100 protein-coding genes, 1 tRNA gene and 3 pseudogenes (1 of these 104 running past the window's edge) are annotated in these 115,009 nt (G+C 69.5%); 63 read left to right on the plus strand and 41 right to left on the minus strand.

The window, feature by feature from the left end; all coding sequences use genetic code 11:
* The 4 genes in view from H4F98_RS09510 to H4F98_RS09525 are tightly spaced (each overlapping or abutting the next) and all read right to left on the minus strand, a layout consistent with a single transcriptional unit that may run on beyond the window.
* Positions 1-576, minus strand: the start of a protein-coding gene (locus tag H4F98_RS09510) for an AGE family epimerase/isomerase (protein ID WP_182687109.1). Its footprint begins 654 nt before the window's first position; 576 of the gene's 1,230 nt are visible here — the first part of the coding sequence; its start codon is at positions 574-576; the stop codon falls past the left edge of the window.
* A complete protein-coding gene (locus H4F98_RS09515; RefSeq protein ID WP_182687111.1) occupies positions 573-1,571 on the minus strand; it encodes a carbohydrate kinase family protein in 999 nt (332 codons plus the stop codon). The genes H4F98_RS09510 and H4F98_RS09515 overlap by 4 nt, the downstream gene beginning before the upstream one ends.
* A complete protein-coding gene (locus H4F98_RS09520; protein WP_182687113.1) occupies positions 1,568-2,860 on the minus strand; it encodes a sugar MFS transporter in 1,293 nt (430 codons plus the stop codon). Before H4F98_RS09520 ends, H4F98_RS09515 begins: the two co-directional genes overlap by 4 nt.
* Positions 2,857-3,927 carry a LacI family DNA-binding transcriptional regulator gene (locus H4F98_RS09525; RefSeq protein ID WP_182687115.1) on the minus strand — a complete coding sequence of 357 codons (1,071 nt, stop codon included), beginning with the start codon at positions 3,925-3,927 and terminating at the stop codon, positions 2,857-2,859. The genes H4F98_RS09520 and H4F98_RS09525 overlap by 4 nt, the downstream gene beginning before the upstream one ends.
* A 330-nt stretch (positions 3,928-4,257) precedes the next feature.
* Here H4F98_RS09525 and H4F98_RS09530 point away from each other — a divergent pair, with 330 nt between their 5' ends.
* Positions 4,258-6,558, plus strand: coding sequence for a GH92 family glycosyl hydrolase (locus H4F98_RS09530; protein ID WP_182687277.1), 2,301 nt, complete (start codon positions 4,258-4,260; stop codon positions 6,556-6,558).
* Positions 6,559-6,673: 115 nt separating this feature from the next.
* Positions 6,674-6,749 (plus strand) — tRNA-Ile (locus H4F98_RS09535).
* 108 nt (positions 6,750-6,857) lie between these two features.
* Here the strand turns inward: H4F98_RS09535 and H4F98_RS09540 are convergent.
* The gene (locus H4F98_RS09540) at positions 6,858-8,252 is read right to left on the minus strand and encodes an alpha/beta fold hydrolase (RefSeq protein ID WP_343064753.1); all 1,395 of its coding nucleotides are present in this window, start codon (positions 8,250-8,252) and stop codon (positions 6,858-6,860) included.
* Positions 8,253-8,684: 432 nt separating this feature from the next.
* Between H4F98_RS09540 and hemN the strand changes: the two genes are divergently transcribed.
* The 7 genes from hemN to H4F98_RS09570 all read left to right on the plus strand — a co-directional run bounded on the left by hemN (position 8,685) and on the right by H4F98_RS09570 (position 16,345).
* Positions 8,685-10,085: an oxygen-independent coproporphyrinogen III oxidase gene (gene hemN / locus H4F98_RS09545; protein ID WP_182687117.1), complete on the plus strand. Its 1,401-nt coding sequence runs from the start codon at positions 8,685-8,687 to the stop codon at positions 10,083-10,085.
* Between the two features lie 34 nt (positions 10,086-10,119).
* A complete protein-coding gene (locus H4F98_RS09550; RefSeq protein ID WP_182687119.1) occupies positions 10,120-10,872 on the plus strand; it encodes a helix-turn-helix domain-containing protein in 753 nt (250 codons plus the stop codon).
* A gap of 170 nt (positions 10,873-11,042) precedes the next feature.
* Positions 11,043-13,358 (plus strand): nitric-oxide reductase large subunit, encoded by a 2,316-nt coding sequence (locus tag H4F98_RS09555; RefSeq protein WP_182687121.1) that lies wholly within the window; start codon positions 11,043-11,045, stop codon positions 13,356-13,358.
* Between the two features lie 64 nt (positions 13,359-13,422).
* Complete coding sequence (locus tag H4F98_RS09560) at positions 13,423-13,659, plus strand: hypothetical protein (protein ID WP_182687123.1); 237 nt, start codon at positions 13,423-13,425, stop codon at positions 13,657-13,659.
* Positions 13,652-14,875: an NnrS family protein gene (locus tag H4F98_RS09565; RefSeq protein ID WP_343064754.1), complete on the plus strand. Its 1,224-nt coding sequence runs from the start codon at positions 13,652-13,654 to the stop codon at positions 14,873-14,875. Before H4F98_RS09560 ends, H4F98_RS09565 begins: the two co-directional genes overlap by 8 nt.
* Positions 14,876-14,882: 7 nt before the next feature.
* Positions 14,883-15,284, plus strand: a complete 402-nt coding sequence (locus tag H4F98_RS16710; RefSeq protein WP_220479166.1) for a SirB2 family protein — start codon at positions 14,883-14,885, stop codon at positions 15,282-15,284.
* On the plus strand, positions 15,281-16,345 hold the full coding sequence (locus tag H4F98_RS09570) for a PLP-dependent cysteine synthase family protein (protein WP_343064755.1): 1,065 nt from the start codon (positions 15,281-15,283) through the stop codon (positions 16,343-16,345). Before H4F98_RS16710 ends, H4F98_RS09570 begins: the two co-directional genes overlap by 4 nt.
* 11 nt (positions 16,346-16,356) lie before the next feature.
* On the opposite strand, the gene H4F98_RS09575 is transcribed toward H4F98_RS09570, so the two are convergent.
* A complete protein-coding gene (locus H4F98_RS09575; RefSeq protein WP_182687127.1) occupies positions 16,357-16,512 on the minus strand; it encodes a hypothetical protein in 156 nt (51 codons plus the stop codon).
* Positions 16,513-16,706: 194 nt separating this feature from the next.
* Between H4F98_RS09575 and H4F98_RS09580 the strand changes: the two genes are divergently transcribed.
* The 6 genes from H4F98_RS09580 (at position 16,707) to H4F98_RS09605 (ending at position 22,779) form a co-directional block, all read left to right on the plus strand.
* A complete protein-coding gene (locus H4F98_RS09580; RefSeq protein ID WP_182687129.1) occupies positions 16,707-17,384 on the plus strand; it encodes an alternative oxidase in 678 nt (225 codons plus the stop codon).
* A gap of 245 nt (positions 17,385-17,629) precedes the next feature.
* Positions 17,630-17,779, plus strand: coding sequence for a hypothetical protein (locus tag H4F98_RS09585; RefSeq protein WP_182687131.1), 150 nt, complete (start codon positions 17,630-17,632; stop codon positions 17,777-17,779).
* 32 nt (positions 17,780-17,811) lie between these two features.
* Positions 17,812-19,335, plus strand: coding sequence for a copper-containing nitrite reductase (gene nirK / locus H4F98_RS09590; protein ID WP_246373058.1), 1,524 nt, complete (start codon positions 17,812-17,814; stop codon positions 19,333-19,335).
* Position 19,336: 1 nt separating this feature from the next.
* The gene (locus tag H4F98_RS09595) at positions 19,337-20,113 is read left to right on the plus strand and encodes a formylglycine-generating enzyme family protein (protein WP_182687133.1); all 777 of its coding nucleotides are present in this window, start codon (positions 19,337-19,339) and stop codon (positions 20,111-20,113) included.
* Complete coding sequence (locus tag H4F98_RS09600; RefSeq protein WP_182687135.1) at positions 20,110-20,691, plus strand: SCO family protein; 582 nt, start codon at positions 20,110-20,112, stop codon at positions 20,689-20,691. The genes H4F98_RS09595 and H4F98_RS09600 overlap by 4 nt, the downstream gene beginning before the upstream one ends.
* Before the next feature lie 462 nt (positions 20,692-21,153).
* The gene (locus tag H4F98_RS09605) at positions 21,154-22,779 is read left to right on the plus strand and encodes an ABC-F family ATP-binding cassette domain-containing protein (protein ID WP_182687137.1); all 1,626 of its coding nucleotides are present in this window, start codon (positions 21,154-21,156) and stop codon (positions 22,777-22,779) included.
* A gap of 31 nt (positions 22,780-22,810) precedes the next feature.
* Here H4F98_RS09605 and H4F98_RS09610 read toward each other — a convergent pair whose 3' ends face one another.
* From H4F98_RS09610 to H4F98_RS09630, 5 genes are all read right to left on the minus strand, one after another.
* Entirely contained in the window at positions 22,811-23,152 is a 342-nt protein-coding gene (locus H4F98_RS09610) for a hypothetical protein (RefSeq protein ID WP_182687139.1), read from the minus strand.
* Positions 23,153-23,175: 23 nt separating this feature from the next.
* Entirely contained in the window at positions 23,176-23,526 is a 351-nt protein-coding gene (locus tag H4F98_RS09615; RefSeq protein WP_182687141.1) for a VOC family protein, read from the minus strand.
* 73 nt (positions 23,527-23,599) lie between these two features.
* Positions 23,600-24,112 (minus strand): nuclear transport factor 2 family protein, encoded by a 513-nt coding sequence (locus H4F98_RS09620; protein WP_182687143.1) that lies wholly within the window; start codon positions 24,110-24,112, stop codon positions 23,600-23,602.
* A gap of 115 nt (positions 24,113-24,227) precedes the next feature.
* Positions 24,228-24,677 carry a hypothetical protein gene (locus H4F98_RS09625; protein WP_182687145.1) on the minus strand — a complete coding sequence of 150 codons (450 nt, stop codon included), beginning with the start codon at positions 24,675-24,677 and terminating at the stop codon, positions 24,228-24,230.
* 130 nt (positions 24,678-24,807) lie between these two features.
* Positions 24,808-26,469 (minus strand): diguanylate cyclase, encoded by a 1,662-nt coding sequence (locus tag H4F98_RS09630; RefSeq protein WP_182687147.1) that lies wholly within the window; start codon positions 26,467-26,469, stop codon positions 24,808-24,810.
* 179 nt (positions 26,470-26,648) lie between these two features.
* On the opposite strand from H4F98_RS09630, the gene H4F98_RS09635 reads away from it, so the two are divergent.
* Positions 26,649-28,277, plus strand: coding sequence for a di-heme-cytochrome C peroxidase (locus H4F98_RS09635; protein ID WP_220479167.1), 1,629 nt, complete (start codon positions 26,649-26,651; stop codon positions 28,275-28,277).
* Here H4F98_RS09635 and H4F98_RS09640 read toward each other — a convergent pair.
* Positions 28,269-28,499, minus strand: a complete 231-nt coding sequence (locus H4F98_RS09640) for a hypothetical protein (protein ID WP_182687149.1) — start codon at positions 28,497-28,499, stop codon at positions 28,269-28,271. The genes H4F98_RS09635 and H4F98_RS09640 overlap by 9 nt on opposite strands.
* 408 nt (positions 28,500-28,907) lie before the next feature.
* Here H4F98_RS09640 and H4F98_RS16925 point away from each other — a divergent pair, with 408 nt between their 5' ends.
* The gene (locus H4F98_RS16925) at positions 28,908-29,042 is read left to right on the plus strand and encodes a hypothetical protein (RefSeq protein WP_281368138.1); all 135 of its coding nucleotides are present in this window, start codon (positions 28,908-28,910) and stop codon (positions 29,040-29,042) included.
* 20 nt (positions 29,043-29,062) lie between these two features.
* On the opposite strand, the gene H4F98_RS09645 is transcribed toward H4F98_RS16925, so the two are convergent.
* A complete protein-coding gene (locus H4F98_RS09645; RefSeq protein WP_182687151.1) occupies positions 29,063-30,334 on the minus strand; it encodes a patatin-like phospholipase family protein in 1,272 nt (423 codons plus the stop codon).
* Positions 30,331-32,631, minus strand: a complete 2,301-nt coding sequence (locus H4F98_RS09650; protein ID WP_220479168.1) for a di-heme-cytochrome C peroxidase — start codon at positions 32,629-32,631, stop codon at positions 30,331-30,333. The genes H4F98_RS09645 and H4F98_RS09650 overlap by 4 nt, the downstream gene beginning before the upstream one ends.
* 173 nt (positions 32,632-32,804) lie before the next feature.
* Between H4F98_RS09650 and H4F98_RS09655 the strand changes: the two genes are divergently transcribed.
* The 3 genes from H4F98_RS09655 to H4F98_RS09665 all read left to right on the plus strand — a co-directional run bounded on the left by H4F98_RS09655 (position 32,805) and on the right by H4F98_RS09665 (position 34,683).
* Positions 32,805-33,485, plus strand: a complete 681-nt coding sequence (locus H4F98_RS09655) for an alpha/beta hydrolase (protein ID WP_182687153.1) — start codon at positions 32,805-32,807, stop codon at positions 33,483-33,485.
* 117 nt (positions 33,486-33,602) lie between these two features.
* Complete coding sequence (locus H4F98_RS09660; protein ID WP_182687155.1) at positions 33,603-34,331, plus strand: LytR/AlgR family response regulator transcription factor; 729 nt, start codon at positions 33,603-33,605, stop codon at positions 34,329-34,331.
* A gap of 61 nt (positions 34,332-34,392) precedes the next feature.
* Complete coding sequence (locus H4F98_RS09665; protein ID WP_182687157.1) at positions 34,393-34,683, plus strand: DUF6916 family protein; 291 nt, start codon at positions 34,393-34,395, stop codon at positions 34,681-34,683.
* Here the strand turns inward: H4F98_RS09665 and H4F98_RS09670 are convergent.
* The 4 genes from H4F98_RS09670 to H4F98_RS09685 all read right to left on the minus strand — a co-directional run bounded on the left by H4F98_RS09670 (position 34,676) and on the right by H4F98_RS09685 (position 37,012).
* Positions 34,676-35,242: a GNAT family N-acetyltransferase gene (locus H4F98_RS09670; protein WP_182687159.1), complete on the minus strand. Its 567-nt coding sequence runs from the start codon at positions 35,240-35,242 to the stop codon at positions 34,676-34,678. The two genes, H4F98_RS09665 and H4F98_RS09670, sit on opposite strands and share 8 nt — an antisense overlap.
* 2 nt (positions 35,243-35,244) lie before the next feature.
* Entirely contained in the window at positions 35,245-35,787 is a 543-nt protein-coding gene (locus tag H4F98_RS09675; RefSeq protein ID WP_182687161.1) for a phage tail protein, read from the minus strand.
* A 78-nt stretch (positions 35,788-35,865) separates the two neighbouring features.
* The gene (locus tag H4F98_RS09680) at positions 35,866-36,396 is read right to left on the minus strand and encodes a phage tail protein (protein WP_182687163.1); all 531 of its coding nucleotides are present in this window, start codon (positions 36,394-36,396) and stop codon (positions 35,866-35,868) included.
* Positions 36,397-36,463: 67 nt separating this feature from the next.
* Positions 36,464-37,012, minus strand: coding sequence for a phage tail protein (locus H4F98_RS09685; RefSeq protein WP_182687165.1), 549 nt, complete (start codon positions 37,010-37,012; stop codon positions 36,464-36,466).
* Between the two features lie 255 nt (positions 37,013-37,267).
* On the opposite strand from H4F98_RS09685, the pseudogene H4F98_RS09690 reads away from it, so the two are divergent.
* Positions 37,268-43,348 (plus strand): annotated as a pseudogene (locus H4F98_RS09690) (putative Ig domain-containing protein); the annotation flags it as partial.
* Positions 43,349-43,500: 152 nt separating this feature from the next.
* The gene (gene hemC / locus H4F98_RS09695; RefSeq protein WP_182687169.1) at positions 43,501-44,418 is read left to right on the plus strand and encodes a hydroxymethylbilane synthase; all 918 of its coding nucleotides are present in this window, start codon (positions 43,501-43,503) and stop codon (positions 44,416-44,418) included.
* 15 nt (positions 44,419-44,433) lie between these two features.
* Here hemC and H4F98_RS09700 read toward each other — a convergent pair whose 3' ends face one another.
* From H4F98_RS09700 to H4F98_RS09730, 7 genes are all read right to left on the minus strand, one after another.
* Positions 44,434-45,090 carry a DUF481 domain-containing protein gene (locus H4F98_RS09700; RefSeq protein ID WP_182687171.1) on the minus strand — a complete coding sequence of 219 codons (657 nt, stop codon included), beginning with the start codon at positions 45,088-45,090 and terminating at the stop codon, positions 44,434-44,436.
* Between the two features lie 67 nt (positions 45,091-45,157).
* Positions 45,158-45,880, minus strand: a complete 723-nt coding sequence (locus tag H4F98_RS09705; protein WP_182687173.1) for a DUF481 domain-containing protein — start codon at positions 45,878-45,880, stop codon at positions 45,158-45,160.
* Between the two features lie 168 nt (positions 45,881-46,048).
* Entirely contained in the window at positions 46,049-47,005 is a 957-nt protein-coding gene (locus tag H4F98_RS09710; RefSeq protein ID WP_182687175.1) for a dimethyl sulfoxide reductase anchor subunit family protein, read from the minus strand.
* A gap of 12 nt (positions 47,006-47,017) precedes the next feature.
* Positions 47,018-47,797 (minus strand): 4Fe-4S dicluster domain-containing protein, encoded by a 780-nt coding sequence (locus H4F98_RS09715; RefSeq protein WP_182687176.1) that lies wholly within the window; start codon positions 47,795-47,797, stop codon positions 47,018-47,020.
* Positions 47,794-48,030: a hypothetical protein gene (locus H4F98_RS09720; protein WP_182687178.1), complete on the minus strand. Its 237-nt coding sequence runs from the start codon at positions 48,028-48,030 to the stop codon at positions 47,794-47,796. The genes H4F98_RS09715 and H4F98_RS09720 overlap by 4 nt, the downstream gene beginning before the upstream one ends.
* The gene (locus H4F98_RS09725; RefSeq protein ID WP_182687179.1) at positions 48,027-51,038 is read right to left on the minus strand and encodes a molybdopterin oxidoreductase family protein; all 3,012 of its coding nucleotides are present in this window, start codon (positions 51,036-51,038) and stop codon (positions 48,027-48,029) included. The genes H4F98_RS09720 and H4F98_RS09725 overlap by 4 nt, the downstream gene beginning before the upstream one ends.
* 102 nt (positions 51,039-51,140) lie before the next feature.
* Positions 51,141-51,743, minus strand: coding sequence for a hypothetical protein (locus H4F98_RS09730; RefSeq protein WP_182687182.1), 603 nt, complete (start codon positions 51,741-51,743; stop codon positions 51,141-51,143).
* Between the two features lie 101 nt (positions 51,744-51,844).
* Here H4F98_RS09730 and H4F98_RS09735 point away from each other — a divergent pair, with 101 nt between their 5' ends.
* From H4F98_RS09735 to H4F98_RS09805, 15 genes are all read left to right on the plus strand, one after another.
* Positions 51,845-52,810: a helix-turn-helix transcriptional regulator gene (locus H4F98_RS09735; protein ID WP_182687184.1), complete on the plus strand. Its 966-nt coding sequence runs from the start codon at positions 51,845-51,847 to the stop codon at positions 52,808-52,810.
* 8 nt (positions 52,811-52,818) lie between these two features.
* Positions 52,819-53,760, plus strand: a complete 942-nt coding sequence (locus H4F98_RS09740; protein ID WP_182687185.1) for a patatin-like phospholipase family protein — start codon at positions 52,819-52,821, stop codon at positions 53,758-53,760.
* An 81-nt stretch (positions 53,761-53,841) separates the two neighbouring features.
* Entirely contained in the window at positions 53,842-54,252 is a 411-nt protein-coding gene (locus H4F98_RS09745) for a hypothetical protein (RefSeq protein ID WP_182687187.1), read from the plus strand.
* A gap of 38 nt (positions 54,253-54,290) precedes the next feature.
* Positions 54,291-56,429 carry a prolyl oligopeptidase family serine peptidase gene (locus H4F98_RS09750; protein ID WP_182687188.1) on the plus strand — a complete coding sequence of 713 codons (2,139 nt, stop codon included), beginning with the start codon at positions 54,291-54,293 and terminating at the stop codon, positions 56,427-56,429.
* Between the two features lie 428 nt (positions 56,430-56,857).
* Positions 56,858-59,044, plus strand: coding sequence for a S9 family peptidase (locus tag H4F98_RS09755; protein ID WP_182687189.1), 2,187 nt, complete (start codon positions 56,858-56,860; stop codon positions 59,042-59,044).
* A gap of 5 nt (positions 59,045-59,049) precedes the next feature.
* Entirely contained in the window at positions 59,050-59,862 is an 813-nt protein-coding gene (locus H4F98_RS09760; protein WP_182687289.1) for an alpha/beta hydrolase, read from the plus strand.
* Position 59,863: 1 nt separating this feature from the next.
* Positions 59,864-60,241: a DUF454 family protein gene (locus H4F98_RS09765; protein WP_182687190.1), complete on the plus strand. Its 378-nt coding sequence runs from the start codon at positions 59,864-59,866 to the stop codon at positions 60,239-60,241.
* A gap of 37 nt (positions 60,242-60,278) precedes the next feature.
* Positions 60,279-60,482, plus strand: coding sequence for an LPS translocon maturation chaperone LptM (lptM, locus tag H4F98_RS09770; protein WP_182687191.1), 204 nt, complete (start codon positions 60,279-60,281; stop codon positions 60,480-60,482).
* Positions 60,479-61,339 (plus strand): diaminopimelate epimerase, encoded by an 861-nt coding sequence (gene dapF / locus H4F98_RS09775; RefSeq protein WP_246373060.1) that lies wholly within the window; start codon positions 60,479-60,481, stop codon positions 61,337-61,339. The genes lptM and dapF overlap by 4 nt, the downstream gene beginning before the upstream one ends.
* Positions 61,332-62,012, plus strand: a complete 681-nt coding sequence (locus H4F98_RS09780) for a DUF484 family protein (RefSeq protein ID WP_182687192.1) — start codon at positions 61,332-61,334, stop codon at positions 62,010-62,012. The genes dapF and H4F98_RS09780 overlap by 8 nt, the downstream gene beginning before the upstream one ends.
* A 37-nt stretch (positions 62,013-62,049) precedes the next feature.
* Positions 62,050-62,937 (plus strand): tyrosine recombinase XerC, encoded by an 888-nt coding sequence (gene xerC, locus H4F98_RS09785; protein ID WP_182687193.1) that lies wholly within the window; start codon positions 62,050-62,052, stop codon positions 62,935-62,937.
* An 88-nt stretch (positions 62,938-63,025) separates the two neighbouring features.
* Positions 63,026-63,577: an ATP-dependent protease subunit HslV gene (hslV, locus tag H4F98_RS09790; RefSeq protein ID WP_141516990.1), complete on the plus strand. Its 552-nt coding sequence runs from the start codon at positions 63,026-63,028 to the stop codon at positions 63,575-63,577.
* A gap of 97 nt (positions 63,578-63,674) precedes the next feature.
* Positions 63,675-65,063, plus strand: coding sequence for an ATP-dependent protease ATPase subunit HslU (hslU, locus tag H4F98_RS09795; RefSeq protein WP_182687194.1), 1,389 nt, complete (start codon positions 63,675-63,677; stop codon positions 65,061-65,063).
* A gap of 254 nt (positions 65,064-65,317) precedes the next feature.
* Positions 65,318-65,641: a helix-turn-helix domain-containing protein gene (locus H4F98_RS09800; RefSeq protein ID WP_343064756.1), complete on the plus strand. Its 324-nt coding sequence runs from the start codon at positions 65,318-65,320 to the stop codon at positions 65,639-65,641.
* A gap of 118 nt (positions 65,642-65,759) precedes the next feature.
* Positions 65,760-66,686 (plus strand): hypothetical protein, encoded by a 927-nt coding sequence (locus tag H4F98_RS09805; protein WP_182687198.1) that lies wholly within the window; start codon positions 65,760-65,762, stop codon positions 66,684-66,686.
* A gap of 88 nt (positions 66,687-66,774) precedes the next feature.
* Here H4F98_RS09805 and H4F98_RS09810 read toward each other — a convergent pair whose 3' ends face one another.
* Together H4F98_RS09810 and H4F98_RS09815 are read right to left on the minus strand one after the other, a co-directional pair.
* Positions 66,775-67,230: a nucleoside deaminase gene (locus H4F98_RS09810; RefSeq protein ID WP_182687200.1), complete on the minus strand. Its 456-nt coding sequence runs from the start codon at positions 67,228-67,230 to the stop codon at positions 66,775-66,777.
* On the minus strand, positions 67,227-67,730 hold the full coding sequence (locus H4F98_RS09815) for a GNAT family N-acetyltransferase (RefSeq protein ID WP_182687202.1): 504 nt from the start codon (positions 67,728-67,730) through the stop codon (positions 67,227-67,229). Before H4F98_RS09815 ends, H4F98_RS09810 begins: the two co-directional genes overlap by 4 nt.
* A gap of 74 nt (positions 67,731-67,804) precedes the next feature.
* On the opposite strand from H4F98_RS09815, the gene ubiE reads away from it, so the two are divergent.
* The 5 genes from ubiE to H4F98_RS09840 all read left to right on the plus strand — a co-directional run bounded on the left by ubiE (position 67,805) and on the right by H4F98_RS09840 (position 73,064).
* Positions 67,805-68,590, plus strand: coding sequence for a bifunctional demethylmenaquinone methyltransferase/2-methoxy-6-polyprenyl-1,4-benzoquinol methylase UbiE (gene ubiE / locus H4F98_RS09820; protein WP_182687203.1), 786 nt, complete (start codon positions 67,805-67,807; stop codon positions 68,588-68,590).
* Between the two features lie 59 nt (positions 68,591-68,649).
* Positions 68,650-69,546 (plus strand): DUF417 family protein, encoded by an 897-nt coding sequence (locus H4F98_RS09825; protein WP_182687205.1) that lies wholly within the window; start codon positions 68,650-68,652, stop codon positions 69,544-69,546.
* An 82-nt stretch (positions 69,547-69,628) separates the two neighbouring features.
* Complete coding sequence (locus H4F98_RS09830) at positions 69,629-71,599, plus strand: M1 family metallopeptidase (RefSeq protein WP_182687207.1); 1,971 nt, start codon at positions 69,629-69,631, stop codon at positions 71,597-71,599.
* Between the two features lie 79 nt (positions 71,600-71,678).
* The gene (locus tag H4F98_RS09835) at positions 71,679-72,416 is read left to right on the plus strand and encodes a hypothetical protein (protein ID WP_182687209.1); all 738 of its coding nucleotides are present in this window, start codon (positions 71,679-71,681) and stop codon (positions 72,414-72,416) included.
* Positions 72,417-72,590: 174 nt separating this feature from the next.
* Positions 72,591-73,064, plus strand: coding sequence for an aminoacyl-tRNA deacylase (locus tag H4F98_RS09840; protein ID WP_182687212.1), 474 nt, complete (start codon positions 72,591-72,593; stop codon positions 73,062-73,064).
* Positions 73,065-73,204: 140 nt separating this feature from the next.
* Here the strand turns inward: H4F98_RS09840 and H4F98_RS09845 are convergent, their stop codons facing one another.
* Positions 73,205-74,137 carry a carbohydrate kinase family protein gene (locus H4F98_RS09845; protein WP_182687214.1) on the minus strand — a complete coding sequence of 311 codons (933 nt, stop codon included), beginning with the start codon at positions 74,135-74,137 and terminating at the stop codon, positions 73,205-73,207.
* Positions 74,138-74,433: 296 nt separating this feature from the next.
* On the opposite strand from H4F98_RS09845, the gene H4F98_RS09850 reads away from it, so the two are divergent.
* The 12 genes and pseudogenes from H4F98_RS09850 to H4F98_RS09905 all read left to right on the plus strand — a co-directional run bounded on the left by H4F98_RS09850 (position 74,434) and on the right by H4F98_RS09905 (position 89,503).
* Positions 74,434-75,480, plus strand: a complete 1,047-nt coding sequence (locus tag H4F98_RS09850; RefSeq protein WP_141518494.1) for a rod shape-determining protein — start codon at positions 74,434-74,436, stop codon at positions 75,478-75,480.
* A gap of 163 nt (positions 75,481-75,643) precedes the next feature.
* Entirely contained in the window at positions 75,644-76,630 is a 987-nt protein-coding gene (gene mreC, locus H4F98_RS09855; protein WP_182687215.1) for a rod shape-determining protein MreC, read from the plus strand.
* Positions 76,627-77,112: a rod shape-determining protein MreD gene (gene mreD, locus H4F98_RS09860; protein ID WP_182687217.1), complete on the plus strand. Its 486-nt coding sequence runs from the start codon at positions 76,627-76,629 to the stop codon at positions 77,110-77,112. Before mreC ends, mreD begins: the two co-directional genes overlap by 4 nt.
* Before the next feature lie 4 nt (positions 77,113-77,116).
* Positions 77,117-78,949 (plus strand): annotated as a pseudogene (gene mrdA / locus H4F98_RS09865) (penicillin-binding protein 2); the annotation flags it as partial.
* A 71-nt stretch (positions 78,950-79,020) separates the two neighbouring features.
* Positions 79,021-80,133, plus strand: coding sequence for a rod shape-determining protein RodA (gene rodA / locus H4F98_RS09870; RefSeq protein WP_182687221.1), 1,113 nt, complete (start codon positions 79,021-79,023; stop codon positions 80,131-80,133).
* Between the two features lie 97 nt (positions 80,134-80,230).
* On the plus strand, positions 80,231-81,412 hold the full coding sequence (gene mltB, locus H4F98_RS09875) for a lytic murein transglycosylase B (RefSeq protein ID WP_182687223.1): 1,182 nt from the start codon (positions 80,231-80,233) through the stop codon (positions 81,410-81,412).
* Positions 81,409-82,662, plus strand: coding sequence for a septal ring lytic transglycosylase RlpA family protein (locus H4F98_RS09880; protein WP_182687225.1), 1,254 nt, complete (start codon positions 81,409-81,411; stop codon positions 82,660-82,662). The genes mltB and H4F98_RS09880 overlap by 4 nt, the downstream gene beginning before the upstream one ends.
* A gap of 81 nt (positions 82,663-82,743) precedes the next feature.
* Complete coding sequence (locus tag H4F98_RS09885) at positions 82,744-83,982, plus strand: D-alanyl-D-alanine carboxypeptidase family protein (protein WP_182687227.1); 1,239 nt, start codon at positions 82,744-82,746, stop codon at positions 83,980-83,982.
* Positions 83,983-84,875: 893 nt separating this feature from the next.
* The gene (locus H4F98_RS09890) at positions 84,876-85,154 is read left to right on the plus strand and encodes a DUF493 family protein (RefSeq protein WP_182687229.1); all 279 of its coding nucleotides are present in this window, start codon (positions 84,876-84,878) and stop codon (positions 85,152-85,154) included.
* On the plus strand, positions 85,142-85,861 hold the full coding sequence (gene lipB, locus H4F98_RS09895; RefSeq protein WP_182687231.1) for a lipoyl(octanoyl) transferase LipB: 720 nt from the start codon (positions 85,142-85,144) through the stop codon (positions 85,859-85,861). Before H4F98_RS09890 ends, lipB begins: the two co-directional genes overlap by 13 nt.
* A 106-nt stretch (positions 85,862-85,967) precedes the next feature.
* The gene (gene lipA / locus H4F98_RS09900; protein ID WP_182687233.1) at positions 85,968-86,981 is read left to right on the plus strand and encodes a lipoyl synthase; all 1,014 of its coding nucleotides are present in this window, start codon (positions 85,968-85,970) and stop codon (positions 86,979-86,981) included.
* A 311-nt stretch (positions 86,982-87,292) separates the two neighbouring features.
* Positions 87,293-89,503: a carboxy terminal-processing peptidase gene (locus tag H4F98_RS09905; RefSeq protein WP_182687235.1), complete on the plus strand. Its 2,211-nt coding sequence runs from the start codon at positions 87,293-87,295 to the stop codon at positions 89,501-89,503.
* Positions 89,504-91,167: 1,664 nt separating this feature from the next.
* Here the strand turns inward: H4F98_RS09905 and H4F98_RS09910 are convergent.
* From H4F98_RS09910 to H4F98_RS09935, 6 genes and pseudogenes are all read right to left on the minus strand, one after another.
* Positions 91,168-92,166, minus strand: coding sequence for an alpha/beta hydrolase (locus H4F98_RS09910; RefSeq protein ID WP_182687237.1), 999 nt, complete (start codon positions 92,164-92,166; stop codon positions 91,168-91,170).
* A gap of 80 nt (positions 92,167-92,246) precedes the next feature.
* Positions 92,247-93,563 carry an ABC transporter permease gene (locus H4F98_RS09915; RefSeq protein ID WP_182687239.1) on the minus strand — a complete coding sequence of 439 codons (1,317 nt, stop codon included), beginning with the start codon at positions 93,561-93,563 and terminating at the stop codon, positions 92,247-92,249.
* A gap of 85 nt (positions 93,564-93,648) precedes the next feature.
* The gene (locus H4F98_RS09920) at positions 93,649-94,806 is read right to left on the minus strand and encodes an ABC transporter permease (RefSeq protein ID WP_182687241.1); all 1,158 of its coding nucleotides are present in this window, start codon (positions 94,804-94,806) and stop codon (positions 93,649-93,651) included.
* Positions 94,807-94,884: 78 nt separating this feature from the next.
* Entirely contained in the window at positions 94,885-95,577 is a 693-nt protein-coding gene (locus tag H4F98_RS09925) for an ABC transporter ATP-binding protein (RefSeq protein ID WP_182687243.1), read from the minus strand.
* A 133-nt stretch (positions 95,578-95,710) separates the two neighbouring features.
* A complete protein-coding gene (locus tag H4F98_RS09930) occupies positions 95,711-96,961 on the minus strand; it encodes an efflux RND transporter periplasmic adaptor subunit (RefSeq protein ID WP_182687245.1) in 1,251 nt (416 codons plus the stop codon).
* Between the two features lie 177 nt (positions 96,962-97,138).
* A pseudogene (locus H4F98_RS09935) lies at positions 97,139-98,110 on the minus strand (SMP-30/gluconolactonase/LRE family protein).
* A gap of 195 nt (positions 98,111-98,305) precedes the next feature.
* Here H4F98_RS09935 and H4F98_RS09940 point away from each other — a divergent pair.
* From H4F98_RS09940 to H4F98_RS09955, 4 genes are read left to right on the plus strand one after another with little or no spacing between them, the layout of a single operon-like run.
* Entirely contained in the window at positions 98,306-99,226 is a 921-nt protein-coding gene (locus H4F98_RS09940; protein WP_182687247.1) for an ABC transporter ATP-binding protein, read from the plus strand.
* Positions 99,226-100,008, plus strand: a complete 783-nt coding sequence (locus H4F98_RS09945; RefSeq protein WP_182687248.1) for an ABC transporter permease — start codon at positions 99,226-99,228, stop codon at positions 100,006-100,008. Before H4F98_RS09940 ends, H4F98_RS09945 begins: the two co-directional genes overlap by 1 nt.
* Positions 100,009-100,046: 38 nt before the next feature.
* Entirely contained in the window at positions 100,047-101,246 is a 1,200-nt protein-coding gene (locus H4F98_RS09950; protein ID WP_182687249.1) for a sensor histidine kinase, read from the plus strand.
* A gap of 45 nt (positions 101,247-101,291) precedes the next feature.
* Positions 101,292-101,894 (plus strand): response regulator transcription factor, encoded by a 603-nt coding sequence (locus H4F98_RS09955; protein ID WP_182687250.1) that lies wholly within the window; start codon positions 101,292-101,294, stop codon positions 101,892-101,894.
* 13 nt (positions 101,895-101,907) lie between these two features.
* On the opposite strand, the gene H4F98_RS09960 is transcribed toward H4F98_RS09955, so the two are convergent.
* The 7 genes from H4F98_RS09960 to H4F98_RS09990 are packed head-to-tail and all read right to left on the minus strand — an operon-like array spanning position 101,908 to position 108,100.
* Positions 101,908-103,281 (minus strand): leucyl aminopeptidase family protein, encoded by a 1,374-nt coding sequence (locus H4F98_RS09960; RefSeq protein WP_182687251.1) that lies wholly within the window; start codon positions 103,279-103,281, stop codon positions 101,908-101,910.
* Positions 103,278-103,991, minus strand: a complete 714-nt coding sequence (locus H4F98_RS09965; RefSeq protein ID WP_182687252.1) for an HAD family hydrolase — start codon at positions 103,989-103,991, stop codon at positions 103,278-103,280. Before H4F98_RS09965 ends, H4F98_RS09960 begins: the two co-directional genes overlap by 4 nt.
* A 60-nt stretch (positions 103,992-104,051) precedes the next feature.
* A complete protein-coding gene (locus tag H4F98_RS09970) occupies positions 104,052-105,185 on the minus strand; it encodes an AI-2E family transporter (protein ID WP_182687253.1) in 1,134 nt (377 codons plus the stop codon).
* Positions 105,182-105,535, minus strand: coding sequence for a hypothetical protein (locus H4F98_RS09975; protein ID WP_182687254.1), 354 nt, complete (start codon positions 105,533-105,535; stop codon positions 105,182-105,184). The genes H4F98_RS09970 and H4F98_RS09975 overlap by 4 nt, the downstream gene beginning before the upstream one ends.
* 46 nt (positions 105,536-105,581) lie before the next feature.
* Positions 105,582-106,241, minus strand: a complete 660-nt coding sequence (locus tag H4F98_RS09980) for a phage holin family protein (protein ID WP_246373062.1) — start codon at positions 106,239-106,241, stop codon at positions 105,582-105,584.
* A 6-nt stretch (positions 106,242-106,247) separates the two neighbouring features.
* Complete coding sequence (locus tag H4F98_RS09985) at positions 106,248-106,607, minus strand: hypothetical protein (RefSeq protein ID WP_182687255.1); 360 nt, start codon at positions 106,605-106,607, stop codon at positions 106,248-106,250.
* Between the two features lie 50 nt (positions 106,608-106,657).
* Positions 106,658-108,100 (minus strand): trypsin-like peptidase domain-containing protein, encoded by a 1,443-nt coding sequence (locus H4F98_RS09990; RefSeq protein WP_182687257.1) that lies wholly within the window; start codon positions 108,098-108,100, stop codon positions 106,658-106,660.
* Positions 108,101-108,754: 654 nt separating this feature from the next.
* On the opposite strand from H4F98_RS09990, the gene H4F98_RS09995 reads away from it, so the two are divergent.
* The 5 genes from H4F98_RS09995 (at position 108,755) to H4F98_RS10015 (ending at position 114,807) form a co-directional block, all read left to right on the plus strand.
* Complete coding sequence (locus tag H4F98_RS09995; protein ID WP_182687259.1) at positions 108,755-110,902, plus strand: adenosylcobalamin-dependent ribonucleoside-diphosphate reductase; 2,148 nt, start codon at positions 108,755-108,757, stop codon at positions 110,900-110,902.
* Positions 110,903-111,082: 180 nt separating this feature from the next.
* Positions 111,083-111,865, plus strand: coding sequence for a hypothetical protein (locus tag H4F98_RS10000; RefSeq protein ID WP_182687261.1), 783 nt, complete (start codon positions 111,083-111,085; stop codon positions 111,863-111,865).
* An 89-nt stretch (positions 111,866-111,954) separates the two neighbouring features.
* Entirely contained in the window at positions 111,955-112,818 is an 864-nt protein-coding gene (locus H4F98_RS10005; RefSeq protein WP_182687263.1) for a TSCPD domain-containing protein, read from the plus strand.
* A gap of 9 nt (positions 112,819-112,827) precedes the next feature.
* Positions 112,828-113,565, plus strand: a complete 738-nt coding sequence (locus tag H4F98_RS10010) for an ImmA/IrrE family metallo-endopeptidase (protein WP_182687265.1) — start codon at positions 112,828-112,830, stop codon at positions 113,563-113,565.
* 228 nt (positions 113,566-113,793) lie between these two features.
* Positions 113,794-114,807 (plus strand): hypothetical protein, encoded by a 1,014-nt coding sequence (locus H4F98_RS10015; RefSeq protein WP_182687267.1) that lies wholly within the window; start codon positions 113,794-113,796, stop codon positions 114,805-114,807.
* Positions 114,808-115,009 lie beyond the last annotated feature (202 nt).

Below are 115,009 nucleotides of genomic sequence, written 5' to 3' on the forward strand. Positions count from 1 at the left end.
CGCGCTGGCCTCGAAGGCCGCGATCAGGGCTTCGCACAGGTGCATGTTGGCGTTCTGGCCACGGTAGTCGGCGAACGCCCAGTCGGCTGTCGCTTCGTCGCGGTACAGGCCCGCCGCCGCGTCCCAGTAGCGCAGCTCGAGCAGGGCCCAGGTCTCGTCCATCCAGGCGCGAGCTTCGGTCTCGCCGGCCTTCAGCGCCGTCGCATAGGCGAGCATGACGAACGCCATGCCGTAGGCGTGCCGCGTGGTGTCCTCGCTGCGACCGTCGCGCCGGGTCCAGTCGTAGCCGCCGCGCCGGGCGTCGCGCCAGTGCGTGCGCAGCGACGCCAGGCCGTGCCGGACCGCGCGCAGGCAATCCGCGTCGCCGAACTCGCGGGCCGCCATCGCGTAGTTGAAGACGAAGCGCGTTTCGCTGACAAGATGGCGGTGGCGGCGGTCCTGGATGCGGCCGTCGTCGCGGAAGTAGTGGAAGAAACCCCCGGCAGGATCGATCGCGCGCGGGTGGTAGAACGCCATCGTATGGGCGATGTGCCCGCGCAGGAACGAAGGGTCGCGGAAGTCCGGCAGCTGGTTCATGGCGCGTCCCGTTGCAGCAACTCGTTGAGGGCATCGGCGCCGGGCATCGCGGCGAACGCGCCGTGGCGGGTCGTGGCCAGCGCGCCGCAGGCGGCGCCGCTGCGGACCAGGGCCTGGATCGACGCCGGCGTTTCGAGCAGCGCACCAAGGTCGAGCTCCTGGCGCGCGAACGCATGCAGCAGCCCGCCCATGAAGGCATCGCCTGCCGCCGTGGTGTCGACCGCCCGTACGCGGAAGGCCGATACCTCGCCGCGTGCCTGGCGGGTGAACCAGCGCAGCGGACGGGCGCCGTCGGTGACGAGCACCAGTTGCGCGCGGCCCTGCCACAGGCGTTCGAGCAGCGCGGCTTCGCTGGCGTCGTCGTCGTGCAACGAATGGCGCAGGAAACACGCCTCGCCGTCGCAGAGTTTGACGATCTCGGCCTCGTCCAACGCCGCCCAGACCCGCGGCGCGGGATCGCTGCCGGCCGGCCACAGCGAGGGCCGCAGGTTCACGTCCATGCTGACGCGCGCACCGGCTGCGCGTGCGCGGCGCATCGCGGCCAGGGTCGCCGCCGCGATCCCGGACTCGGTCAGGCTGTTGGAGCAGACGTGCAGCACGGCGACGTCGTCGAAGGCATCCGCGCGCAGGTCGGACTCGCGGAACAGCAGGTCGGCGGCCGGCGGCCGGCGGAAACTGAAACTGCGCTCGCCATCGGCGTCGAGCGAGACGAAGGCCAGCGCGGTCGGCGCTGCGTCGGTGCGCACGATGTCGCGGGTGTCCACGCCCATGCCGGCGAGCGCATCGAACAGGAAGTCGCCGAACATGTCGGTGCCGAGCATGCCGACGAAGCGCGCGCGTCCGCCCAGTCGGGCGACCGCGGCCGCGACGTTGGCCGGTGCGCCGCCGGCGTACTCGGCGAAGCGGCGCGGCGTACCGTCCGCACCGGGCGGCTCGGCCAGGAAGTCGATCAGCGCCTCGCCGAAGCAGGCGACCCAGGGACGCGCCTGGCTCATGGCGGCGCGGCGCCGGCGACCGCCGGCGGCACCGCGACCGGCCGCGCCTGGGCGCCGCGCAGGCCGTACCAGATGATGTAGACGTAGCACGCCAGCGGCAGCACGAAGGACCATTGCACGCCGATGCGGTCGGCCAGCAGGCCCTGCAGCATCGGCACCACCGCGCCGCCGACGATCGCCATCACCAGCAGGCTCGACGCCTTGCTGGTCAGCGGGCCGAGTCCCGCGATGCCCAGGGTGAACACGGTCGGGAACATGATCGAGTTGAACAGGCCCACCGCGATCACGCTCCACATCGCCACCGCGCCGCCGCTGGCCATCGTCGTCACCAGCAGCGCGACCGCGAGCAGGCCGAACAGCGACAGCAGCAGGCGCGGTTCGACCCGGCGCATCAGCGCCGAACCGATGAAGCGGCCGAGCATCGCGCCGCCCCAGTAGTAGGACACGTACTTCGCCGCCGCCGCTTCGTCGATGCCGCCGATGCCGGGCGTGGCGATGTAGTTGATCAGGAAACTGCCGATCGCGACCTCGGCGCCCACGTAGACGAAGATCGCCACCACGCCCAGGCGCAGGTGCCGGTGGCGCAGGGCCTCGGCGAAGCTGTGCGGGCGGCCGTCGCCGCGATCGGTGGCTTCGACCAGCGCCGGCAGCCGGAACACGTAGACGAAGGCCGCCAGCGCGAACAGGCCGGCGGCCAGGCCCAGGTAGGGCAGCTGCACCGACTCGGCCTGGGCGATGCGGTAGGCCTCCTGCTCGGGCGCAGGTAGCGCCGCGAGCTCGACGCTGCCCAGCACCGCGACCGAGAGGATCAGCGGGCCGAGCAGGGCGGGCGCGATCGTGTGCCCCAGCGAGTTCAGCGCCTGCGCCAGGTTGAGCCGGCTCGATGCCGTGCGCGCCTCGCCGAGCAGGCTGATGTAGGGATTCGCCGAGACCTGGAGCAGGGTGATGCCGCTGGCCAGCACGAACAGCGCGAACAGGAACAGCGGGTAGGACGGGATGCGCGCGGCCGGGAAGAACGCCAGCGCGCCGATGCCGGCGACCACCAGGCCGATCACGATGCTGTGCTTGTAGCCCACCCACGCGACCACCTTGCCGGCGGGCACCGACATCACCAGGTAGGTGCTGAAGAACGTGAACTGGATGAGCATCGTCTGCGCGTAGTTCATCTCGAACACGGCTTTCAGGTGCGGGATCAGCACGTCGTTGAGGCTGGTCAGCGCGCCCCAGGTGAAGAAGATCGTGGTCAGCACGGCCAGGGCCGTGCTCGAGGACAGGTCGCGGCGGCTCATGGCGTGGCTCGGGGCGGGGAAAGGTCGGCGGGGCGCACGTCGCTGCTGGCGCGGCACAGCAGCCGGGCCGGCGACACGTGGGCGAACGGCGCGCCCGCGGGCGCGTCGAGGCGTTGCAGGATCATCGTCGCGGCCTCGTGTCCGCGCGCGCGCGGGTCGACCGAGACCGTGGTCAGCGGCGGAAAGCTGGCCGCGGCCTCGGGGATGTCGTCGAAGCCGGTCACCGCGAAGTCCTCGCCCGCGCGGCGGCCGCGTCGCGCGAGCCCGGCGACCAGGCCCAGCGCGACCGCGTCGTTGTAGCAGACCGCCGCGGTCGGGGCGGGATCGCGCAGGAACAGGGCGCCGGTCTGGCCGGCCGCTTCCAGCCGGGTCGGCGCCGACTCCACCAGCCAGTGCGGCTCCGGCACGATCCCGGCGTCCGCCAGCGCTTCGTGGTAGCCGCGGCGCCGTTGCGCGCAGGAGCTGGAATCGCGATGGCCGCCGAAGAACGCGATCCGGCGGTGGCCGAGCGCGAGCAGGTGCTCGGTCGCCAGCCGCGCGCCGCGCACGTTGTCCAGGCCCAGGTAATCCCAGCCGTTGCGGGCGTCGCGGCCCTCCAGTTCGCGGTTGAACACCAGCACCGGCAGGCCGGGCCGCAGCAGCGTGCGCAGGCGGTCGGCGTCGCTGCCTTCGGCCGGCGACAGGATCAGCCCGGCCGGCGCGTGCTCCAGCAGGGACGCCAGCACGGTCTGCTGGCGCTCGACCGACTCGCCGGTGCTTCCGAGCAGCGTCACGTGGCCGGCTTCGGCCAGGGTCTCGTCGACGCCCGCGGCGAACTCGGCGAAGAAGGGATTGGACAGGTCGTTGATGACCAGGGCGACCGTGTTGGAGGCCTTGCGCCGCAGGTTGGCCGCGCCGCGGTGGTAGACGTAGCCCTGGCGCTGGATCTCGGCTTCGACCCGGGCCCGCGTGCGCGGGCTGACCAGCGGGCTGCCACGCAGCACCAGCGACACCGTGGCCCGCGACAGGCCGCAGGCCGCGGCGATGTCGGTCAGGGTCACGCGGCTGGAGGCGGGGGGCGTTGGCATCGGTGGCACACGTGGCGTCGGGGTGGCGGGCTTGGATTTGGATCGATCCAATCCGCTGCAATCTACACAGCATGCTCGACGGCGGCATTTTGCGTCGCAGCATGAAGCGGCCCGGGCCGCATGCTAGCGTGCGGTCAATTTAGAACGATCCAAATCCATCAGGTACCGCCGCTTGGACAGTCCGTCGCCCGTACATCCCGCCGCACCGGGTCGAACGCCACGCTGTCCCCCCGTCCATCGCCCGCCCCAGGAGCCAGCATGTCGCGCGCCGACCGTCCTTCCGTTTCCCTGCCTTCCGCCGCGCGCTCGCGCGGCCTCGTCCTGGGCGCGATGCTGATGGCCGTCGGGCTCGCCCAGGCGGCGTCGCCGGAAGCCGGACGCGCGGCCTATGCCGCCGTCGACCCCTTCATTGGCACCGGCGGCGAAGGCCACACCTTCCCGGGCGCGGTGCGGCCCTTCGGCATGGTCCAGCTAAGTCCCGACACGCGCATCCAGCCGCGCAAGGACGCCTACGGCTGGGCCGCCGGCTATCGGCACGACGACAGCAGCATCGTCGGCTTCTCGCACACGCATTTCTCCGGTACCGGCCACTCCGACCTCGGCGACGTCCTCGTGCTGCCCATCAGCGGCGACGTCCAGCTCGAGCGCGGCGACCCCGACGTGCCCGGCAGCGGCTACACCGCGCGCTTCAGCCACGACAGCGAAGTCGCCGAGCCCGGTTACTACGCGGTCACCCTGGATAACTACGACATCCGCGCCGAACTGACCGCCAGCGAGCGTGTCGGCGTGCACCGCTACCAGTTCCCCGCCGGTAAGCCCGCGCACGTGCTGGTCGACCTGCGCACCAGCATGTACGACTATCCCGGCAAGGTGCTGTGGTCGCGCCTGCGCCTGCAGCCCGACGGCACCGTCACCGGCTACCGCAAGACCCGGGGCTGGGCGCCGGGCCGCGAGCTGTACTTCGCCATGCGCTTCTCCCGGCCGGTGACGGGCCACGCCTTCCACGACACCGAGCAGGACGTGCCCTACAAGGGCTTCCCGCCGCCCGGCCACCAGGACCCACGCCAGCGCGCCCAGGGCGAGGGTCGGCAACTGGTCGGCAGCTTCGACTTCGACGGTGCCGCCGGCGACAGCCTCGTGGTCAAGGTGGCGATATCGCCGGTGAGCGAGGCGGGCGCGATCGCCAACCTCGACGCCGAAGTGCCCGGCTTCGACTTCGACGCGGTGCGCGAAGGCGCGCGCGAGGCCTGGACGCAGGCGCTGTCGGCGGTGGAGATCCAGGCACCCGAAGACGACCGCAAGGCCGCCTACACCGCGTTGTACCACGCGCTGATGGGGCCGAGCCTGTTCATGGACGTCGACGGTCGCTATCGCGGTCCCGATGGCGCCGTGCACCGCGCCGAGGGCTTCCGCAACCACTCCACGTTCTCGCTGTGGGACACCTACCGCGCGCTGCATCCGCTGCTGACCCTGGTGCAGCCGGCCGCGCGCACCGACGATTTCGTCAACTCGCTGCTGGCCTCGCGCCGACAGAGCCCCTACGGCATGCTGCCGGTGTGGTCGTTCCACGGCCAGGAGACGTGGTGCATGATCGGTTACCACGCCGTACCGGTGATCGCCGACGCCTACATGAAGGGCATCCGCGGCTACGACGCCGACGAGGCGCTCGAGGCCATGGTCGCCACCGCCAGCTACGGCCCCTACGACGGCATCGCCCAGTACATGGAACTGGGCTACGTGCCGATCGACGAGGAAGGCGAAGCCGCCTCCAAGACCCTGGAGTACGCCTACGACGACTGGACCATCGCGCGCATGGCCGAGGCGATGGGCCGCGACGACATCGCCGCGCGCTTCACCCGCCGCGCCGGCAACTGGCGCCACGCCTTCGACCCGGCCACCGGCTTCATGCGCGCCCGCAAACGGGACGGCAGCTTCCGCGAACCCTTCGACCCGACCGCCAGCGGCTACGGCACCGACTACACCGAAGGCAACGCCTGGCAGTACTCGTGGTACGTGCCGCAGGACGTCGCCGGCCTCATCCAGGCCCATGGCGGCGACGACCAACTCGTCGCCCGGCTCGACCAGGTGTTCGACGCCCAGGTCGACCCCTCGATCTTCGAGCACATGGAAGACATCACCGGCCTGATCGGCTGGTACGCGCATGGCAACGAGCCCAGCCACCACGTCGCCTACCTCTACGCCTATGCCGGCCAGCCCTGGCGCACCCAGGAACGCCTGGCCCGGATCATGTCGACCCAGTACAAGCCCACCCCCGACGGCCTCGCCGGCAACGACGACCTCGGCCAGATGTCGGCCTGGTACCTGTTCACCGCGCTGGGCTTCTACCCCGTCGCCCCGGGCAGCAACGAATACGTCATCGGCCGCCCCTTCCTGCCCGAGGCCACCCTCAACCTGCCCAACGGCAAGCGCTTCCGCATCGTCGCCGAAGGCCTGTCGGCCGCGCACCCCTACGTCGGCCGCGTCACCCTCGACGGTGACCCGCTGGACCGCGCCTACCTGCGCCACGAAGAGATCATGGCCGGTGGCGAACTGCGCTTCGTCATGCAGGCCAATCCCAACAAGGACTGGGCCACCGCCCCCGACCAGCGGCCGTACTCGATGTCGCGGTGAGGAGTGCGCGAGGCGGTCGCCCACGCGTGGGGGCGCCTCAACGGAACGGGTGCCGGGTGTCGCCCGCGACCGTCCCGTTCGCAGGCCCTCCAACTGCTAATATGCCCGCCCCACAGGGCCTATAGCTCAACGGTTAGAGCAGAGGACTCATAATCCTTTGGTTCCAGGTTCGAATCCTGGTGGGCCCACCAAACAATCGCAATTGCTTGCTGGTGCAGCTCTTCCCTGTGTCCCCACTTTGCAGTGGCGTGTCATGTCCGTTATCGGCCAGAAGCGGACGTTCTCAGATAGTGGCGAGATCACGAGCCATCGCGCGCCTCATGCAGCGAGCACGTTCCAGGAACGGACGCGGAAGACACGAACGCCGATACGGCCTGGACGAAACAGTCCTGCGCGGTCAGCACCAGCCCGTGCGCGCCGTCGACCACGGTGGTCAGCTTCACGTCTCCCAGTGGGGCGAGCATAGCGAGGTGCGCGCGCGCGCCCTCGAGCGGAGTGGCGGGATCGAGCGTGCCCTGGAGCACGAGTGTCCGCGGAAGGCGCGCGGGTAGTTTTCCGAATGTGGCGTCGCGCGCATAGAGTGGCACCGGCGGGCTTACGGCGAGACCGGGCAGGGGGCTGGTGAACAGCGCATGTTCGGCCTCTTCCTCTACCTGCGCCTTCGTGAGGTCGGGGCGCGAGTTGTTCTCCGACCCGGTGATCAGCATCACCAGAGGCATCGAGGACGGCGATTGCGGGAACGGATACAACGTGCGCCGCAGGGCACCCAGGTCGTCGACCGTGCGCCCGAGCAAGGTGGTGTCGTCCCGCAGCAACGCCTCTGCCATCTCCGGAATACGACTGCGCAGCTCGGGAAAGTTCAGCAGGCGACCCATGAAGCTGCGGATGTCTTGGCCCGGCACCTGCTCGAGCCAGGCCGGCTTGTCGCCCGCGTAGGCGACCAGGCGGGCGACCGTCCTGGTCTGTGCAGGCGTCAGGAACGCGCGTCCGATCTCGTCAGCAATGCGCGTGCGCTGACTGATCTCCCACTTGAGCGCGCCTTCCGGCGGCACAAGGCCGTCAAGAATCAGCCCGTCGAGCTCAACCGGAGCCACCTGAAGCATGCGCAGTGCGAGCTGGGTGCCGTAGGACACACCGTAAAGGAGCACCGGCCCCTCGCCGCGGTGCGAGCGGATCAGCCGGGACAGATCTTGCGCGGCATGCGTGATGGTGAAGGCCTGCGTGCGCGCGGCATTCGCGTACATGGCGCCGATGCACGGTCCCCATTCCTCGTCGGCAAGATCCAGGCCTGAGGCGCTCTCGAGCGACTCCTGCTCCGGGCAGAGCTTGGTGGAATAGCCAGTGCCCCGATGGTCGGGCATCATCAGCTCATAATCGGGAAACGCGCGACGCAGCGTGTGCAGCGCGGAATAGAACGACGCGCCCGTCTCGCCCGGACCGCCGGCCACCAGCCACACCTCGCCACGGCGCGTGCGCCCCTCGGCCACCGGGAATCTGCGCACGAACAGCTCCACCTTCTCGCCGTCTGGTTCGGCGTAGTCGAGCGGCGCTTGCTCACGTGCGCACAGCGAGTCCGAGAGCGCTTCGAACTCGTCGTCGTCGGTGCAGGGGACGAACGGGGCGGCCTGGAGGGAGCCGGCAACAACAAGGAATGAAAGGGCAAGCCCGATACGGCAAACAACACTCTGGATCACGAGGCATCCCAACCGACGAATGAGCCTGCGCGCGAGCGCAGGGCGTTGAGCGAAATGATAGCGATTGCCTGCCGGGCGGACAGTGCCCTTCGTAACGTCGTCTTCTGGGACCGATTGGTGCGCACACCCTCTCGGGGTAGAACCCCTCTGGTCGAGAGTCAGTTGTGACCGGGCTGTTCGGGAAGCCTGCGCTTGCGGAGCGAGCTGAACCCTCTCGCATGGCTTGCGCCCCTGGGACAGTGGGGATCCGACCTTTCCAACGATTCAGTTTGTGTCGACGTCCACTCTGGGTCGGCTACCGCCTTAACGCCACAAGTGTTCAGGCAAGCTGAATCGGCTCGCTTCTTTGGATCCATCCGCCAGAACACCACTTGTGTCAGGGATTGACTCAAGTCAAGGCGCCTAGGGGAGTACCGCCCTAGTGTGCGCGGCATGGAGCCGCAATCCATCGCCTTCGATGCCGAGCTGCTGCGTCGTTACGACCAGCCGGGCCCTCGCTATACCTCGTACCCGACCGCGCCGCAGTTCCACACCGGCTTCGGCGAGCGCGAGCTACGTGAGGTGGCCGCGGCAAGCAACGGCGATCCGATTCCGCGCCGGCTTTCGCTGTACGTGCATGTACCGTTCTGCGAAAGCCCCTGCTTCTACTGTGGCTGCAACCGCATCATCACCCGCGACAAGGCCCGTGGCGATGCCTATCTCGCGCGGCTGTACCGTGAGATCGCGCTGGCGGCGCCGTTGTTCGACCGCGACCGGGAGGTGATCCAGCTCCACTTCGGCGGCGGCACCCCCAATTTCCTGTCGCCGGCGCAACTGGGCGAAGTCGTGGACACGCTGCGCGGCCATTTCCGCTTCTCCGACGCCGCCGACCGCGACATCTCGATCGAACTCGACCCGCGCTTCGTGGATGCGGACGACATCACGGCGCTGGGCAGCATCGGCTTCAATCGCGCCAGCTTCGGCGTGCAGGATTTCGATCCGGACGTGCAGCGCGCGGTCAACCGCATCCAGTCGGTCGAACAGACCCGCACGGTGGTCGACGCATGCCGCGCCGGCGGGTTCCGCTCGGTCAACGTCGACCTGATCTACGGCCTGCCGAACCAGAATCCTGCCGGCTTCGCGCGCACCCTCGACATCGTCGCCGACATGCGGCCCGACCGGGTCGCGGTGTACGGCTACGCGCACATGCCGCACCTGTTCAAGCCGCAGAAGCAGCTGGACGCCAGCCTGCTGCCCAGCCCGGACATGCGACTCGCCCTGCTGCAACTGGCGATCGAACGCCTGACTGCCGCCGGCTGCCTCTACATCGGCATGGACCACTTCGCCCTGCCCGACGACGAACTGGCGCTGGCCCAGGCACGCGGCAGCCTGCACCGCAACTTCATGGGCTACACCACCCATGCCGAAAGCGACCTGCTGGGCCTGGGCGTTTCCGCGATCAGCCACATCGGCGACAGCTTCAGCCAGAACCCGCGCGACCTGCCGTCCTGGCAGGCGGCGCTGGACGAGGGCCGCCTGCCGGTGTTCCGCGGCATGCGGATGGATGCGGACGACGTGCTGCGGGCGGACCTGATCCAGGCGTTGATGTGCAGCGCCGAGATCCCGGTGCGCGCGCTGGAGCGCCGGCATGCAGTCGTGTTCGCTGACTACTTCGCGGAGGCGCTGGCACGCCTGCGACCGCTGGCCGATGACGGCCTGGTCAGGATCGAATCCGACCGCATCGTCGCAAGCTCGCGCGGGCGGCTGCTGTTGCGTAACATCGCGATGTGCTTCGATCGCTACCTCGCCCCGACCGCAGAGCCATCCGCACCGCGCTTTTCGCGTGCGATCTGACGACGTCGCAGGCCTCACCGCCGCGGAGCCGACCATGAGCGACGTGGCGTTCCCGCGCCTGGACACGCGCGTCCTCGCCGACGACGGCAATGAGCTGCGCTTCTGCTCCACTTGCGCGTTCTCGCAGGCCTGCCTGGACCAGGGCATGGACAAGGCCGCGCTGGGCGAACTGCACGTGCTGGTCGAGCACGTGGGCCCGTTCCGCGCCGGGGATCACATCTTCCGCGAAGGCGACCCGTTCGAGGCGATCGCCGCGGTGCGCGCCGGCACGGTCAAGACCTATGTGGTGGACCGCGATGGCCACGAGCACGTGCACGGCTTCCACCTGCCCGGCGAGGTGATCGGCCTGAACGCGATCGACGGCGACCGCTATCCCTGCAACGCCATCGCACTGGACACGGTGATGCTGTGCCGGTTCTCGTTCCCGAAGATCTCGGTGTTGGCGGCCCGCCTGCCGGGACTGCAGCGCCAGTTGTTCCGCCTGCTCAGCCGCGACATCGGCCGCGCCGCCCTGCTGGCCGGCGACTGGTCGGCGGACCAGCGGATGGCCGCGTTCCTGGTCGGCATCTCGCGCCGGCTGGCTGCGCGCGGGTTCTCCGCGACCCGGTTCCAGCTGACCATGCCGCGCACCGACATCGCCAACTACCTGCGGCTGGCCCCTGAGACCGTCAGCCGGGTACTGCGACGGCTCCAGGAGGACGGCATCCTCAGCGTCGAACGGCGCGAGCTGGAACTGCTGCAACCGGACAGGCTGGAAGCGCTGGCTGCCCCCATCCTGCGCGACTGACGCGCATTCATGACGGTGATCACGGACTGGCCTGTGGCCGGGCCGTTTCATGCCGTCTTCACATGATCCGAACTTGTCCCGACTAAGGTCCATTCAGCTGCTTGACCTGCATCAAGGCGCCCCCATGCGCGGGAGCCGACCATTTCGCCATCCAATGGGAGCGCATGCTGATGAGTACGACACGCAAGTTATGGCTGGGCTTGACCGCCCTGCTGGTCGTTTCATTCGGCGTCCTGTTGTGGGCCGGGGGCGAGATTTTCCGCGCTGCACCCCCGATCCCGGAACAGGTCGTCGATGACAGCGGACGGGTGGTCTATACCCGCGCCGATATCGAACGCGGACGCCAGGTCTGGCAATCCATGGGTGGAATGCAGCTGGGCTCGATCTGGGGCCACGGCGGCTATGTCGCCCCCGACTGGAGCGCCGACTGGTTGCATCGCGAAGCGGTGCAGATGCTGGACCTGTGGGCACGGGCCGACGGTGGCATGGCCACCTACGCGCAACTCCCGGAAGAGCAGCAGGCCGCGTTGCGCGGACGCCTGAAGGCGGAAATGCGCCGCAATACGTACGATGCCTCGACCGGCACGATCACCCTGTCGCGTGACCGGGTGGCCGCGGTGTCGAACGTGGCGGCGCATTACGAGAGCCTGTTCGGCAACGATCCCACCACCGCGGAGCTGCGCGAAGGCTACGCGATGAAGAACAACACGGTGCCGGATGCCACGCATCGGAGGGCACTGACCGCGTTCTTCTGGTGGACCGCTTGGGCGGCCGGCACCGAGCGTCCTGTCGCGGGGGAAACCCTGGCGCCGGATCGCAGCGGCGTGGTGGCCAAGCAGGTGACCTACACCAACAACTGGCCCAGCGAACCGTTGATCGACAACACGCCGCCGCCGTCGATGTGGGTGTGGTCGGCCTTCAGCGTGCTGTTCCTGATCGCCGGTATCGCCCTGCTGGGCTGGCACCATGCGCGCCAGCACGACGAATCGCCGGTGTTGCCGAAGAGCGACCCGCTGGCCAACCTCAAGGTGACGCCATCGATGCGCGCCACCGCCAAGTACTTCTGGGTGGTGCTGGCGCTGTTTCTGGTGCAGATCCTGCTGGGCGCGATCACCGCGCACTACCAGGTCGAAGGCCAGGAAGCCTACGGCTTCGCGCTGTCGGAAGTGTTGCCCTACTCGATCACCCGCACCTGGCATACCCAGCTTGCGGTGTTGTGGATCGCGGTGGCCTGGCTGGGGACCGGCCTGTACATCGCACCGGCCATGTCAGGGCATGAGCCCAGGTTCCAGCGACTGGGGGTGAACGTCCTGTTCGTCTGCCTGTTGCTGATCGTGGTGGGTTCGTTCGCGGGCCAGTGGCTGGCGGTCATGCAGAAGCTGGGCCTGGAGCACAACTTCTGGTGGGGTCACCAGGGCTGGGAATACGCGGACATGGGCCGCTTCTGGCAGTGGTTCCTGTTCATCGGCCTGCTGTTGTGGCTGACCCTGGTGGGGCGTGCGCTGTGGCCGGTGCTGCGTGGCCCGCAGACCGAGACCAAGGCGATCGTGGGCCTGCTGTTCCTGTCCACCGTCTGCATCGGGCTGTTCTTCGCCTCGGCGCTGATGTGGGGCGAGCACACCCATATTTCCGAAGTCGAGTACTGGCGCTGGTGGCTGGTGCACCTGTGGGTGGAAGGCTTCTTCGAAGTGTTCGCCACCGCGGTGATGGCACTGATCTTCACCAGGCTCGGGCTGATCAAGGGTTCGGTGGCATCGGTGGCCGTGCTGTTCGCGACCATCATCTTCATGGCCGGTGGCGTGCTGGGCACCTTGCACCATCTGTACTTCGTCGGCACGCCGACCGCAGTAGTGGCGCTGGGAGCGAGCTTCAGTGCGCTGGAAGTGGTGCCGCTGGCCTACATCGGCTTCGAGGCCTACCACACCTACAAGCTGGGCAAGGCCACGCCGTGGATGACCCGCTATCGCTGGCCGATCCTGTTCTTCATCTCGGTCTCGTTCTGGAACCTGGTGGGTGCCGGCCTGTTCGGCTTCCTGATCAACCCGCCGCTGTCGCTGTACTTCATGCAGGGCCTCAACCTGACCCCGCTGCACGGCCACACCGCACTGTTCGGCGTGTACGGCATGCTCGGGATCGCGCTGGTGCTGTTCTGCATGCGCGGCCTGCGTGGCCAGTTCCAGTGGGATGTGCGGGCACTGAAGATTGCGTTCTGGTGCCTCAACATCGGCCTGGCGCTGATGGCCCTGCTGACCCTGCTGCCGCTGGGCACCATGCAGCTGCTGGCAGCGATCGAACACGGCTACTGGTACGCCCGTTCGGCCGAGTTCATGCAGCAGCCCATCGTCGACATGCTGGTCTGGATGCGCGTCCCCGGTGACACCATCTTCAGCGTGGGTGCGGTGACCCTGGCCTGGTTCATGCTGCGGTTGTGGATCGCACCCAGGCGCGATCCCGTGCTGGAAGGCGAAACCGAGAGCGGACGCTGACGGTGAAGGCGCACGACCCGGGACGTTCCGGGTCGTGCAGCCCCATCAACAAGGAACCGATTCCATGCAATTCATCCTGCGCACGCGCGACGATCATGACCTCGCACGGATCGCCCACGCTCTGGTCGAGATCGATCCGGCTGCGTTCTGCGACCGCGATCCTGCCGGGCATGCGATCCGTATCGCCACCGCCGCCACCCATTCGGAACTGCGGGCCTGCCTGACTGGCATCGGCATGCAGGCGGACGCCGGCGTCCTGTTCCAGCTGCCCTCGGAATGCTGCGGAGGCTGTGGTGGCTGAACGACCCGCGGACGCACTGTCGCCGCGGCTGCTCGCGCAGGCGCCGCACCGGCTGATGTTCTTCATCGGCGCGACCAACCTGCTGCTGGCGATGACGTGGTGGGCGATGTGGCTGGCCGATGCGCGCTGGCAACTGTTCGGCCTGCGCCAGCCGCATCCCTGGGCCGGCTGGCTGCATGCCTTCGTGATGCAGTACCAGATGCTGCCGAGCTTCATCTTCGGCTTCCTGCTCACCGTGTTTCCGCGCTGGATGGGCTTGCCGGATCTCGCGCGCAAGCGTTACCTGCCGGTCGGCGCCGGCCTGTTCGGTGGCCAGCTGGCCACGCTTGCGGGCGCCTTCGGCTTCGAGGCCGGCATGATCGTCGGCTACTGGATGACCCTGGCCGGCTGGCTCGCCGGCGTCGCCACCCTGGGCCCGATGCTGCTACGCGAGCGCGGCACCACCTGGCATGCGCGCGCCTGCTTCGCGGGGTTGGTCGTCGGTGTGATCGGGCTGGCCGCGTGGGGCGGCTTCCTGCACGGACTGGATGCGCGCTTCGCCTTCGCCAGCATCAAGCTGGGCACCTTCGGCCTGCTGTTGCCGGTGTACTTCGCGGTGGCGCACCGGATGTTCCCGTTCTTCGCCGGCAACGTGGTGCCGGGCTACGTGGCGTGGCGGCCGCTGTGGCTGCTCGCCGCGGTGTTCGCGCTTTCGCTGGCGCACCTGGGACTGGAACTGGCGCATGCCTATGGCTCGCTCTGGCTGGCGGATCTTCCATTGCTGGCGTTGCTGCTACTCACGCTGTGGAAGTGGTGGCCGCGTGGCAGCACGCCCGGGATCCTGCTGGTGCTGTTCATCGGCCTGGCCTGGCTGCCGCTGGCGATCGCCCTGTATGCGTTCCAGAGCATCCTCTATGAACTGACCGGGACCTTTGCGCTGGGGCGCGCGCCGGCGCATGCGCTGTTTGTCGGTTTCTTCGGCAGCGTGCTGGTGGCGATGGTGACGCGCGTCACCCAGGGCCATTCGGGCAGGAAGCTGGACATGCCGAAGGCGGCCTGGTTCGCGTTCGTCGCCATCCAGGTGGTGGCATTGATGCGGCTGTTCGCCGAGGTGCTGCCCGACGGGCCGGCCTGGCAGGCGCTGGCGGCACTCGGCTGGCTGGTCGCACTCGCACCCTGGGTGGCCAGGATCGGGCGCATCTACCTAACGCCTCGCATCGACGGCAAGCCGGGATGAGCGCGCTATGATCGAGTTCTATCCGCAGATCAAGCAGTTCCACATCTTCGTCGCACTGCTGAGCGGTTCCATCTTTGCGCTGCGCGGCGCGTTCGCGCTGGCAGGAGCGAAGTGGCCGCAGGCATTGCCGGTGAAGTGGTTGAGCTACGCGGTGGATACCGCGCTGCTGACCGCCGCGTTGATGCTGCTCACCATCCTGCCATGGGCGATGTTCGCCAATGGCTGGCTGCTGGCGAAGCTGGCGCTGGTGGCGGTGTACGTGGTGCTGGGCGTGTACGCGATGCGGCCCGGGCGGACCCGCCGTACGCGGGCGGTCTTCTATGCGCTTGCCCTGCTGGTGTTCGCGGCGATCTACGGCATCGCCCGCGCGCACCATCCGCTGGGCTGGCTGCTGCGGTGGCTGGGGTGAGCGCCGCACGGGCATCGCGGGCCTGGAGCGCGGGCGCGATCGGTGCCCTGCATCGGGAGGCGGCGCGCTCCGCCGACACCCACCTGCTGCACATGCGCTTCCCGGCGTTTGCCGGCATCGACTTCTACTTCAAGGACGAGGCCGCACATCCGACCGGAAGCCTCAAGCATCGGCTGGCGCGCTCGCTGTTCCTGTACGCGCTGTGCAACGGGCGCCTGCACGAAGGTCAGACCGTGGTCGATGCATCGTCCGGCAGCACCGCGATTTCCGAGGCCTGGTTCGCGCGCCTGCTCGGTCTGCCGTTCGTGGCGGTGATGCCGGCCAGCACCGCGCCGGCCAAGATCCAGGCAGTGCAGGCGCTGGGCGGCCATTGCGAACTCACCCCACCCGGCATGGACACGCAAGTGCGTGCCCGCGCCATCGCCGCGGGCGGCGCCTGCTTCCTGGACCAGTTCGGACTTGCGGAACGCGCCACCGACTGGCGCGGCAACAACAACATCGCCGAATCCATCATCGACCAAATGGCGCGCGAACCGCATCCGCAACCGGCCTGGATCGTGTGCGGCGCCGGCACCGGCGGCACCTCGGCCACCATCGGCCGCTACCTGCGCTATCGTGGACTCGCCACCCGCCTCTGCGTGGCGGAACCCGCCGGCGGCGCCTTCGCGAAGGGCTGGCACAGCGACGACCGCACCGCCGTCGCCAGCCGGCCGACCGTGGTCGAGGGCATCGGTCGTGCGCGGGTGGAACCGGGTTTCCTGTTCGAGGTCGTCGACGAGGTGATCGAGGTGGAAGACACCGATTCGGTCGCCGCGATGTGGCTGCTGGAGCGCCTGCTCGGGCGGCGCTATGGCGGTTCCTCCGGCACCAACCTGGCGGTCTGCGTGCAGCTGGCGGCAGCAATGCGCAACGACGGCCAAGTCGGCAGCATCGTCACCCTGCTCTGCGACCGCGGCGAACGCTATGCGCAGACCCTGTTCGACCGCGAATGGCTGGCCGCGCACCGGTTCGATCCGGGGCCCGGAGGCGATGCGCTGCTGACGCGCCTGCAGGCCGCCTGACCCGCCGCGGATCAAAGGCGGTCGCAATCCGCATCGAGGTCGTCCTCGCGTCGATGGGCCGCGGGCGCCCGATCCTCCATGCCTGCGGCATCCAGCACTTCCGCCAGCCTGCCGGCGCACTGCGGGCAGCACTCCAGTTCGCCCAGTTCGGCATGCATCGGGTCCATGTCTTCGACTCCTGCGGGATCTGGCTCGCAGCTTGCGGCGATCGATGGCGGCCCGCCCTGATCCCGGTCAAGCGCCAGGCATCCCGCATGCGGCGGACCTGATCCAGGTCAAGGCGCGGATTTGCCTGCGGGCGGAGCATGTCCCGCATCCGGACCGCACGGTCCACGCGAACTCCCCAAGCGAAGGATTCCCCATGAACGCCCTGATCACCCCCACCGTCCAGACCCCGGCCGACATCGACCTGGATACCCACCACGCCACCGGCGACTGGTCGGACCGCCTTGCCTACGGTATCACCCGTAGCCTGCGCTTCCTGGCCGACACCTTCTTCGCCAAGCGCTACGGCAACCGCGCGATCGTGCTGGAAACCGTGGCCGCCGTGCCCGGGCTGGTGGGCGCCGCGCTGATCCACCTGCGCTGCCTGCGCTGGATGAAACACGACCGCGGCTGGATCCATGCGCTGATGGAGGAGGCCGAGAACGAGCGCATGCATCTGATGACCTTCGTCGAGATCGCCCGCCCCAGCTGGCTGGAACGCGCGCTGGTACTGGTCGCGCAGGCGGCGTTCTTCACCTTCTTCCTGCTGCTCTACATCGCCTCGGCGCGTACCGCGCATCGCCTGGTCGGTTACTTCGAGGAACAGGCCGTGGTCAGCTACACCCAGTACCTGCAGGAGATCGACGCCGGCCGCGTCGAGAACGTGCCGGCACCGAGGATCGCCATCGACTATTGGCAGCTGCCGGCCGATGCGCGCCTGCGCGAGGTGGTGCTGGCGGTACGTGCCGACGAGGCCGGCCATCGCGACGTCAACCATGGCTTTGCGGACGAATTGCGCCCGGCACGGGGAGTGCCGGCGTCGCTCGCCGGTTGACTGGAACTCGACCGTCGTCCGCGCGGCGGGTCCTGCGGGGCCCGCCGTTTTCTTGTGCGCGCTCCGCGCGGCCGCCGCACACAGCGCTGCAGGGAACGCCCGCCAGCTGTGCTTGACATGGATCAAGGCCGCAGAGCCGCGGGGCGCACGCTTCACGACCACTTGACGCAGATCAGGTTGGACTTGCATGCAAGGACGCACACTGCATGCGCTGGAATCCTCCACGCATGCCAGGAAGCGAAAAGATGAAAACCTCTGCCACCCACAAGGTGATCTGGGTCCCACTCGCGGTCGTGTTCGGCATCATCGCCGCCACCTTCATCGCCAATGCCGGAATGCCCGATGCGCAGGACGTCCCGGCCGCGCCCAGGGCCTCGATGTATGTTCCCTTCTGATCGCTTCTGATCCTCGCCACAAGGAGTCGGAGATGCGCACCATGCTGCCCACCTGCTCGTTGCTGCTGGCCGCAGTGCTGGCTTCCCTGACCGTCGCGGGATGCAGCCGCGATGAAGCAAAGTCCACCGATGCGCCGGCCGCATCCGCCGATTCCGGCGGCTCCGCGAAGGGCGACTTCGGCCCGCCGCAGGGCACCCCTATCGACGCTGTGCTGACCGCGCCGCCGAACGTGCCGCCGCCGACCGGGCGTACCGCACCGGCCAAGGTGATCGTCAAGCTCGACGTGGTCGAGAAGGACATGCCGATCTCCGAGGGCGTGACCTACACCTTCTGGACCTTCGGCGGCACCGTGCCGGGCAGCTTCATCCGCGTGCGCCAGGGCGACACGGTGGAATTCCACCTGCGCAACCTGCCGGAGTCGAAGATGCCGCACAACATCGATCTGCACGGGGTCACCGGCCCCGGTGGCGGCGCCTCGGCAACGTTCACCGCGCCCGGGCACAGCTCGCAGTTCACCTTCAAGGCGCTCAATGCCGGCCTGTACGTCTACCACTGCGCCACCGCGCCGGTAGGCATGCACATCGCCAACGGCATGTACGGCCTGATCCTGGTCGAACCGCCGGAGGGCCTGCCCCCGGTCGACAAGGAGTACTACGTGATGCAGGGCGACTTCTACACGACCACCAAGTATCGCGAGAAGGGCCATGCGCCCTTCGACATGGAACGGGCAATCGACGAGAACCCGACCTACGTGCTGTTCAACGGCCGCGAAGGCGCGCTGACAGGCGACCAGGCGCTGACCGCAAACGTCGGCCAGAACGTGCGCCTGTTCGTGGGCAACGGCGGCCCGAACCTGGTGTCGAGCTTCCATGTGATCGGCGAGATCTTCGACAAGGTCTGGTTCGAGGGCGGCACCCGCTTCCAGGAGAACGTGCAGACCACGATGATCCCCGCCGGCGGCGCCGCGATCATGGACTTTCACCTGGAAGTGCCCGGCAGCTACGTGCTGGTCGACCACTCGATCTTCCGCGCCTTCAACAAGGGCGCGCTGGCCATCCTCAAGGCCGAGGGGCCGGAAGACAAGACCATCTATTCCGGCAAGGAGGTCGACTACGTCTACCTGGGCGACCGTGGCCAGCCCAACATGAAGGCGGTCAGTACCGCGGCGGCCGCGGCCAGCACCGGCGACCTGACCGTGGAGCAGCAGGTCGCCGCGGGCAAGGCGCTGTTCGCAGGTACCTGCTCGACCTGCCACCAGGCCGAAGGCCAGGGCATGCCTGGCGTATTCCCGCCGCTGGCGAAGTCCGACTACATCGCCGCCGATCCCAAGCGCGTGCCATCGGTGATCCTGCACGGCCTGGTCGGCCCGGTGAAGGTCAACGGCCAGGACTACAACTCCAACATGCCGCCGATGAGCCAGCTGACCGACGACGAAGTCGCCAACATCTCGACCTACGTGCTCAACAGCTGGGGCAATCCGGGTGGGCGCGTGACCAAGGCCGAGGCGGCCGCCATCCGCCAGCAGAAGCCTGGCAACGCCTCCGAGGGCCACTAACATGCGCTCGCTCGCCGCCATCCTGCTGGTGGCATTGCCGATCGCGGGCCTGGCCGGTGATCGTCCGGCACGCTACGCGGGACTGCCCGGTGGCACCTTCCAGTCGGCGCTGCGCTACGAGGACGCGAAGGGTGGCGTGAAGGTCGAACCCTTCGCAATGATGCGCAAGCCGGTCACCAATGCGGAGTTCCTCGCCTTCTTAAAGCGCCACCCGCAGTGGCAACGTGACAAGGTGCCCAAGGTATTCGCCGAACCACGCTATCTGTCGCATTGGGCATCACCGACCGGGCTTGGCAAGAACGCACAACCGGGCCAGCCGGTGGTGTGGGTGAGCTGGTTCGCGGCCAGCGCCTACTGCGAATCTCTGGGCGCACGCCTGCCGCGCTGGAACGAATGGGAATACGCCGCCGCAGCCGACGAAACCCGCACCGACGCCCGCAAGGACCCGGCCTGGCGCGAACGCATCCTGACCTGGTATTCGCGCCCGTCGAATGAAGGGTTGCCACGCGCGGGCCTGCAGGCCGCCAATGCCTATGGCGTGCACGACCTGCACGGTCTGGTATGGGAATGGACCGACGACCATGCCTCGATGCTGGTCGATGCCGACAACCGCAAACAGGGTGACCCGGAAACGGCCAGATTCTGTGGCGCGGGCGCCCTGTCGATGGATGACCGCGAGAACTACGCGGTGCTGATGCGGGTGGCGATGCTGTCGTCGCTGCAGGCCAGCGATGCCACCGCGAACATGGGCTTCCGCTGTGCAAGGAGCGCACCATGAGCCTGCGATCCCTGTTCCTGCTCGCCGCACTCGCCTGCAGCGCGCTTGCCATCGCGCAGCCACCGAAGGCAAGGCCCCTCCCCGGTGATTCTGTCTACCAGCTGGCGTTGCCGCTGACTACGCAGGACGCCCGCACTGTCGACTGGCGCAGCCTGCGCGGCCAGGTGCGGCTGGTCTCGATGTTCTACACGTCCTGCCAGTACATCTGCCCGCTGATCGTGGAATCCGGCAAGGCGGTGGAACGCCAGCTCACGCCGGCGCAACAGGCCAGGCTGGGCGTGCTGCTAATCAGCATGGATCCCGCTCGCGATGGTCCGGCGGCGCTGTCGGCAGTAGCCACCAAACGCAAGCTGGATGCCGCGCGCTGGACATTGGCCAGCCCGCGCAAGGACGATGTGCGCAAGGTCGCCGGGGTGCTCGGCATCCGCTATCGTTTGCTGGCGGACGGCGAGTTCAACCACACCAGCGCACTCATCCTTCTGGATGCGGAAGGTCGCATCATCGCGCGTACCGAAACCATCGGCAGCAAGCCGGACCCGGAATTCGTGGCGGCAGTTCGCGAAGTGACTTCACGCTGAGCGTGCCGGCCTAGTTCCCTTGCATCGTGATGGGGCAATTCGGACGGAGCCCATCCGTCTCAACGACCGCTTCGGGTCGGAAGCAGACATTGGCACCCCGCTCACCATGTGGGTGCTCCTCCCGGGTCCCGGTGTTTCGTTTCGGTCGGGAGAGCGGTGTAGCGCTGGTGAGACCGCGGAGCTTTCATCGCACCCATCGGAAGAGAAACCTCTCACGCGGGCTTCGAAAAAGAAGGGTCAGTTTCATTTTCTCAGAAAGAGTCAGACGACCGGCAGGTATTTCGACCCAATGCCCAACGTTCATCCCACTTGCCCTCCGTGCTGCCACAATATCCGCCCTTGCAGTGCCCCCGGAGTCCACGCGACGTGTGATCGCCCTGTTCCCCTGAATGCATGAGCCGCCCGGTGTTGCCGGGTGTCTTGACCGTTGTTCGCCATGCTTCGGCGACACAGGAGGAACCCATGTCCGGTGCGCGCATCCGCGTCTCCCATCTTTCGTTTTCATGGCCCGACGGCACGCCCGTCCTGGCCGATCTTTCGTTCGCCCTCGGTCCGTCGCGGGTCGGTCTGGTGGCACCCAATGGGGCCGGCAAGACGACCTTGCTGCGCCTGGTCGCGGGCGAGCTTGTGCCGCGGTCCGGTACGGTCGAGGTCGCTGGCCGGTTGGGCTATCTGCCGCAGCGTTGGAGCGGGGCTGCCGAGGCGACGGTCGCCGATCTGCTGGGGGTCGCCGGGGCGCTGCAGGCGGTGGACGCGGTACTCGCGGGGTCTGCCGATCCGCTGCAGCTGGAGCGTGCGGATGGCCACTGGGACCTGCGCGAGCGCATCGCCGCGCAGTTGGCGGCCTTTGGCCTGCACGACGTCCCGCTGGAGTGTGCGGTGGCGCGCTTCAGCGGTGGCGAGGCCATGGCCTTGAGGCTGGCCGCGCAGCTGCTGCGCAGGCCCGATGTCCTACTGCTGGACGAGCCCAGCAATCACCTCGACCGAGCCGCGCGCCAGCGCTTGCGGACCGCGATCGAGGCCTTCCGCGGCTGCCTGGTCGTGGCCAGCCATGATCGCGAGTTGCTGGATGGCATGGAGGCGATCGCGGAACTGCAGCCCGCGCGCCTTCGCATGGTCGGGGGCGGCTACAGCGCCTATCGCGCCGTCACCGAGCGCGAGCAGGCGGCGGCGGATCAACAGGTGCAGCACCTGCGCCAGGAAGTGCGACGCGAGAAGCGCGAGATGCAGCAGGCCCGCGAGCGCGCGGAGCGGCGCGCGTCCAATGCCGCGCGCAAGGCCCCCGATGCGGGCTTGCCGAAGATCGTCGCCGGTACGCTGGCACGTCGGGCCGAGGCGTCCGCCGCCCGGGCCGCGGGCGTGCACGGCGATCGCGTCGAGCAGGTGCGCGATGCCTTGCGCCGGGCCGAGGAGGCGGCGTCCTCGCCGGTCCTGCCTCGCTTCGCCCTGCCTGCCACCCACGTGGGGCCCACGCAACACGTGCTGAGCGTCGAGCGGCTGCAGGCGCAGGGCGAGGAAGGTCCCCTGTGGGCCGACCGCGGCGTGACCCTGGCGATTCGCGGTCCGGAGCGGATCGCTCTTTCCGGGGACAACGGCGTGGGCAAGACCACCTTGTTGCGACTCCTGGCGGGCGAGGCGACGCCGGCCTCGGGCGAGCATCGCGTCGGCACGACCCGGGTGGCCTACCTCAGCCAGCGCCTGGACCAGTTGCGGCCCGAACTGTCCCTGATCGAGAACTTCGCGCGCAAGGCACCGCGCCTGTCGTCGCAGGAACGCGCGGACGTGCTGGCCCGGCTGGGGTTCCGTGGCGACCGCATGCGCTTGCCCGCGGGCGCCTTGTCCGGCGGCGAACGCCTGCGCGCGACGCTCGGCTGCGTGTTGCATGCGGACGAGGCGCCCCAGCTGCTGTTGCTGGACGAGCCGACGAACAACCTCGATCTGCACGCCGTCCTGCAACTGGAGCAGTTGCTGCAGAACCACGAGGGCGCGATGGTCGTGGTCAGCCACGACGAGCGGTTCCTGGCCGCCATCCATCCCATGCGACGCATGCAGCTGACGACGGGGGGGCTGGTCGAGGAGGGACGTTAGCCCATGTGCGATGGCCGTTCCCGGCGGGTCCTCAGCGTTCGGCCGGTACCGCGCCGAGCGGACGCCCGCTGTGGCAGTCGACGCGCAGCAGTTGGCTGATGGTGAGGCCGTAGCGTATCGAGTCCGGGCGATAGTCGCCGGCGCCGTTATTCGAGCGCATCAGGACCAGTCGCGTGCCATCCCGTGGATCGACGAGGGGGCTCTGGCAATCGGGCCCGCTCGCGGCATGGGCGGAGCCGGTGCTGCGGTCGAGGACCTGGAACTGAGGGGGCATTCCATGGAGTGGGCCCAGGTTCGCGGGTGCCGGGGGCGTGGTGCTGACGCATGCCGCCATCAGCGTGGCGGCAAGGCTGGTGGTGATCAGGGCTTTCATCAGGTGTCCTGGCTGGGCTCGGGTCAGAGATGCTCGAGGATGTTGAGCAGTGTGCCGTAGGGGTCGCGGACGTAGAAGCGGCGCACGCCCCAGGGTTCCTGGGCCGGGCCGTAGACGATGCGGTGGCCGGCGCCCTGGATGCGGGCCAGGGCTTCGTCGAGGTCGTCGACTTCGATCGACAGGTCGGGCACCGGGGTGCCGTTGCCGCCTTCGGTCGCCACGCTGACTTGCACGCACGCGGTTTCCTCCGTGCCGTAGGTGGCGATCCAGCCGTGGTCCATCAGGGTGTCCAGGCCGAGCAGGTCGCCGTAGAAGGCGCGGCCCGCGGCCGTGTCGGCAGCGGCGATGTTGGACACGATGCGGCGGACTTTCATGCGGCGCTCCCTTGCAGGGTGGATGCGGCAGCATGCCAGCTTCGCGCGGAGCGCGCCGCCGGGTACGAGCGACCTAGCAGCGGCCCAGTTCGACGAGCTTGTCCAGGCAGGGCGTCAGCGAACGGGACAGGATCTTCCAGTCCTCGCCCTCGCGGACCCAGGTGCTCATGTACTTCAGCGGGCCCCAGCGGCCGACGGGCTTCATCTCGCCGTCGATGTCCATGCGGCCCATGACGATCGCGACGGGCCCGTGGAACACGACCTGCGTGCCGCTGAGTTCGACGCGGGTGACGTTCCATGCGGCCAGGCCCGCGATCGACTGGGTCTTGTCCTCGATCAGGCCGCCGGGCGCGAGGACGCGGTAGTCGTCCGCGGCCATCGCGGAGAACAGGGCCGGGTCGCGGGCAACGATCTGCGACTGCACCAGTGTTTCGTTGAGCGCGATCAGCCGGGCGCGATCGGCGTCCAGGTCGCGCGCGACCTGGCCGGTGGAAGTCGTTGGATTCGACATGCAGGCAGTCAGGCCGATACAGGCCAGCATGGACGTCGCGAGGGTCCTGGCGGACGGGGCGGGGCTGCGGTGCATCTCGATCTCCTGAGGATGTCCCGGACGCGGGGTGCCTGCCCGCATGCTACGACCGCGCCGTAGGCGTGGCAAAGACCGGCGCTGGGCAGCGCCGGCATCGAAGCCTCGAAGACGATCAGGGGCGAGGGCAGCGGCCGGGGGCGGGATAGGCTGCCGCCAGTGCGCCCGACGGGTCGAGCCAGACGTGGAGCGTCTGCCTGCAGGGCCCCGTGGCGGTGACGGCGCCGGTGTCGAGCAGTTCGACGACGAGGCGCTGGTAGGGCGCGTCGGCGGCGAGGATCGGTGCGTCCGACACCAGCGCCAGCGCCACCCGGTTGGACAGCAGATCGGGAAACTGGCGCGCGAGCCGCATGTGCAGCAAGGCCATCCCCGGAGGTGCCGCTGGCATGCTGCGGTAACGTGGGTCGGCCTCGTCGAGGGTCTGGAAGGGCGGTTCCGCTTTCGCCGGGAGGTGGATCGGGTCGCGCATCAGGGGCGTCGGCGTGTGGGTACAGGCGGCCAGCGTAGCAAGCACCCACGGGGCGGCGGCGACGCAGAACGGTCGCCCGCCTGCGGGATCGTTCACCGCCGTGCGTCCCCGTCCCGTTCCGCGCCCTGTCCGTGTCGTCCGCATCCGCGCCGCGCTCTCCGTTCTCGACCTCGTCCGTGCAGACAGTGAAGCATGCGCCCGTGCAGCGTGGCGTGGGGCGCAGGCTTCAGGTCGCCGGGTGGAACACCACGCGGTTGCGGCCACCGCGCTTGGCGGCGTAGAGGCTGTGGTCGGCCGCGCCGAAGAGGGCGTTGGGGTGGTCGAAGTCGGCGTCTTCCGTGCACGCGCCGCCGACGCTGATGGTGATCGTCGCGAGCGTGGCGGTCTGCTCCTGCACCACGCGGCGCAGGGTCTCGGCGATCTCGCGCGCCTTGGCGCCGCCTTCGCCGGGCAGCAGGATGGCGAATTCTTCGCCACCGTAGCGGAAGGCCATGCGACGGCCGCCGAGGGCGTCGGCCAGGGTCTTGGCGACGCGCCGCAGCACCTTGTCGCCGAAGGCGTGGCCGTGGACGTCGTTGACCTGCTTGAAGTGGTCGATGTCGACGACCAGCACCGTCAGCGGTTCGCCGCGCTGGCCGTGGCGCACGAACTCGCGGTCCAGCGCCTGGTCGAAGATGCGGCGGTTGGGCAGCTGGGTGAGCGCGTCGGTACGGCTTTGGCGGTTGATCTCGCGCACGCGGTGCGCCAGCGCCAGCGACAGCAGCACCATCTCCAGCAGCGAGCCCATCTGGAACGCGTTCTGGGTGAAGGCATTGTGCGGCAGCCAGCCGAAGGACTTGGCCATGAACACCAGCACCGCCGACAGCAGCACGCCCCAGGCGATCATGAAGTAGCGCGCCGCGACCACGCCGCGCAGCAGGCCGATGATGCCCATCGTGATGATCATCGCGGTGATGGCGATGGTCAGGTACGAGATGGGGATGATGACGTGGTTGTAACTGAAGCCGAACGCGGCGACGAACGCCACCACCGACAGGATCTCCAGCCCGAAGGCGACCTTGTCCAGTCGCGGCGTCAGCCGCGGCGTGCCGAGGAAGCTGCGGGTGAAGTGCATGCCGAACAAGAGCGTCAGCGACAGCATCACCAGCAGGCTGGTGTTGCCCCAGTCCGGGTGGTTGGGCCAGAAATACTGGAACGCCAGGCCGTCGATGATCGCGAAGTACAGGCCGTAGCTGGTGACGTACAGCAGGTAGTAGAAGAACGGCCGGTCGCGGACCGCCAGGAAGATGAAGATGTTGTACGCGATCAGGACGAAGAAACCGCCGAAGTACAGGCCGAATGCGAGCTGGCGTGTTTCATGGCTTTCCAGCAGTGGCACGGTCTGCTGCAGCGTCAGGCCGATGTTCATCGAGCCGTCGCTGCGCATGCGCAGGAACAACTGGCCGCGGGAGTCGGCCGGCACCGTCACCGGGAACAGGAAGTCGCGGCCGCGGATGGGGCGGGTCGCGAACGGTCGCCGGTCGCCGGTGGCCACGTGGTCGACCACGCGGCCGTCCCGGACCTGCCACAGGTCGAGCTCGTCGATCAGCGGGTAATCCTGCTGCAACACCAGCGCCACCTGTCGTGGCGAGGGGTTCTCGAGGTCGATCCGCACCCACCACGTGGACGCGGAGAAGCCGAAGTTCGTGCGGCCGTCGACGGCCGGGGCGAACCCCTGCGAACGCATCGCCGCGGCGATATCGAGCGTGCCGTCGGGGTCTTCCAGGAGCTGAAGGTCGCGTCCCAGCGACAGCTCCCCGACCTGCGAGGCATCCACCACTCCGGCCCATGCGTGCGGTAGGCACCCTGCCCACAGCAGCACGCACACGAGCCAGGCTCTGAGCGACATGCGATCTCCTGTAAGTCACCGTTCCCCACGCCGGTGATGCTGCGGTTGCCTGCCCACGCCCGGCGCCGCGCGGGACGCATGCGCTTTCACCGAGGTGCGGTGACAACCCCCGCGCATCTTCCCACAGTGGCGCAGGCATGCAAAATGCAGGCCGGGGACAACGAACCGGGGATGAGGGGATGCACAAGGCTTGGACGGGGCTGGCGCTGGCGGCCGGGATGGGGCTGGCCGCCTGCGGGGGCGACCGCGTGCCTGCACCGGCGAGCGCGGACGCGGCGATCGACCTGGACCAGGGCTGGAGCCCGGCGGTTCGCGCCCGTGCGCGCGAAGCCGGGTTCGGCTCGCGCATGCTGCCCTACCGTTGGCTGCGGCACCTGGAGCAGGCCGGCCGGCGCGAGCCCTTCCTGGCGCCGGCGCACCTGCAGGCGCTGGGCTTCATCCTGCAGGCGCCTTCGCCCGGCAATCCCGACGGCCTGCCGGTGGGGATGACGCTGACCCGCGCCACCCGCCGCCAGCCCGACGCCTGGGCCGGCCTGGGTTGCGCGGCCTGCCACACTGGCGAGCTGCGCCATGGGGGGCAGCGCATCCGCGTCGACGGTGGCCAGGGCTGGCTGGACTTCACCGCCTTCGAGCGCGCGGTCATCGACAGCCTGTCGGCGACAGCGCAGAACCCGGTGGTGTTCGAGCGCTTCGCCGATGCGCTGCAGACCCCGGCCGGGCAGCGCGAGAGCCTGCGCGCGGCCCTGGTCGAGCGCGCCTCGGCGCTGGAGGCGCGCCATCGCCTCAATGCCAGCGACGTGGCCTACGGCCCGGGCCGGCTGGATGCCTTCGGACAGATCTTCAACACGGTCGCAGTCGAGGTGCTGGGCGTCCCCGGCAACCGCCGCCCGCCCGATGCGCCGGTCAGCTATCCGGTGCTGTGGTCGGCGCCGCACCTGGACCTGGTGCAGTGGAACGGCTCGGCGCCGAACGCCGGGCCCGGCCCGCTGATCCAGAACGTCACCACCGCGCTGGCGGTCTACGGTCATGCGCGGGTGCCGTCGCGCGGCCCGGGCTACGCCTCGGACGTCGACTTCAAGCAACTGGGACGCCTGCAGGACGATCTCTATCACCTGACCGCGCCGGCATGGCCGGAGGCGACGCTGGGGGCGCTCGACAGCGAGCGCATCGCACGCGGCAAGCCCCTGTACGACACGCATTGCGCCGCCTGCCATGCGCCCATCGACGCACGCGACCCGCGTCGCCGGCCGCGCGCCGTGCTCACGCCGCTCGCCGACGTGGGCACCGACCCGCGCATGGTGCGCAACTTCCTCGACGCCGACGCGCGCACCGGCCCGTTGCAGGGCAAGCGAGCGCGGGTGGTCGCGGGCGCGCCCTTCGGCGAACGCGCGCGCAGCATCGACCTGGTCGCGCACGTCGCGATCGGCGTGGCGCTGCGCCATCCGTTGGCGTCGGTGCGCGATACGGTCAGGGGCTACCATCGCGTCGCGAAGGCGAGCCTTGACACGCATCCGGACTATTACAAGGCGCGTCCGCTGGACGGCGTCTGGGCCAGCGCCCCCTACCTGCACAACGGCTCGGTGCCGACCCTGGACGCGCTGCTGCGACCAGCGGCCGAGCGGCCGGCGTACTTCCAGGTCGGGCACGGCGAATTCGACCCGCAGGCGGTCGGCGTGGCGACCGCGATGGCGGGCGGCTGGCGCTTCGACGCCACCGTGCCGGGCAACCTCAACAGCGGGCACGAATACGGCACCACCCTGGACGAGGCCCAGCGCCGCGACCTGCTCGAATACCTCAAGTCACTCTGAGGCCGGCGGCTCCACGTCGCCCGCCCACAGGCGGTCGAACCACTCGGCCATGCCGCTGGCGGGGGCCTCGGCGAGCATGCGTTCGACCAGGCAGCGCCCGAGCGTGCGGTAGGCCTCGAACTCGGCCTCGCCGAAGAACTGGTTGCTGGTGGGCTGGTTGGGGAAACTGGGGTGGGCGCGGGCGTAGGCGTACAGGTCGGCCGGTGCCTGGGCGATCCGCATCGGCTTGATGTAGACGATCCGGCCGCGCTGCCGTCGGCGTACAGCACCTCGCCCAGCAGCCAGGGCCGGCGGGCCTCGCCGCTGGCGTGCTCGGCGACCAGGCGGTCGGCCGACAGCCGCACGTCCGCGCCGAAATCCACGCGCACGCGCTCGATCGCGCGTCCCAGGTCGGCCAGGTCGAGGTCGGGGTCGGCGCCGGCGTCGCAGACGACGATGTGGCGCACCTTGCGGCGGATGAGTTCGTACAGGCCCAGGTTCTCGAAGTGGCCGCCGTCGGACAGGTGGATCCGCGCGTGGCGCTCGTCCAGGCCGACGCCGAACATCTCGCGCGCGATCGGCCACCACCACTCGCCCGGCAGGCGGCGGCGGGTGCGCGACGGGTTGTCGGCCCAGTAGCCCAGGCGCACGTTGAGCAGCGCCATCAGCGAGGACACCGCGCGCGAACCGACCGCCGAGTTCGACGGATCGATGGCCGCGCCGGAAATGGTGAACGCGGTCGACAGCGCCATGCCGCCGCCGTGGAAGCCGTTGCTGCGCGTGTAGCCGGTCGCGAGCGCGCCGCATTACAGCGGCGACAGCACGTAGCTGGCGCCCTCGCGGCCGTGGCGGCGCTGGTCGGGCGAGCTGCTGGTGTTGAGCGTCGTGTTGACCAGGTGCAGCGGCGCGCCGCGGTCGGGGCCGAGCTCGTCCAGCCGGAACTCCATCGGTCGCGCGTGCAGACCCTCGCCGGGCCGTGGCATGAAGGTCTCCGACAGCCGCGCGCGGTAGTAGCCGTGCATCGAGATGCGGTTGATGTTGAGCGTGGACGCCAGCAGCGCGGCCAGCACCACCAGCGCCCAGAACAGCGGCGTGCCGACCACGTCCACGTGCACGACCAGGTGGTAGGCCAGCACCAGCAGGCCGTAGATCACCAGGGCCAGGCCGGTGCTGGCGACCTGCAGGCGCCAGGGCGTGCGGCCGCCGCGCCCGGCGAGCATCGCCACCACGCCCGAGAGCATCGGCAGCAGGTAGCTCATGTGCTGGCCGAGCACATGCATCACGGTCGACTCGAAGCGCCCGGAGAACTGGTCCCAGAACGCGTGCACCACCGGGATCAGGCCGATCGCCAACAGGCACAGGCCGACCGCGAGCTGGCGGCCCATCAGCACGCGCAGGCCATCGATGCGCGCCATCGAGGCACGCTCGCGGATGCCGGCCGCGACGCCGAAGCCCAGCGCCGTCAGCGGGAACGTGGCCAGGCAGGCGGCGCCCAGGCCCAGCAGGAGCAGGTAGCCGTGGTGGTGGTGGCGCGGGTCGGGGTCGGGCAGGCCGGCCAGGCTCGGCGGCCAGCCCAGCGGCAGCCAGCCCAAGGTCATCGCATAGACCGCCAGCAGGACCACCGGGCCCAGCACCAGCAGGTTGAGGAAGGTGGCTGCGAAGATCGAGGCGAGCAGGGTCCACAAGGAGTAGCCGCGGGCGGCGATGAGGTAGCGGCCGTGCCGCCGCAGCCAGTCGATCACGCGGCCGCCGCCGGGCAGCGGCTGCTCGAAGGGGTTGCCGGCATCGTCGGGCAGGCTGGCGCGCAGCCAGGAATAGCAGGCGCCGATGTAGCCGCCGCCGGAGACGGTGGACAGGTAATCGACATCGCGCATCAGGCCGGCGCGGTCCAGCGCCTCGATGACGCCGAGGTTGAAGGTCGCCGAGCGGATGCCGCCGCCCGACAGGCCCAGGCCCACGCAGTCCTCGTGCCGGGGCGGCCGGTCGATCGCCGCGCGGCGGCGCGCGATCCAGTCGTGCTCAGCCGCCTCGACCGTCGCGAAGTCCGCGGCCGGCGTGCCGTCCGTCGCCGCGCTCATCGACCGGCCACCCGCGCCAGGCAGCTCGGCGGCTGGAAGCCGGTCGGCGTCGCCGGGGTATCGCGGTGGATCTTCAGGTACTCGATGATCGCCATGCGCTCGGCATCCGCCAGCAGCGGCCCGATCACGCCCGGCGGCAGGGGGTGGCGCCGCGGGTCCTGGCGGTGGCGTTCGAGCATCGCCGGCGTGGCGGTGAAGCCATGGCCGGTGTTGCGGTTGCCCGGCTCGCGGGTATCGAGCCAGAAGCCCTTGCCGTCGTCGGGCAGGTCGATCCGGAAGCCCACGCGGACGCTGTCGTAGTCGCGCTGGCCGACCGGGAAGCGGACGCTGCGCTGCTCGGGCGGCAGCAGCATCTCGTAAAGGTTGGGCACCGAGCCGTTGTGCAGGAACGGCGGCGTCGCCCACACGCCTTCCAGCGGCCGCGGCTTGTAGCCGGCGATCTCCTGCGGCAGGTCGAGCGTGCCGAAGCCCTCCAGGCACTCGCGGGTTTCCGCGTCGGCGCCGGTGTCCTCGAACCAGCGGCGTTTCACCAGCAGGCCGAGCAGGTTGAGGCCGCGGCCCTCGCTGAGGGCGGCGGGGTCGACCATCGCCAGTTCGGTGTCGATCTCGCCGCGGCCGCGCACCACGTTCCAGGCCAGGTGCGCGCCCTGGCAGTCGAGGTCGCAGACGGGCGGGTCGTCCGGCACGGCGTGCGGCGCCTCGATGCCGTCGGCCTCCAGCAGTGCGGCGATCGCGGCGAAGCGCGCCGTCGGCACCGTCGCCGGCTCGCCGGGCCCAGGCAGCGGGTAGGTCTCGAGCTCGGCCGCGAGGGCGTCGGCGTCCAGGCCCGCGGCGCGGCGGCCGTCGACGACGGCGCTGAGGCGGTAGCGGGTGTCGCGGACCAGTTCGCGCTGCATCAGCGGTCGCAGCAGGCCGTCGATTTCCTTTCGGTCCAGGCCCGCCGCGGTCAGGTCGTAGCGGCGCTCGACGAAACCGGTCGCCGCGGTGGCGTCGGTGCCGATGTGAGACAGCGGGACGACCTCGATCTTCCACACCGTGCCCGGGTCGCGCTTGAGCGGCGCCATCGAGGCCTGCTCGGCCGCGCCCGCCGGATGCGGGCCGTGGCAGTCGCGGCAATGCCGTTCGAACAGGACGCGGCCGCGCTCGGCCAGGGGGCGGTCGATGCGACCCAGCAGGTCCTCCGGCCAGCGTGGCGGCTGCAGGGTCTGCAGGGTGTGCTCGATGGTGGCCAGGTTGGGGATCATCACCGAGCTGCGGAAACGTTCGCTGGCCGGCAGCGGCCCGCCGTGGGTGTTGGTCATCCGCAAGGTGGCGCCGACGCCCAGCGCCTCGCCGACGTTGCGCGCCAGCGGCTGGCTGACCGAGCCGTTGTACTGCACCCAGTCGAACTTCCAGATGTTCCACAGGTAGGGGTAGCTGACCGGCGCGCCGGCCTGCTGGTAGTTGCCCTTGGCCAGGTGGTCGCCGAACACCGTGTTGGCGATGCGGCCCAGGGCGTCGGTGCGGCCGAAGCCCTCGCGCACCGGATACAGGTGGCGCAGCGGGTTGTTCTGCCCGCGGCGCAGGATCGCCACGACGGTGTCGCCCAGCGCCGCGTGCAGCGCGTCCTTGCCGGCCGGGTAGCGCGCGCCGATGACCTTGCGGGCGAAGCGGTCGAACTTCGCCGGGTTGCTCCAGGTCGCGATCAGCGAAGCCAGCAGCGTGGGCGCGAAACTGCCGCGCTGCATGTCGGTGAAGGCATGCATGGCCTGGCCGCCGTCGATGCGCACGGCCACCCGGCGCCCGCCCTTGTGGGCGATCAGCTCGCCGGTATGGCAGGCCGCGCAGGTGATGTCGAGGACCTCTTCGCCCAGCAGCGGATCGAAGTGGCGGGTGAAGCCCACCGGCAGGCGATCGGGGTTGGCGGGCGTGGCGACGTCGTCGACCAGGAAGCGGTAGCGCCGCATGTGCGCCGGGTCGGCGAAGCGCTCGCGGCCGGTGGGCATCTCCAGGTGGACGAACCAGTCGTAGCGCAGCGGTGCCAGCGCCTCGCCCTGCGGGATCGAGGTGCCCTGCGGGGTGTAGTAGTAGGCCTGGCGCCCGGCGGCGGCGGGGCCTTCGCCCCAGCCCTGGTCGAGGTAGACGATGCCCTCGAAGGCTTCGCCCTCGGGGATGCTGTGCGCGGGCAGGCTGACGAAGACCCAGAAGCCGGCGGCGGCCAGCAGGGCCAGCGCCAGGGCCAGCCCCAGGCCCAGTTTGAGCAGGGTGCGCAGGCGCACGTCGAGCAGGCGCCGGAAAGCGGCGGCGATGCGGTGCATGAGGGATCCCCCGGGTTGCCCCATGGCGGCGTTCCTTCGCGGGTGTGGACGGTGGCGTTCCGGGCGACGAAGGCTCCCCCCTTCGCCGCGCCGAGGGGGAAGGTACAGCGCGCGGAGGCCGCTGCCCACCTCGGATTTGACGCGGGACCACCCCGGGCGTGGACAATGCGCGGATGGACAACGCCGAACTGCTTGAAACCGTCGAACACGAAACCGGCCCCTCGCCGGCCTGGTCCGTCCTGTGGCTGCATGGGCTGGGCGCGGACGGCAACGATTTCGCCCCGATCGTGCCCGAGCTGGTCCGCCCGGACTGGCCGGCCCTGCGCTTCGTGTTCCCGCACGCGCCGGTGCGGCCGGTCACGATCAACAATGGCGTGCCGATGCGCGCCTGGTACGACATCCGCGACATGAACCTGGCCCAGCGTGCCGACGAGGGCGGGGTGGATGCCTCCGTCGCGCAGGTCGAGGCGCTGATCGCGCGCGAAGCGGCGCGCGGCGTCCCGGCCTCGCGCCTGCTGCTGGCCGGCTTTTCCCAGGGCGGGGCGGTTACCCTGGCCGCCGGCATGCGGCGCGAGACCCCGCTCGCGGGCCTCATCGCGCTGTCGACCTACCTGCCGATGCCCGAGCGCCTGGCCCGCGAGGTGACCGCCGCGGCCCCTTCGCAACCGCTGTTCATGGCCCACGGCCAGTTCGACCCGGTGGTGCCCTACGCTGGCGGCGACGCCAGCGCGCGGGCCCTGCGCGGGCTCGGCTTCGACATCGACTGGCACGCCTACCCGATGGCGCACCAGGTCTGCGGCGAGGAGATCCGCGACCTGGGCGACTGGATGGGCGCCCGTTTCGCCGCGGCCTGATCGGCCGTGGCAGTATGGGCGTTGCGCGCGCGGCCGGACCGACCCCGCGCGCGTCGGCGTGCCGGACGGGGGCGGCGCGGCCGATGACCGTGTGGGTTGCCCGGGAGGAGCAGGCTGATGAAGGTGGTGATTGCCGATGACGAGCCGCTGGCGCGCGAACGCCTGCGCGCGCTGCTGGCGAACCGGCAGGACATCGAGGTGGTGGCCGAGGCCGGCGACGGCCATGACGCCCTGCACGCCTGCGCCGAACACGAGCCCGACCTGATACTGCTCGACATCGCCATGCCCGGCCTGGACGGCCTGGAGGCGGCCCGCCACCTGGCGGCTTTCGAGCCGCGGCCGGCGGTGGTGTTCTGCACCGCCTACGACGCCCATGCACTGTCCGCCTTCGAGGCCGAGGCGATCGACTATCTGGTCAAGCCGGTCCGCGCCGAGCGCCTGGACGCCGCGCTGGAACGCGTGCGCACCTTCGCGGCGGGGCGCCAGCACGGCATGGCCGCCAGCAAGGGCCAGCAGCGCACGCACCTGTGCGCGCGCCTGCGCGGCAGCCTGCGCCTGATCCCGATCGAGGACGTGCACTACCTGCAGGCCGAGGAAAAATACGTGGTCGTCCACCACGCGCACGGCGAGGACCTGATCGAGGAGTCGCTGAAGTCGCTGGAAGACGAATTCGGCGAGCGTTTCGTGCGCATCCACCGCAACTGCCTGGTGGCCCGCTACGAGATCGTCGAACTGCGCCGCTGCCCCGACGGCCACGTGCAGGCCGTCCTGCGCCACGGCGACCGCCCGCTGGAAGTCAGCCGCCGCTGCGTGCCGGGCGTGCGCGAGATACTCAAGCAACTCTAGCCCCGCCACGCGGGGCCACGCATGCCGGCGCCAGGCCGGTCCACCAGGGAAAGGGAAGGGGATGGAACTTCTGACACTGCAACACTTCGCCGGCTGCCTGAACGAGACGTTCTCCGCCTCGATGAGCGACATGGACGTCCCCTTCGTGCTGGTGGAGGCGCGACCCGTGCAGGATGCGCCCGCCAATGCGGCGCGTGCGCCGTTCTCGCTGCTGTTCCGCAACGCGTCGGCATTCCTGTTCCCGCAACAGACCTACCGCATGCACCATCCGCGGGTGGGCGAGGTCGGCATCTTCCTGGTCCCGGTCGCGCAGGAGCGCGACGGCTTCCTCTACCAGGCCGTGTTCAACTGAGCGGCCTGGGTGCCGGCCAGCGCATCCGCCGATAGGCGCCCTCGTCGGCGTCGACCTCGAAGCCCAGGCGCGCGTACAGGCGTTGCGCGGCGGGATTGTGCACGGCCACGTGCAATTGCATGCCGCACCCTTCGGCCGCCGCGCGCGATTGGGCGCCGGCGACCAGCATGGCCCCGATGCCCTGGTTGCGTGCGCCGGGCACGAGGCTGACGTCGACCAGCAGGTGCGCCGGCCGCGCGGGCTGCACGTACAGGCGCCCGATGGGACCGTGTGCGGTCTCCACCACCAGGAAGTCGCTGTCGCCGTAGTGCGCGAGGTAATGCCGGTGCTGCAGGGCGAACTGCTGGGCGAGGAAGGCCTCGCGCATCGCTTGTGGCCACGGCACCGCCGCCAGTTCGTCTTCGCGCGTGCTGGCATACAACGCCGCTATCCAGGGCAGGTCCCCGGCATGGGCATGGCGCAGGCCGATACCGCGCGCCTGCAGGCGCGCGGTATCGGGGACGGGACGGGGATTGGACGGAAAGGGCGCAAGTCCCTCCACGCCCGCCGTCGTCGCCATCGTCAGGGGAACGACGGGAACACGCCCACCAGGGCGATGCAGAAGTTCACCCCGAGGTACGGCTGCTGGTTGGGATGCGGCAGGCCGCCGCCACTGCTGGCGCCGACCATGTTCGGCGCCAGCTCCGTATTGGGCGGTGGACCGACGTAGGTCTTGGCCGCGGTGCTCGTGGCCAGGAACGACAGGCCGCCGCCGTCGACCGGGGCATGCGATCCGCTGCCGGCCGCCGTCTGCGAGAATGCGGTGACGCCATGGTTGTGCTGTGGCATCTGGCCGGCGCTCAGTCCGACGCTGTCGCTGCCGAACGGCTGGCCCAGCATGCGCGTGCTCAGGCCGGGCCCCCGGCCCTGCTCGGTGCCGGCGCGGCCGGCGAAGTTGGGCAGCTGGAACGTGCTCTGCCCATTGCCTCCGTAGTTGGTGCCGATCAACGAGAACAGCGCGGTGTTCTGCGAGATCGGCAAGGTCGCACCGTTGCAGAACGCCCAGCCCCGCGGGTTGAAGTTGAAGCCGAACATCTGGATCTCGCCAATGAACGGTTGAGTCATGTGCTTTCCTCCGGAAAGGTGCCGCGACAGCGATCGCGGCCGCGCCTGCATGGCGCTGCGGATGGGGTGGGGTCGCGGTCAGGCCTGGCTGGGATAGATGCCGAACAGCGCCATGCAGAACTGCACGGTCAGCGTCGGCATGCAGTTCTCGTGCGACTGGTTGTTGCCGGTTTCACCGGTCGACAGCGGCGACATCGGCGCGGGCGTGTTGCCGGCGGTGGTGTTGACGTAGAAGGTGTCGCCGCTGACCGCACCCGGCAGCAGCCCCGGCCCCGGCGTGAGCGAGGTCGCCGCGGCCGTGGTCGCCACCATGGGATGCGTGTGGGCGGGCATCTGGTTGGCCAGCAGGACCACCGACTCGGCGCCCGAGGCCTTGCCCATGGTGTAGTTGCTCAGGCCATTGCCCTGGCCCTGGTGGATCGGCAGGCGACCGCGCAGGTCGGGAAGCGCGAAGGTGTTCTGGCCATCGCCCCCGTAGGTGGTGCCGATGAGCGAGAACAAGGCATCGTACTGCGAGATCGGAAGCAGGCTGCCGTCGCAGGCGTGCCAGCCTTGGGGCGTGCGCCCGAAGCTGAGCATCCGGATCTCGCCGATATAGGGTTCCGACATGGTTGCACTCCTGTTGCTGTGGACGCGCAGGCGCTGGGCGTGCGGGTCCCGTATCCGTGGAAAGAGGTCAGCTGCGCGACGGGAAGATGCCCGACAGCGCAATGCAGAAATTGACGGTGTTGTACGGCTGCAGGTTCGGGTGCGGCATGCCGCCGCCGGCGTTGGCGACCGACTTCGCGTCCAGCGTCGCCACGGCGCTGGTGGACGACGCATACAGGGGCAGGGCCGCCCCGGCGCCGTTGATGCTGGTGGCGAACAGGCGGTTCGACGGGATGCGGTTGTCGCCGTCCTGCGTGGAAGCGTTCATCGCGTGATCGTGCGAAGGCAGGTTGCCCGCCTGCAGGGTCACCGTTTCCGAGCCGGCCGCCTGGCCCATCTCCACGGCGGGCGGTTGCCAGGCCGGGTCGACCGAGCTTGCGTAGCCCACGGGCGTGCGGCTGCGCATGTCGGGCAACGCGAAGTTGCTGGTGCCGTTACCGCCGAACTGGGTGCCCAGCAGCGAGAACAACGCCTGGTTCTGGTTGATCGGCAGCAGTTGTCCGTTGCATTGCGCGAAGTACTTTGGTGCGAAGTTGAAGCCGGTCATCATGATCTGACCGATGAAGAACTCGCTCATCGCCATCTCCCCTTGAGTTGAGGCGCGGCGCCTCATGCGCCGCGCGCCTACTCTGAACGGCGCGCGGCGTACTCACAAGGGTTGTGATGAGCTTCGCACTTTCCATTGGGTCTTATCCCTGTTTCAATGGGTCCCACTAGGGGAGGGCCACCGGGTGCTATCGGGGCGGGGCCTTTCGTTGCGTTGGCGGTGCCGGGGTCGCGTGACCGGGGGGCCAGCCGGGGCTCATGCGGCATCCAACTGGGGACAAGGGACATGCACGATTCGACGGAGTTCGACGCACGTGGCCGTGGGAACGGCATCTGGAACCGCATGGCCATGGCCGCCATGCTCTGCCTGGCGGTGGTGTGGTCTACGGCCGCGGTCGCCGCGCCGTCGATCTACTGCCCCACCCTGAGCGCCAACGTCGCCAACGGCGGCTCGGTGATGATCGACGTCAGCGCATGCGACGGCCCGTTCGACGGCGGCATGAGCGGCCCGATCGCGCCGTTCGCGCAGCATGGCACGGTGACCATCGGCGCCAACAGCGGCGGTACCCAGTTCGTGACCTATGCCCACAGTGGCAACTCCGCGACCAGTGACCAGTTCTTCCTCGAGGATAACGATCTCGGGGTGGTCACCGTGAACATCGCGATCGCGCCCCCGACCTCGCCGATCACGGTGTCGCCGGCCAACCTGCCGGCGCTGACCGCCGGCACGCCCTTCTCGCAGGCGCTCACGTCAGCGGGCGGCACCGCGCCGTACACCTACACCCTGCAAAGCGGCACGCTGCCGGTGGGGCTGAGCCTGACCACCGGCGGGCTCATCAGTGGCACGCCGACCCAGCGCGGCGGTTATGCCTTCGTCGTGCGCTCGACCGACAACACCGGGCAGTTCGTCGACAAGGGCTACACCGGCACCGTGTTGAACCCGACCCTGTCGATCGCACCCACCTCGGGGACCGCGATCCAGACCGTGGCGTTCTCGCAGACGCTCTTCGCCAGCGGTGGCGTCGCCCCGCATACCTTCAGCGTGGAATCGGGCCTGTTGCCGGCGGGCATCAGCCTGTCGAGCGCTGGCCTGCTCAGCGGCACCACCTCGGCGGCGCCGGGCAGCTATCCGCTGGTGTTGCGCGTGACCGACAGCAGCACCGGCCCGGGCGTGTATTTCGAACTCGAGAACTACACGCTCACCGTCAGCCCGCCGCCGAGCGTGTCCGTGTCGGTGTCGCCGGCCTCGGTCAGCGAGGACGGTGCCGCGACGCTGGTCTACACCCTCACCCGCAGCCTGAACCTAAGTTCCTCGACGTTGGTCAACGTGACCACCGGCGGTACCGCCACCGCCGGCACCGACTACACCGGCAACACGACCACGGTGACCATTCCGTCGGGTTCCACCACGGCTATCGTGGTGATCGATCCCACGGCCGATGGCGCCGTCGAACCGGACGAAACCGTCCTCCTGACCGTCGTGCCTGGCGCGGGCTACACCGTCGGTACGCCCTCCAGCGCCACCGGCACGATCCTCAACGACGACGTGCCGAGCGCCTCGATCGCGGTATCGCCCGCCTCGGTGAGCGAGGACGGGGTGGGCGAGCTGTCCTACGTGGTGACCCTCGACCAGCCTTCGCCCTCCGCGCTTGCGGTCGGCTACCTGGTGGGCGGTACCGCGACCAACGGCACCGACTACGTGACGCTCGCCTCGCCCGTCATCATCCCGGCCGGCAACAGCAGCGCCACCATCGTCGTCGATCCGATCGCCGATGCGACCAACGAGGCGGACGAGACCGTCGTGCTGACCCTGGCCGCCGGCGCCGGGTACACCGTCGGCGCACCCAACAGCGCCACCGGCACGATCCTCAACGACGACCTGCCCACGCTGAGGATCAACGACCTCACCTTCCCGGAAGGCGACACGGGCACGCTCAGCGTGCCGTTCACCATCATCCTCAGCTCCCCCGCCGGCCCCGGTGGCGTCAGCTTCGACATCACGACCGTGGACGGCACCGCGACCGCTGGCAGCGACTACGTGGCCGCGACCCAGGTCGGCATGACCATCCCCGAAGGCAGTACCAGCCAGCCCTTCTACGTGGACGTCAATGGCGACCTGCTCAACGAAGCGACTGAAATCTTCTTCGTCAACATCACCAACGTGAGCGGTGCGGTGGTCGCCGACAGCCAGGGGCTGGGTACGATCGTCAACGACGATGCGCTGCCGAGCCTGTCGATCAACGACGTCACCGTGACCGAGGGCAGCACCAGCGTCACCGCCAACTTCACCGTCAGCCTGAGCGCGCCCAGCGGCCGCAACGTCACCGTCAACTACGCCACCGCCGACGGCACCGCGACCGCACCCGGCGACTACACCGCCCTGAGCGGCGGCCTGCTGTTCACCGCCGGCACCACGGCGCTCTCGGTATCGATCAACGTCAACGGCGACCTGGTGCCGGAAGCCGACGAAGACTTCTTCGTCAATCTCAGCGGCGCCAGCAATGCCTCGATCGCCGACAACCAGGGCCGGGGCACGATCCTCAACGACGACGTGCCGGTCACCGTGAGCCCCGGCAGCGTGCCCGGCGGCACGGTCGGCGTCGCCTACAACCAAGCCCTCGTCGCCAGCGGAGGCGCCGCGCCCTACGCGTTCTCGGTGAGCGCCGGTGCCTTGCCGGCAGGCCTGTCGCTGTCGCCTTCCGGCGTGCTCAGCGGCACGCCGACCGCAGGCGGCAACTTCGCCTTCACCGTCACCGCGCTCGACAGCAGCCCGGCCCCGGGGCCGTTCAGTGGCAGCCAGGCCTATACCCTGGCGATCGCCGCGCCGACCGTCGCGTTGCCGGCGACCGGACTTGCGGGCGGCACGCTCGGTGCGGCCTACAGCGACGCGCTTGCGCCCGCGACCGGCGGCACCGCGCCGTACACCTACGCGGTCACCGCGGGCGCGTTGCCCGGCGGGCTGGCGCTCGATGCATCGAGCGGCGCGATCAGCGGCACCCCCAACGCGATCGGCAGCTTCAATTTCACCGTCACCGCGACGGACTCGAGCACCGGTACCGGTCCCTACGGCGCGTCGCAGGCCTTCGCGATTACAGTGGGCGACCAGGCGCCGATCGCCAACCCGGTGTCGGCGACGGTCGGCTACGGAGCCGCGGCGACCGACATCCCCCTCGCCATCACCGGTGGCCCCGCCGCGACGGTGGCGGTGGCGACCGCGCCCAGCCACGGCACCGCGCTGGCCAGCGGCACGACCATCAGCTACCAGCCCGATCCGGGCTACGCCGGCGCCGACAGCTTCACCTACACCGCGACCAACGCAGGCGGCACCTCGGCACCGGCGACGGTCTCGATCACCGTTCAGGATGCGGTGGTCACGGTGACCGCCGGCGGCAGTCTGTCCACCACGGTGGGCGCGCCCTACAGCCAGACCTTCACCTTCAACGGCGGCAGCACGCCGTGGAGCGCCTACCAGGTCACCAACCTGCCGGCCGGCCTGTCGATCACCGGCACCGGCACGGATTCGGTGACGGTGTCGGGCACGCCGACCCAGGCCGGCAGCTTCAACCTCAACGTCTCGGCGACCGACAGCAGCACGGGCAACGGGCCCTACACCGTCGGCGAGGCCTTCGTGCTAGATGTCGCCGTGCCCGGCCTGGCCTTGTCGCCGGCGGGGGCGACGTTCGCCGCCGGCTACGGCAGCGCCTACTCGCAGGCCTTCGCCGCCAGCGGTGGCGTGGGGCCCTATACCTACGCGGTGAGCGGCAGCTTGCCTGCCGGCGTCAGCCTGGTGGGCGACACCCTGTCGGGTACGCCGACCGCAGTGGGCAATTTCAGCTTCACGATCGAGGCGACCGACACCGGCGCAACCGGCACCGGCGCGCCCTTCACGGTCGCGGAGGCCTATGTCCTCGCCGTTGCCGCCGGCTCGGTGACGCCCGATCCGACGACATTGCCGGCCGCGGACCCCGGGGCACCCTATTCCCAGGCCTTGAGCGCGAGCGGCGGCGTCGCGCCGTACGCCTTCGCGTTGGCCAGCGGCCCGTTGCCGAGCGGACTTTCGCTCTCCAGTGGCGGCGCGCTGACGGGCACCCCGACCGAAGTCGGCAGCTTCCCCTTCACCGTCGAGGTGACCGACGCAAACGGCCAGTCCGGGACCCGCGCGTACACGCTGGTGGTCAATGCGCCGAGCCTGGCGCTCGCGCCCGGCGCGGGCACGTTGACGCTGGCCTACGGCGTGGCAGGCTCGCAGGCCTTCACGGCCAGTGGCAGCCCGGGGCCCTACAGCTATGCGATCAGCGGCACCCTGCCGGCCGGCCTCGCCTTCAGCGGCGACACCCTGTCGGGCACCCCCAGCGAGCCGGGCAGCTACCCGGTCACGGTGACCGCGACCGACACGACGCTGACCGGGACCGGCGCACCGTTCACCGTCAGCCAGTCCTACACGCTGGACGTGCCGGCGCCTGCGCTGGCGATCGACCCGGCCACCCTGCCCGACACCACCGCCGGCCAGGCCTACGACCAGGCGCTTGCCGCGACGGGCGGTGTCGCGCCGTATGGTTTCCAGGTCAGCGCCGGTGCCCTGCCCGATGGCCTGGCGCTGGCGGCCGATGGCGCGCTCGCCGGCACCACCACCCATGCCGGCAGCTTCGACTTCACCGTCACCGCGACCGACGCCAATGGCCAGTCCGGCACACGCGATTACACCGTGCAGGTCGCCGCGCCGACCCTCTCGCTGGTCCCGGGGACGCTGGTCGATGGCGCCGCCGGCGTAGCGTACAGCCAGACCTTCGTCGCCGACGGTGGCATCGCGCCCTACGCTTACGCGGTTGCCTCCGGCAGCCTGCCCGACGGCCTCGGCCTGGACGGCGCCACCGGCGTGCTGAGCGGCACGCCCACGGCCGCCGGCAGCTTCGACTTCGCCATCCGTGCGACCGACAGCACCGGCGGCACGCCGGCGAGCACGACCCGCGCCTATACCGTGGTGGTGGCCGCACCGACGATCACGATCACGCCGGCGACGCTGCCGCGTGGACTCGGCGGCCAGGCCTACGCCGAGCTGCTCAGCGCCGCCGGCGGCACCGCGCCTTATCGATTCACCCTGAGTGCCGGCAGCCTGCCGGCCGGGCTGGCCCTGGCCGAGGACGGCGCCCTGGACGGCACGCCGGCGGCGGGCCTGTTCGACTTCACCGTGACCGCGACCGATGCCATGGGCTTCACTGGCACGCGCCAGTACGCGGTGGAAATCGTCGACCGCCCGGATCCCTCGCTGGATCCGGAGGTGCGCGGCCTGCTCGAGGCCCAGGCCGACTCGGCGCGACGGTTCGCCAGCGCGCAGATGGGCAACTTCCAGCAGCGCCTGGAAACCCTGCACGACAACCGCGCGGGGGCGCAGGTGAGCAACCGCCTGAGCTTCGTGACCGGTCAGCAGTGCGCCGACCGGATCGGGCGCAAGCCCGGCGACCCCTGCGATGCGCTCGTGGCCTCCAACGACGCGGTTGGCATGGGCAGCGGCGGCGGCGACGAAGCGGCCGCGCCCGAGGGCGCGACCGGCGGCGCGAACTCGCCGCTCGGCGCCTGGATCGGGGGCGTCATCCGCTCTGGCGCCCAGGACGGCCGCGGCGGTGGCGCCGGTGCCGATTTCGAGAGCGACGGCATCAGCGCGGGCCTGGATTACCGCTTCAGCCCGGCCTTCGCACTGGGCGGCGGCATCGGCCTGGGCCGCGACGAGAGCAAGGTCGGCGAGAACGGCAGCCGCGTCGATGGCGATGCCTACGCACTGGCCTTCTACGCCAGCTACCATCCGGGCGACCGTTTCTTCCTCGATGGCCTGATGGGCTACCAGCGCTTGTCCTACGACCTGCGCCGCCACGTCACCGCGACCGGCGGTTTCGTCGAGGGATCGCGCGACGGCAGCCAGTGGTTCGGCTCGATTTCGGCGGGCGCGCAGTACCAGCACGACACCTGGCAGCTCACGCCGTATGCCCGGGTCGACCTCTCGCGCGCCGACCTGGATGCCTACGTCGAGCAGGGCGATCCGATCTACAGCCTCGCGTATGGCGACATGGACGTGGATTCGACCACCGGCAACCTCGGCTTCCGATTCGAGTCGCGGCACGCCACCGATTGGGGCGCCTTCGCGCCGCAGGCGCGGCTGGAGTACCAGTACGACTTCGATGGCGACAGCAGCGCGAGCCTGCAGTACGCCGATCTCCTCACGGCGCCGCTGTACAACGTCGGCCTGGTCGGCTTCGACCGCAGCCGCTACATGGTCGGCCTCGGCGTGATGTTCTACCTGCCGCGCGGGATGTCGCTCCGGGCCGAGTACCGCGGCCTGTTCGGCAGCCAGGGCGACCGCGACAACGGCTTCATGCTGAACTTCGAAAAGGGCTATTGATCGCGCCCGCGGCGTGATCGACGGAGGCCGTGGCCCGGCCTCCGGCAGCCCCGTGCGATGCGCGACGACGGGTGGGGGTCGCCGCCGTGCCCGGCAAGGTGCCCGGCTGGGCGATAATGGCGCCGATGAAGACCCTCCGTATCGCCACCCGCAAGAGCCCGCTCGCCCTGTGGCAGAGCGAACACGTCGCCGAGCGCCTGCGCGCCGCCCATCCCGGCCTGTCCGTCGAACTGGTGCCGATGAGCACGCGCGGCGACCAGGTGCTGGACCGCTCGCTGGCGGCGATCGGCGGCAAGGGCCTGTTCCTCAAGGAGCTCGAGGTGGCCATGCAGCGCGGCGAGGCCGACTGCGCGGTGCACTCGCTCAAGGACGTGCCGATGACCCTCGAGCCCGGCTTCGCGATGCCGGCGATCCTGCCGCGCGCCGATGCCGCCGATGCCTTCGTGAGCCCGCGCTTCGAGCGTCTCGCCGACCTGCCGCACGGCGCCTGCGTGGGCACGTCCTCGCTGCGGCGCCAGGCGCAGCTGCGCGCCTTGCGCCCGGACCTGGTGCTGCGCGACCTGCGCGGCAACGTCAACACGCGGCTGGCGCGGCTGGATGCCGGCGAGTACGACGCCATCGTGCTCGCGTGCGCGGGCCTGCAGCGGCTGGGCCTGGAGGCCCGCATCCGCAGCCGGCTGGAAGCCCCGGACTGGCTGCCGGCACCGGCGCAGGGCGCCATCGCGATCGAGTGCCGCGATGGCGACGATGCCCTCGCCGCCCTGTGCGCGGCGCTGGACGACGCCGACACCCGTCGCCGGGTCGAGGCCGAGCGGGCGATGAATCGCGCGCTGCACGGCAGTTGCCACGTGCCGGTCGCGGCCTTCGCGCGCCTGGAAGGCGATCGCCTTCGCCTGGCCGGCGCGGTCGGGTCGGCGGAAGATGGCCACAGCATCCGCGCCGAGGCGGAAGGCCCCGCGTCCGATCCGGACGCATTGGGGGTCGAAGTAGCGCGCCGCCTGCTCGAGCAGGGGGCCGGTGCGCTGATCGCGCCGCACGTCTGAGGCCGGCGGCGGCCGTCAGAATCGCCGGCGGATGCCGAACCAGCCCTCGGCGGTCTCGGTGCCACTGGCACCGCGGGTGCGGTGGCGGATCACGTAGTCGCTCTCCAGCGTCCATTCCGGCCACAGCCGCACGTCCAGGCCCATCGACTGCTTGATGAAGGTCTGGCCCTGGCCGGTCTCCCATACCAGCCGTTGGGTGAGTTCGGCGCGGTCGCCGAAGCGGCGCCCGAAATCGATCGCGCCGCGGAACACCGGTCCGGGCAGGCCGATGCCGTCGTCCGAACGCGGCGCCAGGCGCCAGGCAGCGCCCACTTCCACCGCGAGCCGGTTGGGACCGTCGCGCAGCACTTCGACGTCGTGGCGCGTTCCCACCCGCCACTTGTTGGAATAGGCGTCGGTCGACTGGCGCGCCTGCGCGCGCGCGTGCAGGCGCCGCTGCGCGGCCCGGTAGCGCGCGCCGGCACCGCGCTCGCCCAGCCGCCGGCGATCGAGGACGTCGTGGCCCGGCGTCGCCAGTTCCTGGCGCCACTCCTCGTCGTTGCAGCGCAACGACAGGCAACTGCTGCGCCGCCAGCGCATGTCCATCACCCCGGCCAGCAGTTCCGGCTGGCCGTAGGCGGGGATCGGCGATGTCAGGAACGGGCTGAGGGCGAGTCCGAGCAGGAGGGACATGTCGGTCGGGTGCGATCGGGCGGGGCCGCCTGGCATGGTGCCAAGGCCGGCCGCCGCTGGCGAGGGGTCAGAAGTCGTAGACGACGTTGATCGTGGTCAGGTTGTCGGTGTTCTTGATGCCGGGCAGCACGTCGGTGTTGTAGCGCGTTTCCAGTCCGGCCTTGAGGGCCAGGGCCTGGGTCATCTTCACCTTCACGCCGGCGTCGTTCACCGCGAAGGTGTTGTCGCTGCCGGCCTCGACGAGCAGGGTGTCGTAGACCGAGGTGTTGGCGTTGAAGGCGTGCTTGAACTCCATCGAGCCGCGCACGATGGTCTCGTTGTTGTGGACCTGCACGCCCTGCAGCTTGGCCCAGCGGTAACCCGGGCCGATCTCGAAGGTGAGCTGGGTGGCTTCGCGCTTGATCGCTTCGTAGCCGTAGCTTGCCGACGCCGTCCACTGGTACTCGTAGGAGGCGAAGTGGTCGCGCTCGTTGCGGATCGAGCCGAGCAGGTAGCTGCGTCCGGTGAGGCGGTATCCGCTTTCGGCGAACACGTCGTAGCGGTAGGCGGTCTCCAGGCCATCGCTCTTGCCGTAGAGGAACGACGCGCCGACGGCATGGCGCCAGACCGGGTCCTCGTGCGACAGCGCCAGGCTGCCGGTCAGGGTCTCACTGTCGGTGTTGCCCTTGGCGATCGCCAGGCCCAGCTCGCCCGTCCCGCTCCAGCCGGTATCCGGGGCGTCGGCGTCCTGCGCCAGGCAGGTGGCGGGGAGAGCGGACATCAGGACCAGGGCGAGGATCGAAGGCTTCACGGCGACTCCAGGGCATGTGCAGGGGGCAGGCACGAAAACGGCCGACGCGGAGTCGGCCGTGGCCTGTTTCGTTAATTCTACGTTATCCCAATTCCAACTGCCGCCAAGGGCGCCCAACGGCATACAACGGCCGTCAATTCCGGCGAATGATCGCGCAGGGGCGTGGCTTCAGTAGTAAAGCCCCACCACGTGTCGCGCCTGGGCGAAGAACAGCCAGCGCTCGACGAAGGCGCCGAGCAGGACCGAGGCGATCGCCAGCAGGGCCAGGGGCAGGACCGCCTGTTCGAACCCCAGGGCCAGTGCGGCCAGCAGGACCGGCATCACCGCGAACAGCGCGATCGCCAGGCGTCGCAGCGCCTTCGCATGCTTGCGCGCGAGGACGAAGCCCATCTCGCGGGTGATGTAGTTGCCCTCGGTGTGGGGACGCTCGAAGACGCGGACCTCGCGCCCGGGCAGGCCGACCGCGTCGCCTCGGGTGACCGGCAGCGGGGTGGTGTCGATGGCGCGCCAGTAACGGCCCTTGACCGCTGCCAGCACGAAACCGGGCAGGGCGGCCGCCACCAGCAGGCCCGCGCCCATGCGCCCGTCGTCGAAGGCGGCGACGCCGGACGCCAGGGCCAGTCCGCCCTGCAGGCCGAACAGGAGGTAGGCCGGCACGACGAGCCGATGGCCCCAGGCCGGGATCGGCTTGAGCGAGGCGTAGATCATCGCGGTGCAGGCCACGGTCGCCAGCGACAGCAGCGCGAGCGCTGCGCCCAGGGCGGCGGTCAGCGCTGCCGGGACGTCCTCGCCGCGTCCGATCGCGGCCGGCACCAGCAGGCCCAGCAGGGCGAGCGCCGGCAGGTAGACGAGCACGGCCATGACGCCCTCGCGCGAGAGCCATGAGGTCCGCCACTGCGAGAACGCCCGCCAGGCGCGCAGCGGCTTGCCAAGGTGGAAGGTCGAGCTGAGCAGGCCGACGGTCGCCAGCGCCAGGCCGGTCGCCAGCATCACCGACAACGCGAGCGGCGACGGGCTGGGGGCGCCGAGCAGGGGGGCGAGCAGGCCCAGGCCGGCGAGGGCGAGCACGCCATAACCGGCGCCCGACAGGGTGGTGAAGGCGATGACGGAGAAGGCGGGATGCATGCGCGGGTTCCGTCAGCGGCTCAGGACGCGGTCGAGCCAGCGCAGCACCGGCGGCAACGCGGCGCTGTCCAGGGCCTCGTCGGCCGGCCCGCGGCCGTCGGCTTCGCCCGCCGGTCCGGTGCGACGGGGTCGCGGCGGCAGGTACTGGTTGGTGGGCTTGTAGCCCAGCGTCGGCATCAGGTCGACGCCGCCGCGCTCGGCGACCAGTCGCGATACCTTCGAGTCCGGGTCGGCCAGGTCGCCGAAGTGGCGTGCGCGGGTCGGGCAGGCCTGCACGCAGGCGGGCTGGCGTTCGGCCTCCTCGAGGTTCTCGTTGTAGATGCGGTCGATGCACAGGGTGCATTTCTTCATCACGCCCTCGACCTCGCTGTACTCGCGCGCGCCGTACGGACAGGCCCACGAGCACAGCTTGCAGCCGATGCACTTGTCCTCGTCGACCAGGACGATGCCGTCCTCGGCGCGCTTGTAGCTGGCGCCGGTGGGGCACACGGTGACGCAGGCCGGCTCCTCGCAGTGCAGGCACGAGCGCGGGAAATGCAGCGTCATCGCCGGTTGCGGCGCCGCTGCGCCGTCCCCGCAACCGCCGCCGGGCGCGATCTCGTAGCTGTGCACCCGGTTGAACCATACCCCGGAGGGCGACTTGCCGTAGGGGTCCTCGTCGGTCAGCGGCGCGGCGAAGCCGCCGGCGTTCCATTCCTTGCAGCTCACCGCGCAGGCGTGGCAGCCGACGCAGGTGTCCAGGTCGATGACCAGGCCCATCTTCTTCTTGCCCGGGGGCGGCAGGCCGGTCATCGACGCGTGCTCCCGCGGCCGCCGCGCAACAGCAGCAGGCCGGCGACGAACGCCACCACGGCCAGCGCCAGCGTCGGCACCAGGCCCATCAGCGCGGCGCCCAGCGACGCCGGGGGCGGATCGCCCGTCCCGGGGCCGATCACGCCCAGTCCCAGCAGCACGACCAGGGCGAAGCCCATGGCCACGCAGGTCCAGCCGGCGATGCGGCGCGAGGGCGGGGCGGGTGGGCTCACGTGGACTCCTCCTGGTGGCGCGCGGCGCGGAACCCGGCGCCGTAGCGCAGCGGGCCGGGCTCGGCGCGGCCGAAATCGATCGCGGGAAAGCGTGGCGTGCTCTCGCCCCCGGTGCCCGCGGGGGCAGGGGCGATGCGGACCCGCAGGTCGAACCAGGCGGCCTGGCCGGTGACGGGATCGGCGTTGGCGTAGTCGCCGCGCGGGGTGATGTCGGAAATCAGGTGGTTGAGCAGGAAGCCCTTGCGCGCCTCGGGTGCGTCCTTGTCCAGGCGCCAGGCGCCCTTGCGCTTGCCGATCGCGTTCCAGGTCCACACCGTGTCGGGCTGCACGTTGGCGGCGAACTTGGCCTGCACGGTGATCTCGCCGTGGTGCGAGGCCACGGTGATCCAGTCCTCGTCGGCGATGCCGTGGCGGGCGCCGGTGTCGGGATGCAGGTACAGGTAGTTGCGCGCGGTGATCTGCCGCAGCCAGGCGTTCTGCGAGCCCCAGGCGTGGTACATGAACATCGGTCGCTGGGTGACTGCCGACAGCGGGAACGGGTCCTTCCCTTCGCCCTCCGGGAGAAGGTGGCGCGAAGCGCGGGAGGGGGGGGCGTCGGCTGTCGTGCCCGGACCCCGACCCCGCTCCCCCGGTGAGGGGGTCTTTGAAACCTGGGCGCCTTCGAATGGCTCGTACCAGGTCGGCAGCGGGTCGAAGTACGTCGCCACGCGCGCGCGGTGCGCCTCGGGCGGCTGGTGCGGGCCATGGCCCTGGGCGGCCAGGCGGAACTTCTGCATCGTCTCCGAGTACAGCTGCAGCACGATCGGGTCGCCGTGGCCAAGGAAGCCCATGTGCTGCGCCCAGTCGAGGTAGCCGCGGTTGGCCATCTTGAAGTAACGCGCGTGCTCGGGGATCTCGCTGCGCCAGAAACCGCCGTGCTCGATATAGCGTTGCAGCTGCTCGGGGTTGGGCTGGCCCTTGGCCTCGACCTCGCCCGGCGCGCCATCGACCAGGCCGCGCCGCCAGCCCGCCAGCAGGCCGACCCCGGGGGCGCGTTCGTGGTGGGTGATGTAGTCGGCGTAGTCGCGGTAGCGCGCCGAGCCGTCCTCGTTGACCAGGCCGGGCAGCCCCAGCCGCGTGCCCAGGTCGATCAGCACCGACTGGAAGCCGCGGACGTCGCGCGGCGTTCCATCGGCACGCAGGCGCTGCTTCGCCGGGTCCAGCACCGGGTGGCGGATCGCGTCGGCGGCGCCGTCGGCATCGGAGATCGGCCGGTCGAGCATGCTGATCGCGTCGAAGCGCTCCAGGTAGGTCGTGTCGGGCAGCACCAGGTCGGCGTAGGCGACCATCTCCGAGGCATAGGCATCGGAGTAGATGATGCGCGGGATGCGGTATTCGCCGTTCGCGTCGCGGTCGGTCAGCCAGCCGATCGTCTCGGCGGTGTTCATCGCCGAGTTCCAGCCCATGTTGGCCATGAACATCAACAGGGTGTCGATGCGGTACGGGTCGCCGGCCCAGGCGTTGCGGATGACGGTGTGCATCATGCCGTGCGCCGACAGCGGATAGGCCCAGGAGTAGGCGTGGTCGATGCGGCGTGGGTTGCCGTGGGCATCGACGACCAGGTCCTCCGGCCCATGCACGAAGCCCAGCGGCGCCGCGTCCAGCACGCCGTTGTCCTGGCGCGCCTTGCCGGGCCGGTTTGGCGGCGGGATCGGCTTGGGGAAGGGCGGCTGGTAGCGGAACGAACCGGGTGTGTCGACCGCGCCCAGCAGCAGTTGCAGCAGGTGCAGGGCACGGCAGGTATGGAAGCCGTTGCTGTGCGCGCTGATGCCGCGCATGGCATGCATCGACACCGGCCGGCCGACCATTTCGTCGTGCTCGCGGCCCCAGGCATCGGTCCAGGCGACCGGCAGGCGGATTTCGTGGTCGAAGGCGGCTTCGGCCAGCTCCCGGGCGATCCGGCGGATGGTCGCGGCCGGGATGCCGCAGCGCGCGCTGACCGCATCGGGCGAATACTCCGGGTCCAGGTAACGCTCGGCGGTGAGGTGGAACACCGGCGTCGCACTGCGCCCGTCCGGCAGCCGGTAGGACCCCACCACGGCCGGCGAAGTGCCGGTGGCCGCTGCGTCGACGGCGCGGCCGGCATCGCGGTTCCAGCACAGGGGCCGGCCTTCGGCGTCGCGCGCGAACAGGCCGTCTTCCGGCCCGCCGGGATCGCGCACCACCAGCCAATGGGCGTTGGTGTAGCGGACCAGGTAGTCGAGGTCGATGCGATCGGCCTTCAGCAGTTCGTGGATCAAGGCGAACGCGAACAGGCCGTCGGTGCCCGGGCGGATGCCGATCCACTCATCGGCGATGGCGCCATAACCGCTGCGCACCGGATTCACCGCGACGATCTTGGCGCCATTGGCCTTGACCTTGCCCAAGCCCAGCTTGATCGGGTTCGAATCGTGGTCCTCGGCCACGCCCCAGAGCATCAGGTAGCGCGTGCGTTCCCAGTCGGGTTCGCCGAATTCCCAGAAGCTGCCGCCCAGCGTGTACAGGCCGCCGGCGGCCATGTTCACCGAGCAGAAGCCGCCGTGCGCGGCGTAGTTGACCGTGCCGAACTGTTGCGCCCACCAGCCGGTGAGGGCCTGGGACTGGTCGCGCCCGGTGAAGAACGCCAGTTCGTCGGGATTGCGCTCGCGGATTGGCGCCAGCCAGCCGGTGGCGATGGCCATCGCCTCGTCCCACTCGATCTCGCGGAACTCACCGGAGCCGCGCTCGCCCACGCGCAGCAGGGGCTTGTCCAGTCGGGCCGGCGAGTAGTGCTGCATGATCCCGGCCGAGCCCTTGGCGCACAGCACGCCCTGGTTGACCGGGTGCGCGGGGTTGCCCTGGATGTAGCGGATGCGCCCGTCCTGCAGCCACACCTTGATGCCACAACGGCAGGCGCACATGTAGCAGGTGGTGGTCTTGACCTCCTCGCCCGGCGTGGGCGAGAGGTCGATGGCGGGCTCGACGGGGCCGAGCGGGCTGGAACCGGGCATGGCGCGTATTGTGCGCCGACCGGCCCGGGCTGGCGAGGGGCGCGGTACGGCGCCGCCGCTGCGGGGCGATGCCCGGGGTCCGCAAGCGCGACGCGACGGCGTTCAGTCGGGCGCGGCGATCCGGATGGAGGGATCGTTGAAATCGCGGTAGCGGATGCGCACGGTCTGCGATTTGCCGTCCGCCTTGCCGGTGGTCTCGAGCTGCAGCGGCAGGCCGGAACGGTCCGAGATCCAGGCCTTCACGTCGGCGCGTCCATGCTGGGTGGTGACGTAGTGGTAGACCTTCGCCGGCTCGCCGTCGACGCTGTCGGCGCCCAACGCATCGACCACCAGGTCGCGTTCCAGCGCCTCCAGCGCCTCGCGGCTGCGGTACTGGCCGACGAGGTTGCCGGCGGGCATGGGCAGTTTCATCGTGCGGCCGCCCATGTCCATGTACATCGCGTCGCCGATGACCAGCTGGCTGGGCCCGCCCTGGACGCTGACCCGATAGCGGTCGGGCGCCACGAACTCCATTTCGGTCAGGGTCTTGCCCTTGGCCACGTCGGTGAGCGATGCACGGAAGCTGGTGGCCGCCAGGAAGCGTTCATACGCCTCGTGCAACTCCTCGCGCGGTCCCGCGGCGGCGGCCTGGAACGCAAGCAGCGCGCCCGCCGCCAGCAGGAACGATGCGCGCATCCGCGCGCGTAGACGGGTCCTGGACTCCATTCGCGACTCCTTCCTCGATGGCGCCCGATGGCCGGGCAATGCCATGCTAAACGCAACAAGCCGTCGTAACCTGCCAACTCCCCCGCCGGAAAGCTGCATCCATGGAACGCATCGAACGCATCCACGCCCTCCACCGCATCCTCTCCAATGCCCGCTACCCGGTCACCGTGCAGCGCCTGATGGAAGAACTGGAATGCTCGCGCGCGACCGCCTACCGCGACCTGGCCTACCTGCGCGACTTCCTGATGGCGCCGGTGGTCGGCAACGGCGAGGCCGGCTTCAACTACGACGCCAGCGAGAAGGACCGCTTCGAACTGCCCGGCCTGTGGCTCAGCTCGCAGGAGCTGCACTCGCTGCTCGCCGCCCAGCAATTGCTGATGCGCAGCGGCGGCGGGGTGCTGTCCAACGCGCTTGCGCCCCTGCAGCACCGCATCGAGAAGCTGCTCGACGAGCACGCCGGCGGTCGTCGCGTGCCGGTCGAGCGCGTGCGGGTGGTCCCGCACCGGACCCGCAGGCTGGATGAGCATGCCTTCCGCAACGTCGCCACCGCGGTGCTCGACCGCAAGCAGCTGGCCTTCGACTATCGCGCCCGCTCGACCGACGAGGCCACGCGCCGCACCGTCTCGCCGCAGCGCCTGACGCACTACCGCGACAACTGGTACCTCGATGCCTGGGACCACACCCGCGACGCCCTGCGCAGCTTCGCCGTCGATCGCATCACCGCCGCCCGGCTGCTCGACGAGGAGGCCCGCGACGTCCCCGACGAGGAGCTCGACACCCAGCTCGCCTCGAGCTACGGCATCTTCTCGGGCACGCCCAAGGGCTGGGCGACCATCGTGTTCAACGCCAAGGCCGCGCGCTGGGTGGCCGACGAGCACTGGCACTCGCAGCAGCAGGGACGCTTCCTGCCCGATGGCCGCTACGAACTCAAGATTCCCTACAGCAACGGGCGCGAACTGCTGATGGACGTGCTGCATTACGGCAGCGACGCGGAGATCGTCGAGCCGCCGGTGCTGCGCGAGCAGGCGCGCGCGCTGCTGTCGCTCGCGCTCAGCCAGTACGACTGAGCGCGACGATGGCAGCGGCGGACGCCCCCAGGATCCAACGGCAGGAGCGGGTCGCGCTGGTGCTCGGCTCGGGCGGTGCGCGCGGCCTGGCCCAGATCGGCGTGATCGAGGCGCTGCAGGCGCGGGGCATGCAGATCGTCGCGGTCGCCGGGTCGTCCAGCGGCGCCCTGGTGGGCGGCCTGTTCGCCGCCGGCAAGCTGGAGGTCTACCGCGAATGGCTGCTGACGCTGAGCCGCGCGCAGATGCTGCGCCTGCTCGATCCGGCCTTCGGCCGCGCGGCGCTGTTCGAAGGCGACCGCCTGATGGCGGCGCTGCGCGAGCTGACCGGTGCGCCCCGGATCGAGGACCTGGACGTGGACTTCACCGCGGTCGCGGTGGACCTGATGCGGCAGCGCGAGGTCTGGCTGCGCGAGGGCGACCTGTGGGACGCGGTGCGCGCCTCGATCGCGATCCCCGGCGTGTTCACCCCGCACGTGGTGCACGGCCGGGAGCTGGTCGATGGCGGCCTGCTGGCGCCGCTGCCGATCGCCGCGACCCGCCTGTCGGATGCGCATCGCCTGATCGCCGTCGACATGCATGGCTGGCCGCAGCGCCCGCCGGGCACGCCGGCCGAGCTGGAAGGCGATGCCGCAAGCGCCGAGGGCGCCCGCTGGCACCGGCGCCTGGCGCGCTGGGTGGGCCTGGGCGAGGAGGGCGGGGCGGCCGCCGAAGGCGGCGAACAAGGGCTCAGCGTGCGCGCCGCGCACATGGGCCTGAGCGAGCTGATGGCGCGCTCGCTGGACACCATGCAGGCGCAGATCGCGCGCGTGCAACTGGCCCTGGACCCGCCGGAGCTGGTCATCCGCATCCCACGCGATGCCTGCCAGTTCTACGAATTCTGGCGCGCGGGCGAGTTGATCGAGCTGGGGCGCGCCGAGGCCGACAGGGCACTGGACGCTGCCGGTTACTGATCCGGTGGCCGCGAGGGCGCCGTCTTAGCCGGTGAGATGCCGGCGCGGGAGAGTGGCTCCACACCGCCAGGGAGCCACGCCATGCAGACCGTCCATGCCCGCCGTTCCATCCCCCGTACGTCGTCGACACGCCCCCATCCGCTGCTGGACGAAGTGCTGCGTGGCGCCGTGGCCATCGGCGCGCTGCTGCTGTTGATGGTGCCCGAAGCGCGCGGCAGCCACCCGCAACTCGGTTGGCTGCCGCTGTGGCTGCTGGTCATGCCCCTGGTCGCCTGGTGGGCCGCGCATCGCTTCGCGTTCCCGGGTCGGCGCGCGCCTGCGTCCCCCGCCGCGCGATGGTCCCGCCGTCGCCCACCGCAGGCGCGCCGCCGCGATCCGGTCGTGTCGCGCGCGCGTCGCCCGGCCCCCGCCTGGCCGCCTGATCCGGCACTGCTCCACGGGGTTGCCCATCGTGACCGCAGGCACGGGGGTGGGGTGGCCGGCGTGTGCTAGCGTTCCGGGCTTCAATCCATGCCCACCGGACCCTGCCCATGCCCAAGCTGTCGCATGCCTGCCAGACCCTGCTGATCTCCGCCAGCCTCGCATCGACCGGCCTGCTCGCCGGGGCGGTGGGCACCGCCCACGCCCAGGAGGCACCCGTGAACGATACCTACCAGTGGCTGGAAGACGTCACTGGCGACAAGCCGATGGACTGGGTCAAGGGCGAGAACGCCCGGACCGAGGCCGAACTCGCCGCCACGCCCGCCTTCAAGGCGCTGGAGTCCGACATCCGCACCATCCTCGACTCCGACGCCAAGATCCCGGGCGTGCAGAAGATCGGCGACTACTACTACAACTTCTGGAAGGACAAGCAGCATGAGCGCGGCCTGTGGCGCCGGACCACGCTGGACGAGTATCGCAAGGCCTCGCCGCAGTGGGAGACCGTGCTCGACCTCGACGCGCTCAACAAGGCCGAAGGCGAGAACTGGGTCTGGCATGGCGCCGACTGCCTGCGCCCGGACTACGACCGCTGCCTGATCGCGCTTTCGCGCGGCGGCGCCGACGCCGACGTGACTCGCGAGTTCGACATGGCCAGCAAGAGCTGGGTCGAGGACGGCTTCTTCCGGCCGGAGGCCAAGGGCGGGCTGGGCTGGATCGATCGCGACACCGTCTTCGTCTACACCGATTTCGGCCCCGGCTCGATGACGCCCTCGGGTTATCCGCGCATCGTCAAGGCCTGGAAGCGCGGCACGCCGCTGTCGGCGGCGGAGGTGGTCTACGAAGGCCAGGCCGAGGACATGTACATCGCCGCCTTCCACGACGACACCCCGGGCTTCGAGCGCGACTTCGTCAGCCGCACCCTGGCCTTCTACAACGACGAGCTGTACCTGCGCGCGGCAGACGGCTCGCTGGCGAAGATCGACGTCCCCAACTCCGTCAACAAGTCCGTGCATCGCGAATGGCTGCTGCTGGAACCCCGCGAGCCCTACACCGTGACCGACGACCAGGACGGTGAAACCACCTATCCGGCCGGCAGCCTGATCGCGATGGACTTCGACGCCTTCATGGCCGGCAAGCGCGATTTCACGGTGCTGTTCGAGCCCACCGCGGAGACGTCGCTGGCCAGCCACGCCTGGACCCGCAACCACCTCGTCCTCAATGTGTTGGACAACGTCAGCAGCAAGCTCGAGCTGCTGACCCCGGGCGAGGGCGCCTGGGCCCGCAGTGAGTTCCCCGGCGCGCCGGAGCTGGGGACCGTTGGCATCAGCGCGGTCGACGCCGACGAAAGCGACGCGGTCTGGATGACCGTCACCAGCTACCTGACCCCGACGACCCTGTCGCTGGTCGAGGTCGGCAAGGCGCCCGAACCGCTGAAGTCGATGCCGGCCTTCTTCGATGCGTCCACGGACGTGGTCGAGCAGCACTTCGCCACCAGCGAGGACGGCACCCGCGTGCCGTACTTCCTGGTCCGTCCCCGCAACCTCGAGCGCAACGGCAAGGCGCCGACCCTGCTTTACGGCTATGGCGGCTTCGAGGTGTCCCTCACGCCGGGTTATTCGGCGACGGTCGGCAAGGGCTGGCTGGAGAAGGGCGGCGTCTACGCGGTCGCCAACATCCGCGGTGGCGGCGAGTACGGCCCGAAGTGGCACCAGGCCGCGCTGAAGGCGAACCGCCACAAGGCCTACGAGGACTTCGCCGCCGTCGCCCGCGACCTGGTCGCGACCGGCATCACCTCGCCCGCGCACCTGGGCGCGCAGGGCGGCAGCAACGGCGGCCTGCTGATGGGCAACATGCTCACCCAGTATCCCGAGCTGTTCGGCGCGATCGTCTGCCAGGTGCCGCTGCTCGACATGAAGCGCTACAGCCACCTGCTGGCCGGTGCTTCTTGGATGGCCGAGTACGGCGATCCGGACACCGCCGACTGGTCCTTCATCAAGACCTTCTCGCCCTACCACCTGTTCGATCCCGGCAAGCAGTACCCGCCGACGATCTTCATGACCTCCACCCGCGACGACCGCGTGCATCCGGGCCACGCGCGCAAGATGGCGGCGCAGATGCTCGACGCCGACAAGGACGTGCGCTACTACGAGAACATAGAAGGTGGCCACGGCGGCGCCGCCAACAATGCACAGGCGGCGCACATGAGCGCGCTGGCCTTCACCTTCCTGTGGAAGGAGCTGGCCGAGTAAGCCCACGCGCCACGCGTGTCTTGCAGCAACGGCGGGGCGCAGGCCCCGCCGTTGCCGTTTGCGCGGTCCGGTTCCGGGAATCCTCCCCGGCGTTTTGCAGGCCCCTGGGCGCACCTCGCGTGGCCCCTCATGTCGCGGTCCCGGGTGCGCTTCGCTTGCCCGGGCTACGCCGCTGAGCACGACAGCCTCGTAAGACGGATTGCGCGAAGCAACACCCACCGCACGTCCTCGCCGGAAGCCACGGTGGGTATCGCCTTCGGCTCGCCCCGCCCTGCGGTGATGCCTTCGGGGGAAATCCCCGGCGCGACGCCGACGGATCCCCGGCGGACCCCACCCAGGCCCACCGTGCCACCCGGCATGTGCCGAACGCCGCCGAACGCGCTACCTTCGGGGCCACCGTTGCGAAACCCCGTCCCGGACCCCATCCCATGAAACCCAGCCTGCTGCTAGCCGCCATCCTCATGACCCTGTCCACCCAGACGCCCGCCAACGAGCTGCCCGCCCCGCCCGACGTCGAAAAGCGCCCGCACGTGGTCAAGGCGCCGCATGGCGCCGAACGCCAGGACGAGTATTACTGGCTCCGCGACGATGCCCGCGAGGACAAGGCCATGCTGGCCTACCTGGAGGCCGAGAACGCTTACACCGACGCCGTGATGGCGCCGCTCAAGCCGCTCGAGGACCGCCTGTACGACGAAATCGTCGGCCGCATCAAGCAGGACGACAGCTCGGTGCCGTACCGCGATCGTGGTTACTGGTATTACACCCGCTTCGAGACCGGCCAGGACTATCCGGTGCACGCCCGCCGCAAGGACGGCCCGGGCGTGGATGCCGCGTCCATCCAGAAGGCCACCGACGCCGGCGACTTCGCGGGCGAGGAGGTGATGCTCGACCTCAACGCCCTGGCCGCGGGCAAGGACTACTACGCGGTCAGCGACCGCGAAGTCAGCCCCGACAACCGCCTGCTCGCCTATGCCGAGGACCTCAACGGCCGCCGCCAGTACACCGTGCGAATCAAGGACCTGGAGACCGGCGAACTGTATCCGGACCAGATCAAGGGCGTGTCGGCCAACCTGATCTGGGCCGACGACAACCGCACCCTGTTCTACGTCGAGAACGACCCCGAGACCCTGCTCACCGTCCGCGTAAAGAAGCACGTCCTGGGCACGCCGGTGGCCGACGACGTCCTAGTGTACGAAGAGAAGGACGACAGCTTCTACATGGGTATCGGCCGCACCCGCGACGACCAGTTCATCTGCATCGGCGTCGAGAGCACCGTGTCCAGCGAGATGCGCTGCACGCCCGCGGCCGCGCCCGGCGAGTTCGTCGTGCTGGCGCCGCGCGAGCGCGACGTCGAGTACGACGCCGACCATCACGACGGCCGCTGGGTGATCCGGACCAATGCCGATGGCGCGCGCAACTTCAAGGTCGTCACCGCGCCCACCGGCAGCACCTCCCGCGCGGACTGGCAGGACTGGATCGCGCACCGCGACGACGTCTTCATCGACGGTGTCGAGCTGTTCGACGGCTTCGCCGCGATCGCCGAACGCTCCGAAGGCCTGGAGCGCCTGCGCCTGGTGCGTGGCGAGCCCGGCCAGGCCGACGGCGATTCGGAATACGTGAAGGCCGACGAGCCGGCGTACTCGATGGGCCTGTCGGCCAACCCGGAACCCGACAGCGAGTGGCTGCGCTACAGCTATACCTCGATGACCACGCCGGCCACGGTATACGAGCTCAACGTCCGCAGCGGCGAGCGCCGCCAGCTCAAGCAGGAGCCGGTGCTCGGCTACGACCCCTCCCGCTACGTCACAGAACGCCTCTGGGCGACCGCGCGCGACGGCACCCGGGTGCCGGTGTCGCTGGTGTACCGGAAGGGCTTCGAGCGCGACGGCACCGCGGCGATGCTGCAGTACGCCTACGGCAGCTACGGGTCCTCGACCGACCCGGGCTTCAACAGCACGGTGGTCAGCCTGCTCGATCGCGGCATGGTCTATGCCATCGCGCACATCCGCGGTGGCCAGGAGATGGGCCGCGACTGGTACGACAACGGCAAGCTGTTCAACAAGAAGAACACCTTCACCGACTTCATCGACGTCACCCGTTACCTGGTCGAACACAAGTACGCCGCGCCCGACCGCGTCGCCGCCTACGGCGGCAGCGCCGGCGGCCTGTTGATGGGCGCGATCGCGAACATGGCGCCGGCGGACTACGACGTGATCCTGTCGCAGGTGCCCTTCGTCGACGTGGTCACCACCATGCTCGATCCCAGCATCCCGCTGACGACCAACGAGTACGACGAGTGGGGCAACCCCGAGCAGAAGAAGTACTACGACTACATGCTCACCTACTCGCCGTACGACAACCTCAAGGCCCAGGCGTATCCGGCGATGTACGTCGGCACCGGGCTGTGGGACTCGCAGGTGCAGTACTGGGAGCCGGCCAAGTACGTGGCGCGCCTGCGCGACGTCGACACCTCCGGCAACACCGTCGTGTTCCGCACCAACATGGAGGCCGGCCACGGCGGCAAGTCCGGTCGCTTCCGGCGCTACCGCGAACGCGCGGAGATGTACGCCTTCATGCTCGACCGCCTCGGCGTGACGCAGGCCGTCGCGCGATGAAGGCCCTGCGGGCCGCCGCGCTGTCGCTCCTGGTGCTGCTGGCGGGCGTCGCGCCCGCCGTGGCCGCGGAACCGGCCGCGCAGCCGCTGGTGATCGGCGACGGCTTCAACCTCGACAGCGCGATCCTCGGCGAGACGCGCCGCATCAACGTCTACCGGCCGACCGTCGAGGCCGGCACCGCGTTGCCCGTGCTGTACATGCCCGACGGCGGCCTGGGCGAGGACTTCCTGCATGTCGCCGGCCTGCTCCAGGTCGGCAGCATGAACGGCACCACGCGCCCGTTCCTGCTGGTGGGCATCGAGAACACCGAACGGCGACGGGACATGACCGGCCCGACGGAAATGGCCGAGGACCGCGAGATCGCCCCGAACGTCGGCGGCTCGACCGCGTTCCGGCGCTTCATCGCCAATGAGCTGATGCCCGAGATCGCGCGGCGCTATCGGGTGACGGACGAGTCGGCGATCGTCGGCGAATCGCTCGCCGGCCTCTTCGTGGTCGAGACCCTGGTCGAGGCGCCTGGGATGTTCGATACCTACATCGCGATCGATCCCAGCCTGTGGTGGAACGGCGGCGCGCTCGCCAGGCGTGCCGCGCCCGCGTTGGCGGGGCTGGCGCCGGGCTCGGCGACCGTCTTCCTGGCCAACAGCGACCAGGCGGGCATCGCCGGCCCGACCGCGGCGCTGGCGACGGCGCTGGGCGCCCTGCCGGGCTTGTCGGTGGAATATCGGGACATGCCGGCCGAGCACCATCACACGGTCTACCATCCAGCCGCGCTGGCGGCGTTCCGGAGCGTGCTCGCGCCGCCCGCAGGGCCCTGACGTGGCCGCACGGCGCTTCCGCTGGGCCTGGTGGCTGCTGGCCTACGCCAGCCTGGCGCTGGGCCTGGTCGGGATCGTGTTGCCCGGCCTGCCGACGGTGCCCTTCGTCCTGCTGTCGGCGTTCGCCGCGGCCCGCGGCTCGGAAAAGCTGCACCGGCGCCTGCTCGACGACCGTCGCTTCGGGCCGATGATCCGCGACTGGGAAGCCCATGGTGCGGTCAGTCGCCGCGCCAAGTGGCTGGCGACGGTGATGATGTCGCTGTGCGCGGGCATCATGTTCCTGACCGCGCCACGGGCCTGGATGGCCGCCACCGGCACCGCGATCATGGCCATCGTCGCAGCCTGGTTGTGGCGGCGTCCTGAACCGCCGGCGGCTTGAGCTTCGCAGCGTCCGGAGGGCGGGCTACACTGCCGGCATGAACGCACGCACAGCCCTGTCGATGATCTTCCTGGCGCTGGCCCTCGCGGCCTGCGGCAACAAGGGACCGCTGGTCCAGGCACCGGTGGAGGCACCGGTGATCGAAATGCCCGACGAAGCCCCCGCCACCGATCCGGTGGACGCGGAGGCCTTGCCGGCCGACCCGGCGTCGGACGAGGACGACGGGTCCGCGACGCGATGAACACGCCCGCCGCCCCGCCCGGGGCCGGCCTGCGCTTCAGCAAGATGCACGGGGCCGGCAACGACTTCGTCGTGCTCGACCTGCGCGGCGGCCGCCCGTCGCCCGCGCCCGACCTGTGCCGGGCCCTGGCCGACCGGCACACCGGGGTCGGTTGCGACCAGATCCTCACCATCGAGGATCCGGTATCGCCCGGCGCCGTGGCGGCCTACGGCATCTGGAACGCCGATGGGTCGCGCTCGCAGCAGTGCGGCAACGGCGCGCGCTGCGTGGCTGCCTGGCTGGTCCGCGACGGCGCGGCCACCGGCGACCGCTTCGCGCTCGACAGCCCGGCCGGCCACCACGAGGTGGCGCGCCTCGGCGGCGACCGCTTCCGCGTCGGGATGGGCATGCCCGAGTTCCGCCCCGAGCGCATCCCGCTGCGCGCCTCCGGCGGCGAGCAGGGGGCCTACGTCGCCGGCGACGCGGCGCTGCCGTCCTTCGGCGCGGTGTCGATGGGCAACCCGCATGCGCTGGTCGAGGTCGAGGACATCGACGCTGCGCCGGTCGCCCGGGTGGGCGCGGCGCTGCAGCGCGACGGCGTGTTCCCGGAGTCGGTGAACGTCGGCTTCGCCCAGGTGGTCGCGCGCGACCGGATACGCCTGCGGGTGTACGAGCGCGGCGTGGGCGAGACCCTGGCTTGCGGCAGTGGTGCATGCGCCGCGGCCGTGCTGCTGATGCGGCGCGGTCGCGTCGACCGCGCCGTCGCCATCGAATTGCCGGGCGGCACGCTGGACATCGAATGGCCCGCCGCCGACGCCTCCGTCGCGATGAGCGGACCGGCCGCATTCGTTTTCGAAGGAGAATGGCGTGATGAATGAGATCGAGGAGAAGCTGGGCGCACACGAGGTCGCGGCCTGGCTGCGCCGGCATCCCAACTTCCTCCGGCAGTTCCCCGACCTGGCGATCAGCCTGGTGGTGCCGCGCGACGAAGGCTCCGCGGCATCCCTGGCGAGCTACCAGCTCGACGTCCTGCGCGACAAGAACCGCGAACTGTCGCGGCGACTGCAGGAACTGTTCGGCAACGCCCAGGAGAACGAACGGCTCGCGGTGCGCACGCACCAGCTCGCGCTGGCACTGATGCGCCAGCAGAACGCCGCCGACACGCTGAAGGCGATGGCGGCAACCCTGTCGGAGGAGTTCAGCGGCGACCTCGTGCGCCTGGTCATGCTGCAGCCGGTCGCCGGCGTCGAGGACGCCGACTGGTTGCAGGTCGTGGCGGCCGATGCCGACGCGCTGGCCCCGTTCCGCGACTGCCTGGCCGACGGCGAGCCGATCTGCGGACGCCTGCAGCCGGAAAAGAACGCGCTGCTCTACGGTCCGCGCGTGGAAGAGGTGCAGTCGTCCGCGTTGCTGCCGCTGCCCGGCGTCGGTCTGGTGGCGGTGGGCAGCCACGACCCCAACCGCTTCTTCCCCGGCATGGGCACGCTGTTCCTGCGCATGATGGGCGAGTCGCTGGTCGCGGCCCTGGCGCGTTACGCGGACCGCGACTGACGCGGCACGACCCGGCGGGCCCGCCGGCGCCACGACGATGAGCGCGATCGACGACTTCCTGGACCATCTCGCCGTCGAACGGCAGGTGTCCGCGCACACGCTCGACGCCTACCGCCGCGACCTCGCCGCGCTGGGCGACTGGAGCGCGACCCATGGGCTGGACGTGCTGGCCCTGGACGCCGAAGGGGTCCGGGCGTTCATCGCCGCCGAGCACCGTCGCGGCCTCTCGCCCAAGAGCCTGCAGCGCCGTCTGTCGGCGTGTCGCAGCTTCTACGGCTGGCTGCTCCGCCAGGGCCGGATCGCCGCCAGCCCGGCCGCCGCGATCCGCGCGCCGAAGGCGCCACGCAAGCTGCCGCAGGTGCTCGATCCCGACGAGGCCAAGGCGCTGGTCGAGGTTCCGACCGACGCACCGCTGGGCCTGCGCGATCGCGCCCTGCTGGAGCTGTTCTATTCCTCGGGCCTGCGCCTGTCGGAACTGTGCGCGCTGCGCTGGCGCGACCTCGACCTGGCCGACGCCCTGGTCACCGTGCTCGGCAAGGGCGGCAAGCAGCGCAGCGTGCCCCTGGGTTCGCACGCGCGCGCGGCGCTCGCCGACTGGCGCGCGGCCGGCCCGGCGGGCGAGGGCGACCCGGTGTTCCCCGGGCGCAATGGCCCCATCACCCCGCGCGCGGTTCAGCTGCGCCTGCGCAAGCTCGCCCTGCAACAGGGCCTGTTCAAGCGCGTGCATCCGCACCTGCTGCGGCACTCCTTCGCCAGCCACATCCTCGAATCGTCCGGCGACCTGCGCGGCGTGCAGGAGCTGCTGGGGCACGCCGACATCGCCACCACGCAGATCTACACCCACCTGGACTACCAGCACCTGGCGCGTGTCTACGACGACGCGCATCCGCGCGCCCACCGGCGCCCGACGGACGAAGACGAATAGGACGCGCCGGCGGCTGAACGGAACCCCGTCCGCCCTTGTCCCCGCGACCGCCAGACCCCATCCAGTCGATTCGACCCCGGAGACTGCGATGGATCCCAGCCAGAACCCCCACGTATTCCACGCCACCACCATCGTCTCGGTGCGCCGCGACGGGCGCGTCGCGGTCGCCGGCGATGGCCAGGTCACGCTCGGCAACACGGTGATGAAGTCCAACGCGCGCAAGGTGCGCCGGCTCGGCCGCGATGGCCAGGTGCTCGCCGGCTTCGCCGGTGCAGCGGCGGACGCGTTCACCCTGTTCGAGCTGTTCGAGGCCAAGCTTGAAAAACACGGCCAGCTGACCCGCGCCGCCGTGGAGATGGCCAAGGACTGGCGCACCGAGCGTCGCCTGGGCAAGCTCGAGGCCCTGCTCGCGGTCGCCGACAAGGAAACCTCGCTGGTCATCAGCGGCACCGGCGACGTGATCGAGCCCGAGGACGGCATCATCGCCATCGGCTCGGGCGGCATGTACGCGCTGTCCGCCGCGCGCGCCCTGATGGCGCACACCGCGCTCGACGCGCGCAGCATCGCCAGCGAAGCGATCAACATCGCCGGCGACGTCTGCATCTACACCAACCGCAACGTAGTGGTCGAAGAGCTGTGATTCGTATGCAGGGATGGGTGGTTCGCGGGAACGCGCCGCCATCCCTTCACGCTCGCGTCGAACGCCTCCCCCTCCCCCGACGGATCACCAATCGCACATGACCAATCACACTTCAGCCACCATGACCCCGCGCGAGATCGTGCAGGAGCTCGATCGCCACATCGTCGGCCAGCACGCGGCCAAGCGCGCCGTCGCGATCGCGCTGCGCAACCGCTGGCGCCGCGCCCAGCTCGACGACGCGCTGCGCAACGAGGTCATGCCCAAGAACATCCTCATGATCGGCCCCACCGGCGTCGGCAAGACCGAGATCGCGCGGCGCCTGGCGACCCTGGCGAACGCGCCCTTCGTGAAGGTCGAGGCGACGCGCTTCACCGAGGTGGGCTACGTCGGCAAGGACGTCGAGCAGATCGTCCGCGACCTCGCCGACACCGCGGTCAAGCTGTACCGCGAGCAGGCCAAGGCGCGCGTGCGCACCCAGGCCGAGGAGCGCGCCGAGGACCGCATCCTCGACGCCCTGCTGCCGCGCCGCAGCGGCAATGCGACCTCGTTCGGCTTCAGCGTCGCCGAAGCGGCGAAGGACGAGCCTTCGGCCCAGGCCAATGCCCCCGACGACGCCACCCGCAGCAAGCTGCGCCGCCAGTTGCGCGCCGGCGAACTGGACGAGCGCGAGATCGAGATCGAGGCCGCCGTCAACGTCGGCGTGGACATCATGGCGCCGCCCGGGATGGAGGAGATGGGCCAGCAGTTGCGGCAGATGTTCTCGCAGGTTTCCGGCGGCAAGACCCACAAGAAGACCCTGCCGATCAAGGCCGCGCGCAAGCAACTGGTCGAGGACGAGGCCGCGCGCCTGGTCAACGAGGACGAAGTGCGCGAGGCGGCCATTGAGGCCTGCGAGCAGCACGGCATCGTCTTCATCGACGAGATCGACAAGGTCGCCAAGCGCGGCGAGAACGTCGGCGGCGGCGACGTCAGCCGCGAGGGCGTGCAGCGGGACCTGTTGCCGCTGGTGGAAGGCTCGACGGTGAGCACCAAGTACGGCTCGGTCAAGACCGACCACATCCTGTTCATCGCGTCGGGCGCCTTCCACCTGGCCAAGCCCAGCGACCTGATCCCGGAACTGCAGGGGCGCTTCCCGATCCGGGTGGAGCTGGGCGCGCTCAGCAAGGAGGACTTCGTCCGCATCCTGACCGAGCCGCGCGCCGCGCTGACCACGCAGTACGTCGAGCTGATGAAGACCGAGGGCCTGGGCCTGTCGTTCACCGACGATGCGATCGACCGGCTCGCCGAGATCGCCGCGACCGTCAACGAGCGCCAGGAGAACATCGGCGCGCGTCGCCTGCACACGGTGCTCGAGCGCCTGCTCGACGTGCTCAGCTACGAAGCGCCCGACCGCGATGGCCAGGCGGTCGTCATCGACCGCGCCTACGTCGACGAGCACCTGGGCGAACTGGTTCAGGATCCCGACCTGAGCCGCTACATCCTCTAGCGCGAGCCCGTCGCGGCGCAGCGTGATCCGCCACGCGCGCCGCGAAGCGCGCTGGCCCGCGCCTGTTCGCAGGATCTCGTCGCGTGCTCGGCCGGTGTCCCGGAACAGGGGGACGCCACGACCACGCCGGGGCGCTGTCACGTTTCCGGAACGCCGGGTTCACGCTGGCCGCCTGTACGACGCTATTGGGGCAACGCCGCCGCGCGACGCATCTCGTCGCGCCGGCCGCAGGGATGCGAAGGAGCCGCGACGCGATGCCGACCGACAGGGGACGAAGGATCCGCACGGCCATGTCCCGGCGGGGCGTGGGCAAGCACTGCGTCCTGGCGGCGGCGCTGGGCGTGACCGAAGGCGCGGTGTCGCGCTGGTGCCAGGGCGGCCCGATGAGCCTGGCCAACGCGATCGCGTTGTGCGAGTACCTGGAGGTGTCCGCCGACTGGCTCTTGCTGGGAAGGGGCGGCATCGAGGCGGGCGCACGGCGTGGCGTTGACTCCGAACCCCTGCCGTTGCGCGCCCTGAGTGAGAGCACCCGACGGCACCTGAGCCTGCTGTTGCGCGAGCTCGACTCGCGCGGTTGAGCGGCACTCAATGCAAAAGAGCGTGGTTCAAGCGCTTTCGCTTGTGCCGCCGCGAGCGGGGCCGGGAGACTGGCGAAGGCGCCCCGTCCGGGGCTCCGACCAGTCAAAGGAGTTGAACATGGGACGCTCGAAAAGCATCGAAAGCATGGCCAGGGAGAACGACAAGTTCAAGGACTTCGTCGCCACCATGCGCAAGGATCTCGACGCGGAAGTCGACAAGCATCGTGAGTTGATCAGGACCTCGGTGAAGGAGCATTACGCACCGTATGGCAACGACGACGTGTCCATGCTCATGGGCTCGTTCTCGCACCAGTCCTGCGTCAGCGAATGGAACCTGGACACGATCAACGGGATGATCGATACCTGCCGCAATGCCCTGCTCGGCGGCGAGAAGCCCAAGGGGACCTCGTCGGACGAGGATGCGGTGGGCGCGACGGAAGCGATCAAGAAGATCGCCGGCATCAACCAGCTCATCGCCGGTGCCGCGTTCGAGGCCGTGCAGGGCCTGTTGCGGGGCGTCTCTTCCAGGACCTCGATCGAGACCAAGTCGCAGTTCGCCGCCCGGCCGCTTGCCCCGGGGCTGACGCTGTTCATTTCCGTGGTGGAGAACGGCTACGACAAGAAGCACTTCTTCGGTCGCGAATCGATCGTGCAGACCATCTTCGTCTTCGACGCGCGCTACTCGCTCGCCGAGGGCAAGAAGCAGGCGGAGATGACCGGGCTGATGGCGCTGTCGAACCTGCTCGAAGCCTTCGCCCAGCAGCTTGCGCAGGTGTCGCTGCAGATCACCAAGATCGACATCATGGACGAACAGTACGACTTCAAGATGGACCGCCTGGAAGGCATCAGCGAGCGCATCAAGGCGCAGATGGGCAAGATCCGCGACGAGATGGCCTCGCTGGGGCGGCCCGCCGAGGACCACGCGGAGGTGCGACGCCTCAACAGCGCCTCCATCCAGGGCGCCCGTGCGCTCGCGTCGGTGGCGCGCAGCCTGCATGCCTCGCCGGTGCTGGCGGCCGAGCCGGTCGCCCTGCCGCGCAAGTAGGTGCGTGCGGGCGGGGTGCGGCGCCGAACGGGCCCGTACGCCCCGCCCGATCGGGGCCTGGCCGCCGCGGCGGCCAGGCGGGCGCGACTCAGTCCTCGCCGATGTCCTCGTTCCACACCTCGGGATGGGCGGCGATCCAGTCGCCCAGCATCGCGATGCAACGCTCGTCGGCCAGGTCGACGACCTGCGTGCCGTTCTCGCGCAGCCAGTCGATGCCGCCGCGGAAGTTGACCGACTCGCCGACCACCACGGTCCCGATGTTGAACTGCCTGACCAGGCCGCTGCAGTACCAGCAGGGGGCGAGGGTGGTGACCATGATGGTGTCGCGGTAGCGGCGCTGGCGACCGGCCTTGCGGAAGGCATCGGTCTCGCCATGGACCGAAGGATCGCCCTCCTGCACGCGGCGGTTGTGGCCGCAGCCGAGCAGGGTGCCGTCGTCGCGATACAGCGCCGCGCCGATCGGGATGCCGCCCTCGGCGAGGCCGGCGCGGGCTTCGTCGATGGCGGTGTCGAGCAGGGCCCGGTAGTCGGGTGTTTCGATCATCGCGTGTCTCCGGGGTCGGCGGGGCGCAGCATCTCCACGTGCGGGATGCCGTCCTCCAGGTAAGGGGCGGACGCGGGGGCGAAGCCGTTGCGCGCGTAATAGGCCTGCAGGTGTGACTGGGCCCCGAGCCGGATCGCGGTGCCCGGCCAGCGGCGCAGGGCATGGGCGATGCCTTCGCGCAGCAGCGGATCGCCCAGCCCCCGGCCCCGCCAGGCCGGCGCGGTCACCACGCGGCCGATGCTGGGTTCGGCGAACGTCGCCGCGCCGTGGCCCAGGCCGTGCGGCAGGATCCGCAGGTAGGCCGCCAGCGTGCCGTCCTCGCCGATCCCCAGCAGGTGCAACGCGTCGGGATGGCGGTCCTTGCCGTCGATGTCCTGGTAGGCGCAGGCCTGCTCGACCACGAAGACCTCGCTGCGCAGGCGCAGCAGGTCATAGAGGCGGCCGGGGGACAGCGACTCGAAGGCGTGGGCCTGCCAATCAAGGGTGGGCGGTGTGTGCATGCGGACATGATGCCAGTGTCCGCGCCGCCGACGGGGCCGCGACTTTCACGCCCCGGATCGGCGACAATCGGGGCATGAACGAACAGCATTCAACTCCGCCGGACGAGAAGCCGGCCGCCGCGGGCACCACCCACTTCGGCTTTCGCGACGTGCCGGTGGGCGAGAAGCAGAAGCTGGTCGGCGAGGTCTTCTCCTCGGTCGCCGGCAAGTACGACCTGATGAACGACCTGATGAGCCTGGGCATCCATCGGGTCTGGAAGCGCTATTTCGTGTCGACCGCGCAGGTGAAGCGCGGGGATCGCGTGCTCGACCTGGCCGGCGGCACCGGCGACATCGCGCTCCTGCTGCGCGATCGCGTCGGCGAGACCGGCAGCATCGTGCTGGGCGACATCAACGGCGAGATGCTGCGCGTGGGGCGCGACCGGATGACGGACAAGGGCCGCGTCGGCGGCTTCGAGTACGTGCAGGTGAACGCCGAGAAGCTGCCGTTCCCGGACGCCAGCTTCGACCTGGTCACCATCGCCTTCGGCCTGCGCAACGTGACCGACAAGGATGCCGCGCTGCGCGAGATGCACCGGGTGCTGAAGGTCGGCGGGCAGGCCCGGGTACTGGAGTTCTCCGAAGTCACCGCCGACTGGTTCAAGCCGGTCTACGACTTCCATTCGTTCAAGGTGCTGCCTGCGCTGGGCCGCCTGTTCGCGGGCGATTCCGACAGCTACCAGTACCTGGCCGAGAGCATCCGCAAGCATCCGCCGCAGGCCGAACTGCAGGCGATGATGGAGGCCGCCGGCTTCGCGCGCTGCCGCTATCGCAACCTGTCGGGCGGCATCTGCGCGATCCACACCGGCTACAGGGTCTAGGCGCGTAACCGCGGGGCACGCCGGGACGAATCCGTCCCCGAGCCCCGTGGAGCGCCGCCATGCCCGACCCGACCGGAGTCCCCTCCGAAGCCATCGCCGACCCTGCGTGCCAACGCATGGAGGCGCGCGCGTGGGCGTTCGCCGCGGCGGTGCTGGTGCTGTTGCTGCTGTGGTTCGGGGCGATGGGGTTCCTGCCGTTCTCGGCGGAGCTGCTGGTGGAGCGTGCCGGTTTGTCGCCGGCGAGTGCCCACGCCGTGGCCACCGCGCTCGGCGCGGTCCAGATCGTGCTGGGCCTGGGCCTGCTGCCGGTCTGGCCCGATCGCGTCCGCGGCCGGGTGGCCCTGGCGGTGGCGGCGTTCTGGTGGCTGCAGATGCCGGCCCTGGCCTCGCCGGCGATGTGGGTCGACGCCGTGCCCTACGACGGCTTCCCGTTCCTGGGCGCGGGACAGGGACTGCTCAAGCACCTGGGCCTGGGGGCGCTCGGATTCGGGCTCTGGGCGCACTGGAACGGAACGCGGGGAGGGCGGCGCTGGGCTCTGCGCGGCCTGTGGGCGGGGCAGCTGCTGGTACTGGCGTGGATCGGGCTGCTCAAGTTCACTGCCTATGAAGCGCGCGGCGTGGAAGGGCTGATGCGCAACAGCCCGTTGTTCGCCTGGCTCTACGAGGGCCTCGACGTGCAGGGCGCGTCCAACCTGATCGGCGTCGTCGAGCTCGCGACCGCGGCGCTCATCGGCCTGTGGCTGTGGCAACCGCGCTGGGCACTGCCGGGGCTGGCGATGGCCGTGGCCACCTATGCCCTGACCACCGGCTTCCTGTTCAGCACGCCTGCCTGGGCCCCGGGGCACGGATTTCCCTACGTGGCCGGCAGCGGGCAGTTCCTGCTCAAGGACCTGGGCCTGCTGGCCGGCGCGCTGGTGCTGGTGGCCGCCGCCCGCCGGGCGGATACGCGCGCCTGACCCCGCCCCGGCCCTTCCGGGCCATGCCCCGCCGGAGACGAGACGCTACACTCGGGGGCTTGTCAGTTGCCGTGAGTCGTCCATGCGTCCATCGATCCTTACCCTCTGCCTGGCCGTCGCCTTCGCCGCCGGTTGCACCCCCGAACAGGCCCCGCCGCCGGCCGACGGCAGCGCCAGCACGCCAAGCGCCGAGCCGGGCACCGACCTCAGCGAGCCCGATGCCGCCATGCGCGCCGACGCCTTTTCCTACGCCGAGCCCGACAGCGTCCGCATCAAGGACCTGGCCCTCGCGCTCGACGTCGACTTCGACGCGCGCGAACTCTCCGGCAGCGCCACCTACACCCTGGACTGGGTCGATCCCGAGGCCGGGCGCCTGGTCCTCGACACCCGCGACCTGAGCATCGAGAAGGTCGTGGGCGAGCGCCCGGACGGGAAGTGGGACGACCTCACTTTCGTGCTGGCCGACCCCGACGAGCGCCTGGGCAGCAAGCTGACCATCGCCGCGCCGGAGCGCAACCCGCGCATCCGCGTTACCTACAAGACCTCGCCCGAGGCCTCCGGCCTGCAGTGGCTGACGCCGGCGATGACCGAGGGCGGCAAGGCGCCCTTCATGTTCAGCCAGTCCCAGCAGATCCACGCCCGTTCCTGGGTGCCCCTGCAGGACACCCCGCAGGTGCGCTTCACCTATACCGCCCATGTCACCGCCCCCAAGGACGCGATGGTGCTGATGAGCGCCGACAACGATCCCAAGGCGGTGCGCGACGGCGACTACGAATTCACCATGCCGCAGCCGATCCCGTCCTACCTGCTCGCGATCGCGGCGGGCGACCTGGTGTTCAAGCCGGTGGGCGAGCGCAGCGGCGTCTGGGCCGAGCCGGCGGCGATCGACAAGTCGGTCGAGGAGTTCGCCGACACCGAGAAGATGATCGAGGTCACCGAGAAACTGTACGGGCCGTACCGCTGGGGCCGCTACGACATGCTGGTCCTGCCGCCCTCGTTCCCCTACGGCGGCATGGAGAACCCGCGCCTGTCGTTCATCACCCCGACCGTCATCGTCGGCGACAAGTCCCTGGTCTCGCTGATCGCGCATGAACTGGCGCACAGCTGGTCGGGCAACCTGGTTACCTTCGCGACGCCGAAGGACCAGTGGCTCAACGAAGGCATGACCAGCTACGTCGAGAACCGCATCGTCGAGGACCTGTACGGCAAGGACCTCGCCGACATGGAGTACCTGATCGCGCGCAACGAGCTGCGCAAGACCATCGGCGACATGCCGCCGCAAGGCCAGGCGCTGGCGATCCGCCCCGACGTCAAGGTCACCGCGAAGGATCCGCTGACCGAGGTCGCCTACGACAAGGGCGCCTGGTTCCTGGCCTTCCTGGAATCGCGTTTCGGCCGCGAGGACTTCGACACCTTCCTGCGCGGCTATTTCGACCATTTCGCATTCCAGTCGATCCCCACCACCACCTTCATCGACTACGCGCGCGAGAACCTGCTCGACAAGCATCCGGGCAAGGTCAGCGAGGCCGAGCTCGACGAGTGGATCTACGGCACCGGCATCCCCGCGTCCGCGCCGGAGGTGAAGTCGCCGCTGCTGGAGAAGGTCGACGCCGCGCGCACCGCCTGGCTCGCCGATGGCACCCTGCCGGCCAAGGCGGTCACCGACGCCTGGAGCACCCAGGAATGGCTGCACTTCCTGGACGGCATGCCGGCGACCCTGGAGACCGCGCAGCTGGTCGCGCTGGACGAGGCCTATGCCTTCACCGGCACCGCCAATGGCGAAGTCGCCATGCGCTGGTACCCGCTGGCCGTGCGCAGCGGCTACACGCAGGCCAATGACGCCGCCGCGGCCTTCCTGGAGAAGATCGGTCGCCGCAAGCTGATCATGCCGACCTACGCCGAGCTGGTGAAGACGCCCGAAGGCCTCAAGCTGGCCGAGACGACCTTCGCCAGGGCGCGACCGGGATACCACCCGATCACCACCGCCAGCGTCGAGCACCTGATCGAGGAAGCCAAGTCGCCGGGCACCGCCAAGGACGGTCCGGTCGACTGACGCGACTTGCCGCCGTCCCCCGCGGGGCGGCGGCCCTGGCCGGCCCGGCCCCTCCAACGTCCCCCACGGGAGACCGACGATGAACCCTGCACGCGCTTCGTCCCAGCGCCTCCTCGCCCTCGCGATCGCCTCCACCCTGCTGGTCGCCTGCCAGCCCGGTGCGGACCCGCAGCAACAGCAGGCCGCCCGCGCCGAAGCCCGCGAACAGGCCGCCGAGGCGATGGCCGCGGAATTCGACAAGGCCTACGCCGCGGAGAACTGGAACCTGGCGCGCGCCCATGGCGACATCCTCAACGACGAATACCCGGGCAGCGCGGCGGCCGAACGGATCCACGCGCGCTACGAGGAAACCCGGGAGAAGGCCCGCGAGCAGCGCGAGACCCTGCGCCTGGCCGGCCTGTGGACCTACCAGACGCAACCCTTCAAGGATGGCCTGCAATTGTCGGCGTCCCTGTACAGCCGCGAGCCGGTGGACACCGACGGCGGCGGCGCCCATCCGGTGCAGCTGATCTTCCGCGACAACCCGGACTGGGGCCGCAGCAGCTACCTGGTGCTGGAGGCGGGCGATTTCGACTGTTACGGCGGCTGCAAGGTGAAGCTCGCGGTCGACGACGGCGAGTCGCGCCGGGTCGACGCCAGCCGGCCGAAGACCGACGAAGCGATCGCGATGTTCATCGAGGACGAGGCGATGCTGTGGAAGACCGTGAAGTCCGCGCGCCGGATCGCCATCGAGTTCCCGGTGAAGGCCGGTGGCACGCGCACCGCCGAGTTCGAGGTGGGCGGCCTGGCGCCGGAACACATGCCGGGCTGGCGATGAAGGCCCATGCCGGCGTGCCTTGACGCGGGGCGAACACGGGGGGCGTAAGCTCGGGGCATGGGACTCGGTGCCTTGCCCGCGTCCCGTTGCAGAGGCGCGCGGCAGGAGGCCAGGCGCCCGGACCCCAGCGACGCCGCCGCGCGGAGCGCGACGTGCGCCCTCGCGGAGGCCGCCATGCTATCGCCCCGGTTGCACAACCTGCTCGACTCGCGCCATGCGTCGTACACCACGCACGTCCACGAACGCACCCTGACCGCGCACGAAACCGCCGAAGCCGCGCACGTGAGCCGCGCGCTGTTCGCCAAGACCGTCATGATCAAGGTCAACGGCACCCTTGCGATGGTGGTGATGCCCGCCGCCTATCGCGCCGACCTGGTCCGCCTGGCACGGGCGCTGGGCGAGGCCGAGGATGCGGTCGAACTCGCCGAGGAGGCGGAGTTCCGCAACGCTTTCCCCGATTGCGAAGTGGGCGCCATGCCGCCCTTCGGCCACCTCTACGACATGCCCGTCTACGTCGACTCCCGCCTCGCGGGCCAGGATGCGATCACCTTCAACGCCGGCACCCACACCGACGCGGTGTCCATGCCCTACAAGGAATTTGAGAAGCTGGCCGAGCCCGAGATGCTATGGCTGGCGCATGTGATGTAACCGCCGTGATGGGGTGGTGGGTGATTCGTGATTCGAGGGGCGTGAGTCCAAGAGCAGGCCGTTATTCTTCCTGCCAATCACCAATCACCAATCACCAATCACCAATCACCAATCACCAATCACCAATCACCAATCACCAATCACAACGAATACCCGAACTGCTGGCGGAACTGTTCGGCGAACTCGTCGTAGTCGAAGCGCTGGTTCTGGGTGCCCGGGTGTTCGACCTTCAGCGCGCCCATGAGGTTGCCGATGCGGCCGATGGTCATCCAGTCGTAGCCCTTGCCGATGCCGAAGATCAGGCCGGCGCGGAAGGCGTCGCCGCAGCCGGTGGGATCGGTCACGCGGCGTTCGTGCGCCGGCGGCACGCTGTAGAGCTCGCCGGGCGTGTGGATCAGCGCCCCCTTCGGGCCCTGGGTGACGATGTAGGCCTTCACCCGCGAGGTGATCGCGGCCTCGTCCCAGCCGGTGCGCTCCTGGAGCAGGTTGGACTCGTAGTCGTTGACGGTGACGTAGTCGGCCTGCTCGATGAAGCCGCGCAGCTCCTCGCCGTTGAACAGCGGCATCGCCTGGCCCGGGTCGAAGATGAAGGGGATGCCGGCCTCGGCGAACTCGCGCGCGTTCTGCAGCATGCCTTCGCGGCCATCGGGGCTGACGATGCCGAAGGTGACGCCGGCGACGTCCTTCACGTGGTTCTCGTAGCTGCGCATCATCGCGCCGGGGTGGAAGGCGGTGATCTGGTTGTTGTCGTGGTCGGTGGTGATGAACGCCTGCGGGGTGAACAGCTCGTCGATCACCTTGACCTGGTCCAGGCGGATCTCCTGCTCCTCGAACCACTCGCGGTAGGGCGCGAAGTCCTGGCCGACGGTGGCCATCGGGATCGGGTCGCCGCCCAGCAGCTTGAGGTTGTAGGCGATGTTGCCGGCGCAGCCGCCGAATTCGCGACGCATGCGCGGTACCAGGAACGACACGTTCAGGATGTGCACCTTGTCCGGCAGGATGTGGTTCTTGAACTGGTCGGGGAACACCATGATGGTGTCGTAGGCGAGCGAACCACAGATCAGAGCGGACATGGAGGTACCTGGAGGGCTGTCGGGCGCCCGGGGCGCCGGTTCCGGAGGGCGGGCAGGGGCTTCGGCGCCCGTGGCGCCGCCTGCAAACCGGGGAAGCCTACCGGCTGGGGCTCCGCGGGGCCAGCACCCGGCTCGTCCCCACGGTGGCGCGCGCCCGGCTCCGCCCGCGCGACCGGGTCGTCAGAAGCCGCGGCAAACCGCGATCTGGAGCGGTTTTTTCCTTGCCCGGCCCCCATGCGGCAGGTAGGCTAACCGGTCTGTCCCCGCCCCCCCTTTCGTAGACGGCCTGTTCCCCGATGTTCAAGAAGTTTCGCGGCATGTTCTCCAACGACCTGTCCATTGACCTGGGCACGGCCAACACCCTGATCTATGTCCGCGGACAAGGCATCGTGCTCAACGAGCCCTCGGTGGTCGCGGTGCGCCAGGACCGGATGATGGGCGGCAGCCGGTCGGTCGCGGCGGTCGGCGCGGAGGCCAAGCAGATGCTCGGCCGCACCCCCGGCAACATCAGCACGATCCGGCCGATGAAGGACGGCGTCATCGCCGACTTCACCTATACCGAGGAGATGCTCAAGCACTTCATCCGCAAGGTGCACAAGTCGCGTTTCCTGCGACCCAGCCCGCGGGTGCTGGTCTGCGTGCCCTGCGGCTCGACCAACGTGGAGCGGCGCGCCATCAAGGAATCGGCCGAGGAGGCCGGCGCGCGCGACGTCTACCTGATCGAGGAGCCGATGGCGGCCGCGATCGGCGCCGGCATGCCGGTGACCGAGGCCCGCGGCTCGATGGTCGTCGACATCGGCGGCGGCACCTCCGAGGTCGCGGTGATCTCGCTCAACGGCATCGTCTACTCGGCGTCGGCCCGCATCGGCGGCGACCGCTTCGACGAGGCCATCATCAATTACGTGCGCCGCACCTACGGCACCCTGATCGGCGAGGCCACGGCCGAGCGCATCAAGCTGGAAATCGGCTGCGCCTGCCCGCAGGAAGACGCCCGCACCATGGAGGTCTCCGGCCGCAACCTGGCCGAGGGCGTGCCGAAGATGGTGACCCTCAATGCCAACGAGGTGCTCGAAGCCCTGCGCGAACCGCTGTCGGGCATCGTCGCGGCGATCCGCCTGGCGCTGGAGCAGACCCCGCCCGAGCTGTGCGCAGACGTCGCCGAGCGCGGCATCGTGCTGACCGGCGGCGGCGCCCTGCTGCGCGACCTGGACAAGCTGATCAGCGAGGAGACCGGACTGCACGTGCAGGTCGCCGACGATCCGCTGACCTGCGTCGCCCGTGGCGGTGGCCGCGCGCTGGAGCTCGTCGACATGCACGGCAACGAGTTCTTCGCGCCGGAGTGATGGCGCACGGGGGCATCGGCGGGGCGCGCGGGCGACGGGGTGACGGCGCGCCCGGGCCGGTCGGCGCTCCCAGGTCCGGCACCCGCTTCGCCTCCCGCACATCCAGCGCCCGCCCGCCGCGGGCGCTCCCCGCGACCCGCATCCTTCCCTTCGGCCCCTAGCAGTGCCCTCATACGCCGGTCCCAATCCGCCCCACCGCTCCGGCGACGTCGCCGGCACGCTGAGGTTGCTGGCGTACCTGGCCGTCGCCCTGGTGCTGATCGTGCTCGACCACCGGGGCAGCTGGCTCGACCGCGCCCGCGACCAGGCGACGGTGCTGGTGCAGCCGCTGTGGATGGTCGCCGGGTGGCCGGGCCAGCTGGCCGACAAGGTCCAGTCCGACGCCGGTACCCTGACCCGGCTCACCGCCGAGAACGCGCGCCTGCGCAACGAGGCGCTGGTGAACAACGCCCGCCTGGCGCGGCTGCAGGCGGTGTCGGCCGAAAACGTGCGCCTGCGCGAGCTGATGGGCGCCGCCGAGCAGGGCGGCCTGGACGTGCAGCTGGCGCCCATCCTGGACATCGACCTCGACCCCACGCGGCAGCGCCTGGTCGTCGATGCCGGGAGCGGCGACGGCGTCCACGTCGGCCAGAGCGTGATCGATGCCGGCGGCCTGATGGGCCAGGTCATCGAGACCACCCCGATGCACGCCACGGTCCTGTTGCTGACCGATGCCTCGCACGCGCTCCCGGTCACCGTCGCGCGCAACGGCGTGCGGGTGGTCGCCTACGGCACTGGCCAGAGCGATCGCCTGGCGCTGCAGAGCATCCCCATGTCCAGCGACATCAAGGTCGGCGACACCGTGGTCTCCTCCGGCCTGGGCGGGCGCTTCCCGGCGGGCTTCGTGGTGGGCACGATCACCCGCCTGCAGCCCGACGACAGCCGCGCCTTCCTCGTGGGCGACGTCAAGCCGGCCGCCCAGCTCGACCGCGGCCGCAACGTGCTGCTGGTACGCGCGGTCGCGCCCCCGCCCCGCCCGGAGCCCGCCGCGGGAGCCGACACGCAGGGTGAGGGTGGGGATGCCGCCGGAACCGATGCCGGTGCGCCTGACGCCGGCGACGGCCCGCCACCGCCCGCGGACGCCGCGACGCCGCCGGAGGCCCGCCGATGAGCCGCAACCGCCACGCCTGGGTGATGCCGGTGAGCGTACTGCTGGCCCTCGTCTTCGGCCTGTTGCCGCTGACACAGGCGCTGCAGCCGTACCGCCCCTACTGGCTCGCCCTGGTGGTCGCCTACTGGGTGATCGAAGACCCCGACCATCGGGGCCTGGGCTTCGCTTTCGTCGTCGGCCTGGTCGGCGACCTCAGCTTCGGCGGACTGCTGGGCGAGCAGGCGCTGCGCCTGGTGGTCATGGCCTATATCCTGCAGCGCTTCCGCGCGCGCCTGCGCTTCTTCCCGATGTCGCAACAGGCGCTGGCGATCGGCGGCCTGCTGCTCAACGACCGCATCCTCGTGGCGGTGCTGCACGGGGCGCTGCAGTTGCCCCCGGCGCCGCGCGCGATCTGGTTCGCGCCCCTGATCGGCATGCTCCTGTGGGCGCCGCTGAACCTCCTGCTCAATGCCGCGCGCCAGGGTGGCTGGCGGAGGCGTTGAGGCGATGCGCAGGCGCGTCATCAAGAATTCCGCCGCCGAGGCCGACCAGTTCCGCCGCCGCGCGGCGCTGGCGTTCCTCGGCGTGCTGGTCGCGCTTGGCGTGCTGGGCGGCTGGTATTTCCGCCTGCAGGTGCTCGAGCACGACGAGTACGTGACCCGCTCGGAGGCCAACCGGATCAAGCTGCGCCCGGTCGTGCCGGCCCGCGGTGTGATCTACGACCGCAAGGGCCGCATCCTCGCCGACAACGTCCCGGCGTTCCGGGTCGAAGTGACGCCCGAGGAGGCCGGTCCCGCCGAAAACTGGTTGCCCGGCCTGGCGAGGATCTTCGACCTGACCGAAGAAGAGCTCGCCGAGTTCGAGGACAAGCGGCGGGTCACGCGCGGCTTCCGGCCGATCATCCTCAAGCTGCGGGTCACCGAGGACGAAGCGGCGCGCTTCGCGGTCGACCGCTGGCGCTATCCCGGCGTGGAACTGGTGTCCTACCTGAACCGGCGCTACGCCCATGGCGAGCTGTTCTCGCACATCATCGGCTACGTCGGTCGCGTCGACGAGGACGACCTGGCCACCCTGGACGAGGCCAGCCGCGCGTTGACCCACATCGGCAAGACCGGGCTGGAGCGTGCCTACGAGGACGCCCTGCGCGGCAAGGTCGGCTACGAGCAGGTCGAGACCAACGTCGCCGGCCGGCCGATGGGCGTCGTCGGACGGGTGCCGGCCGTGCCCGGCACCGACCTGCGCCTGAGCGTCGACCTCGACCTGCAACGGGCCATGGTCGATGCCTTCGGCGAATACGAGGGCGCGGCCGTGGCGATGGATCCGCGCACCGGCGAGATCCTGGCGATGATCAGCCTGCCGGGTTACGACACCAACCTGTTCGTCAACGGCATTTCGCACAAGGATTACCGCAGGCTCACCGAGAACCCCTCGCGCCCGCTGTTCAACCGCCTCGTGCTGGGCGGCGTCGCGCCCGGCTCCACCCTCAAGCCGCTGATCGCGCTGGCCGGCCTGGACAGCGGCGTACGCCGGCCCGAGGACCGGGTGATGTCCACCGGCATGTTCTACCTGCCCGGCGTGAGCCGCGGCTGGGGCGACTCGCACCGCGGCGGCCATGGCTGGACCGACCTGCGCAAGTCGATCGCGCAGTCTGTGAACACCTATTACTACCAACTGGCGCTGGACATGGGCATCGAGCGCTTCGACGACTACATGGGCCGCTATGGCTTCGGCCATCCGACCGGGGTCGACCTGGTCGGGGAGATCGACGGCATCCTGCCGTCGCCGGCCTACAAGATGAAGACCCGGCGCGAGCGCTGGTACCCCGGAGACACCGTGAACATCGCCATCGGACAGGGCGACTGGAAGGTGACGCCGTTGCAGCTGGTCCGCGGCATCGCCGGCATCGCCGACGGCGACCTGCGCCGGCCGCACCTGGTGAAGGACGAGCGCGTGGGCTTCGACGCTCCATGGAAGCCGCTGCCGCAGCCGCCGGGCGTGCCCATCAGCCCCAGCCCCGCGAACCTGCAGGTGGTGCGCGAAGGCATGATGCAGACCATGCAGCCCGGCGGCACCGCCTGGCGCATCGCCAGCGACGCGCCGTACTCGATGGCGGGCAAGACCGGCACTGCCCAGGTCGCCAGCCGTCGCGACAATGCCGCGGTCAATCCGCGAAGCCTGCCGCTGCACCTGCGCCATCGTTCGCTGTTCGTGGGCTTCGCGCCTGCCGAAAGCCCCACCATCGCGGTCGCGGTGGCGGTCGAGGGCGGCGGCTACGGTGGCAGCACCGCCGCGCCGATCGCGCGCAAGGTGCTCGATGCCTGGCTGCTGGGCACCCCGCCCGTGCCGGAAGGGGAGGCCACCGACGATGTGCCCCCCCCACCGGCCGCCACCGCTGCGCTGGAGGCACGCTGATGGGCGAGATCCTGCGCTGGCTGTTCGACCTGGCGATGCGGATGACCCGCACCCTGGACTGGCCGCTGTTGGGCGCGCTGCTGGCGCTGATGGGCATCGGCCTGGCCGTGCTGTACAGCGCTGGCGGCCAGTCCATGCACCTGGTGGTGGCCCAGGGCAGCCGTTTCGCGGTCGGGCTGGCGGCCCTGTGGGCGCTGTCGCGCGTCTCGCCGTCGCAACTGCGCAACTGGACGCCGCTGGTGTTCGGGGCCTCGCTGGTGCCGCTGTTGGCGGTGCTGGTGATCGGCACCGGCAAGCACGGTTCGCACTGGATCAACCTGGGCGTGTTCTATTTCCAGCCGGCCGAACTGCTCAAGCTGAGCCTCCCGATGATGGTCGCCTGGTACCTCAACAACCGCCCGCTGCCGCCGCGCCTGGACAGCGTGCTGGTCTCGGCGGCCATCATCGGCGTGCCCACCGGCCTGATCCTGCTGCAGCCGGATTTCGGCACCGCGATGCTGGTCGCGACCAGCGGCGCGTTCGCGCTGTACCTATCGGGGCTGCCGTGGTGGTGGTTCGGCATGGCGTTCGCCGGCGTCGCCGCGGTGGCGCCGGTGGCCTGGTTCTGGCTGCTCAAGCCGTACCAGAAGGATCGCATCCTGACCTTCCTGAACCCGGAGTCGGACCCGCTGGGCGCGGGCTGGAACATCATCCAGTCGAAGATCGCCATCGGTGCCGGCGGCCTGCACGGCAAGGGCTGGGGGCAGGGCAGCCAGTCCCACCTGAACTACATCCCCGAGCACACCACCGACTTCATCTTCGCCGTGCTCAGCGAGGAGTTCGGCTGGGTCGGCGTGGCGGTCGTGCTGGCGCTCTACCTGTTCGTCGTCGGCCGCTGCCTGTGGATCGCGGCGGACGCGCGCGACGGCTATTCGCGACTGCTGGCCGGGGCCCTGGGGCTGGCGTTCTGCGTGTACGTGATCGTCAACGGCGGCATGATCGCCGGTCTGTTGCCGGTGGTCGGCGTGCCCATGCCCCTGCTCAGTTACGGCGGCACCTCGGCGGTCTCGCTGCTGGCCGGGCTCGGGGTGGTGATGGCCGTGCGGGTCCACAAGCCGGTGCACGCGCGCTGACGCGCGCGCTCATGAACGACAACGTAACCTGACTCGGCAGGGCGGCGCCCGGCGGGGGGCGTTCTGGGCGCAAACCGCCCGTGTTAACCTCGCCGCGATGACTTCCCGACCCGTCCAAGCCGCACTCGCGTGCGCACTCACCGTCCTGGTGGCGGCCTGCGCGACGCAGGCGGCGCCCCCGGCCCAGGAAGCTCCCGCCGCGCCGGTCGTGCAGACCCCGCCGGCACCGGCCAAGACCCTCGCGCCCACGCCCGGGACCCCGGCGCTGCCCGAGGCGCAGGAGCGCCTGCCGCTGGAGCAGGCCCGCGCCCGGTTCATCGAGGACACCGCCCGCGAATACGGGATCGACAAGGCCTACATCGCCTCGGTCCTGGCCGGCGCGGAGAAGCGCGACAGCATCATCAAGGCGATGTCGCGCCCGGCCGAAGCCAAGCCCTGGAGCGACTACCGCCCCATCTTCATCAGCCAGGCGCGCATCGACGGCGGGCAGGCGTTCCTCGCCGCGCACCGGGACGAACTGGCCCGGGTCGAGGCGCGTTACGGCGTGCCGCCGGAGATCATCGTCTCGATCATCGGCGTGGAGACCAGTTACGGGCGCAACACCGGCAGCTACCCGGTGCTCGACGCGCTCTACACGCTGGCGTTCTTCTACCCGCGCACCCACCTGCCCGACAAGATCGAGCGAGAGAACCGCCGCGAAACCTTCTTCCGCGGCGAACTGGCGCAGCTCTTCGCGCTGGGCAAGGAAACCGGCATGGACATCACCGCCCTCACCGGCAGCTACGCCGGCGCGATGGGCTGGGGCCAGTTCATGCCGTCCAGCTACCGCGAGTACGCCGTCGACGGCGACGGCGACGGCAAGCGCGACCTGTTCGACAGCACCGACGACGTCTTCGCCTCGATCGCCAACTACTTCGTCCAGAAGGGCGGTTGGGAGCGTGGCGGCCCGGTCGCGGTGCGCGCCACCCGCGATCCCGGCGTGCCTGATTTCGAACCCGAGGCCCTGGACCCGGTCTACAGCCAGGCCGACCTCGCCCGGCACGGTTACCATCCGGCGACGCCGGTCGCGGCCGACGAACACGCGGTGCCGCTGAACCTGGACGGCGTGGGCGGCAAGGAATACTGGCTGGGCTTCCGCAACTTCTACGCGATCACCCGCTACAACATCTCCAAGCACTACGCCATGGCGGTCTACCAGCTGTCGGAGGCGATCGCCGGCCGCGAGAACCCGCTGGCGGCGATCGAGACGCCCCCGCCCGTGGAGCCCTCCGGGGCATGAGGCACGCGCTCGCGGCCGCGATGATCCTGGGCCTGGCCGCCTGCGCGGGTGCGCCGAAGAAGCCGGAACCGGCCCCCGGCGCTAAGCCGGACGCCGCGACGGGCCATGCGCCCGCGCGAAGCGGCCGCAAGGTCTCGCCCTACGCCCCGGCGCAGGAAGACCCCAGTACGCGCGGCCACTACACCGCCGGCGGCCTGTACAGGCCCGGGGTCGCCGACAGCACCCCCGATTACGTTCCCGACGTCGATGCCATCCCCGAGCCGGAGGTTGTCGCCGAGCCCCGCTCGACGGTCGGCAATCGCCCCACCTACACCGTGCTGGGCAAGCAGTACCACGTGCTCGACGACCCCGACGGCTATGTCGAGCAGGGTCGCGCGTCCTATTACGGGCAGAAGTTCCATGGGCGCCGGACCTCCAACCTGGAGGTGTACGACATGTACGCCTTCACCGCGGCGCACAAGACGCTGCCGCTGCCGAGTTTCGCGCGGGTGACCAACCTCGACAACGGCCGCTCGGTGGTGGTCCGCGTCAACGATCGCGGTCCGTTCCACGAAGGCCGGGTGATCGACCTCAGCTACGCGGCGGCGGTCAAGCTCGACATCGTCAGCAAGGGCACCGGTCGCGTGGAAGTGCGCGCGCTGACCCCTGGCGAGGACGCCGCCCCGGTCCTGGCGGCCGCCCCGCCGACCGTGCCCGCGCCGCCGAGCGCGATGGACCGCCTGGTCGCGAGCATCCCCGACACCCCGGCCGCCGCGGCGGTCGCGGGCGCCCCGTCGGCGACGGTCGCCGTCGCGTCCGCCAGCGCGGTCGAGCACCGTTTCGACATGCGCCAGGACGGCCGCGCGATGAGCGCGGAGGAATTCGATGCGTGGATGAAGTCGCGCCAGGTGCGCGTCGCCACCGGCCGCCCCGGCCGGCCGCTCGCGTCGCCGCCGGCCACCGCCGTCGCGCCGGCGCCGCCGAACCCCGCCACCGCCGCGGCCGTCGTCGCGGTGCAGGGCACGCCAGCCGTCCAGGCGGGCGGCGTCACCCTGCAGGTGGCCAGCTTTTCCGCCCGTGCCAACGCCGACCGCGCCCTGGGCGTGCTCCGGCAGGCCGGGATCGACCAGGCCCAAGTGCTCGATGCGCAGGCCAACGGCAAGCAGGTCTGGCGCCTCCGCGTCGGGCCGCTGGCCGAAACCGCGGCTCCGGAACTTGCCGCCCGTCTCGTCGGTCTGGGCTTTGGACAGCCCCAGCCCGTGCGCGACTGACCGCGACGATGGATCGCGCACCCACCCTTTCCCTTGCCCAGACCCGGGCCGTGCTGCCGGCCCCCCGGAGTTGTTGAACCGATGAAGATTCCCGCTGTAGCCAAAGCGACCGCCCTCACCGCGCTGACCACCGTCGCGATCAGCCTGGCGTTCGCCCAGTCGCCGCAACCGCAGCCGGCCACGCCGGTGCCCGCGACCCCGGGCGCGGCGCAGGCGCCCGCCAGCGATGCACTGCCGGTACCGCCCGCCCCCGACGTGACCGGGACCGCCTGGGTACTGATGGACGCGGCCAGCGGCAACGTCCTGGCCGGACACAACATCGACCAGCAACTCGAGCCGGCCAGCATCACCAAGGTCATGACCAGCTACGTCATCGCGGCCGAGATGGCCGGCGGCAAGGTCAAGGGCACCGACCAGGTGATGATGACCGAGAACGCCTGGCGCAAGGGCGGGGCCGGCACCGACGGCAGCTATTCCGGCTTCGAGGTCAACAAGACCGCGCCGCTGCTTGAGATGGAAAAGGGCATGGTGGTGCAGTCGGGCAACGATGCCGCGATCGCCCTGGCCGAGCACGTCGCCGGTACCGAGGAGGCCTTCGCCACCTTGATGAACCAGTACGCCCAGCGCATCGGCATGAAGAACAGCCACTTCGTCAACGCCACCGGCCTGCCGGGCGAGGGCCACCTGACCAGCGCCCACGACCTGGCCCTGCTCGGGCGCGCGCTGATCCACGATTTCCCCACCGCGTACTCCTACAACAGCATCAAGGAGTTCACGGTCGGTCCGATCACCCAGCCCAACCGCAACCTGCTGCTGTGGCGCGACAACAGCGTCGACGGCATCAAGACCGGCCATACATCCGCCGCCGGATACTGCCTGATGGCCTCGGCCAAGCGTGGCGACCAGCGCCTGATCTCGGTGGTCATGGGCTCGACCTCCGAAGCCAAGCGCGCCAGCGACAGCCAGGCGCTGCTGAACTGGGGCTTCCGTTTCTACGAGACCCACAAGCTCTACGACCCGGGCCAGGCCGTCGCCAGCCAGAAGGTCTGGAAGGGCCAGGCCGAGGAGGTCAAGCTGGGCGTCGCCGAACCGCTGCTGGTGACCGTGCCGCGCGGCCGTTACGAGCAGCTCAAGCCGATGATGGACATGCCCCGCACCCTGGTCGCGCCCATCGCCAAGGGCCAGGCGATCGGCACCGTCAAGGTCATGCTCGACGACAAGGTCATCGCCCAGCGCCCGCTGGTGGCGATCGAGGCCGTCGAGCAGGCGGGCTTCTTCAAGCGCCTCTGGGACGAGTTCTGGATGTGGTGGGGTGAGTAGCCGCGCTTGCGAGCCACTGGCTCGCGCGGCTGCGAACGCCCGGTCGCCAGAACCGTAGCCTCGTAGGGTGGGTAGAGCCAAAGGCGAAACCCACCGTCGCGAAATTTCGTGCAGGACGCATGATGGGTTTTGCTTCGCGCTACCCATCCTACGGCGCTACCCGTCCTACGATCGCGCCCAAGCCGTCATCCCAGCGAACGCTGGGATCCAGCCTTTGCCATGCCGCCTTCGTAGGGTGGGTAGAGCCAAAGGCGAAACCCACCGTCGCGAAATTTCGTGCAGGACGCATGATGGGTCTTGCTTCGCGCTACCCATCCTACGGTGCTCGATCGGAACCCGCGGAAAGATCAAAGGCTTCCGCCCTTTGGGCGGGTCCCTTTTGTCTTGTCAAAAGGAACCAAAACCCCCGGCTCCATCGGCCGCCGGTCCGGCTTCGCCGCACCGGTCCCCTGCGCGCCTCGGTCATGGCGGCACGGCGCCCAAACTCGCTTCGCTCAAACAAGGGCGCCTCTCCGGCCGCCACGCCCTGCGGTGCTCGGCGGCCTCAAAGTCGCGAAGATCAAGATCAAGATCAAGATCAAGATCAAGATCAAGATCAAGATCAAGATCAAGGTCAACGGCAACGGCAACGTCCACGTAGCCCGGGTAAGCGAGGCGCACCCGGGGCCCCGAAAGCCCACCTTGCTCGAAGCGCCGCCTCGCGAGGTGCAAAGCGCTCCGCCTATTGCACCCTGCGGATCCGGCTCGCGTGGCTGCGAACGCCCGGTCGCCAGAACCGTAGCCCAGGCAAGCCGAGCGCAGCCGGGGCCCGGGCATGGGGCGGCATGGGCCTTGGCATTCCCCGGCGACCGCCGGACCTTGGGTTCGCCCGGTGGCGGACCCATAATCGGGGCATGGACATCACATCCGACAACCCCGAGCACGGCTTCCAGTTCCCCGGCCATTTCGAGCTCAGCGCGATGGGCCCGGCGACCGCCGGCCTGGAACGCGAGCTGCCGCAGCGCCTGATCGACGCCGGCATCGAGGTCGAGAGCGAATCGATCCAGTGGAAGCACTCCTCCAACGGCAAGTACGTCTCGGTCCGCATCCGCTTCAAGGCCGAGGACCGTGCCCAGTACGACCTGGCCCACCAGGTGCTGCGCGACCATCCCGAGGTGAAGTGGACGCTGTGACCTGCCACACCGCGCAAGCGGTCGACGAGGCCTCGCCGGTGCTGCCGGCGGCGCGGCTGCGCGACCTCGGCAGGCAGCCCTACGAGCCGGTCTGGCGCGCGATGCAGGCCTTCACCGACGCGCGCACGGCCGATACACCGGACGAACTGTGGCTGGTCGAGCACGACCCGGTGTTCACCCTCGGCCAGGCGGGCAAGCCCGAGCACGTGCTCGCCGCCGGCGACATCCCGGTCATCCACGTCGACCGCGGCGGCCAGGTCACCTACCACGGCCCCGGCCAGATCGTGCTCTACCCCCTGCTGGACCTGCGCCGGCTCAGGGTCGGGGTTAAGGAGTACGTCTGCCGCGTGGAACAGGCCATGATCGACACCCTGGCCGACTGGAACATCGAAGCGGTCCGCCGCGAGGGCGCCCCGGGCGTCTACGTGGGCGACGCCAAGATCGGTGCACTCGGCATCCGGGTGCGGCATGGCTGCACCTTCCACGGCCTGGCGTTCAACATCGCCATGGACCTGGCGCCCTTCCAGCGCATCAATCCCTGCGGTTTCGCGGGGTTGCAGGTGACCTCGGTGGTAGACTTGGGCGGGCCTTCCGGGCTCGAACCGGTCAAGCCGGTGCTCGTCGAGCACCTGGCGCGCCTGTTCGGGCTGCAGGTCGAGACCGCGCCGGCGCGCGTCCCCTCCATTCCCGGGACCCACGCAGCGTAGGGAGCCGGCATGCGCGGCGGCAGCGCCCGCGACGCCGGTCCCGTCCCCATTTTCCAGCCTTCCCCGTGGCCGGGGGAGGCCCCAGATCCGGCCAGGCCCGTCCACGATGACCCAAGATGCCAGCAAGACCATCCCGCTCGCGGTCGTGAGCGGCGACAGCACCGCCCCCGCCCCTTTGCAGGCGGGCGTGAAGCAGGTGGCCGGGGACAAGATCGCCCGCTCACCGGTCCAGTTCCAGGACGTGCCGGTGCTGCGCAAGCCGTCCTGGATCCGCGTGCGCATCCCATCGGGCAATGCCGTGCAGAAGCTCAAGGAGAAGCTGCGCGAAAACCGCCTGGTGACCGTCTGCGAAGAAGCCAGCTGCCCGAACATCCACGAGTGCTTCGGCCACGGTACCGCCACGTTCATGATCCTTGGCGAGGTCTGCACGCGCCGCTGCTCGTTCTGCGATGTCGCCCACGGCCGTCCGAAGCCGCCGGACCCGGGCGAGCCGGCGCACCTGGCCGAAACCGTCGCCGACATGGGCCTGCGCTACGTGGTGGTGACCAGCGTGGACCGTGACGACCTGCGCGACGGCGGTGCCCAGCATTTCGTCGACTGCATCGCGGCCATCCGCGACAAGGCGCCGGGGACCCGCATCGAGATCCTCACCCCCGACTTCCGCGGCCGCGGCCGGATGGAGCGCGCGCTGGAGATCCTGGCCACGAACCCGCCGGACGTGTTCAACCACAACGTCGAGACCGTCCCGGACCTCTATCGCAACGTGCGTCCGGGCGCGGATTACCAGTGGTCGATGACCCTGCTGCAGAAGTTCAAGGCCCAGCACCCCGGCGTCGTCACCAAGTCCGGGATCATGCTCGGCCTGGGCGAGACGATGGAGCAGGTGCAGGCGACCCTGCGCGACCTGCGCGCGCACGACGTCGACATGATCACCATCGGCCAGTACCTGCAGCCCAGCGCGCACCACCATCCGGTGATGCGCTACTGGACGCCGGAGGAGTTCAAGGCGCTGGAGGAGTACGGCCTGTCCCTGGGTTTCAGCCACGTCGCCTCGGGCCCGCTGGTGCGCTCCTCGTACCACGCAGACCGTTCGGCGATGGAGGCGGGCGTCGCCGCCTGAGCGCCGATCGCGCCTTCACCCGGTGCTTCCCCCGTGGCGGGGAAGATGCGGTGGCACGGGGCGGAACGGTGGCCTCCGGGCGTGGGCGCCTGCGTTGGCAGGGTCGTGCCGGCCGGGTCATCAACCTGAACCGTGCGTCGGCCCCGGGCGCCGTCCCGCCGTTCATCGCGTGACAGGGCCTGCAACTTTAGGCACTGTGAAACGGTCGTAGCCTGTACGAGTCTGTACGTATCGACGCGTACTGGCGGAATGCACGGCGTCGATTCCCCCGCACCAAAGATCAGGCCGGTGACGGCCGCGAAGTGTCCGCGATGAATCCCAAGAATCCCCTGTTGCTCGCTTTGCTCCTCGCCGCCCCGCTGGCGCAGTCCGCGCTGGCCGACGACGGCGGTACCCCGGCCCTGGCAGCCGTGACCCCGGGCGCGGCGCTGCCCACGTCGGCGACGCAGGACCAGGTCACCGCGGCCCGCCACGTCTACACCCTGCTGTCGGACAGCCGCTACGCCTATCGGCCCAAGCCGCTGGACGACGCCTTGTCGGCGGACATGTACGACCGCTACCTGGAGTCGCTGGACGGCGGCAAGCAGTTCTTCACCGCGACCGACATCGCCCGTTTCGACGCCTGGAAGCTGCGCCTCGACGACGCGCTCAAGAGCGGCGACCTCGATCCGGCCTACGCGATGTTCAGCACCTACCGCAAGCGCGTCAACGAACGCGTCGCCTTCGCGCGCGCGCTGCTGACCAAGGACGTCTTCCAGTTCACCGGCAACGACCGCTACGAATACGATCGCGAGGACGCGGCCTGGGCCGCCGACACCGCCGAGCTCGACAGCCTCTGGACCCAGTCGGTGCGCAACGACTGGCTGCGCCTGAAGATGGCCGGCAAGAAGCCCGAGGACATCCGCAAGACGCTCGACAAGCGCTACGAGAACCTGGCCAAGGGCATCGCCGAGCTCAAGGGCGAGGACGTCTTCCAGACCTTCCTCAACAGCTACGCCAACGCGATCGATCCGCACACCGACTACCTGACGCCGCGTTCGGCCGACAATTTCAACCTGTCGATGTCGCTCTCGCTGGAGGGCATCGGCGCCGTGCTGCAGAAGCAGGACGACGTCGTCGCCATCCGCGAGATCGTCGCCGGCGGCCCGGCCGGCAAGTCGGGCAAGCTCAACCCCGGCGACCGCATCGTCGCCGTCGGCCAGGGCGAGAGCGGGCCGATGGAGGACGTGGTCGGCTGGCGCATCGACGACGTCGTCGCCAAGATCCGCGGCAACAAGGGCAGCAAGGTGCGCCTGGACGTGATCCCGGTCGAGATGGGCCTGGATTCGCCGCCCAGCCGAGTGGTGCTGGTGCGCGACAAGGTGCGGCTGGAGGACCAGGCCGCGAAGTCCAAGGTCATCACCATCCCGGCCACCGACGGCACCCCGGCGCAGCGCGTCGGCGTGATCGAGCTGCCCGGCTTCTACCAGGACTTCGAGGGTCGTCGCCGCAACGCCAACGACTACGCTTCCGCCACCCGCGACGTCGCCCGCCTGCTCAAGGAGCTGCAGGGCAAGGACGTGGACGGCGTGGTCCTGGACCTGCGCAACAACGGCGGCGGTTCGCTCAACGAGGCGATCGAGCTGACTGGCCTGTTCATCGACCGCGGCCCGGTCGTGCAGGTGCGCGAGTCCGGCGGCCGGGTCGTCGTCAACGGCGACGAGGACAGCGGCATCGCCTGGGAAGGCCCGCTGGCCGTGCTGATCAACCGCGGTTCGGCCTCGGCGTCGGAGATCTTCGCCGGCGCGATCCAGGACTACGGCCGCGGCCTCGTCATCGGCGAGACCACCTTCGGCAAGGGCACCGTGCAGAACCTGATCGACCTGGACCGCTGGCCGGCCAACGAGACGCCGCGCTTCGGCCAGGTGAAGCTGACCATCGCCCAGTTCTTCCGCGTCAGCGGCGGCTCCACGCAGAACAAGGGCGTGGTGCCCGACATCGCCTTCCCGGCGTCGGTCGATGCGACCGAGTTCGGCGAGAGCACCTACGACAACGCATTGCCGTGGACCAAGATCTCGGCCGTGCCGCACGTGCGCTACGGCAACTTCGCCCCGCTGCTGCCCAAGCTCGAGGCGCTGCACGAGAATCGCATCGCCCGCGACAAGGAGTTCCAGTGGTGGGCCGACGACGTCGCCCAGTACCGCGCGGAAAGCGAGAAGACCTCGATCACGCTCAACGAGGCCGAGCGGCGCGCCGAGCGCGACCGCGAGCAGGCCAAGCGCAAGGCACGCCAGGAAGAGCGCAAGGCCCTCGGCCTGGCCCTGGACCCGCTGGCCGACGTCACCGACGACGGCCTGTCGGCCAACGAGCGCGACATCGTCAAGGACGCCGAGCGCGAGAAGCTGGCCGAGGACCGTCCCGACCCGCTGTTGCGCGAGTCCGCCGCGATCCTCGCCGATGCGATCCGCCTGCTCGACGCGGACAAGCAGCTCTCGGCCCAGGTCCTGCCGACCGCGAACAAGCCGGGGCACTGGGCGGACTGATCGCCCGGTAGCGAAGGGTACGAAAAAGGGACGGCCTGGCCGTCCCTTTTTCTTTGGTGATGGGTGATGGGTGATGGGTGATGGGTGATGGGTGATGGGTGATGGGTGATGGGTGATGGGTGATGGGTGATTGGGGAATGGGGAATGGGGAATGGGGAATGGGGAATGGGGAATGGGGAATGGGGAATGCCGGAGGTCGGAGGTCGGTCGCGACCTCGCTGTAGGGTGGGTAGAGCCGAAGGCGAAACCCACCGTCGCCGGCAACCGCGACACATGGACGCAGGATTGGCTTTGCCTCGCGCAACCCATCCTACGGTGCTTGATCGGAACCCACGGAAAGGTCGAAGGCTTCCGCCCTGTGGGCGGTCTCTTTTGTCTTGTCAAAAGGAACCAGAACCGCCGGCTCCATCGGCCGCCGGTGCGGCTTTGCCGCACCGGTCCCCTGTGCGCCTCGGCCGTGGCGGCACGGCGCCCAAACTCGCTGCGCTCAGACAAGGGCGCCTCTCCGGCCGCCACGGCCTGCGGTGCTCGGCGGCCTCAAAGTCGCAAGATCAAGATCAAGATCAACGGCAACGGCAACGGCAACGGCAACGGCAATACGACGCGTAGCGTCGCCGTAGGGTGGGTAGAGCCGAAGGCGAAACCCACCGTCGCCGGCAACCGCAACGCGTGGACGCAGGATTGGCGTTGCTTCGCGCAACCCATCCTACGGTGCTCGATCGGAACCCACGGAGAGGTCAAAGGCTTCCGCCCTGTGGGCGGGTTCCTTTTGTCTTGTCAAAAGGAACCAAAACCGCCGGCTCCATCGTCCGCCGGTGCGGCTTTGCCGCACCGGTCCCCTGTGCGCCTCGGCCGCAGCGGCACGGCGCCCAAACTCGCTGCGCTCAGACAAGGGCGCCTCTCCGGCCGCCACGGCCTGCGGTGCTCGGCGGCCTCAAAGTCGCAAGATCAAGATCAAGATCAACGGCAACGGCAACGGCAACGGCAACGGCAATACGACGCGTAGCGTCGCTGTAGGGTGGGTAGAGCCGAAGGCGAAGCCCACCGTCGCCGGCAACCGCAACGCGTGGACGCAGGATTGGCGTTGCTTCGCGCAACCCATCCTACGAAGTTGCCGTCCACGTAGCCCGGGTGAGCGAAGCGCACCCGGGGCCCGGCTATGAGGACAACGTCAAAGGCTTTCGCCCGCTGCGCGTGCGAGTCCCTTTTGTCTTGTCAAAAGGAACCAAAACCGCCGGCTCCATCGTCCGCCGGTGCGGCTTTGCCGCACCGGTCCCCTGTGCGCCTCGGCCGTGGCGGCACGGCGCCCAAACTCGCTGCGCTCAGACAAGGGCGCCTCTCCGGCCGCCACGGCCTGCGGTGCTCGGCGGCCTCAAAGTCGCAAGATCAAGATCAACGGCAACGGCAACGGCAACGGCAACGGCAATACGACGCGTAGCGTCGCCGTAGGGTGGGCCGAGCCGAAGGCGATACCCACCATCGCCGCTGGCGGATACGACGCAGGATGGGTTTTGCTTCGCGCAACCCATCCTGCGAAGCGGGCCTCCCGCGCGGCGGCGCGTTGAAAGCCAGGCGTGCTCAAATCGCCACCTTGCGCGGTGCATCATGCGCAGCGTATTGCGCCGGACGAAGCCGCGTCTCTTGAGGGGGGCTCGTCGTGCGTCTCAGTCGGCCGGATCGGGCGGCAGGTCGATCGCCGGGCATCCGCCCGTGTCGGCGACCCCCTGCAGCCAGTCGCCGAGGGGCGTGGCCAGCCAGTCGAAACGCAATCCCGCCGTCATGTGGTTCTCAAAGGGAAGCGTCACCTGCCGCGCATGGGGGGCGGCATCCGCGATGCGCTGGGTGCTGTCGGCGGGTACGAGCCGGTCCCGGCCGCCGTGGACCAGCAGCATGCACGTCGATGTCGCCGCTGCGGCCTGGCCGACGTCGATGGATGCGAGGTCGACATCCAGCTTCCGGCCGGCTTCGACGATCGCGTCCGGGAGTTCGTCCATGACATGGCGGGGGGCGAACCAGGGCAAGGCATCGCCATCGAGCATTTCCCCCGCGAAGCGCTCTATCGCGGTGGCGGCGTTGTCGAACGGTGCGACCGCGACGAGCGCGGTGGGCTGCCCGGTGCCGGCTTCGTCGGCCTGGGCGGCCATGAAGATCGCGGTGGCGGCGCCGTACGACAACCCGAACAGGTAGACGGGCCCTTCGACCAGGCCCTCCTGCCGCCAGCCGGGCAAGAGCTGCAGGATGTCGCCTGCTTCGCGCGGCCCGAAACCCGGTGGCGCCTCGTCCGAACGGCCATGGTGGCGCAGGTCGGGCAGGATGCCGCGATACCCCTGGCGGGCGAGGGCGGTCGCCCACGGCAGCATCATCGCGCCGTCGCTGCCCCAGCCATGCAGGTAAACGATCGTGCCCCGCGTGGACGGTGGCGGCTCATCCTCCGGTGCCACGGACAGGTTCCAGCGAAGCGAATACGCGTCGACCTCGCGCCGGAATTGCGCATCGACGTTGAAGGCGACCGCCGGGACCACGAGGTAGTGGATGCGCACGCCTTCCGCCGTCCATGCCTCGCCTTCGTCGATGCCCATGGATGCCAGGGTGGCGCGTCCCGACGGCGGTATCGGCAGCGCCAGCAGGGGCGAAGGCGTGGCGATCCTGTCGGCCAGGGACATGCATCCACTGGTCGACAGGACGAACGCGCAGGCAGCGCAGGACGCGACTCGCCTCAACAGCGGGGCGCGGAAGGCAGGCCTCACGCCGAGCGCAGGGCCTCGGTGACCGGCAGGCGGGCGGCGCGCAGCGATGGGAACAGGCCGCCGACCAAGCCGATGCCCAGGGCCCACTTCAGTCCGCTCCACAGCAGCTCGGGGGAGACGTTGAACTTGAACATCACCTGGCTGAAGTTGCCGCTCAAGGTCGACACGCTGTAGTTGTTGAAGATGAGCCACGCAAGCAGGCCGCCCAGCAGGCCGCCCAGCAGCGCCAGCAGCATGGTCTCCAGCATCACCGCGACGACGACCGGCAGGCCGCGGAAACCGATCGCGCGCATCGTCGCGATCTCCCGCGCGCGGCCGGCGACGGCGGCGTACATGGTGTTGAGCGCACCGAATACCGCGCCGATCGCCATGATCGTGCCGATGACCTTGCCGAGGATGTCGATCAGCTTGGTCAGGCCCTCGGACTGCTTGCTGTAGTAGTCCTTGGTGCTGAGCACATCGAGCTTGAGCCTCGGGTCGGCCGCCATCGCCGCCTTGAACGCGGTCAGCGCCTTGGCGTTCTCCAGGCGCACCGTCACCGACTGGTAGGAGGTGCGCTGGTAGGTGGAGGACAGGGTCTGCGCGTCGGCCCACAGCTCCGAATCGTGCGAATCCCCGGATGCGAATCGGCCGACCACCGTCCAGTCCTGATTGGCCAGTTCGATGGTCTTGCCGACCTCCAGGCCCACGTACTGGGACTGTGCGCCCTGGCCGACGACCAGTTCGCGCTTGCCCGGCTCGAAGCGACGGCCCTCTACGATCTTCAGCTGCGGCCGGATCGCCCAGCCCGCGTCGCCGACGCCGCGCAGCTGCGCGTTGGCGTCGGTGCCGTCGGAACGGGTGACCATGTTGACCACCTGCGACAGCTCGGGCGAGACCAGCGGTCTGCCGTCCGCGTCGAGGGCGATACCGGCGAGGCTGGAGATCAAGGGCACCTGCTCGCGGGCGATGGTCGAGTTGGTCTCGGCCTGCGAGCCGCCGCGCAGGATGATCGCGGTGTCGTCGCGACCGGTCTGGTTGAGCGTCTTCTGGAAGCCCGCGCCCATCGCCAGCATCGCCACCAGCACGCCGACCACGCCGGCGATGCCGACCACGATCACCGACGAGGCGCCCCAGCGGTCGGGCAGGCTGGCGATGCCAATCCGGGTCGCGGCGAGCGCGAGGCGCCCGCTGCGGGTGAACGACAGCCAGAGCGCCGCCAGCACCGCGAGGGCGAGCACGCCCTGCCAGGGCAGCATTGTCCAGGCCACCAGGCCCACGAGCAGGGCGATGATGACGCCGAGGTTGCCCAGCCATTTCTTAATGCGGTTCATGCGTGGATCCTCGAATCAGGTGAGGCCGCGCGATGCCGTGCGCGGTCGTCGTGGACGGTGCCGGGCTTCGACGCGGCGGACATGCTCAGCGCCCCGCCAGTGCATCGACGATGTTCAGGCGCATGGCGCGCAGCGCCGGCAGCAGGCCCACCAGCAGGCCGAAGGCCGCCATCAGGCCCAGGCCGAGCGCCCAGGTGGCCGCGGGCACGGTCTGCAGCAGGATCATGCCGCCGCTCATGGCGCTGAGCGCGGGGATCATGACTGCCGCGATCAGCAGGCCGATGGTCCCGCCCAGCACCAGCAACAGCACCGACTCGGCGAGCACCAGCAACAGCACGCTGCGGTCGGTGAAGCCGATGGTCTTGAGCACCGCGAGCTCGGGGATGCGCTCGCGCACGGCCTGCGCCATGGTGTTGCCGGTCAGCAGCAGCAGGGTGAAGAAGACCGCGCCCATGATCGCGCTGACGATCAGGCCGATGTCGGCGAACTGCTTGACGAAGGCCTGGTTGAACGCCTGCTCGGTCTGGGTCTTGGTCTCGTGGTCGGAGTTCTCGCTGATCTTGTCGATCGCCTGCGCCACCTGGTCGGCCCGGTCGGGGTCGTCGAGCTGCACCATCCACCAGCCGGCGCGGTCCTTGACGTAATCGTTGGCCTCGTTGAAGTAGTCCCAGCGGAAATACAGTGCGCTTTCCTCGCCCTTGCGCTTGGAGTCCTTCAGGCGGTAGATGCCGACGAGCTTGAACTCCCAGTTGTTGCTGCCCTGGGTGGGGAAGATCGTGGCTTGCAGCGGGATGATGTCGCCGATCTTCCAGCCGTATTTCTCGGCCAGGGCCGCGCCGACCACCGCGCCGTTGCGCGTGGTCTCGAAGGCCTTGAGCTGCGCCGGGCTGATCTCGTACTCGGGATAGATGTCGAAAAAGCCCGGGCCCACCGACATGTTCGGGAAGAAGTTGCGCTGGTCCTGGTAGATGCCGCCGAACCAGGCCGCGTGCACCGCCTTGCGCACGCCAGGCACGGCCTTGATCTGCGGTTCCAGGCGCATCGGCAGCATCTGGGTGATCGACAGGCGCGAGGCGACCACCAGGCGGTCGTAGCCGGCGACGTTGCTGCCCGCGTTGAAGGCGGCGCGGACCGAGTCGAGCATGCCGAACAGCATGAACGCGACGATCACCGACAGCAGCGTGAGCACGGTGCGGGTCTTGCTGCGGAACAGCGCGGCCCAAATCAGGTGCAGGTATTTCATGTTCCCAATCCTCTTCCGGTCGTCGCCGCAGGCACCGGTGGCGCGTCAGCGGCGTCGACGCATCGTGGTGTCCCGGGCTCAGGCGACGTGGCGGACCTGTTCGACGAGGGTGCCCTTGTCCAGGTGCAGGCTGTGCGTGGCGTGCTCGGCCGCCTTGGGATCGTGGGTCACCATGACGATGGTCTTGCCGTGGTCGCGGTTGAGCGACTGCAGCAGCGCCAGGATCTCCTCGGCCGACTTCCGGTCGAGGTCGCCGGTGGGCTCGTCGCAGATCAGCAGCTTGGGGTCGGACACGATCGCGCGCGCGATCGCCACGCGCTGCTGCTGGCCGCCCGACAGTTCGTTGGGCTTGTGCTTGCCGCGCTCGGGCAGGCCGACCAGCTGCAGGGCGATCTCGGCCCGGCGCCGGCGGTCGGCGGCGCTGAGCGGGGCCAGCAGCAACGGCAGCTCCACGTTCTTCTGCGCGGTCAGCGTCGGCATCAGGTTGTAGAACTGGAACACGAAACCGACGTTCTGGCTGCGCCAGTGCGAGAGCTGGCCGGCGCTCATGCGGTCGATGCGCTGGCCCTCGATCTCGATCTCGCCGCCGCTGGGCGTGTCCAGGCCGCCGATCAGGTTGAGCAGGGTGGTCTTGCCCGAGCCGGAGGGGCCCATCAGCGACACGAAGTCGCCGGTCGGGATCTCCAGGTTGATGCCGTGCAGGACCTCGATCTTCTCCGGGCCGCGCTGGTAGGTCTTGGTGAGATCGCGGATGGATACCAGTGACGTCATGGCGTTTGCCTCGTTGCCGTCGGGGCGACGTCCCCGGCGCATGGTGTCGGATCGAACCGGGTCCGTCGCCCCGGCCTGTCTTGCGCGCCGCGCGGTGGACTGGCGGCGGCTGTTGCTGTCGACGAACGAAGGGTCAGGAATTCGACCCGTCGTCCTCCTTTACTTCCACCGCGTCGCCGTTGGCGAGTTCCGCCGGCGGCGACAGCACCACGACGTCGCCCCCGGCCAGGCCGTCGGTGACCTCCAGGTCCTCGCCCAGCGTGCGCCCCACGCGCACCGTGCGCGCGGCGACCTTGCCGTCGACGACGACGAAGGCGAGCTGGGCGTCGTCGCGTTCCACCACCGCGCTGGCGGGCACCAGCACGCCGGGCGGCGGCGCGTCGGCCTGCTCGGGCGCGGCCTGTTCCAGGAAGCTCACGCGCACGCCCATGTCCGGGACGATGCGCGGGTCCTTCTCCTTGAAGCCGATGCGGACCTTCACCGTCGCCTTGCCGCGGTCGGCGGCCGGGATGATGGCGATCACCTCGGCGGGGATCTTCCAGTCCGGGTAGGCGTTGAGCGTGGCCTCGACCGGCATCCTGGGCTTGACCCGGCCGATGAAGGCTTCGCCGACGTCGACTTCGACCTCGAGCGAATCCATGTCGACGATGGTGCCGATGCCGGTGCGGGTGTAGCCGCCACCGGCCGACAGCGGCGAGATGATCTCGCCCGGCTGCGCGGCCTTGGCGATCACCACGCCCGCGAACGGCGCGCGCACGATGGTGTTGTCCACGCCGATCTCGGCGATGTCGAGCTGGTCGGCGGCGACCGCGGCGGTGCGCTGCGCCGTCACCAGCTGCGCGCGCAGGGCGTCGCGCTGGGCGATCGCCTGGTCGTACTGCGACTTGGACACCAGCTGCTGCCGGGCCAGGGTGGCCAGCCGGGTGGCGTTGGACTCGGCCTCCTTGAGCTGGGCCTGGATGCTGCTCGCCTGGCTGTGCGCCGCGGCGAGCTGCGCCTGCGCCAGCGATTGCTGCGCATTGGCGTCGACCGGGTCGAGGGTGGCCATGACATCGCCGGCCTCGACCGACTGCCCTTCCTCGATCAGCACTTCGCGCACGCGGCCGGTGATCTTGGCCGAGACGGTCGCGATCCGGCGCGCGACCACATAGCCGGTTGCGTCCAGTACCGATGCGCTGCCGTTCCCGGCGCCGCCGATCGCGACCGCGGTGGCGGTGCGCACTTCGGTCGAGCCGCCGCGACCCAGCAGCAGCCAGCCCAGGATGCCGAGCGCCAGCACGACCGCGACCGCGATGGCCGCGAACAAGGGCCCGCGCCCGGTCGGCGGCGGCGACGCGTTGCGGTCGATACGGAGTTCTTTCAGCAGGTCGGCGGAAGTGCTCATCGAGTGTCCAGACGGAAGGAAGGGGTGGATGTGACCGGCACGCGGGCAGGCAGCCCGGCGGCGACACCGGCATCCCCTCGAGGGTGGCGCCAGCATCGCCGCCACGTCGCGTCGCGCCAAGTGACAGCTGTCATGCGCTTGCCGTGTCGAAGCTCAGGGTAGCGCGAGGCAGCGCCTTCATCGCAGCGGCCCCCATTCGCGTCCGGGCAGGGCATTGCGGAAGGCCTCGATGGCGCCGCGGTCCTGCAGGGTGACGAAGACGGTGCGTCCATCGACGCCACCGAAGGCGACATTGGTCGGCTTGCGTCCGCGCAGCGCGACCTCGCGCAGCAGGCGGCCGTCGGGCGACACCACCGCCACCGTCCCGGCGTCGTAACGGGCGATGTAGAGGTTGCCTTCGACGTCGGAGCGCATGCCGTCCAGGCCATGGTCGGGAAAGGCCAGCAGCAGCCGCTTTCCAGAGACGCCGCCGTCGGCCTCGATGTCGTATGCCCAGACCTTCCGCTGCACGCTCTAGTTGACATAGAGCCGGCGCCCGTCCGGGCTGACTTCGATGCCGTTGGTCGTGCCCATGCCCGACTCCAGCCGGCGCACGCTGCCGTCGGTCCGGACCTGCCACAGCTGGCCGCTGCCGCTGGCCCAGTCAGGGTCGCTGGCATAGAGCGTGCCGTCCGGCGCGCGGGCGATGTCGTTGGGCTGGTGCGCGCCGGGCAGCGCGGCGTAGGTCGTCATGTCGCCTCCATCGGGCGACAGGCGCAGGACCTGGTGGCCGGCATAGTCGGCCACCAGCAGGTGGCCGTCGTCATCGAAGCGGATGCCGTTGCCGATGCTGCCCGTGGGCAGCGTGGCGAACAGGGAGGCGCGACCGCGTCCATCGGCGTCGACGACCACGCGTCCGACGGTGCCGTCGCGACCGAAGCCGACGGCGTGGAGCGCACCGTCGGGTCCTACCGCGGGGCCTTCGACGCCTGCGGTGAACACGCCATCCCCGACCACGTCCCAGGCCTGGTAGAGCCCGGTGCCGGTGGGCGAGTGGGGGGCATGGCTGCAGGCCGCGGCGAGCGCGGCGGCCAGGCCGCAGGCGAGCAGCGGCAGCAAGGGCCTCGGGGCAGGGTGCGCGATCCGGGCGCGCGCCGGGCGGAACTTCATGTCGAATCCTGTCGTGAAGTCGTCCACCGATTGTGAAGCCTCCGCCCGCCGCGGCCAAGCCGCGACGGCGATGCTGCTGACACCCGGTGCCGGCGGCGACCTGACAGCTGTCATGCGCAGCACATGGCAGCCGCCACTGCCCCCCGTGTCGCGGCCTGCCTATCGTGGCCGCAGTCCCACTGGAAGGCACCGAGCATGAGCATGACCGATCCTCCCGCCGCGCGGCTTTCGGCCGCGGTGAAGCAATACGGAGCGCTGCGCGCCCTCGACGGCATCGACCTCTCCTTGCGGCGCGGCCGCCTGACCGCCCTGCTGGGTCCCAACGGTGCCGGCAAGACCACGGCGATCGGCCTGTTGCTGGGCCTGCAAACCGCCGACGCGGGCAGCGTCGAGGTGTTCGGGCAATCGCCGCGGCTGCTCGCGACGCGACGGCGGGTCGGCGTGATGCTGCAGAGCGCGGGCATCCAGGAAGTCCTCAAGGTGCGCGAGCTGCTGGCGCTGACGCGCAGCTACTATCCGGATCCGCGCAGCGTCGCCGACTGCATCGCGATGGCCGGGCTGGGAGAGTTGATGGAGCGCCGCTACGGCCAGCTCTCGGGCGGTCAGCAGCGGCGCGTGCAGTTCGCGCTGGCGATCTGCGGCCGGCCGGAGCTGCTGTTCCTGGACGAGCCCACCACCGGTCTCGACATCGAGGCCCGCCAGGGCATGTGGAAAGCCATCCGCGGCCTGCTGGGCACCGGCTGCGCGATCCTGCTGACCACGCACTACCTCGAGGAAGCCGAGGCGCTGGCCGACCATGTCGCGGTGATCGACCGCGGCCGGCTGATCGCCGAAGGCAGCGTGCAGGACATGCGTGCCCGCGTCGCGCAACGGCGGATCCGTTGCCTGTCGGCGCTGTCGGCGGCGGGCGTGCGTCAGTGGCCCGGCGTCAGCCACGCCGCGCGCAACGAGGCCTGGCTGGAGATCGTGGCCGAACACGCCGAACCGGTTGTCCGCCGCCTCCTGGAGGAGGATGCCGCGCTGTCGGAACTGGAAGTGCAGCGTGCCGGACTGGCCGATGCCTTCCTCGCCATCACCGCGGGCGACGATGCCCGCCCCGTCCCGGAGGCCGCATGATGGACAGCCTGTCGCACACCCTCGTCCCCAGCCGATCCTCGCGTTTCCGGCCCTGGCGCCTGGAGGCACGCTGCGAGCTGTTGCGCGTCCTGCGCACGCCGTCGTTCGCCCTGCCCACGCTGCTGTTCCCGCCGCTGTTCTACCTGCTGTTCGGCGTGGTCCTGGCGGCGAAGGGCGGTAGCCGGCCGGAGGTCGCGGCCTACCTGCTGGCCACCTACGGCGTGTTCGGCGTGATGGGCGTGGGCCTGTTCGGTTTCGGCGTCAACGTCGCCGTGGACCGGCAGCGCGGCCTGCTGACGCTCAAGCGCGCGCTGCCGATGCCGCCGGGCGCGTATGTCGGCGCGAAGATGGTCTCCGCCGCAGTGTTCGCCACGGTCTGCTCGCTGTCGCTGGCCCTGCTCGCCGCCACTGTCGGCGGCGTGCAGCTGCAGGCCTGGCAGTGGCTGTCGCTGGTGGGCATCAACGTGCTCGGCGTGCTGCCCTTCTGCGCGATCGGGCTGTGGATCGGCAGCCGTGTCGGCGGCGACGGGGCGCCGGCGGTGGTGAACATCGTGTACCTGCCGATGGCGTTCCTCTCGGGCCTGTGGATGCCCTTGTCGATGCTGCCCGACCTCGTCGCGCGGATGGCGCCGGCATGGCCGTCGTATCATCTGTCGCAGGTCGCGCTGCGCGTGCTCGGGCAGGGCGAAGGCAAACCCGTCGCGATGCACGTCGGCGTGCTGCTGGCCTTCACCGCGGTCTTCGCGCTGCTCGCGCTGCGGCGCCTGGCGCGCGAGGCGTGAGCGGGGCGGCGGCGCCGGGGACGGACATGGAGACGAGGATGGCTCGGTGGCAATCCAATCGAATGATGCAGGCCCTGCTGCGCGCGCGCCGTGCGCTGCTGACCGACCATTTCGACCTGGGCTGGATGCCGATCTACAGCCTGGGCTACCTGCTGTTCCTGTTCCTGCCGGTGGTGTTCGGCTTCCGCGCGAGCATCTGGATCCCCGACGGCGGCCGCGATGGCCTGCTCTGGCCGACCCTGCTGAGCATCGCGCTGTTCCTGCCGCTTTACTTCGCCACCTACCGCACCTCCGGCGGCTGGCGCATCGCGTGCACGCTCGCGATCGCCCTGCTCGGCTTCGGCCTGATGCCGGCCAACGGCTTTTCCAATACCTACCTGATCTATGCCTGCTCGTTCAGCGCGGCCTGGCAGACCGGCATGCCGGCCAAGCTGCTGGCGATCGTCGCCATGCTGGCGCTCTACGGCCTCGAGCTGCACCTGCTGCGCTATCCGATGTTCATCCTCGGGATCACCGCCGTGGTCGGCCTGTCGGTGTTCTTCGGCAATCACTTCTACTACCGCGACAAGCACAAGCAGGCCGCGCTGCGCCTGAGCCACGAGGAGGTCAAGCGCCTGGCCGCCACCGCCGAGCGCGAGCGCATCGGCCGCGACCTGCACGACCTGCTGGGGCATACGCTGTCGCTGATTGCGCTCAAGTCCGATCTCGCCGGGCGCCTGCTCGAGCGCGATCCGGCGGCCGCGCGCCACGAGGTCGACGAGGTCAGTCGCGTTGCGCGCGAGGCGCTTTCGCAGGTCCGTCGCGCGGTGACCGGGATCCGGTCGGCCGGCATCGCGGCGGAGCTGGCGTCCGCCCGACTGCTGCTGGAAACCGACGGCATCACCCTGCGCCATCACGCCGACCTGCCACCGTTGCCGGCGGCGCACGAGGTCGCGCTCGCGATGTGCCTGCGCGAGGCGGTCACCAACCTGCAGCGGCACGCACGGGCCACCCAGGCCCAGGTGTTGCTGGAAGCGGACGGCACCGACGTGCGCCTGTCGGTGAGCGACAATGGGCGTGGCGGCGACATCGTCCCCGGCAATGGCCTGGGCGGCATGCGCGAACGGCTCGAGGCGCTGGGTGGCGAACTGCGCGTGGAGGGTCGTCGCGGCCAGGGCACGCGCGTGGACGTGCGGCTGCCGCTGCCCCCCGACGCCGGTCCGCCCGCCGACGGACAGGAAGGGACCCTCCTGCCATGACCCGATACGACAGGCGATCACGCCGATGAACGAAGGAGCCGGCCCATGATCCGCGTGCTGTTGGCCGAGGACCAGGCGATGGTGCGCGGCGCGCTGTCCGCGCTGCTGGGCCTGGAGGCCGACATCGAGGTCGTCGAGGCGGTCGCCGACGGCGAGGCCGCGTGGCGGGCGCTGCAGCGGCATGCCCCCGACCTGCTCGTCACCGACATCGAGATGCCGGGGCTGACCGGCCTGGAGCTGGCCCAGCGCGTGCAGCGCCACGAACTGCCCACGCGGGTGGTGATCGTGACCACCTTCGCCCGCGCCGGTTACCTGCGGCGGGCGCTGGATGCCGGCGTCACCGGCTACCTGCTCAAGGACGCGCCGGCCGAGCAGCTGGCCGAAGCCTTGCGCAAGGTGCACGCCGGCGGCCGCGCCATCGATCCGGAGCTGGCGCTGGAAGCCTGGGGCGAGGCGGACCCGCTCAACGATCGCGAGCGCCAGGTGCTGCGACTGGCCGGCGAGGGCCAGTCGACCGCCGAGATCGCGCGCCAGCTCAACCTGTCCCAGGGCACGGTGCGCAACTACCTGTCCGAGGCGATCGGCAAGCTCGGCGTCGGCAACCGCATCGAGGCCTTCCGGCTGGCGCGGCAGAAGGGGCTGCTGTGAGCCCCGGCGCGGCTCAGGCCGGGTAGCGGTCCTTCAGCATCGCGAAGGCCGAGCGCAGGCCCAGGGCTTCGCCGCCCGGCGGCCGGCCCGGGCGCGCGGTGTCGCTCCAGGCATAGACGTCCAGGTGGGCCCAGGGGCGCGCTTCGGGGATGAAGCGCTCCAGGTACAGGGCCGCGGTGACCGCGCCGGCCATCTTCGAGCCGGCGTTGGCCATGTCGGCCACCTGGCTGGTGAGGTAGCGCAGGTACGGCCGCCACAACGGCATCCGCCAGAGCGGGTCGCGCAGCCGCTCGCCGGCGGCCAGCCAATCGTTGGCGAGCGCATCGTCGTTGCAGAACAGCGCCGGCAGGTCGGGTCCCAACGCGATGCGCGCCGCGCCGGTGAGGGTGGCGAAGTCGAGGATCAGTTCGGGGTTCTGCTCGCCGGCATAGGTGAGCGCGTCGGCCAGGATCACGCGGCCCTCGGCGTCGGTATTGTCGATTTCGACCATGATGCCCTTGCGCGTGGACACCACCTCGCCCGGGCGGAATGCCTCGGGCCCGATGCTGTTCTCGACCGCGGGGATCAGCAGGCTCAGGCGCACCGGCAGCTTGCGGGCCATGACCAGTTCGGCGAGCGCGAGCGCGTGCGCCGCCCCGCCCATGTCCTTCTTCATGTTGCGCATGCCTTCGGCGGGCTTGATGTCCAGGCCGCCGCTGTCGAAGCACACGCCCTTGCCGACGATCGCCACGCAGGGATCGCTGTCCTTGCCCCAGTGCAGCCCGATCAGGCGCGGCGCGCGGTGGCTGGCGCGGCCGACCGCGTGGATGGCCGGGAAGTTGCGCGTGAGCAGGTCATCGCCGGCGACCACCTCGAGGGTGGCGCCGTGGGCCTGGGCGATCTCGCGGGCGAGCTGCTCGATCTGGTCCGGACCCATGTGCTCGGTCGGTGTGTTGACCATGTCGCGCACGCGCAGCGAGGCGCGCAGGATGTCGCGGGTCTCGCTCGCGGCCTCGTCCACCACCAGTTGCGACGCCGGGCGCAGCGGCGACTTGTAGCGGCTGAAGCGGTACGCGCCCAGGCCCCAACCCAGCTCAAGCGCGGCGCGCTCGGTGTCGTCGAGCGAGGTCGCCAGCGCCCAGCGGCAGGCCGGCAGCGCGAAGGGCGCGTGTCCATAGGCATAGGGGTCGAGCAGGTCCTCGACGCCGATCAGGCCGGCGGCGATCGCCCCGTCCGGGGTCGGCAGGGTGACCGCGGTGCCGGGCGAGCCGTCGAAGCCCTGTGCGTCCAGCCAGGCGCGTACCGGCGCCGGCTGGCGGGTACGCCAGTCGACGTAGCCCAGGCGGGTGACCACGTACAGCGGGGTGGCGTCGTGGGCGGTGGTGGTGAAACCGTCGGGCAGGCTCATGCGGCGTTCGTTTCCATGGCGTGCGCCGCGTCCAGCCAGTCGGCCAGCGCGGCAAGGGTGGTGAATTCGAGGTCGGGGCGTTCGCGGTGCGGCCAGGGCGCGCCCTCGCGGTTGATCCAGCATGAGCGCAGCCCGGCGCGCTGGGCGCCGCGCACGTCGAGTTCGATGTCGTCGCCGACGTGCAGTACCTGTGCCGGCGCCAGGCCCAGGCGGCCGCAGGCAGCGTGGAACAGGCCGGCGTCGGGCTTGGCGGCGCCGTGTTCGCGGGCACCCAGCTGGAAGGCGAAGTGGTGGTCGATGCCGATCACCGCCAGGTCGGCGTTGCCGTTGCTCAGCGCCGCCACCGGCACGCGCGCGGCCAGGCGCGCCAGCGCCGGCTCGCTGTCGGCATAGAACTCGACGCGGTTGCGCTCGGCGTAGAACACGTCGAAGGCGGTCGTGGCATGCGCGGGATCGTCGCCGGCCTCCTCCATCGCGCGGACCAGGCTCAACCGGCGCAGCTGGCTGAAATCATGCGCCAGGTCGGGACGCTCGGCGAAGACCTGTTCGCGCAGCCGTCGCATCGCCGGGATCGGGTAGCGCTCGGCGGTGCGCGGGCAGTGGCGCCGCAGCCAGTCGTCGAGCACCTGTTCCACGCGTGCGCCGATCGGGGCGAACGGCCACAAGGTGTCGTCGAGGTCGAGGGTGATCGCGCTGACGCGGAAAGCCATGCCGCCATTCTACCCCCGGCAGCGGCTTCCGCCGAGGCGGGCGTCGCGTCTTCGGCCGGCCTACTCGAGCAGGCGGGCCCAGCCGTCCATGCCCTCGATCCGCTCCAGCACCAGCTTGACGCAGACCAGCAGCGGCACGGCCAGCAGCAGGCCGATGATGCCCCACAGCCAGCCCATCAGCATCAGTGCCAGGATCAGCACCAGCGGCGAGAGGCGCATGCGCTGGCCCAGTATGATCGGGGTGATGATCTGCCCTTCCAGCGTGTGGATGGCCAGGTAGATGCCGGCCGGCAGAAGCGAGCGCCACAGTTCGTCGAAGGCGACGAAGCCCATCAGCAGCATCACCAGCATGCCGATCAGGGGCCCCACGTAAGGTGCGAAGTTCAGCAGGGCCGCCATCGTGCCCCACAGCAGGGCTTCGGCCAGCGGCACCTCGAGCAGGTAGAGCACCCCGGCGAAGACCAGGCCGACCACCACGTTGATCACGCTGATGGTCAGCACGTAGCGCGATATCTCGCGCTCGATGGAGTTGAGGATCTCCACGGTGACCTTCTTCTGCTGCCGCCCGGGCAACAGCGCCAGCGCGTTGCGGACCAGGTCGTCGCCGTAGACCATGAAGAACAGCGTCAACAGCACCACAGCCAGCACGGAGGCGACCATCTTCGGGGTTGCGGTCAGGGACTTGTAAGGGTCGTTGACCTCGGTGCGGACCACCTCCGGGCGCTTGCCGTCCTCGCCACCGGCGGCCATGGCGATGTTGACCGCGACCTCGTTGGCGTCCTGCACCGGCTTGGACAGCTCGCGCAGGCGGGGGGCGAGCTCGCGCATCTCGCGCGGCACCTGGCGCATCCATTCCGAGGCCGGCTCCATCAGCTGGGTGGCCAGCAGGCCGGTGAAGCTCAGGCCGCCGAGCAGCACGAGCAGGGCGGCCAGGAAGCGCGGCACCCAGAGCCGGCGCAGGCCGCGGATGATCGGGTTGCCGACCAGGGCGAAGAACATCGCCAGCAGGATCGGCAGGATCAGCCCCTGCGCCGCCCACAGGACGACGCAGACGCCGAGCGTCGCCACCACCACCATCGCCGCGGAGGAGCGCGGCCGCGGGGGCGGATGCGCGCCGGCGTCGCCCGGCACCAGTGGGCCGGGTTCGGGCAATCCTTCGCCGGGGGATGCGGTGTCGCCGGCGGGGCCGCTCATGGACCGGCGGTCGGCGGCGCCGTGTCGTCCGCGGCCACCGCGGCGTGCGCGGCCATGTCCGCGGCATCCTCGGCCTCGTCGGCGGCCTGGCGCGCACCGGTGCCGGCGAAGAGGGTCGAGACGGTGGAGATCACCCGCAGCATGCTGCCGCTGTTGGCGGCGATGTGCAGGGGCTGGCTGCGGCCGACCGCGAAGCCGCTGACGATGCCGGCGATCACGATCCGGCCGGGCGTCCACATCGCGCGCCAGGAGCGCTTGAACTGGCGCAGGTCGGCGCCCAGCGCGCGCTCGTGGGCCTCGACCGCATCCTCGGCCTGGTGGACCTTGTTGATGAGCTTGTCGAAACTCATGGCGTATCGGGGCCTCGTTGGCGGGCCGGGCGCGTCGGGGCCGGCCTCATGGGGGCGTCACTTCGACGCCGCGCTCGTCGCGCGGCGGCTTGCCGTCGGGCCCGGCCGGGGGCTCGTCGCGCGCGCTGTGGCGGGCCGAGCGGGCCGAATCCATCTCGGGCATGAAGTCGGCCAGCTCGCCGATGCCCAGTCGCGCCAGCTGGCGCCGGGTCGCCTGCATCCGCGTGTGCTCGAAATAGCGCATGGCCTGCCAGCCGGCGAACCAGGTCACCAGGCAGCTCATGATCGCGGTCACCAGCACGGCTCCGGTGATCGTCATGCCGAAGGGGCCGCTGAGCACCGCGATCAGCGCGGCCATCAACAGCAGCCAGGCCGAGGCGCCGAAGGCGATCGCCACGCCGGTGAAGGCCAGCGTCCGCCCCAGCGCGCTGCGCGCCAGCGAGAAGTCCGCCGACACCAGCGAGCGGAAGGCCTTGGTCGCGTCCAGCGCGGCCTTGGCGCCGGCCTTGCTGGTCGCGCCGAGCTGCTGCAGCGCCTCCACGACGTCCGGCTCGGGGCCGTCGTCGTCGGGGCGCTCGGCCTCGGCCTTGAGGCGGGCGCGTCGCGCCGCCTCGCGGGCACGGACCTCGGCCTTGAGCGCTTCGCGCTCGGCGTCGGACAGCCCCTTGTCGACCGGTGGGGTCGCCTTCGGGGGAACGGGCTGCATCGAGGCTTACTTGCTGCCGCGGGCGAGCTTGGCGATCACGAAGCCCGCCGCGAAGGCCACGCCGAAGGAGGCGAGCGGGCGCTCGCGCACCAGCTCGGCGGCGCTGTCGATCAGGTCGCGGCTCTTGTCCATCAAGGCATCCATCTGCTCCTTGGCGGCACTGCCCATTTCCTCGGCGGCGGCGAGGCCGGCGAGGGCGCCGTCGGCCAGGTCGGCCTTGACGTTGGCCTTGCCCAGGCGCAGTTCGTCGGCCGCGGCGCCGGTCGCGCCGCGGACGGCTTCGGCGGTGTGGCTGGCGGCGTCCTTGGCATGGGTGCCGGCTTCGCCAAGGTGGGACTTCATCGATTCGGTCGAGGTGGGACTCATGGGTGTTCCTCTTCTGGGGGAGCGTCGAATGGCGGGGCGTGGGCCCGGAATCACCGCATCATCGCGTTGTACGGACGACCGCCGCGCACGATGCGGAGCACCAACTGTGCCGGAGGCCGTGTGAAGCTGGCGCGGAAGCCGGGCAGGTCGTCGAACTGGCCGCTGTTGGCGGCCACCACCACGTCGCCGCTGCGCAGGCCATTGCCGGCGGCGCGGCTGTCGCGTTCGACCGACTCGACCATGACGCCATTGGCGCCCGCCTGGCGCAGGCGTTCGGGCAGTTCGGCGAACACCGCGCCCTCCAGTCGCGCGTCGAGGTCGACGCCGGCCAGGCTGCGCGGCTGCTCGCGAAGCGCCGCGGTGACCTGCAGCGGCTTGCCGTCGCGGCTGATGTCGAGCGCGACCTTCTGCCCGACCGACTGCAGGCCCTCGAAGTTGCGCAGCGCGTCGTGGTCGTCGATGCGCCGGCCATCGGCGGCGAGCACCACGTCGCCGACCCGCAGGCCCGCCGCGGCGGCGGCCGAGTCGCGGAACACGCGGGTGACGACGGCGCCGCGCGCGTCCTTCAGGCCCAGGCCGGTGGCCAGCTCGGCGGTGACGTCCTGCGTCTCGATGCCCAGCGTGCCGCGGATGACCACGCCGTCGTTGGCGATCAGCTGGTCCATGATGTTGCGGGCGATGCCGGTCGGGATGGCGAAGCTCAGGCCGATGTTGCCGGCCATGCTGCCGCGCGGATTGAAGCTGGCGGTGTTGATGCCCACCAGTTCGCCGTTGAGGTTGACCAGCGCACCGCCGGAGTTGCCCGGGTTGATCGAGGCATCGGTCTGGATGAAGTTCTGGAAGCCCAGCCCGCGCAGGCCCGAGCGCCCGACCGCGGACACGATGCCCGAGGTCACTGTCTGACCGATGCCAAAGGGATTGCCGACCGCGACCACGAAGTCGCCGACGCGCAGCGTGTCGGCGGTGGCCAGCGGCACCGCATCCAGCCCGCTGGCCTTGACCTGCATCAGCGCGATGTCGGTGTCGGCGTCGGAACCGACGAAGTTGGCCGGCAGGGTGCGGCCGTCGGCCAGGGTCACCGAGACCTCGTCGGCGCCCTCGATGACATGGTGGTTGGTCAGGATGTAGCCGTGGGTGGCGTCGACGATCACCCCCGAGCCGAGCGATTCGTTGATCCGGTCCTGGGTCAGCTCCGGGAACATCCGCCGGAACATCGGGTCGTTGCCGAACGGGCTGACCCGCACGCGCTGCTTGGTGTGGACGCTGACCACCGCCGGCGTCACGCGCGCCAGCATCGGCGCCAGCGTCGGCAGCGGTTCGCCGGCCACCGCGGTCGGCAGCGCGCCGACCGTGGCCGGTGGCAGCGCCGGCATGGCGGACGCCGGCGCCTCCACCGCATCGCGCAGGGCGGTGGCGGCGAAGCCGCCGAAGGCGGCGGCGAGGGTCAGGGCGAGCAGGGTGCGCGTGGCGCGGGACGGGGTGGCTTGGGTCATGGGCGAACCGGTTGGGCTGTCGGCCGATGGGTCGACACACGATAGGGCAGGCGACCGGCTCCGCGGCGGGATCCCCCGGGAGCCGCATTCACGTTCAGTTTCGCGGATGCTCATTTAATACCCGATGAAATGCCAGCGCGATGAAATGCCAGCCCCGGTCGCGCGTCCGCCCGGGCACGCGGCAGGTGCGACCGCCGTCACGCTCTTGCGTGCGGGCATGCCCGCACGCTCCCGAAGCCCGCCACGGCGGGACTTCGTCGCGACGGGGCGAAATCGAGGCACGAAAGGCGTTGACACCCTTCCGGGTCGCGCGTAGTTTGAACCCCCGCAGCGACACAACATGTTGTGGTTGTTATCGCCGCGGGAGCCCAAGCCTAGGGTTTGCAAGCCCCAGCGCTCGGGTCGGCTCGACGCCCGCTCCGGGGGTGTGGCGCGTAATGGCATCGTCGAAGGCCGTGATGAAAACAGGATCCTCCGTGGCGCGGACACCGCAGCTGCGGGCATGTGCGTCGGCTCCCGCCGATGCGCCGCAGGGGGCCCAGGCCCCGCAATACCCGGCTACAGGCGGCCCCGGGAACCGACACTGAAGCAGACACGACCACAACCATCTGGAGGCACGGCATGGCCGGGCCCGAACGAGGAGACAGGAACAGCATGAGTACGGTGCGCCTCGAGGCAGTCAAGCCGGCGGCAAGGGATATCCAGTTGCAGCCTGCGTCCCTGGACATCTGGGACAAGAAGTACCGGCTGAAGACCAAGACTGGCGAGGCGGTGGACGAGGACATCGACGCGACCTACCAGCGCGTGGCCAAGGCGCTCTCGGAGGCCGAGCCCAACACCGAGAAGCAGCAGTACTGGTACGAGCGCTTCGTCTGGGCGCTGCGCCGCGGGGCGATCCCCGCCGGCCGCATCACCTCCAACGCCGGCGCGCTGGCGCACAAGCCCGCCACCTCGACCATCAACTGCACGGTCTCGGGCACCATCACCGACTCGATGGACGGCATCCTGGACAAGGTCCACGAGGCCGGCCTGACCCTGAAGGCCGGTTGCGGCATCGGCTACGAGTTCAGCACCCTGCGCCCGCGCGGCGCCTTCGTCGCCGGCGCCGGCGCCTACACCTCCGGCCCGATGTCCTTCATGGATATCTACGACAAGATGTGCTTCACCGTGTCCTCGGCCGGCGGCCGCCGCGGCGCGCAGATGGGCACCTTCGACGTGTCCCACCCGGACGTGAAGGACTTCATCCGCGCCAAGCGCGAGGACGGCCGCCTGCGCCAGTTCAACCTGTCGCTGCTGATCACCGACGGCTTCATGGAGGCGGTCGCCAACGACGCCGACTGGCCGCTGGTGTTCCCGCTCAACCGCAAGGAGCAGGGCGACGTCGACCTGGACGACGCCGACGGCGTCGTCTGGCGCGAGTGGCCGACCCACAAGAACTACATCGTCCGCGACGACGGCCTGGTCGCCTGCAAGGTCTACGGCCACATCCGCGCCCAGCACCTGTGGGACATGATCATGGTCTCGACGTACGACTACGCCGAGCCGGGCTTCATCCTGATCGACCGCGTCAACGAGATGAACAACAACTGGTGGTGCGAGAACATCCGCGCCACCAACCCCTGCGGCGAGCAGCCGCTGCCGCCGTACGGCGCCTGCCTGCTGGGCTCGGTCAACCTGACCAAGTTCGTGCGCAACGCCTTCACCGACAAGGCCGAGTTCGACTGGGACGAGTACCGCGAGGTCGTGCGCGTGTTCACCCGCATGCTCGACAACGTGGTCGAGATCAATGGCCTGCCGCTCCAGCAGCAGCGCGACGAGATCATGCGCAAGCGCCGCCACGGCATGGGCTTCCTCGGCCTGGGCAGCACCCTGACCATGCTGCGCAAGAAGTACGGCGAGGCGGACTCCTGCGAGTTCACCGAGCGCATCGCGCGCGAGATGGCCGTCGCCGGCTGGGAGATGGGCCTGGAGCTCGCCCGCGAGAAGGGCCCGGCCCCGATCATGGTCGAGAACTTCGAGGTCACCGCCGAGATGCTGCGCAAGCGCCCGGAGATGGTGAAGGACGGCTGGAAGGTCGGCAAGAAGATCCCCGGCAAGGTCCTGCATGCCCGCTACAGCCGCTACATGCAGCGCGTGGCCGAGGTCGCGCCCGAGCTGGTCGACGCGCTGGCCGAGGTCGGCAGCCGCTTCACCCACCACAGCTCGATCGCGCCGACCGGCACGATCTCGCTGAGCCTGGCCAACAACGCCTCCAACGGCATCGAGCCGTCCTTCGCGCACCACTACAGCCGCAACGTGATCCGCGAGGGCAAGAAGTCGAAGGAAAAGGTCGACGTGTTCTCCTTCGAGCTGCTGGCCTACCGCGAGCTGGTCAACCCGAAGGCGATGCCGTTCTCAGACGACGAAGCCGCGCGCCTGCCGGACTACTTCATCGCCGCCGACGACATCACGCCCAAGGCCCACGTCGACGTCCAGGCCGCCGCCCAGAAGTGGGTCGACAGCTCGATCTCCAAGACCGCGAACGTCCCGACCGACTACCCCTACGAGGACTTCAAGGACATCTACACCTACGCCCACAAGCAGGGCCTGAAGGGCTGCACCACCTTCCGCTTCAACCCGGCCGCCTTCCAGGGCGTGCTGGTCAAGGAAGCCGACCTGGAGAACACCCTGTACCGCTTCGAGCTCGAGGACGGCCAGGTGATCGAGGTCAAGGGCAACGAACAGATCGAGTACGACGGCGAGATGCACACCGCCGCCAACCTGTTCGACGCCCTGAAGGAAGGCTATTACGGCAAGTTCTGACGGGTCCGGCGACCTGCCAGGGCGACCGGCGCGACCGGTCGCCGGCGGAGGGGGCGGCCGTTCCGTCCCGGGTGGGGGCCGGGCATGCCCCCACCGTCGAGACCGCTGGCCCGGGGCGCGTGACGGTACTTGATTGCGTCCGTGGCCGGTATAGCATCGCCCTCGGAACCCGGTGTCTGCGTGCTGTCCCGATCCGGTGCTCCAGACGTTTCATGCAGTTGTGACTCAGGCCGCGGCGCACCCGTGCCAAGGCCCGTTCAGAAGAAGGTTCATTGCAACCAGTTACGCCCGTCAGGAGGGCACATGAGCAACGGCAACGGAGTTAGCGCGACCCTGTCGCAGGCGGCCGACAGCATGATGGACACCGCATCGAACGTGAGCGGCACCATTTCGCACAAGGCCGAGGACGTGGTGAAGTCGGTCCGCAAGGCCGCCGCGAAGGCGCGCAAGAAGGCGCAGAAGGCCGCCGAGGACGCCAGCAAGTCGGCCGGCAAGACCGCCGGCAAGGCGCGCAAGGCGGCCAAGAAGGCCGTCAGCACCGCGAAGAAGAAGCTGGCCAGCGCCAGCAGCAGCGCCAAGAAGGAAGCCGCGGCCCTGAAGGCCAAGGGCGCCGGCAAGAAGACCGCCACCAAGAAGGCGGCGCCGAAGAAGGCTTCGGCCAAGAAGGCCGCGAAGAAGACGGCGCCGAAGAAGGCCACGGCCAGGAAAGCCGTGAAGAAGGCGGCGCCCAAGAAGGCCGCGAAGAAGACGGCGCCGAAGAAGGCCGCGGCCAAGAAGACCGTGAAGAAGGCGGCGCCGAAGAAGGCCACGGCGAAGAAAGCCGTGAAGAAGGCGGCCCCGAAGAAGGCTGCGGCCAAGAAGGCCGTGAAGAAGGCGGCGCCGAAGAAGGCCGCGGCGAAGAAAGCCGTGAAGAAGGCCGCGCCGAAGAAGGCCGCCGCCAGGAAGACGGCAAAGAAGAAGTAAGCACGCCCGAGGCGTCACCCCTCCCTGGCCCGGCCGGGGAGGGGACCCGGGACACCACCGCAGCACGCACCACCGCAGGAGTTGGGCCGATGGCCGTCAAGATCGACAAGAAAATCAAGGGCTACAGCGTCGTCACGCCGGAAGACAAGGCCAAGCAGGCCGAGGCCGCCAAGGCCGAAGCCGTGCGCCAGGAGGCCGCGGAGGCCGCGCAGGCGCGCGCCGACAACGTCATCCAGATGCACGAGCGCATCGAACGGCCCGAGACCCTCATCGGCTCCACCTACAAGCTCAAGACGCCGCTGTTCGAACACGCCCTGTACGTGACGATCAACGACATCGTGCTCAATGCCGGCAGCGAGCACGAACAGCGCCGGCCCTTCGAGATCTTCATCAACTCGAAGAACATGGACCACTTCCAGTGGATCGTCGCGCTGACCCGCATCATGTCGGCGGTGTTCCGCAAGGGCGGCGACGTGACCTTCCTGGTCGAGGAAATGAAGGCCGTGTTCGACCCGCGCGGCGGCTACTTCAAGGCCGGCGGCGTCTACATGCCGTCGCTGGTCGCCGAGCTGGGCAGCATCGTCGAGGACCACCTCAAGTCGATCGGCATGATCAAGGACCCCGAGCTGAGCGACGCGCAGCGCGCGCTGATCGCCGAGAAGCGGGCGGCCTACGCGGCGCTGGACTCAAAAAAAAACTCTGACGTAAGCCCGGCCGGCGGTTTCCGCGTCGTCGGCGACGCGGCGCCGGTCGTCGACGACCGCAGCGGCGAGCTGTTCCCCGAGCCCCGCGTGCGCGCCGAGCGCCGCGAGGAGGACGTCGAGGTCACCGGCGACGGCGGCGTGTCCTTCCCGCCCTCGGCCACGATGTGCCACAAGTGCAGCACCAAGGCGCTGGTGATCATGGACGGCTGCGCGACCTGCCTCAATTGCGGCTATTCCAAGTGCGGGTGAGGACTGAGAATGAATAGGAATTCGCCCGAACGAGTGATTGCTTTGCGTGCCTCAAATACGGTCGAGGATCGTGTTCGGGAGCTTCATCTATCAATCTGGAATAACCGCGGGGAAATATTTCGCGGCCAAGTACCCGATGATCCGGTGGCAATGTTGGAACCTGGGATTGCACTTCGGACTCTCGGATTCGAGATCGAAACTAGCGCTGATCTTGGAGAGACGAACGACGCCGGTCGGGTAGTAGCTGTAGCGGGGAACATTGACAATAAGCTCAAACTAGTCCGTATTTCAGGGCGCTTTACCGCGCAAGAGCAGCGCTTCACTGCTGCTCATGAACTGGGACACGCGGTGTTGCACCCGAACATGAGCGGATTGCACCGCGATCGGGTGGTGTCGGGGCCGATCGCGCGAAAGGAACGCAGGGAAATCGAAGCGGATCTGTTTGCGTCACGTTTCTTGATGCCCGAGAAGCTTCTAGGGCGACGCTTGCATCAGTGCTTTGGAAGCAAGCAATTCGTATTGAGTGACGACAACCTTTATGGGCTTGGAATCCCAAACGTCGATGGAGCCCGCCGGCAACTAAGTAGTAGTCGCGATCTCTCACTCATGGTAGCGAGAACGACATCTTTCATGGGGCTTAGCTTTGATCCGCTCTCGAAGTACTTCAATGTTTCCCCAGTAGCTATGGCGATTCGCTTGGAGGAGTTTGGTTTTATCAATGAAGATTCAATTCGGTTTATTCGATAGAGTGCCGAAATATGGATCTAATCGAAGGCCTGCTCCAATAGGTGTAAGCGAAAAAGGGGCTGGCGAAGTCACAGTATCAATCCTACCATATACCATAATTTTCGCAAGTTCCGCACGAAGACGTCTTTCGTAATTGATGGATTTGCGAATCTCCTGATTCTTGGGCATCCGAAGTTTGGGTGAGGGAGCTTATTTCTTGGCTTGCTTCTTTGTTTACGGGAGGGTCGCATGACCAGTGAATGTATTAGCAATGAAGTTGTGAAGGAGTCGGCGCCCCTTATCCCCGAGGCAGATCGAGATAAGCTGAGGTCTTATTTCCACCTGTTTGTTGGACGGCCAGATAGTGCTCAGAAGGTTTTTACAAGGCGAGTAACCGTCGCTATAGGGGCGGTTCAGGACCTTCATGAGCGAATATTAGAAAAGCTAAATACTCATCATATTGAGAGTTTGGTTGCGAATGCCGAGGTCCTATTTGAAGATAGAAGCTCAATTCAGTTTGGTGGATGGTCGGAGTTTGAGGCGCACCGTTGGACCACCTCCAAAACCACGAAGGAGCTCCGTCTGCGATGGGATTTCCTCCTCTCCGTTCGAGGTTTTGAGCTTCCTCAGAGGCACTGTATTACGGTAAAAATTGCTTCTGATGTGAAGCCCTTTGAAGTTCTACAGGCGGTTCTTTCTAAGGATCCGGATGTTGACGATCCTGCCGATTTTGTTTTTGCGCCCGTTATTTGCCGTGTTGATTTCATTAGTCACTCGCTTTCTCAAGAGCTTATTGCCCTCGTTGATGAGTGGAACAAGAGTCTACCCAAGCCGGAAGGGAGGGCTAATTGGCTTATAAAGTTGGACAGGCATAAAGGTCGAATCGCTCACCTCATTAGGGCGGCCACCCCGACGTTAATCGCTTTGGCAGCGATTGTTTTATTTCAGAATGTCTTCTCTAGCGTTGGCATTGCGACTATTGAGTCAGTGTCAAGAATGATGGTTTGGGTCCTATACTCTATTTTCGCAATTTATATTTCAGATCGTTTTTCATCTGTCTTGGCTGGTGTTGCTTATAAATCTATAGATGACTTTGGAAGATACTCGGTTCTTCATTTGACTAGTGGAGATCGAGATAAGTTTCATAAAATCGCTGAGAAAAATAAATCAATTATGGTTCGTTTTTTTGTCTCCTCAGCGCTTTCATTCTTGATAAATGTAGGGTCAAGTCTCTTTGTGGCATGGAGTTGGGCTGGATCGTAACGCCATATCTCTTGCAACATGTATCAACTGTAGGCTTTTTTGCTTGATGAGGGGGCGGTCAAGCTGAGGGCGATACCGACGTCCCCCCGCCTTCAGTAGCAAGGCGGTTTAGAGTCCGGGATCAATCGTAGCGGATGCCAGCTGGCTGGCGTAGTCGCTCGGGGTCAGTCCGCCGAGCACCTTCTTGGGTCGCTCCTCGTTG

Origin of the sequence: Marilutibacter spongiae (genome assembly GCF_014145325.1) — a bacterium.
Taxonomy (GTDB): Bacteria; Pseudomonadota; Gammaproteobacteria; order Xanthomonadales; family Xanthomonadaceae; genus Marilutibacter; species Marilutibacter spongiae.

Coding starts and splice junctions, on each gene's coding strand:
- hslU (WP_182687194.1), top strand. CDS start 63,675: ATGACCAATCACACTTCAGCCACCATGACCCCGCGCGAGATCGTGCAG.
- H4F98_RS09950 (WP_182687249.1), top strand. CDS start 100,047: ATGGCTCGGTGGCAATCCAATCGAATGATGCAGGCCCTGCTGCGCGCG.
- H4F98_RS09675 (WP_182687161.1), bottom strand. CDS start 35,787: ATGACTCAACCGTTCATTGGCGAGATCCAGATGTTCGGCTTCAACTTC.
- H4F98_RS09890 (WP_182687229.1), top strand. CDS start 84,876: ATGGACATCACATCCGACAACCCCGAGCACGGCTTCCAGTTCCCCGGC.
- H4F98_RS10005 (WP_182687263.1), top strand. CDS start 111,955: ATGGCCGTCAAGATCGACAAGAAAATCAAGGGCTACAGCGTCGTCACG.
- H4F98_RS09805 (WP_182687198.1), top strand. CDS start 65,760: ATGGGACGCTCGAAAAGCATCGAAAGCATGGCCAGGGAGAACGACAAG.
- ubiE (WP_182687203.1), top strand. CDS start 67,805: ATGAACGAACAGCATTCAACTCCGCCGGACGAGAAGCCGGCCGCCGCG.
- H4F98_RS09555 (WP_182687121.1), top strand. CDS start 11,043: ATGAGTACGACACGCAAGTTATGGCTGGGCTTGACCGCCCTGCTGGTC.
- H4F98_RS09635 (WP_220479167.1), top strand. CDS start 26,649: ATGCACAAGGCTTGGACGGGGCTGGCGCTGGCGGCCGGGATGGGGCTG.
- H4F98_RS09925 (WP_182687243.1), bottom strand. CDS start 95,577: ATGACGTCACTGGTATCCATCCGCGATCTCACCAAGACCTACCAGCGC.
- H4F98_RS09640 (WP_182687149.1), bottom strand. CDS start 28,499: ATGCGGATCGCCCAGGCACCGGCCGACCTGTACGCCTACGCCCGCGCC.
- H4F98_RS09630 (WP_182687147.1), bottom strand. CDS start 26,469: ATGTCGCTCAGAGCCTGGCTCGTGTGCGTGCTGCTGTGGGCAGGGTGC.
- H4F98_RS09905 (WP_182687235.1), top strand. CDS start 87,293: ATGAATCCCAAGAATCCCCTGTTGCTCGCTTTGCTCCTCGCCGCCCCG.
- H4F98_RS09980 (WP_246373062.1), bottom strand. CDS start 106,241: ATGCAGCCCGTTCCCCCGAAGGCGACCCCACCGGTCGACAAGGGGCTG.
- H4F98_RS09710 (WP_182687175.1), bottom strand. CDS start 47,005: ATGCATCCCGCCTTCTCCGTCATCGCCTTCACCACCCTGTCGGGCGCC.
- H4F98_RS09520 (WP_182687113.1), bottom strand. CDS start 2,860: ATGAGCCGCCGCGACCTGTCCTCGAGCACGGCCCTGGCCGTGCTGACC.
- H4F98_RS09650 (WP_220479168.1), bottom strand. CDS start 32,631: ATGCACCGCATCGCCGCCGCTTTCCGGCGCCTGCTCGACGTGCGCCTG.
- lipA (WP_182687233.1), top strand. CDS start 85,968: ATGACCCAAGATGCCAGCAAGACCATCCCGCTCGCGGTCGTGAGCGGC.
- H4F98_RS09730 (WP_182687182.1), bottom strand. CDS start 51,743: ATGGAGTCCAGGACCCGTCTACGCGCGCGGATGCGCGCATCGTTCCTG.
- H4F98_RS09750 (WP_182687188.1), top strand. CDS start 54,291: ATGCCCAAGCTGTCGCATGCCTGCCAGACCCTGCTGATCTCCGCCAGC.
- H4F98_RS09685 (WP_182687165.1), bottom strand. CDS start 37,012: ATGAGCGAGTTCTTCATCGGTCAGATCATGATGACCGGCTTCAACTTC.
- H4F98_RS09670 (WP_182687159.1), bottom strand. CDS start 35,242: ATGGCGACGACGGCGGGCGTGGAGGGACTTGCGCCCTTTCCGTCCAAT.
- H4F98_RS09835 (WP_182687209.1), top strand. CDS start 71,679: ATGAACCCTGCACGCGCTTCGTCCCAGCGCCTCCTCGCCCTCGCGATC.
- xerC (WP_182687193.1), top strand. CDS start 62,050: ATGAGCGCGATCGACGACTTCCTGGACCATCTCGCCGTCGAACGGCAG.
- hemC (WP_182687169.1), top strand. CDS start 43,501: ATGAAGACCCTCCGTATCGCCACCCGCAAGAGCCCGCTCGCCCTGTGG.
- H4F98_RS09655 (WP_182687153.1), top strand. CDS start 32,805: ATGGACAACGCCGAACTGCTTGAAACCGTCGAACACGAAACCGGCCCC.
- H4F98_RS09880 (WP_182687225.1), top strand. CDS start 81,409: ATGAGGCACGCGCTCGCGGCCGCGATGATCCTGGGCCTGGCCGCCTGC.
- H4F98_RS09920 (WP_182687241.1), bottom strand. CDS start 94,806: ATGAAATACCTGCACCTGATTTGGGCCGCGCTGTTCCGCAGCAAGACC.
- H4F98_RS09745 (WP_182687187.1), top strand. CDS start 53,842: ATGCAGACCGTCCATGCCCGCCGTTCCATCCCCCGTACGTCGTCGACA.
- H4F98_RS09660 (WP_182687155.1), top strand. CDS start 33,603: ATGAAGGTGGTGATTGCCGATGACGAGCCGCTGGCGCGCGAACGCCTG.
- H4F98_RS09600 (WP_182687135.1), top strand. CDS start 20,110: ATGAGCCTGCGATCCCTGTTCCTGCTCGCCGCACTCGCCTGCAGCGCG.
- H4F98_RS09990 (WP_182687257.1), bottom strand. CDS start 108,100: ATGACCCAAGCCACCCCGTCCCGCGCCACGCGCACCCTGCTCGCCCTG.
- H4F98_RS10010 (WP_182687265.1), top strand. CDS start 112,828: ATGAATAGGAATTCGCCCGAACGAGTGATTGCTTTGCGTGCCTCAAAT.
- H4F98_RS09970 (WP_182687253.1), bottom strand. CDS start 105,185: ATGAGCGGCCCCGCCGGCGACACCGCATCCCCCGGCGAAGGATTGCCC.
- H4F98_RS09945 (WP_182687248.1), top strand. CDS start 99,226: ATGGACAGCCTGTCGCACACCCTCGTCCCCAGCCGATCCTCGCGTTTC.
- H4F98_RS09620 (WP_182687143.1), bottom strand. CDS start 24,112: ATGCACCGCAGCCCCGCCCCGTCCGCCAGGACCCTCGCGACGTCCATG.
- H4F98_RS10015 (WP_182687267.1), top strand. CDS start 113,794: ATGACCAGTGAATGTATTAGCAATGAAGTTGTGAAGGAGTCGGCGCCC.
- H4F98_RS16710 (WP_220479166.1), top strand. CDS start 14,883: ATGATCGAGTTCTATCCGCAGATCAAGCAGTTCCACATCTTCGTCGCA.
- H4F98_RS09915 (WP_182687239.1), bottom strand. CDS start 93,563: ATGAACCGCATTAAGAAATGGCTGGGCAACCTCGGCGTCATCATCGCC.
- H4F98_RS09580 (WP_182687129.1), top strand. CDS start 16,707: ATGAACGCCCTGATCACCCCCACCGTCCAGACCCCGGCCGACATCGAC.
- H4F98_RS09610 (WP_182687139.1), bottom strand. CDS start 23,152: ATGAAAGCCCTGATCACCACCAGCCTTGCCGCCACGCTGATGGCGGCA.
- H4F98_RS09845 (WP_182687214.1), bottom strand. CDS start 74,137: ATGTCCGCTCTGATCTGTGGTTCGCTCGCCTACGACACCATCATGGTG.
- H4F98_RS09715 (WP_182687176.1), bottom strand. CDS start 47,797: ATGACCGGCCTGCCGCCCCCGGGCAAGAAGAAGATGGGCCTGGTCATC.
- H4F98_RS09960 (WP_182687251.1), bottom strand. CDS start 103,281: ATGAGCCTGCCCGACGGTTTCACCACCACCGCCCACGACGCCACCCCG.
- hslV (WP_141516990.1), top strand. CDS start 63,026: ATGGATCCCAGCCAGAACCCCCACGTATTCCACGCCACCACCATCGTC.
- H4F98_RS09575 (WP_182687127.1), bottom strand. CDS start 16,512: ATGGACCCGATGCATGCCGAACTGGGCGAACTGGAGTGCTGCCCGCAG.
- H4F98_RS09815 (WP_182687202.1), bottom strand. CDS start 67,730: ATGCACACACCGCCCACCCTTGATTGGCAGGCCCACGCCTTCGAGTCG.
- H4F98_RS09735 (WP_182687184.1), top strand. CDS start 51,845: ATGGAACGCATCGAACGCATCCACGCCCTCCACCGCATCCTCTCCAAT.
- H4F98_RS09910 (WP_182687237.1), bottom strand. CDS start 92,166: ATGTCCCTGGCCGACAGGATCGCCACGCCTTCGCCCCTGCTGGCGCTG.
- H4F98_RS09560 (WP_182687123.1), top strand. CDS start 13,423: ATGCAATTCATCCTGCGCACGCGCGACGATCATGACCTCGCACGGATC.
- H4F98_RS09680 (WP_182687163.1), bottom strand. CDS start 36,396: ATGTCGGAACCCTATATCGGCGAGATCCGGATGCTCAGCTTCGGGCGC.
- H4F98_RS09725 (WP_182687179.1), bottom strand. CDS start 51,038: ATGCCCGGTTCCAGCCCGCTCGGCCCCGTCGAGCCCGCCATCGACCTC.
- dapF (WP_246373060.1), top strand. CDS start 60,479: ATGAACACGCCCGCCGCCCCGCCCGGGGCCGGCCTGCGCTTCAGCAAG.
- H4F98_RS09585 (WP_182687131.1), top strand. CDS start 17,630: ATGAAAACCTCTGCCACCCACAAGGTGATCTGGGTCCCACTCGCGGTC.
- H4F98_RS09800 (WP_343064756.1), top strand. CDS start 65,318: ATGCCGACCGACAGGGGACGAAGGATCCGCACGGCCATGTCCCGGCGG.
- H4F98_RS09530 (WP_182687277.1), top strand. CDS start 4,258: ATGCTGATGGCCGTCGGGCTCGCCCAGGCGGCGTCGCCGGAAGCCGGA.
- H4F98_RS09955 (WP_182687250.1), top strand. CDS start 101,292: ATGATCCGCGTGCTGTTGGCCGAGGACCAGGCGATGGTGCGCGGCGCG.
- nirK (WP_246373058.1), top strand. CDS start 17,812: ATGCGCACCATGCTGCCCACCTGCTCGTTGCTGCTGGCCGCAGTGCTG.
- H4F98_RS09850 (WP_141518494.1), top strand. CDS start 74,434: ATGTTCAAGAAGTTTCGCGGCATGTTCTCCAACGACCTGTCCATTGAC.
- H4F98_RS09605 (WP_182687137.1), top strand. CDS start 21,154: ATGTCCGGTGCGCGCATCCGCGTCTCCCATCTTTCGTTTTCATGGCCC.
- H4F98_RS09930 (WP_182687245.1), bottom strand. CDS start 96,961: ATGAGCACTTCCGCCGACCTGCTGAAAGAACTCCGTATCGACCGCAAC.
- H4F98_RS09645 (WP_182687151.1), bottom strand. CDS start 30,334: ATGAGCGCGGCGACGGACGGCACGCCGGCCGCGGACTTCGCGACGGTC.
- rodA (WP_182687221.1), top strand. CDS start 79,021: ATGGGCGAGATCCTGCGCTGGCTGTTCGACCTGGCGATGCGGATGACC.
- H4F98_RS09940 (WP_182687247.1), top strand. CDS start 98,306: ATGAGCATGACCGATCCTCCCGCCGCGCGGCTTTCGGCCGCGGTGAAG.
- H4F98_RS09595 (WP_182687133.1), top strand. CDS start 19,337: ATGCGCTCGCTCGCCGCCATCCTGCTGGTGGCATTGCCGATCGCGGGC.
- H4F98_RS09985 (WP_182687255.1), bottom strand. CDS start 106,607: ATGAGTCCCACCTCGACCGAATCGATGAAGTCCCACCTTGGCGAAGCC.
- H4F98_RS09810 (WP_182687200.1), bottom strand. CDS start 67,230: ATGATCGAAACACCCGACTACCGGGCCCTGCTCGACACCGCCATCGAC.
- H4F98_RS09975 (WP_182687254.1), bottom strand. CDS start 105,535: ATGAGTTTCGACAAGCTCATCAACAAGGTCCACCAGGCCGAGGATGCG.
- H4F98_RS09830 (WP_182687207.1), top strand. CDS start 69,629: ATGCGTCCATCGATCCTTACCCTCTGCCTGGCCGTCGCCTTCGCCGCC.
- H4F98_RS09515 (WP_182687111.1), bottom strand. CDS start 1,571: ATGAGCCAGGCGCGTCCCTGGGTCGCCTGCTTCGGCGAGGCGCTGATC.
- mltB (WP_182687223.1), top strand. CDS start 80,231: ATGACTTCCCGACCCGTCCAAGCCGCACTCGCGTGCGCACTCACCGTC.
- H4F98_RS09825 (WP_182687205.1), top strand. CDS start 68,650: ATGCCCGACCCGACCGGAGTCCCCTCCGAAGCCATCGCCGACCCTGCG.
- H4F98_RS09525 (WP_182687115.1), bottom strand. CDS start 3,927: ATGCCAACGCCCCCCGCCTCCAGCCGCGTGACCCTGACCGACATCGCC.
- mreD (WP_182687217.1), top strand. CDS start 76,627: ATGAGCCGCAACCGCCACGCCTGGGTGATGCCGGTGAGCGTACTGCTG.
- H4F98_RS09885 (WP_182687227.1), top strand. CDS start 82,744: ATGAAGATTCCCGCTGTAGCCAAAGCGACCGCCCTCACCGCGCTGACC.
- H4F98_RS09780 (WP_182687192.1), top strand. CDS start 61,332: ATGAATGAGATCGAGGAGAAGCTGGGCGCACACGAGGTCGCGGCCTGG.
- H4F98_RS09550 (WP_182687119.1), top strand. CDS start 10,120: ATGAGCGACGTGGCGTTCCCGCGCCTGGACACGCGCGTCCTCGCCGAC.
- H4F98_RS09995 (WP_182687259.1), top strand. CDS start 108,755: ATGAGTACGGTGCGCCTCGAGGCAGTCAAGCCGGCGGCAAGGGATATC.
- H4F98_RS09615 (WP_182687141.1), bottom strand. CDS start 23,526: ATGAAAGTCCGCCGCATCGTGTCCAACATCGCCGCTGCCGACACGGCC.
- H4F98_RS09840 (WP_182687212.1), top strand. CDS start 72,591: ATGCTATCGCCCCGGTTGCACAACCTGCTCGACTCGCGCCATGCGTCG.
- H4F98_RS09755 (WP_182687189.1), top strand. CDS start 56,858: ATGAAACCCAGCCTGCTGCTAGCCGCCATCCTCATGACCCTGTCCACC.
- H4F98_RS09665 (WP_182687157.1), top strand. CDS start 34,393: ATGGAACTTCTGACACTGCAACACTTCGCCGGCTGCCTGAACGAGACG.
- H4F98_RS09700 (WP_182687171.1), bottom strand. CDS start 45,090: ATGTCCCTCCTGCTCGGACTCGCCCTCAGCCCGTTCCTGACATCGCCG.
- H4F98_RS09965 (WP_182687252.1), bottom strand. CDS start 103,991: ATGGCTTTCCGCGTCAGCGCGATCACCCTCGACCTCGACGACACCTTG.
- lptM (WP_182687191.1), top strand. CDS start 60,279: ATGAACGCACGCACAGCCCTGTCGATGATCTTCCTGGCGCTGGCCCTC.
- H4F98_RS09740 (WP_182687185.1), top strand. CDS start 52,819: ATGGCAGCGGCGGACGCCCCCAGGATCCAACGGCAGGAGCGGGTCGCG.
- hemN (WP_182687117.1), top strand. CDS start 8,685: ATGGAGCCGCAATCCATCGCCTTCGATGCCGAGCTGCTGCGTCGTTAC.